The sequence below is a fragment of the Streptomyces sp. NPDC003393 genome (genome assembly GCF_053589015.1).
Genome location: NZ_JBSFRB010000005.1, coordinates 171622 through 283046, shown reverse-complemented (window position 1 = coordinate 283046; position 111425 = coordinate 171622). Strand labels below are relative to the sequence as shown.

The 111425-nt window shown below is 71.6% G+C and carries 104 protein-coding genes, 1 tRNA gene, 1 other RNA gene, 3 pseudogenes and 1 riboswitch (1 of these 110 running past the window's edge); of the genes and pseudogenes, 67 read left to right on the top strand and 42 right to left on the bottom strand.

All coding sequences use genetic code 11. The features are described from left to right. The 4 genes from ACWDUZ_RS08010 to ACWDUZ_RS07995 all read left to right on the top strand — a co-directional run. Positions 1-311: the final stretch of an endonuclease/exonuclease/phosphatase family protein gene (locus ACWDUZ_RS08010; protein ID WP_451630935.1), read on the top strand. Its footprint begins 748 nt before the window's first position; only the last 311 of its 1059 coding nucleotides appear in the window; its start codon lies off the left edge, out of view; its stop codon occupies positions 309-311. Positions 312-401: 90 nt separating this feature from the next. After that, positions 402-1631, top strand: a complete 1230-nt coding sequence (locus tag ACWDUZ_RS08005) for an MFS transporter (RefSeq protein WP_451630934.1) — start codon at positions 402-404, stop codon at positions 1629-1631. A 397-nt stretch (positions 1632-2028) separates the two neighbouring features. Then, positions 2029-3054: an ATP-binding cassette domain-containing protein gene (locus ACWDUZ_RS08000; RefSeq protein ID WP_451630933.1), complete on the top strand. Its 1026-nt coding sequence runs from the start codon at positions 2029-2031 to the stop codon at positions 3052-3054. Next, a complete protein-coding gene (locus ACWDUZ_RS07995; RefSeq protein WP_451630932.1) occupies positions 3051-3878 on the top strand; it encodes an ABC transporter permease in 828 nt (275 codons plus the stop codon). Before ACWDUZ_RS08000 ends, ACWDUZ_RS07995 begins: the two co-directional genes overlap by 4 nt. A gap of 45 nt (positions 3879-3923) precedes the next feature. On the opposite strand, the gene ACWDUZ_RS07990 is transcribed toward ACWDUZ_RS07995, so the two are convergent. Further along, the gene (locus ACWDUZ_RS07990) at positions 3924-7499 is read right to left on the bottom strand and encodes an AfsR/SARP family transcriptional regulator (RefSeq protein WP_451630931.1); all 3576 of its coding nucleotides are present in this window, start codon (positions 7497-7499) and stop codon (positions 3924-3926) included. Between the two features lie 251 nt (positions 7500-7750). Between ACWDUZ_RS07990 and ACWDUZ_RS07985 the strand changes: the two genes are divergently transcribed. Further along, entirely contained in the window at positions 7751-8551 is an 801-nt protein-coding gene (locus tag ACWDUZ_RS07985) for a site-2 protease family protein (protein WP_451630930.1), read from the top strand. Here the strand turns inward: ACWDUZ_RS07985 and ACWDUZ_RS07980 are convergent. Continuing rightward, entirely contained in the window at positions 8541-8726 is a 186-nt protein-coding gene (locus ACWDUZ_RS07980; RefSeq protein ID WP_451630929.1) for a hypothetical protein, read from the bottom strand. The two genes, ACWDUZ_RS07985 and ACWDUZ_RS07980, sit on opposite strands and share 11 nt — an antisense overlap. An 87-nt stretch (positions 8727-8813) precedes the next feature. Next, complete coding sequence (npdG, locus tag ACWDUZ_RS07975) at positions 8814-9518, bottom strand: NADPH-dependent F420 reductase (RefSeq protein ID WP_451630928.1); 705 nt, start codon at positions 9516-9518, stop codon at positions 8814-8816. Between the two features lie 151 nt (positions 9519-9669). Here npdG and ACWDUZ_RS07970 point away from each other — a divergent pair, with 151 nt between their 5' ends. Both ACWDUZ_RS07970 and ACWDUZ_RS07965 read left to right on the top strand, forming a co-directional pair. Next, positions 9670-10275: a hypothetical protein gene (locus tag ACWDUZ_RS07970; protein WP_451630927.1), complete on the top strand. Its 606-nt coding sequence runs from the start codon at positions 9670-9672 to the stop codon at positions 10273-10275. A 202-nt stretch (positions 10276-10477) separates the two neighbouring features. Then, positions 10478-11752 (top strand): MFS transporter, encoded by a 1275-nt coding sequence (locus tag ACWDUZ_RS07965; RefSeq protein WP_451630960.1) that lies wholly within the window; start codon positions 10478-10480, stop codon positions 11750-11752. A 13-nt stretch (positions 11753-11765) separates the two neighbouring features. Here the strand turns inward: ACWDUZ_RS07965 and ACWDUZ_RS07960 are convergent, their stop codons facing one another. Further along, positions 11766-11996 carry a hypothetical protein gene (locus ACWDUZ_RS07960; RefSeq protein ID WP_451630926.1) on the bottom strand — a complete coding sequence of 77 codons (231 nt, stop codon included), beginning with the start codon at positions 11994-11996 and terminating at the stop codon, positions 11766-11768. A 58-nt stretch (positions 11997-12054) separates the two neighbouring features. Here ACWDUZ_RS07960 and map point away from each other — a divergent pair, with 58 nt between their 5' ends. Further along, positions 12055-12912, top strand: a complete 858-nt coding sequence (map, locus tag ACWDUZ_RS07955; RefSeq protein ID WP_451630925.1) for a type I methionyl aminopeptidase — start codon at positions 12055-12057, stop codon at positions 12910-12912. A 158-nt stretch (positions 12913-13070) separates the two neighbouring features. On the opposite strand, the gene ACWDUZ_RS07950 is transcribed toward map, so the two are convergent. Next, the gene (locus ACWDUZ_RS07950) at positions 13071-13724 is read right to left on the bottom strand and encodes a PhzF family phenazine biosynthesis protein (RefSeq protein WP_451630924.1); all 654 of its coding nucleotides are present in this window, start codon (positions 13722-13724) and stop codon (positions 13071-13073) included. A 155-nt stretch (positions 13725-13879) separates the two neighbouring features. Here ACWDUZ_RS07950 and efeO point away from each other — a divergent pair, with 155 nt between their 5' ends. From efeO to ACWDUZ_RS07930, 4 genes are read left to right on the top strand one after another with little or no spacing between them, the layout of a single operon-like run. Next, complete coding sequence (gene efeO / locus ACWDUZ_RS07945) at positions 13880-15019, top strand: iron uptake system protein EfeO (RefSeq protein WP_451630923.1); 1140 nt, start codon at positions 13880-13882, stop codon at positions 15017-15019. A 20-nt stretch (positions 15020-15039) separates the two neighbouring features. After that, the gene (gene efeB, locus ACWDUZ_RS07940) at positions 15040-16332 is read left to right on the top strand and encodes an iron uptake transporter deferrochelatase/peroxidase subunit (RefSeq protein WP_451630922.1); all 1293 of its coding nucleotides are present in this window, start codon (positions 15040-15042) and stop codon (positions 16330-16332) included. 5 nt (positions 16333-16337) lie between these two features. Then, positions 16338-17210: an iron uptake transporter permease EfeU gene (efeU, locus tag ACWDUZ_RS07935; RefSeq protein ID WP_451630959.1), complete on the top strand. Its 873-nt coding sequence runs from the start codon at positions 16338-16340 to the stop codon at positions 17208-17210. Continuing rightward, entirely contained in the window at positions 17170-18231 is a 1062-nt protein-coding gene (locus tag ACWDUZ_RS07930) for a hypothetical protein (RefSeq protein WP_451630921.1), read from the top strand. The genes efeU and ACWDUZ_RS07930 overlap by 41 nt, the downstream gene beginning before the upstream one ends. Positions 18232-18309: 78 nt before the next feature. Here the strand turns inward: ACWDUZ_RS07930 and ACWDUZ_RS07925 are convergent, their stop codons facing one another. Next, positions 18310-19047, bottom strand: coding sequence for a bifunctional DNA primase/polymerase (locus ACWDUZ_RS07925; RefSeq protein ID WP_451630920.1), 738 nt, complete (start codon positions 19045-19047; stop codon positions 18310-18312). A gap of 113 nt (positions 19048-19160) precedes the next feature. After that, positions 19161-19540 (bottom strand): annotated as a pseudogene (locus ACWDUZ_RS07920) (TetR-like C-terminal domain-containing protein); the annotation flags it as partial. 184 nt (positions 19541-19724) lie between these two features. Here ACWDUZ_RS07920 and ddaH point away from each other — a divergent pair. Continuing rightward, on the top strand, positions 19725-20546 hold the full coding sequence (gene ddaH, locus ACWDUZ_RS07915) for a dimethylargininase (RefSeq protein WP_451630919.1): 822 nt from the start codon (positions 19725-19727) through the stop codon (positions 20544-20546). 440 nt (positions 20547-20986) lie between these two features. Here ddaH and ACWDUZ_RS07910 read toward each other — a convergent pair whose 3' ends face one another. From ACWDUZ_RS07910 to ACWDUZ_RS07900, 3 genes are all read right to left on the bottom strand, one after another. Continuing rightward, on the bottom strand, positions 20987-21973 hold the full coding sequence (locus ACWDUZ_RS07910) for a small ribosomal subunit Rsm22 family protein (RefSeq protein ID WP_451630958.1): 987 nt from the start codon (positions 21971-21973) through the stop codon (positions 20987-20989). 184 nt (positions 21974-22157) lie between these two features. Beyond that, positions 22158-23243: a serine hydrolase domain-containing protein gene (locus ACWDUZ_RS07905; RefSeq protein ID WP_451630957.1), complete on the bottom strand. Its 1086-nt coding sequence runs from the start codon at positions 23241-23243 to the stop codon at positions 22158-22160. Between the two features lie 41 nt (positions 23244-23284). Then, on the bottom strand, positions 23285-24817 hold the full coding sequence (locus ACWDUZ_RS07900; protein ID WP_451630918.1) for a Bcr/CflA family efflux MFS transporter: 1533 nt from the start codon (positions 24815-24817) through the stop codon (positions 23285-23287). 88 nt (positions 24818-24905) lie between these two features. On the opposite strand from ACWDUZ_RS07900, the gene ACWDUZ_RS07895 reads away from it, so the two are divergent. Both ACWDUZ_RS07895 and ACWDUZ_RS07890 read left to right on the top strand, forming a co-directional pair. Further along, positions 24906-25949 (top strand): Gfo/Idh/MocA family protein, encoded by a 1044-nt coding sequence (locus tag ACWDUZ_RS07895; protein ID WP_451630917.1) that lies wholly within the window; start codon positions 24906-24908, stop codon positions 25947-25949. Between the two features lie 60 nt (positions 25950-26009). Beyond that, positions 26010-26768: an SDR family oxidoreductase gene (locus ACWDUZ_RS07890; protein ID WP_451630916.1), complete on the top strand. Its 759-nt coding sequence runs from the start codon at positions 26010-26012 to the stop codon at positions 26766-26768. A gap of 303 nt (positions 26769-27071) precedes the next feature. Here the strand turns inward: ACWDUZ_RS07890 and ACWDUZ_RS07885 are convergent, their stop codons facing one another. Continuing rightward, complete coding sequence (locus ACWDUZ_RS07885; RefSeq protein WP_451630956.1) at positions 27072-28307, bottom strand: D-alanyl-D-alanine carboxypeptidase family protein; 1236 nt, start codon at positions 28305-28307, stop codon at positions 27072-27074. A gap of 254 nt (positions 28308-28561) precedes the next feature. Next, positions 28562-28888, bottom strand: a complete 327-nt coding sequence (locus ACWDUZ_RS07880; RefSeq protein WP_451630915.1) for a nuclear transport factor 2 family protein — start codon at positions 28886-28888, stop codon at positions 28562-28564. Between the two features lie 136 nt (positions 28889-29024). Here ACWDUZ_RS07880 and ACWDUZ_RS07875 point away from each other — a divergent pair, with 136 nt between their 5' ends. Further along, positions 29025-29570 (top strand): DoxX family membrane protein, encoded by a 546-nt coding sequence (locus ACWDUZ_RS07875; protein WP_451630914.1) that lies wholly within the window; start codon positions 29025-29027, stop codon positions 29568-29570. Positions 29571-29632: 62 nt separating this feature from the next. Beyond that, positions 29633-30013: a MazG-like family protein gene (locus ACWDUZ_RS07870; protein WP_451630913.1), complete on the top strand. Its 381-nt coding sequence runs from the start codon at positions 29633-29635 to the stop codon at positions 30011-30013. Positions 30014-30183: 170 nt separating this feature from the next. Here the strand turns inward: ACWDUZ_RS07870 and ACWDUZ_RS07865 are convergent, their stop codons facing one another. Then, positions 30184-30660: a redoxin domain-containing protein gene (locus ACWDUZ_RS07865; protein WP_451630912.1), complete on the bottom strand. Its 477-nt coding sequence runs from the start codon at positions 30658-30660 to the stop codon at positions 30184-30186. 272 nt (positions 30661-30932) lie between these two features. Here ACWDUZ_RS07865 and ACWDUZ_RS07860 point away from each other — a divergent pair, with 272 nt between their 5' ends. From ACWDUZ_RS07860 to ACWDUZ_RS07835, 6 genes are all read left to right on the top strand, one after another. Beyond that, positions 30933-32534: an ATP-binding protein gene (locus ACWDUZ_RS07860; RefSeq protein ID WP_451630911.1), complete on the top strand. Its 1602-nt coding sequence runs from the start codon at positions 30933-30935 to the stop codon at positions 32532-32534. Beyond that, positions 32531-32956, top strand: coding sequence for a roadblock/LC7 domain-containing protein (locus ACWDUZ_RS07855; protein WP_451630910.1), 426 nt, complete (start codon positions 32531-32533; stop codon positions 32954-32956). Before ACWDUZ_RS07860 ends, ACWDUZ_RS07855 begins: the two co-directional genes overlap by 4 nt. Next, positions 32953-33309: a DUF742 domain-containing protein gene (locus ACWDUZ_RS07850; RefSeq protein WP_451630909.1), complete on the top strand. Its 357-nt coding sequence runs from the start codon at positions 32953-32955 to the stop codon at positions 33307-33309. Before ACWDUZ_RS07855 ends, ACWDUZ_RS07850 begins: the two co-directional genes overlap by 4 nt. Beyond that, positions 33290-33898 (top strand): GTP-binding protein, encoded by a 609-nt coding sequence (locus tag ACWDUZ_RS07845; RefSeq protein ID WP_451630908.1) that lies wholly within the window; start codon positions 33290-33292, stop codon positions 33896-33898. Before ACWDUZ_RS07850 ends, ACWDUZ_RS07845 begins: the two co-directional genes overlap by 20 nt. Positions 33899-34032: 134 nt before the next feature. Next, on the top strand, positions 34033-35247 hold the full coding sequence (locus ACWDUZ_RS07840) for a cytochrome P450 (protein WP_451630955.1): 1215 nt from the start codon (positions 34033-34035) through the stop codon (positions 35245-35247). Continuing rightward, positions 35244-36521 (top strand): cytochrome P450 family protein, encoded by a 1278-nt coding sequence (locus tag ACWDUZ_RS07835; protein ID WP_451630907.1) that lies wholly within the window; start codon positions 35244-35246, stop codon positions 36519-36521. Before ACWDUZ_RS07840 ends, ACWDUZ_RS07835 begins: the two co-directional genes overlap by 4 nt. Before the next feature lie 115 nt (positions 36522-36636). Here ACWDUZ_RS07835 and ACWDUZ_RS07830 read toward each other — a convergent pair whose 3' ends face one another. The 4 genes from ACWDUZ_RS07830 to ACWDUZ_RS07815 all read right to left on the bottom strand — a co-directional run bounded on the left by ACWDUZ_RS07830 (position 36637) and on the right by ACWDUZ_RS07815 (position 39538). Continuing rightward, positions 36637-37434: a class I SAM-dependent methyltransferase gene (locus ACWDUZ_RS07830; RefSeq protein WP_451630906.1), complete on the bottom strand. Its 798-nt coding sequence runs from the start codon at positions 37432-37434 to the stop codon at positions 36637-36639. A 200-nt stretch (positions 37435-37634) separates the two neighbouring features. Continuing rightward, positions 37635-38309 (bottom strand): uracil-DNA glycosylase, encoded by a 675-nt coding sequence (locus tag ACWDUZ_RS07825; protein WP_451630905.1) that lies wholly within the window; start codon positions 38307-38309, stop codon positions 37635-37637. Between the two features lie 191 nt (positions 38310-38500). Continuing rightward, an RNA gene (gene rnpB, locus ACWDUZ_RS07820) (RNase P RNA component class A) lies at positions 38501-38904 on the bottom strand. Positions 38905-38959: 55 nt separating this feature from the next. Continuing rightward, on the bottom strand, positions 38960-39538 hold the full coding sequence (locus ACWDUZ_RS07815; RefSeq protein WP_451630904.1) for a Uma2 family endonuclease: 579 nt from the start codon (positions 39536-39538) through the stop codon (positions 38960-38962). Between the two features lie 162 nt (positions 39539-39700). On the opposite strand from ACWDUZ_RS07815, the gene ACWDUZ_RS07810 reads away from it, so the two are divergent. The 3 genes from ACWDUZ_RS07810 to eda all read left to right on the top strand — a co-directional run bounded on the left by ACWDUZ_RS07810 (position 39701) and on the right by eda (position 41801). Next, a complete protein-coding gene (locus ACWDUZ_RS07810; RefSeq protein ID WP_451630903.1) occupies positions 39701-40234 on the top strand; it encodes a hypothetical protein in 534 nt (177 codons plus the stop codon). Positions 40235-40246: 12 nt separating this feature from the next. Further along, positions 40247-41056, top strand: a complete 810-nt coding sequence (yaaA, locus tag ACWDUZ_RS07805) for a peroxide stress protein YaaA (protein WP_451630902.1) — start codon at positions 40247-40249, stop codon at positions 41054-41056. A gap of 85 nt (positions 41057-41141) precedes the next feature. After that, positions 41142-41801, top strand: a complete 660-nt coding sequence (eda, locus tag ACWDUZ_RS07800; RefSeq protein ID WP_451630901.1) for a bifunctional 4-hydroxy-2-oxoglutarate aldolase/2-dehydro-3-deoxy-phosphogluconate aldolase — start codon at positions 41142-41144, stop codon at positions 41799-41801. Here the strand turns inward: eda and ACWDUZ_RS07795 are convergent. Genes ACWDUZ_RS07795 through ACWDUZ_RS07785 form a run of 3 tightly spaced genes read right to left on the bottom strand, consistent with a single transcriptional unit; the run spans position 41776 to position 44783 of the window. After that, the gene (locus tag ACWDUZ_RS07795; protein WP_451630954.1) at positions 41776-43143 is read right to left on the bottom strand and encodes a bifunctional RNase H/acid phosphatase; all 1368 of its coding nucleotides are present in this window, start codon (positions 43141-43143) and stop codon (positions 41776-41778) included. The genes eda and ACWDUZ_RS07795 overlap by 26 nt on opposite strands. Before the next feature lie 27 nt (positions 43144-43170). Continuing rightward, the gene (locus tag ACWDUZ_RS07790) at positions 43171-43914 is read right to left on the bottom strand and encodes a zinc ribbon domain-containing protein (RefSeq protein ID WP_451630953.1); all 744 of its coding nucleotides are present in this window, start codon (positions 43912-43914) and stop codon (positions 43171-43173) included. Next, positions 43911-44783, bottom strand: coding sequence for a Nif3-like dinuclear metal center hexameric protein (locus ACWDUZ_RS07785; protein WP_451630900.1), 873 nt, complete (start codon positions 44781-44783; stop codon positions 43911-43913). Before ACWDUZ_RS07785 ends, ACWDUZ_RS07790 begins: the two co-directional genes overlap by 4 nt. Positions 44784-44981: 198 nt before the next feature. Here ACWDUZ_RS07785 and ACWDUZ_RS07780 point away from each other — a divergent pair, with 198 nt between their 5' ends. Together ACWDUZ_RS07780 and ACWDUZ_RS07775 are read left to right on the top strand one after the other, a co-directional pair. After that, the gene (locus ACWDUZ_RS07780; protein WP_451630899.1) at positions 44982-46688 is read left to right on the top strand and encodes a hypothetical protein; all 1707 of its coding nucleotides are present in this window, start codon (positions 44982-44984) and stop codon (positions 46686-46688) included. A gap of 150 nt (positions 46689-46838) precedes the next feature. After that, a complete protein-coding gene (locus ACWDUZ_RS07775) occupies positions 46839-46997 on the top strand; it encodes a hypothetical protein (protein ID WP_451630898.1) in 159 nt (52 codons plus the stop codon). A gap of 121 nt (positions 46998-47118) precedes the next feature. On the opposite strand, the gene ACWDUZ_RS07770 is transcribed toward ACWDUZ_RS07775, so the two are convergent. Further along, positions 47119-48042 (bottom strand): MaoC/PaaZ C-terminal domain-containing protein, encoded by a 924-nt coding sequence (locus ACWDUZ_RS07770; RefSeq protein WP_451630897.1) that lies wholly within the window; start codon positions 48040-48042, stop codon positions 47119-47121. 196 nt (positions 48043-48238) lie between these two features. Here ACWDUZ_RS07770 and ACWDUZ_RS07765 point away from each other — a divergent pair, with 196 nt between their 5' ends. Next, entirely contained in the window at positions 48239-49648 is a 1410-nt protein-coding gene (locus tag ACWDUZ_RS07765) for a sensor histidine kinase (protein ID WP_451630896.1), read from the top strand. Positions 49649-49653: 5 nt separating this feature from the next. Beyond that, complete coding sequence (locus tag ACWDUZ_RS07760) at positions 49654-50286, top strand: response regulator (protein ID WP_451630952.1); 633 nt, start codon at positions 49654-49656, stop codon at positions 50284-50286. Positions 50287-50324: 38 nt separating this feature from the next. Here the strand turns inward: ACWDUZ_RS07760 and ACWDUZ_RS07755 are convergent, their stop codons facing one another. Next, positions 50325-51779 (bottom strand): DHA2 family efflux MFS transporter permease subunit, encoded by a 1455-nt coding sequence (locus ACWDUZ_RS07755; protein WP_451630895.1) that lies wholly within the window; start codon positions 51777-51779, stop codon positions 50325-50327. Between the two features lie 328 nt (positions 51780-52107). On the opposite strand from ACWDUZ_RS07755, the gene ACWDUZ_RS07750 reads away from it, so the two are divergent. The 4 genes from ACWDUZ_RS07750 (at position 52108) to ACWDUZ_RS07735 (ending at position 56654) form a co-directional block, all read left to right on the top strand. Beyond that, complete coding sequence (locus tag ACWDUZ_RS07750) at positions 52108-53847, top strand: MFS transporter (RefSeq protein ID WP_451630894.1); 1740 nt, start codon at positions 52108-52110, stop codon at positions 53845-53847. Positions 53848-54027: 180 nt separating this feature from the next. Beyond that, a complete protein-coding gene (locus ACWDUZ_RS07745; protein WP_451630893.1) occupies positions 54028-54693 on the top strand; it encodes a class I SAM-dependent methyltransferase in 666 nt (221 codons plus the stop codon). Between the two features lie 10 nt (positions 54694-54703). Then, on the top strand, positions 54704-55708 hold the full coding sequence (locus tag ACWDUZ_RS07740; protein ID WP_451630892.1) for an N-acetylmuramoyl-L-alanine amidase: 1005 nt from the start codon (positions 54704-54706) through the stop codon (positions 55706-55708). Positions 55709-55868: 160 nt separating this feature from the next. Beyond that, positions 55869-56654 carry a hypothetical protein gene (locus ACWDUZ_RS07735; RefSeq protein ID WP_451630891.1) on the top strand — a complete coding sequence of 262 codons (786 nt, stop codon included), beginning with the start codon at positions 55869-55871 and terminating at the stop codon, positions 56652-56654. A gap of 90 nt (positions 56655-56744) precedes the next feature. Here the strand turns inward: ACWDUZ_RS07735 and ACWDUZ_RS07730 are convergent, their stop codons facing one another. Continuing rightward, complete coding sequence (locus ACWDUZ_RS07730) at positions 56745-57311, bottom strand: hypothetical protein (RefSeq protein WP_451630890.1); 567 nt, start codon at positions 57309-57311, stop codon at positions 56745-56747. A 177-nt stretch (positions 57312-57488) separates the two neighbouring features. On the opposite strand from ACWDUZ_RS07730, the gene ACWDUZ_RS07725 reads away from it, so the two are divergent. Further along, positions 57489-57782, top strand: a complete 294-nt coding sequence (locus tag ACWDUZ_RS07725; protein WP_451630889.1) for a hypothetical protein — start codon at positions 57489-57491, stop codon at positions 57780-57782. Between the two features lie 84 nt (positions 57783-57866). Here ACWDUZ_RS07725 and ACWDUZ_RS07720 read toward each other — a convergent pair whose 3' ends face one another. From ACWDUZ_RS07720 to ACWDUZ_RS07710, 3 genes are read right to left on the bottom strand one after another with little or no spacing between them, the layout of a single operon-like run. Beyond that, on the bottom strand, positions 57867-58937 hold the full coding sequence (locus tag ACWDUZ_RS07720) for a prenyltransferase/squalene oxidase repeat-containing protein (protein WP_451630888.1): 1071 nt from the start codon (positions 58935-58937) through the stop codon (positions 57867-57869). Next, positions 58934-59668, bottom strand: coding sequence for a class I SAM-dependent methyltransferase (locus ACWDUZ_RS07715; protein ID WP_451630887.1), 735 nt, complete (start codon positions 59666-59668; stop codon positions 58934-58936). The genes ACWDUZ_RS07720 and ACWDUZ_RS07715 overlap by 4 nt, the downstream gene beginning before the upstream one ends. Next, positions 59662-61401, bottom strand: coding sequence for a glycosyltransferase (locus tag ACWDUZ_RS07710; protein WP_451630886.1), 1740 nt, complete (start codon positions 61399-61401; stop codon positions 59662-59664). The genes ACWDUZ_RS07715 and ACWDUZ_RS07710 overlap by 7 nt, the downstream gene beginning before the upstream one ends. A gap of 217 nt (positions 61402-61618) precedes the next feature. Here ACWDUZ_RS07710 and ACWDUZ_RS07705 point away from each other — a divergent pair, with 217 nt between their 5' ends. From ACWDUZ_RS07705 to ACWDUZ_RS07670, 8 genes are all read left to right on the top strand, one after another. Further along, entirely contained in the window at positions 61619-62308 is a 690-nt protein-coding gene (locus tag ACWDUZ_RS07705) for a TetR family transcriptional regulator (RefSeq protein ID WP_451630885.1), read from the top strand. A gap of 468 nt (positions 62309-62776) precedes the next feature. Beyond that, a riboswitch (cobalamin riboswitch) is annotated at positions 62777-62850 on the top strand. A gap of 132 nt (positions 62851-62982) precedes the next feature. Further along, complete coding sequence (locus tag ACWDUZ_RS07700) at positions 62983-64227, top strand: prenyltransferase/squalene oxidase repeat-containing protein (RefSeq protein WP_451630884.1); 1245 nt, start codon at positions 62983-62985, stop codon at positions 64225-64227. After that, positions 64224-64895 (top strand): SCO2322 family protein, encoded by a 672-nt coding sequence (locus ACWDUZ_RS07695; RefSeq protein WP_451630883.1) that lies wholly within the window; start codon positions 64224-64226, stop codon positions 64893-64895. The genes ACWDUZ_RS07700 and ACWDUZ_RS07695 overlap by 4 nt, the downstream gene beginning before the upstream one ends. 250 nt (positions 64896-65145) lie before the next feature. Beyond that, entirely contained in the window at positions 65146-66213 is a 1068-nt protein-coding gene (locus ACWDUZ_RS07690; protein WP_451630951.1) for a CbiQ family ECF transporter T component, read from the top strand. Next, positions 66210-67910, top strand: coding sequence for an ABC transporter ATP-binding protein (locus ACWDUZ_RS07685; RefSeq protein ID WP_451630882.1), 1701 nt, complete (start codon positions 66210-66212; stop codon positions 67908-67910). The genes ACWDUZ_RS07690 and ACWDUZ_RS07685 overlap by 4 nt, the downstream gene beginning before the upstream one ends. Next, complete coding sequence (locus ACWDUZ_RS07680; RefSeq protein ID WP_451630881.1) at positions 67907-68746, top strand: ECF transporter S component; 840 nt, start codon at positions 67907-67909, stop codon at positions 68744-68746. Before ACWDUZ_RS07685 ends, ACWDUZ_RS07680 begins: the two co-directional genes overlap by 4 nt. 370 nt (positions 68747-69116) lie before the next feature. Then, positions 69117-69533, top strand: coding sequence for an aggregation-promoting factor C-terminal-like domain-containing protein (locus ACWDUZ_RS07675; protein ID WP_451630880.1), 417 nt, complete (start codon positions 69117-69119; stop codon positions 69531-69533). 125 nt (positions 69534-69658) lie between these two features. After that, a complete protein-coding gene (locus tag ACWDUZ_RS07670; protein ID WP_451630879.1) occupies positions 69659-70354 on the top strand; it encodes a YoaK family protein in 696 nt (231 codons plus the stop codon). 2 nt (positions 70355-70356) lie between these two features. Here the strand turns inward: ACWDUZ_RS07670 and ACWDUZ_RS07665 are convergent, their stop codons facing one another. From ACWDUZ_RS07665 to ACWDUZ_RS07655, 3 genes are all read right to left on the bottom strand, one after another. Beyond that, the gene (locus tag ACWDUZ_RS07665) at positions 70357-70914 is read right to left on the bottom strand and encodes an isochorismatase family protein (RefSeq protein WP_451630878.1); all 558 of its coding nucleotides are present in this window, start codon (positions 70912-70914) and stop codon (positions 70357-70359) included. Between the two features lie 64 nt (positions 70915-70978). Beyond that, complete coding sequence (locus ACWDUZ_RS07660) at positions 70979-71161, bottom strand: DUF397 domain-containing protein (protein WP_451630877.1); 183 nt, start codon at positions 71159-71161, stop codon at positions 70979-70981. After that, the gene (locus ACWDUZ_RS07655) at positions 71142-71969 is read right to left on the bottom strand and encodes a helix-turn-helix domain-containing protein (protein WP_451630876.1); all 828 of its coding nucleotides are present in this window, start codon (positions 71967-71969) and stop codon (positions 71142-71144) included. The genes ACWDUZ_RS07660 and ACWDUZ_RS07655 overlap by 20 nt, the downstream gene beginning before the upstream one ends. Before the next feature lie 91 nt (positions 71970-72060). Between ACWDUZ_RS07655 and ACWDUZ_RS07650 the strand changes: the two genes are divergently transcribed. The 3 genes from ACWDUZ_RS07650 (at position 72061) to ACWDUZ_RS07640 (ending at position 76158) form a co-directional block, all read left to right on the top strand. After that, positions 72061-72477 carry an ATP-binding protein gene (locus tag ACWDUZ_RS07650; protein WP_451630875.1) on the top strand — a complete coding sequence of 139 codons (417 nt, stop codon included), beginning with the start codon at positions 72061-72063 and terminating at the stop codon, positions 72475-72477. 422 nt (positions 72478-72899) lie between these two features. Beyond that, positions 72900-73517, top strand: a complete 618-nt coding sequence (locus ACWDUZ_RS07645) for a hypothetical protein (RefSeq protein WP_451630874.1) — start codon at positions 72900-72902, stop codon at positions 73515-73517. Between the two features lie 211 nt (positions 73518-73728). Beyond that, on the top strand, positions 73729-76158 hold the full coding sequence (locus ACWDUZ_RS07640) for a SpoIIE family protein phosphatase (protein WP_451630873.1): 2430 nt from the start codon (positions 73729-73731) through the stop codon (positions 76156-76158). Between the two features lie 155 nt (positions 76159-76313). On the opposite strand, the gene ACWDUZ_RS07635 is transcribed toward ACWDUZ_RS07640, so the two are convergent. Next, the gene (locus tag ACWDUZ_RS07635; protein ID WP_451630872.1) at positions 76314-78362 is read right to left on the bottom strand and encodes a bifunctional glycosyltransferase 87/phosphatase PAP2 family protein; all 2049 of its coding nucleotides are present in this window, start codon (positions 78360-78362) and stop codon (positions 76314-76316) included. A 414-nt stretch (positions 78363-78776) separates the two neighbouring features. On the opposite strand from ACWDUZ_RS07635, the gene proP reads away from it, so the two are divergent. After that, complete coding sequence (gene proP, locus ACWDUZ_RS07630; protein WP_451630871.1) at positions 78777-80153, top strand: glycine betaine/L-proline transporter ProP; 1377 nt, start codon at positions 78777-78779, stop codon at positions 80151-80153. A gap of 177 nt (positions 80154-80330) precedes the next feature. Continuing rightward, on the top strand, positions 80331-81002 hold the full coding sequence (locus ACWDUZ_RS07625; protein WP_451630870.1) for an O-methyltransferase: 672 nt from the start codon (positions 80331-80333) through the stop codon (positions 81000-81002). A gap of 43 nt (positions 81003-81045) precedes the next feature. Here the strand turns inward: ACWDUZ_RS07625 and ACWDUZ_RS07620 are convergent, their stop codons facing one another. Continuing rightward, the gene (locus tag ACWDUZ_RS07620; protein ID WP_451630869.1) at positions 81046-81438 is read right to left on the bottom strand and encodes a hypothetical protein; all 393 of its coding nucleotides are present in this window, start codon (positions 81436-81438) and stop codon (positions 81046-81048) included. Between the two features lie 162 nt (positions 81439-81600). Here ACWDUZ_RS07620 and ACWDUZ_RS07615 point away from each other — a divergent pair, with 162 nt between their 5' ends. Together ACWDUZ_RS07615 and ACWDUZ_RS07610 are read left to right on the top strand one after the other, a co-directional pair. After that, on the top strand, positions 81601-82020 hold the full coding sequence (locus ACWDUZ_RS07615; protein ID WP_451630868.1) for a DnaJ family domain-containing protein: 420 nt from the start codon (positions 81601-81603) through the stop codon (positions 82018-82020). 112 nt (positions 82021-82132) lie between these two features. Then, on the top strand, positions 82133-82633 hold the full coding sequence (locus tag ACWDUZ_RS07610) for a GNAT family N-acetyltransferase (protein ID WP_451630867.1): 501 nt from the start codon (positions 82133-82135) through the stop codon (positions 82631-82633). Positions 82634-82662: 29 nt separating this feature from the next. Here the strand turns inward: ACWDUZ_RS07610 and ACWDUZ_RS07605 are convergent, their stop codons facing one another. Continuing rightward, the gene (locus ACWDUZ_RS07605; RefSeq protein WP_451630866.1) at positions 82663-84777 is read right to left on the bottom strand and encodes a DHA2 family efflux MFS transporter permease subunit; all 2115 of its coding nucleotides are present in this window, start codon (positions 84775-84777) and stop codon (positions 82663-82665) included. Between the two features lie 161 nt (positions 84778-84938). Here ACWDUZ_RS07605 and ACWDUZ_RS07600 point away from each other — a divergent pair, with 161 nt between their 5' ends. Next, positions 84939-86276, top strand: coding sequence for a peptidoglycan-binding domain-containing protein (locus ACWDUZ_RS07600; protein ID WP_451630865.1), 1338 nt, complete (start codon positions 84939-84941; stop codon positions 86274-86276). A gap of 129 nt (positions 86277-86405) precedes the next feature. On the opposite strand, the gene ACWDUZ_RS07595 is transcribed toward ACWDUZ_RS07600, so the two are convergent. Both ACWDUZ_RS07595 and ACWDUZ_RS07590 read right to left on the bottom strand, forming a co-directional pair. Beyond that, on the bottom strand, positions 86406-87065 hold the full coding sequence (locus ACWDUZ_RS07595) for an HAD-IA family hydrolase (protein ID WP_451630864.1): 660 nt from the start codon (positions 87063-87065) through the stop codon (positions 86406-86408). A 217-nt stretch (positions 87066-87282) separates the two neighbouring features. Beyond that, positions 87283-87861 (bottom strand): TMEM165/GDT1 family protein, encoded by a 579-nt coding sequence (locus ACWDUZ_RS07590; protein ID WP_451630863.1) that lies wholly within the window; start codon positions 87859-87861, stop codon positions 87283-87285. Between the two features lie 386 nt (positions 87862-88247). Between ACWDUZ_RS07590 and ACWDUZ_RS07585 the strand changes: the two are divergent. Then, positions 88248-88637 (top strand): annotated as a pseudogene (locus tag ACWDUZ_RS07585) (hypothetical protein); the annotation flags it as partial. Positions 88638-88990: 353 nt separating this feature from the next. Continuing rightward, positions 88991-89764 (top strand): class I SAM-dependent methyltransferase, encoded by a 774-nt coding sequence (locus ACWDUZ_RS07580; RefSeq protein WP_193783248.1) that lies wholly within the window; start codon positions 88991-88993, stop codon positions 89762-89764. 236 nt (positions 89765-90000) lie between these two features. On the opposite strand, the gene ACWDUZ_RS07575 is transcribed toward ACWDUZ_RS07580, so the two are convergent. From ACWDUZ_RS07575 to ACWDUZ_RS07565, 3 genes are read right to left on the bottom strand one after another with little or no spacing between them, the layout of a single operon-like run. After that, positions 90001-90408 carry a DUF6262 family protein gene (locus tag ACWDUZ_RS07575; RefSeq protein ID WP_451630862.1) on the bottom strand — a complete coding sequence of 136 codons (408 nt, stop codon included), beginning with the start codon at positions 90406-90408 and terminating at the stop codon, positions 90001-90003. Continuing rightward, entirely contained in the window at positions 90405-92657 is a 2253-nt protein-coding gene (locus ACWDUZ_RS07570) for a tyrosine-type recombinase/integrase (protein ID WP_451630861.1), read from the bottom strand. The genes ACWDUZ_RS07575 and ACWDUZ_RS07570 overlap by 4 nt, the downstream gene beginning before the upstream one ends. Beyond that, a complete protein-coding gene (locus ACWDUZ_RS07565; RefSeq protein WP_451630860.1) occupies positions 92647-93798 on the bottom strand; it encodes a tyrosine-type recombinase/integrase in 1152 nt (383 codons plus the stop codon). Before ACWDUZ_RS07565 ends, ACWDUZ_RS07570 begins: the two co-directional genes overlap by 11 nt. 155 nt (positions 93799-93953) lie before the next feature. Here ACWDUZ_RS07565 and ACWDUZ_RS07560 point away from each other — a divergent pair. The 3 genes and pseudogenes from ACWDUZ_RS07560 to ACWDUZ_RS07550 all read left to right on the top strand — a co-directional run. Continuing rightward, positions 93954-94235 (top strand): annotated as a pseudogene (locus ACWDUZ_RS07560) (HNH endonuclease family protein); the annotation flags it as partial. Between the two features lie 178 nt (positions 94236-94413). Next, positions 94414-96057, top strand: a complete 1644-nt coding sequence (locus ACWDUZ_RS07555) for an alkaline phosphatase D family protein (RefSeq protein WP_451630859.1) — start codon at positions 94414-94416, stop codon at positions 96055-96057. Positions 96058-96679: 622 nt separating this feature from the next. Next, on the top strand, positions 96680-97318 hold the full coding sequence (locus ACWDUZ_RS07550) for a DedA family protein (RefSeq protein ID WP_451630858.1): 639 nt from the start codon (positions 96680-96682) through the stop codon (positions 97316-97318). Positions 97319-97548: 230 nt separating this feature from the next. Here ACWDUZ_RS07550 and ACWDUZ_RS07545 read toward each other — a convergent pair whose 3' ends face one another. Next, positions 97549-97782, bottom strand: coding sequence for a DUF2277 domain-containing protein (locus ACWDUZ_RS07545; protein ID WP_362042181.1), 234 nt, complete (start codon positions 97780-97782; stop codon positions 97549-97551). Positions 97783-97936: 154 nt separating this feature from the next. Between ACWDUZ_RS07545 and ACWDUZ_RS07540 the strand changes: the two genes are divergently transcribed. Continuing rightward, entirely contained in the window at positions 97937-98725 is a 789-nt protein-coding gene (locus ACWDUZ_RS07540) for an MBL fold metallo-hydrolase (protein WP_451630857.1), read from the top strand. Between the two features lie 49 nt (positions 98726-98774). Here the strand turns inward: ACWDUZ_RS07540 and ACWDUZ_RS07535 are convergent, their stop codons facing one another. After that, positions 98775-99146: a hypothetical protein gene (locus ACWDUZ_RS07535; protein ID WP_451630856.1), complete on the bottom strand. Its 372-nt coding sequence runs from the start codon at positions 99144-99146 to the stop codon at positions 98775-98777. A gap of 193 nt (positions 99147-99339) precedes the next feature. Here ACWDUZ_RS07535 and ACWDUZ_RS07530 point away from each other — a divergent pair, with 193 nt between their 5' ends. From ACWDUZ_RS07530 to ACWDUZ_RS07495, 8 genes are all read left to right on the top strand, one after another. Continuing rightward, positions 99340-99690, top strand: coding sequence for a hypothetical protein (locus ACWDUZ_RS07530; protein WP_451630855.1), 351 nt, complete (start codon positions 99340-99342; stop codon positions 99688-99690). Between the two features lie 92 nt (positions 99691-99782). Beyond that, positions 99783-99857, top strand: a tRNA-Val gene (locus ACWDUZ_RS07525). A gap of 131 nt (positions 99858-99988) precedes the next feature. Then, a complete protein-coding gene (locus tag ACWDUZ_RS07520) occupies positions 99989-100933 on the top strand; it encodes a tyrosine-type recombinase/integrase (RefSeq protein ID WP_451630854.1) in 945 nt (314 codons plus the stop codon). Positions 100934-101033: 100 nt separating this feature from the next. After that, positions 101034-101357, top strand: a complete 324-nt coding sequence (locus tag ACWDUZ_RS07515; protein WP_451630853.1) for a hypothetical protein — start codon at positions 101034-101036, stop codon at positions 101355-101357. Positions 101358-101503: 146 nt separating this feature from the next. Then, the gene (locus ACWDUZ_RS07510; protein ID WP_451630852.1) at positions 101504-101941 is read left to right on the top strand and encodes a hypothetical protein; all 438 of its coding nucleotides are present in this window, start codon (positions 101504-101506) and stop codon (positions 101939-101941) included. 1025 nt (positions 101942-102966) lie between these two features. Further along, complete coding sequence (locus ACWDUZ_RS07505; RefSeq protein WP_451630851.1) at positions 102967-103224, top strand: helix-turn-helix domain-containing protein; 258 nt, start codon at positions 102967-102969, stop codon at positions 103222-103224. Between the two features lie 706 nt (positions 103225-103930). Next, complete coding sequence (locus ACWDUZ_RS07500) at positions 103931-104125, top strand: hypothetical protein (protein ID WP_451630850.1); 195 nt, start codon at positions 103931-103933, stop codon at positions 104123-104125. 78 nt (positions 104126-104203) lie between these two features. After that, a complete protein-coding gene (locus tag ACWDUZ_RS07495) occupies positions 104204-105004 on the top strand; it encodes a hypothetical protein (RefSeq protein ID WP_451630849.1) in 801 nt (266 codons plus the stop codon). Positions 105005-105362: 358 nt separating this feature from the next. On the opposite strand, the gene ACWDUZ_RS07490 is transcribed toward ACWDUZ_RS07495, so the two are convergent. Continuing rightward, positions 105363-105578 carry a winged helix-turn-helix domain-containing protein gene (locus ACWDUZ_RS07490; protein WP_451630848.1) on the bottom strand — a complete coding sequence of 72 codons (216 nt, stop codon included), beginning with the start codon at positions 105576-105578 and terminating at the stop codon, positions 105363-105365. Between the two features lie 959 nt (positions 105579-106537). Between ACWDUZ_RS07490 and ACWDUZ_RS07485 the strand changes: the two genes are divergently transcribed. Together ACWDUZ_RS07485 and ACWDUZ_RS07480 are read left to right on the top strand one after the other, a co-directional pair. Further along, positions 106538-107308 (top strand): DUF4097 family beta strand repeat-containing protein, encoded by a 771-nt coding sequence (locus ACWDUZ_RS07485; RefSeq protein WP_451630847.1) that lies wholly within the window; start codon positions 106538-106540, stop codon positions 107306-107308. Positions 107309-107382: 74 nt separating this feature from the next. Then, positions 107383-108732, top strand: a complete 1350-nt coding sequence (locus tag ACWDUZ_RS07480) for a hypothetical protein (protein ID WP_451630846.1) — start codon at positions 107383-107385, stop codon at positions 108730-108732. Positions 108733-108798: 66 nt separating this feature from the next. On the opposite strand, the gene ACWDUZ_RS07475 is transcribed toward ACWDUZ_RS07480, so the two are convergent. Then, on the bottom strand, positions 108799-109926 hold the full coding sequence (locus ACWDUZ_RS07475) for an amidase domain-containing protein (RefSeq protein ID WP_451630950.1): 1128 nt from the start codon (positions 109924-109926) through the stop codon (positions 108799-108801). A 185-nt stretch (positions 109927-110111) separates the two neighbouring features. Next, complete coding sequence (locus ACWDUZ_RS07470) at positions 110112-111398, bottom strand: hypothetical protein (RefSeq protein ID WP_451630845.1); 1287 nt, start codon at positions 111396-111398, stop codon at positions 110112-110114. Positions 111399-111425: the final 27 nt, after the last annotated feature.

Sequence of the window (111425 nt, the reverse complement as noted above, 5' to 3'; positions counted from 1 at the left end):
AGAGCGCGGACGCGCTCGGCGAGGCGATCGCCGACGAGCGGCAGCCGAAGGTGATCCTGCTCGGCGACCTCAACGGCACCATGAACGACCGCTCGCTCAACGCCGTCACCTCCCAGATGCGCTCCACCCAGGGCGCGGTGGGCGACGGCTTCGGCTTCAGCTGGCCGGCGTCGTTCCCGATGGCGCGGATCGACCAGATCATGGTCAAGGGCGTGGAGCCGGTGAGCTCCTGGTCCCTCCCCCGCACGGACAGTGACCACCTCCCGATCGCGGCCAGTGTGAAGGTCACCACATCGGCATCCGACTCCTGACCTGCCGGAATACCGGGCGCGAGGGCTTTGTTCCGTAGCTGAACATAATAGGACCGACGCTGCGCGGAACCCACCCTCGAAAGGCCCTTCATGCCCCTGGCACTGCTCGCCCTGGCCATCGGCGCGTTCGGAGTCGGCACGACCGAGTTCGTCATGATGGGCCTGCTGCCCGACGTGGCGGACGACCTGCGCGTCTCGATCCCCTCCGCCGGGCACCTGGTGTCGGCGTACGCGCTCGGCGTCGTCATCGGCGCCCCGCTGCTGGCCGCGCTCACCGCGCGGCTGTCCCGCCGGACCGTCCTGATCGGTCTGATGGTCCTGTTCGTCGCCGGCAACGCGCTGTCCGCGTTCGCCCCCGGCTACGACTCCCTGCTCGCCGCCCGCTTCCTGAGCGGCCTGCCACACGGCGCCTTCTTCGGCGTCGGCGCGGTGGTCGCGACGGACCTGGTGCCGCCGGAGCGCAAGGCACGCTCGGTGTCCCTGATGTTCCTCGGCCTGACCGTCGCCAACGTCGTCGGCGTCCCGGTCGCCACGCTCATGGGCCAGCACCTGGGATGGCGGGCGACCTTCCTGGCGGTGAGCGCCATCGGCCTCGCGGCCATCGCCTCGCTGGCCCTGCTCCTCCCCCGCCATCACACCCCCTCGGCCGGCCGCGCCCCGGCCATGGGCCTGCGCGGCGAACTGGCCGCGCTGCGCTCGTTCCCGGTCTGGCTGGCCCTGCTGACGACGGTCGCGGGCTTCGGCGCCCTCTTCGCCGCGTACAGCTACGTCACCCCGATGCTCACGGACTCCGCCGGGTACGCCGAGTCCAGCGTGACCCTCCTCCTGGCCCTGTTCGGCGTGGGCGCCACGGCCGGCAACCTGCTCGGCGGCCGGCTGGCCGACCACTCGCTGCGCCGCACCCTGTTCGGCGGCCTGTCCTCACTGGCGGCGGTGCTCGTCCTCTTCCCGCTGCTGATGCGGGCCCAGTGGAGCGCGGCCCTGGCGGTGACCCTCCTGGGCACGGCCGCCTTCGTCACCGGCTCCCCCCTTCAGCTGATGGTCATGGAGAAGGCGTCGACGGCCCCGTCCCTGGCCTCCTCCGCCAATCAGGCGGCCTTCAACCTGGCCAACGCGGGCGGCGCGTGGATCGGCGGTCTGTCCCTGGCCGCGGGCTTCGGAACGACGTCACCGGCACTGGCCGGCGCCGCGCTGGCCGTGCTCGGCCTGGGCGTGGCGGCGGTCGCGTACGCGGTGGACCACCGTCGGCCGCCCGCCACCCACCCGGCCCGCGTGATCGCGAGCCACGTACCCGAGCCGGCCGAGACCCTCCCACGCTGAGCGAGCGGGGGTCGCCGTAGGAGAACCGCGCACCGCACGTACGGGCGCCTCCCCGGAGAAAACCCCGGCGCCCACCCGTGCCACGCCCCGAACGCACCCGCAGCCGCCGGACGACGGGAGCGGGGCGTGGGGGTGGGGCACGGCCCGCCGCGTACTGCGGTCCCTCCTCCGCCCACCATGCTCCTCCGGGCCGTATGTCCGTGTGCGGCGGGCCGGCCCCGGCCCCACACCCCCGACCCACCCACACCCCGTAGGCGCCGGCGGTGCCGCCGGGCACTGTCACGGCCGGCGCGGTCGGCCCTGCCAGCGGGATGTCGGCATGCCTGTCGGCGGCATGTCGGCAGCCTGTCGGCGGGATGTCGGTGCTTTGTCGGTGGGGGCTGGGACAGTCGTCGCCATGACGCGAATCGACAACAAGCCCAGCGGCGCGGGCAACGCCGTGACCGTGCGGGGGCTGGTCAAGCACTACGGCGAGACCAAGGCGCTGGACGGCGTCGACCTGGACGTGCGCGAGGGCACCGTGATGGGCGTGCTCGGCCCGAACGGCGCCGGCAAGACCACCCTCGTACGCATCCTGTCCACGCTGCTGACCCCCGACGCCGGCCAGGCGACCGTCGCCGGCTACGACGTCCTCCGCCAGCCCCGCCACCTGCGCCGGGTGATCGGGCTCACCGGCCAGTACGCCTCCGTGGACGAGAAGCTCCCGGGCTGGGAGAACCTCTACATGATCGGCCGGCTCTTGGACCTGTCCCGCAAGGACGCCCGCGCCCGCGCCGACGAACTGCTGGAGCGCTTCTCCCTCACCGAGGCCGCCCGCCGCCCGGCGAGCACGTACTCCGGCGGCATGCGCCGCCGCCTGGACCTGGCCGCCTCGATGATCGGCCGGCCCACCGTCCTCTTCCTCGACGAGCCGACCACCGGCCTCGACCCCCGCACCCGCAACGAGGTCTGGGACGAGGTCAAGGCGATGGTCGGCGACGGTGTCACCGTCCTGCTCACCACCCAGTACATGGAGGAGGCCGAGCAGCTCGCCTCCGAGCTGACCGTCGTCGACCGGGGCAAGGTCATCGCGGGCGGCGGCATCGAGGAGCTCAAGGCGAGGGTCGGCGGCCGCACCCTGCGCGTACGTCCGGCCGACCCGCTGGAGCTGCGCCCGCTCGCCGCGATGCTCGACGAGCTGGGTATCACCGGCCTGGCCTCGACGACCGTCGACGCCGAGACCGGTTCCCTGCTGGTGCCGATCCTGAGCGACGAGCAGCTGACCGCCGTGGTCGGCGCGGTCACCGCACGCGGCATCACCATCGCTTCCATCACCACCGAACTGCCCAGCCTGGACGAGGTCTTCCTGTCCCTCACCGGCCACCGCGCCAGTGCCCCGCAGGACGCCCGGCCCGCCGACGCCCGCGAGGAGATCACCGTATGAGCGCGACCACCGCAACCGCCGCCGTCGGCGCCACCGCCGCCGACGTCCGGATCCCGCTGCGCGGGCATCTGCGCCACACCGGCGCCCTCATCCGCCGCAACCTGCTGTGGATCAAGCAGGACCCGGAGTCGATGTTCGACGCCCTGCTGATGCCGGTCGTCTTCACCCTGCTGTTCGTGTACGTCTTCGGCGGCTCGATCGGTCAGGCCCTGGGCGGCGGGCAGGACGGGTACGTGCAGTACGTCATCCCCGGCATGATCGCGATGATGAGCATGACGCTGTCCCAGGGCGTCGGCACCGGCTTCAGCCAGGACTTCAACTCCGGTGTCATGGACCGCTTCCGGTCGCTGCCGATCGGCCGCGGCTCGGTGCTGTTCGCCAAGATCACGGTGGAGCTGGCCCGGATGCTGTTCGCGACGGCCGTGCTGATGATCGTCGCCGTACTCGTCGGGTTCGACATCGGCCGCTGGGGCGGCCTGTTCGCCGCCGTCGGCCTGTCCGCGGTGTTCGCCTCGTCGATCATGTGGGTGTTCCTCACCCTGGGCGTGGTGCTGAAGAACGCGCAGTCCGTGCAGGCGATGGGCTTCCTGGTGCTGTTCCCGCTCCAGTTCGGCTCGTCGATCTTCGCGCCGACGAAGTCGATGCCGGGCTGGCTGCAGGCCTTCACCGACTACAACCCGCTGTCCACGCTCGCCGACGCCTCGCGCGGGCTGATGATCGGCGGCCCTGTGGCGCACGACCTGTGGGTGACGCTGGGCTGGTCGGTGGCGATCACCGCGGTGATGGCCCCGGTGGCGATCCACAAGTTCCGCACCAAGACCTGACGGCGCGTCCGGTGCCCGGGGCGTACGGCTCCCGGCGGGTGCATGTCAGAGCAGGGCGGCGGCCTCCTCCGGGGAGAGACCGCCGCCCTCGGCGTACGCGGACTCGTACTCCTCCTCGCCGAGGACGGCCCGGATCCGCGTCACCACCAGGTCCCGGCAGTGGCGCTCCAGGGCCGAGGGGATGTGCTGCGGCGGCAGCAGCCCGTCGGCGACGGCCAGGCAGCGGGCGGCGTCGCGGGCGCGGCTGCCGCCGTCGGCGTCGGCGAGGACCAGGGCGCCGACGGTCAGGGAGGTCGCGCGCATCTGCGGCGCGATCGTCAGGGACAGCGGCTCCTGTGCCTGCCGGAACGCCCGGCGGGTGTTGTCCACGGCGTCCTGGTGACGGCCGTCGAGCGCGTCCAGCCAGGCCTCCATGCCCAGGATGAACCCGTCGAAGACGGCGAAATGAGAGAGAGTGAACTCCGTGCGCAGCAGCCGCAGGTGTTCTCGTGCCTCGGGAACGCGGCCGCGGGTGCTGAGCCAGCCGGCCAGGAAGAGCCGGGCGAAGGGCGCCGCCTCGTTGGCGGCGGTGCCGTCCTGCTGCTCGACGATCTCGCGCAGCAGCCGTTCGCCGCGTTCTCCCTGACCCGCCTCCAGGAGGGCGCTGCCGAGCCGGGCGCCGAGCATCGTGACCTGGGAGTGCGCGCCGAGGTGCTCGGCGTGCTCCATCGCCGTCTCGAAGTCGGCGGCCGCCCGGAGGTACTGGCCCTGGCGTTCGTAGGCCTCACCGCGCGCGGAGAGGGACTCGGTCAGCCCCCAGGAGTCCCCGAGGCGGCGATGGATCTCCAGCGCCTCCTCGGCGTCGCGCAGCGCGTCGCCGGCCATGTCGGAGCGGTTGGCCAGCAGGTTCGCGCGCATCTGCAACGCGTTGGCGAGCTCCCATTCGAAGCCTGGGGTGCTGCGGCAGGTGCGTACGGCGGCGTCGGAGATGACGCGCATCCGGTCCGTGTTGCCCGTCATGATCACGGCGAAGAACCACAGCATGCCGGGTGCGCGGCAGGTCTGCGGCATGCCGGGCTCGTAGACCTCGGAGATGATCTCGAGCTTGCGTTTGGCCGCCGGGCTCTCCCACGCCTCGAGTTCGGTGTCCATGCAGGCCAGATGGGCCAGGTGAACGCCGCGCCGGGCCTCGGCGAGCACCTCGCCGGTCATCGGCGGCGGAGTTTCCGTGCAGGGCCGCCACACCGGGGCGGCGTGACGCACCGGGTCGGTGAACGGGTCGGGGCCGAGTGCCATCACCTCGGCACACCAGTTGCGGGCCTCGATGCGCACGTCCCTCATGTGCCAGTAGCCGAAGAGCGAGAGGATCAGACACAGGGCCTCCTGCTCGTCGCGTTCGGCGATGGCGTGCCGCAGGGCGGTGCGCAGGTTCTCGTACTCCAGCTCGAACCGGGCTATGGCCTGGCGCTGGTCGGGGCCGCGCAGCAACGGGTCGGTGGTGCGGGCCAGTTCGCGGTAGTACGTCAGGTGGGCGCGCTCGGCGTCGGCGCGGCCGGACCGCTGGTCGAGCCGTTCGCCCGCGTACTCGGCGACGGTCTCCAGCAGTCGGTAGCGCATCTCGCCGTCGGGGCCGGGGGCGGCGACCACGAGGGACTTGTCGACGAGGGAGCCGAGGGCGGTGAACGCGGCGGGCCCGCACACGGCCTCCGCGGCGGCCAGGTCGCAGCCGCCGGCGAAGACGGAGAGCCGGCCGAGCACGTCCCGCTCGTCCTCGTCGAGCAGGTCCCAGGACCAGTCGACGACGGCCCGCAGGGTCTGCTGGCGGGGCAGCACGGTGCGGCTGCCGGAGGTGAGCAGGCGGAAGCGGTCGTCGAGCCGGTCGGCGATCTGGCGCGGGGTCAGCATGCGCAGCCGGGCCGCGGCGAGTTCGATGCCGAGGGGCAGGCCGTCCAGGCGCCGGCAGATCTCGGCGCACGCCGCGGCCGTCTCCTCGTCCGCGTCGACCCGGAAACCGGGCCGTACGGCCGCTCCCCGCTCGGCCAGCAGCCGTAGCGCGACCGGCTCGGGCAGCGGCTCCACCGGGCGCAGCACCTCGCCGGGCACGCCGAGGGGTTCGCGGCTGGTGGCGAGGACGGTGAGGTGCGGGCAGCGGGCCAGCAGTTCCTCGACGAGGCGCGCGGCGGCGTCGACGACGTGCTCGCAGTTGTCCAGGAGGAGCAGCATGCGGCGCCGGGCGCAGTGCTCGACGAGCCGCTCCACGGGGCCGTCGTGCCGGTCGGCGACGGCGACGCGCATCTCCTCCGCGCCGGCGCCGTAGAGCACGGTCTCCCGGGCTCCGACGGCCGTGAGCACGGCCTCCGGCACGGCGTCCGGGTCGTCGACCGGGGCCAGCTCGGCCAGCCACACCCCGTCGCGCAGCGCCGACCGCACCGTCTCGGCGGCCTCCTGCGACAGCCGGGTCTTCCCGGCCCCGCCGGGCCCGAGCAGCGTGACCAGCCGGGCACCCCCGAGGTCCGCACGGATCGCCTCGATGTCCCCTTCCCGCCCCACGAAGGAGGTGAGCCGGGCCCGCAGGTTGCCGGGCGGCTGCGCGACCGGGGTCGTGCGGGTACGCACGCCGGCGGAGGTCTCCGAGGGGGCGGCGGGTGCGGCAGCTCCGCCGGTACCGGAGCTGCCGCCGTGCCCGGCAGGGCCGTCGGAAGGGGACGCGGCGGGTCCGGCCGGCCCGCCGGGCCGCTCACCGGACCCTGCACCCGTCCGCTCGGCGACCGGCACCCGGTGCCGCCGGCCACCCCGCCCGTCGTGCCACTCCTGCCACTTCGGCCCCTCATGCCCCGCATGCCACTCGCCAGGCTGCCCGTCGCGCCGCTCGCCCGACATGGCCACGCCCGGGGCAGCGGCTCCGCGCGCGCGTTCGGGATCCAGCAGTTCCTGATGCAGCGCGCGCAGTTCCGGTCCGGGGTCGGAGCCGAGGCGCTCGGCCAGCAGGTGCCGTACGTCCTCGTAGGCGGCCAGGGCCTCGGCCGAACGGCCCGCCTCGCGCAGGGCGCGCAGCCGCAGGGCCTGGAGGGGTTCGTCCAGCGGATGCGTGTCGCACAGGGCGGTCAGCTCGGGCAGGACCTGTTCGGCCTGGCCGAGGGCGAGCCCCGCGGTCAGCCGGGCGCGGCGCGCGTCCAGGTGGCGGGCCTCCCAGCGGGCCGCCTCGGCGGTGCCGTCGGGCAGATCGGCGAGGGCGGGGCCGCGCCACAGGGCGAGGGCGTCGTCGAGGACACCGGCCGCCTTCGCGCGGTCGCCGTCGCCCAGCGCACGCAGCCCCTCGCCCACCAGCCGCTCGAAACGGTGCAGGTCGACGTCGTCGGCCGTGGCGGTGAGCCGGTAGCCGCCCTCGGCGGAGGCGACGGCGTCCCCGCCGAGCGCCCGGCGCAGCCGCCCGACCAGCGCCTGGAGCGCACCCGTGGCGTCGGCGGGCGGATCACCTCCCCACACCTCGTCGACCAGGACGCGCACCGGGACCGTACGGCCGGGTCGCAGGGCGAGCACGGTCAGCAAGGCGCGCAGCCGTGCCCCGCCGACCGGGACGGCCGTGCCGTCCGGGCGGAGTGCCTGCGTGGTGCCGAGGATGCGATAGCGCACGGGGTCCATTGTCTCCAGGGACGTCGGTGCCGGTCACGGGGGTTGCGCGGCGCGGCGCCCGGTGGCGCCGGCAATCGGTGTCCCGGAACTCGCGCCGCGTGCCCGCCCCCACACGCCCCCGCCCACTGGCCCGCCCACCGCGCATCCCTGCGAAAGGGACCCGGCGCAGGAACCCGGCACCCGCCATGAGACGTTCCTCCCTTGCGCCCGGTACGGTCGGGCTCGCCCGGACGCACCAGGACCACCACAGGAGTTTCTCGATGACCACCGTCACCACCCGCCACAGCGATCGGCGGATGAGTCCCGTGTTCGTCGGGATCCTCGCCGTGACCGCCGTCACGGGCTGGGCCGCCTGGACCGGGTTCGCCGAGCAGCCGGGCGTCGCGGTCTTCCTGTTCGTGACGGCGGCCTGGATCGTCTCCCTGTGCCTGCACGAGTACGCGCACGCACGCACCGCGCTGCACAGCGGGGACATCACGGTCGGCGCGAAGGGCTACCTCACGCTGAACCCGCTGAAGTACACACACGCCCTGCTGAGCATCGTGCTCCCGGTGATCTTCGTGATCATGGGCGGGATCGGCCTGCCGGGCGGCGCGGTGTTCATCGAGCGCTCCCGGATCCGGGGCCGCTGGCGGCACAGCCTGATCTCGGCGGCGGGCCCGCTGACGAACGTGCTGTTCGCGGCGGTGTGCACGGCCCCGTTCTGGCTGCACGCGCTGGACGGCGTGCCCCGCGACTTCCGCTTCGCCCTGGCGTTCCTCGCGCTGCTCCAGGTCACGGCCGCGATCCTGAACTTCCTGCCGGTCCCGGGCCTGGACGGCTACGGCGTGCTCGAGCCGTGGCTGTCGTACAACGTCAAGCGCCAGGTGGAGCCCTTCGCCCCGTTCGGCCTGCTGTTCGTGTTCGCGCTGCTGTGGGTCCCGTCGATCAACAACGTCTTCTTCGACGTGATCGACACGATCCTGCGGAGCCTGGGGATCAGCGACTTGGACGGCTACTGCGGTCAGGAGATGTACCGCTTCTGGCAGGGGACCAACGACTTCTGCACGCTCAGCCCGTGACGGACCCGTCCCGGGCGGCCCGGTCCCGGCGCACGTAGTACCAGGTCATGTTGGACGACAGCCCCGCCAGCAGGATCCACACGATCCCCAGCCAGCTGCCCTGGACGAACGAGACGACCGCCGCGGCCACGGAGAGGACGCAGACGATCAGGGCGTAGAGGGCGAGGCGAGGCATGTCGGTCGGCTCCTGTCGGGGGACACTGCCGGGTCGTGCCGGGTGTCGTGCTGGGTACTTCTTCGGCCCCCAGTGTCCCCCATGAGGTCATACGTCGGTGACGCGGAGCCCGGCGTGCGCCTTGTACCGGCGGTTCACCGAGATCAGGTTCGCCACCAGGGACTCGACCTGGTGGGCGTTGCGCAGCCGGCCGGCGAAGATGCCGCGCATGCCGGGGATGCGGCCGGCCAGCGCCTGCACAATCTCCACGTCGGCGCGCTCCTCGCCGAGCACCATCACATCGGTGTCGATCTGTTCGATCCCCGGGTCCAGCAGCAGGACCGCCGACAGGTGGTGGAAGGCCGCCGTCACCCGTGAGTCCGGGAGCAGGGCGGCGGCCTGCTCGGCGGCGCTGCCCTCCTCGGGCTTGAGGGCGTAGGCCCCCTTCTTGTCGAAGCCGAGCGGGTTGACGCAGTCCACGACGAGCTTGCCGGCCAGCTCCTGGCGCAGCGCCTCGAGGGTCTTGCCGTGACCCTCCCAGGGCACGGCGACGATCACCACGTCGCTGCGGCGGGCGGCCTCGGCGTTCTCGGCGCCCTCGACGCCGTGGCCGATCTCCTCCGCCGCGGCGCGTGCGCGGTCGGCGGCCCGGGAGCCGATGATCACCTTCTGGCCGGACCGGGCGAGGCGGTAGGCGAGGCCCTTGCCCTGCGGACCGGTCCCGCCGAGCACGCCGACGACCAGCCCGGAGACGTCGGGCAGGTCCCAGGGGTCCTTGGCGGGGGCCTTCTGTGCACTGTCGCTAGAGGTCATGCGCCGACTCTACGTCCGCGGCCCGCCGCACCCGGTCAGGTGCGCTGTGTCCCGGGCCGGCACCGGCGGCCCGGCGCCGCCGTCCCCGAGGCGGGCGAATTCCGACCGAACTCCCCCTCGTACCGGGCGGTTTGAGGCAGGATGCGCGTGTATGGATGCCGTAAGGGTCGCATGGCTGCGTGAAGTGCTCGCCGGAACCGAGTGGTTGGGTGCCACACGGCGGTTCGCGGGCGTGCTGCGGGGGTCCGTCGTGTCGCACGGGGGCGGGCTGCTGCTCGTGGGCACGCCGGAGTACGAGCCGTGGCACCTGGCCGCGCATCTGGTGGACGAGGCCGCCTGGTCGGGCACCCCGGAGCTGGCGCCGACCCTGGTACGGCACGACGCGCGCCCCTCGGATCCGGCGCATCTGTCGGTCGGGCTCGGCCGGCTGGAGGCGGCCCGGCGCGGGGAGACGCTGCTCGTCGTGGCCCCCGAGGAGACCGGACCGGCCCCGCTGCTGGGGCGGGTGCACGAGGCGCGGCGGGCCGGGGCGACGGTGCTGGCCCTGGGGCCGGACCGGGGCGAGCTGGCGGCGATGGCGCACGAGACGCTGGCGGTGCCGGACGGCGCCGAGCTGGACCTGGACACCGTGCAGCACCTGGTCAGCGCGGCGGCCGGGGAGAACGCGCTGCCGTCCGGACGGGGCCGCGGACGGTTCCGCGACCGTCTGTCGAGACTGACGGAACTGCTGACGGCTCCGCCGCCGACGCGCTGGTGACAACGGGTTCGCCCCGGTTGACACCGGGTTCGCCCCGGGCGCCTTCGCACCCGGCAGCGCGCGGAAAACCAGTTGCCGGCGCCGGTCGCCGGCCTGAGCATGGCGCCACGTGACCGACACCGCCCTACCCACCGAATCCGCGGAGCCCGCGAAGCCCCCGGAACCCGCGAAGGCCCCTGCCGCCGCCGCCCGGCCCTCCGGCCTGCGGGCCCTGCTCCCCGACCTCGCCCCCTGGCGGGCGTCCCGGGACTTCCGCCGGCTGTGGGCGTCGGGCCTGATCTCCAACTTCGGCAGCTTCCTCACCTTCGTCGCACTGCCGGTGCAGATGAAGGAGCTGACCGGTTCGGCCGCGGCGGTGGGTGCGATCGGTGCCGTGGAGCTGGTGCCGTTGATCGTGTTCGGGCTGTACGGCGGGGCGCTGGCGGACGCGCTGGACAAGCGGCGGCTGATCGTGTGGAGCGAGGCCGGTCAGGGTCTGCTGAGCGCCGCGCTCCTGGTGAACGCGCTGCTGCCGCACCCGACGGTGTGGCCGTTGTACGTGGTGGCCGCCCTGTCCTCCGCGCTGGGCGCCGTGCAGCGCCCGGCGCTGGACTCCCTGTGGCCGAGGATCGTGGCGCACGAGCACCTGCCGGCGGCCACGGCGCTGAACTCGCTGCGCTGGACGGCCGGGGGTGTGGCGGGCCCGGCCGTGGCGGGCGTGATCGTGGCGTACGCGGGGCTGTCCCCTGCCTACGCGGCGGACTCGGCGACCTTCGTGGTCTCCGTCGCGCTCGTGGTCCGCATCGCCGCCCAGCCCGCCTCCCGCGAGGCCGCGAAGCCGTCCCTGCGGGCGATCGCGGAGGGCGCCCGGTACGCCTGGGGCCGCAAGGAGCTGCTCGGGACGTACGTCGTCGACCTGGCGGCGATGTTCCTGGCGATGCCGCTGGCCGTGCTGCCGTTCCTCGCCGACGAGCTGGACGCCCGTTGGGCGCTGGGCCTGATGTACGCGACGGTGCCGCTGGGCTCGCTGCTGGTGAGCATGACCAGCGGCTGGACGTCCCGGGTGCACCGGCACGGGCGGATGGTGGTGCTGGCGGCGCTGCTGTGGGGCCTGGCGGTGGCGACCGCGGGTGTCGTGGGCGATGTGTGGCTGGTGCTGCTGTTCCTGACTGTGGCCGGGGGCTGCGACATGGTCAGCGGGATCTTCCGCGGGGCCATGTGGAGCCAGACCATCCCGGACGCGCTGCGCGGCCGGCTCGCCGGGATCGAGCTGCTCTCCTACTCGGCGGGCCCGCAGCTGGGCCAGGTCCGCTCGGGCGGCGTGGCCGCGTGGTGGGGCGTACGGGCGTCGGTGTGGTCGGGCGGGCTGCTGTGCGCGGGGGCGGTTGCGCTGCTGGCCGTGTGCCTGCCGGGGCTGATGAGGTACGACGTCCGGACGAACGAGCACGCGGTGCGGCTGCGCGAGGAACGCGCAGCCGCGGTCCGGGCGCCCGCGTGATCGGCCCGGCCGATCAGCCCTCTTCGCTCTCGCCGGCGGCCGTGTCGTGCCACCGGGGGTCGTTCTCCCACTGGAGGTTGCGCTCGCGGGCGGTCTCCATCGCGTGCTGGGCCTCCTGCCGGGAGGCGTACGGCCCGAACCGGTCCTTGGCGGGGCACTCGGGCCCCTCCTCGACCTTCTGGTGCTGCAGGCAGTAGAACCACTCGCCCGGCTTTCCGACGGTGCGCTTCTTGAACAGGGGCATGACCAGCTCCTCTCGCCACGGACATGTTCCCCCATCCCCGCTGGATAGACTCGCTGTCATGTCTGGCCAGTCGCTGCTCGTCCCCGGGGAACTCTCCCCCACCCGTTCCGTTCCCGGAAACATCCGCCGCCCCGAGTACGTCGGCAAGCCCGCGCCGAAGCCGTACACCGGGCCGGAGGTGCAGACGCCGGAGACCGTCGAGGCGATGCGCGTCGCCGGGCGGATCGCCGCGCAGGCGATGGAGGAGGCGGCCAAGCACATCGCGCCGGGCGTGACCACGGACGAGCTGGACCGGGTCGCGCACGAGTACATGTGCGACCACGGCGCCTACCCCTCGACGCTCGGCTACCGAGGCTTCCCCAAGTCGTTGTGCACCTCGATCAACGAGGTGATCTGCCACGGCATCCCGGACTCGACGGTGCTGCGGGACGGCGACATCGTCAACCTGGACGTGACGGCCTACATCGGCGGGGTGCACGGCGACAACAACGCGACGTACCTGGTCGGAGACGTCGACGAGGAGAGCCGCCTGCTCGTGGAACGCACCCGCGAGTCCCTGCACCGCGCGATCAAAGCGGTCAAGCCGGGCCGCCAGATCAACGTCATCGGCCGGGTCATCGAGTCCTACGCCAGGCGCTTCGGCTACGGCGTGGTCCGCGACTTCACCGGCCACGGCATCAACTCGTCCTTCCACTCGGGCCTGATCATCCCCCATTACGACAGCCCGCACGCCACGACGATCATGCGCCCCGGCATGACCTTCACCATCGAACCGATGCTGACGCTGGGCACCCACGAGTACGACGTCTGGGACGACGGCTGGACGGTCGTCACCAAGGACCGCAAGCGCACCGCCCAGTTCGAGCACACCCTGGTGGTCACGGAAACGGGCGCGGAGATTCTGACCCTGCCGTGACCCCGCGCATGCGGCGATCCGCCCGGGAGAGTACGTGGCCGGTACGGCCCTCACCTTCACGGCCGCAGCCTTCGTCCCCTTCGTCCACTTGGTGAAGGAGACCCCCCAGCCGCCTCCTCCCGGCCACACCGATCTCGTCCCGGCGGAACTCTCGCCCCTCAGCGTTCCTGGCCTTCGAGGACCACCCGGCCGCCCACCTCCACCCACCCTCCCGGCTGGGGTGCCGTCAGGATCTGGGAGCCGCTGCCCTGGGTGATGTTGAGGGCTCGGCCCAACTCGGCGGCGAGCAGGAGGGCCGCCGCTCCTGTCGCCTCGTCCTCGTCGATCCCGTCGTCGCGGCCGGGGAAGGCGCGGGCGCGGATGCGGCCGGCGGGTTCGTCCTCCCAGGCCCAGGCGTAGATCCACTCGCCCGGCGGGGGGATCTCCAGGTCGTCGACCTCCGAGGGAGTGGGGTACTGGCGCAGGGTGCGCGGCGGGGCCCACTCGGGGCGCGCCTCGATCCAGGTGAACTCGCCGTCCAGGCGGGTGCCGACGGGGCCGGCGGGGGTGACCAGTTCGGGGACGTCCAGGAGCCAGGCCGTGCCGACGCAGGGGTGGCCGGCGAAGGGCAGACGCAGGGTGGGCGTGTAGATGTCGATGACACCGCGCTCCGGGTCGTCGACGAACACCGTCTCGCTGAAGCCCAGTTTCGCCGCGAGCGCCTGGCGGTCTTCCCGGTCGGGGAGCAGGGAGCCGTCGCGGACCACGCCCAGTTCGTTGCCGTAGCCGCCGCGGGGTCCGCAGAAGACACGCAGCACGTCGTAGTCAGTCACCCGGGCATTGAAGCATCGCGCGGGCGGCGTGGGAGTCGCTGCGCGGCAGCAGAAACGATCAGGTGAGAGCTGAATCACTGACCCCGGTGGTGTGGCAAAGGTAAGCCTGCGCTAAGTTAGGTGAGCCTCACCAATTGTTCCCGTCTGGAGCCTGTATGCGAGCCGTCCGACTCCCCGTCGTCACCGCCGCCGTCACCGCGGCCGCTCTGACCGCCCTGACGGCCTGTACCGCGAAGAGCGACGCCGACGACGGCGACGCGATCCAGGTGACCGCCGCCGACTCCACCTGCGAGACCTCGGCCAAGAGCGTGCCGGCCGGTCAGGTCACGCTGAAGATAGAGAACAAGGGGTCCAAGGCGACCGAGGTGGAGATCCTTTTCCCGGACGACCGGATCGTCTCGGAGAAGGAGAACATCGGCCCCGGCACCAAGTACACGCTGACCGCCGAGGTGAAGGCGGGCTCGTACGAGATCGCCTGCCGGCCGGGGATGAAGGGGCACGGCGTACGGCAGAAGCTCACCGTCACCGGCTCGGGCACGACCGCGAAGCGGGACCCGCAGTTGGACAAGGCCGTCGCCGCCTACCGCCAGTACGCCCAGGAACAGGCCGACGAGACCCTGCCCCGGGTCGAGACGTTCGTGAAGGCGGTCAAGGACGGGGACGTCGCCGCCGCCAAGAAGGCCTACGCCCCCTCCCGGCTCGGCTGGGAGCGCACCGAGCCGGTCGCCGAGTCCTTCGGTGACATCGACCCCAAGGTCGATGTCCGCGAGGACGGCCTGGAGCAGGGCCAGAAGTGGACCGGCTGGCACCGGCTGGAGATGGCCCTGTGGAAGAACGGGAAGATCGGCGCCGAGGAGAAGACCCTCGCCGACCAGCTGGTCACCGATCTGAAGGACTGGCAGAAGCGGGTCGGCACCGCCGAGATCACCCCGACCTCCATGGCCAACGGCGCCAAGGAACTCCTCGACGAGGTCGCCACCGGCAAGGTCACCGGTGAGGAGGAGCGCTACTCCCACACCGACCTGGTGGACTTCAAGGCCAACGTCGAGGGCGCGCAGAAGGCCTACGGTCTGCTGAAGCCGGTCGCCGCGAAGAACGACCCGGCCCTGACCAAGGAGCTGGACAAGCAGTTCACCGCGCTCGACGCGCTGCTCGACACGTACCGCACGGACTCGTCGTCGTACGACTTCACCTCCTACGACAAGGTCGGCAAGGAGCAGCGCAAGGAGCTCTCGGACGCGGTGAACGCGCTCGCCGAGCCGCTGTCCAAGCTCGCCGCCGCCGTCGTCAAGTAGGGAGCAGGAGGGCGAGAGCGATGACCGAGACCCAGAGCCAGAGCCAGGGCGAGAGCCCTTCCGAGCAGGGGCGCAGGCCCTCCCGCCGGGCCCTGATCGGCTGGGGCGGGGCCGGGCTGGCGTTCGGCGCCGTCGCCGCCGGCGGCGCCGTGGCGGTGGCGACGAGCGGGGACGGCGCGGAGGGCTCGGACGCGGACGCCGGTGGCGCGGTGGCGTTCCACGGCGCCCACCAGGCGGGCATCGCCACGCCCGTGCAGGACCGGCTGCACTTCGCCGCGTTCGACGTGAAGACCGACGACCGCGCCGAGTTCGTGCAGATGCTGAAGGACTGGACGGCCGCCGCGCGCCGGATGACCGCCGGGAGGACGATCGGCGACGGCGCGTACGGCGGGCTCGCGGAGGCGCCGCCGGACGACACCGGCGAGGCCCTCGGCCTCAAGCCCTCCCGGCTGACCCTCACCATCGGCTTCGGCCCGTCGCTGTTCGACAGGTTCGGGCTGGCGGACAAGCGGCCCGCCGCCCTGGTCGATCTGCCCAAGTTCCCCGGCGACAACCTCGACCGCACCCGCACCGGCGGCGACCTGTGCATCCAGGCCTGCGCGGACGACCCCCAGGTCGCCGTGCACGCGATCCGCAACCTGGCCCGCATCGGCTTCGGCAAGGTCGCCGTCCGCTGGTCCCAGCTCGGCTTCGGCAAGACCTCCTCGACGACGCCCGGCTCCCAGACCCCGCGCAACCTCTTCGGGTTCAAGGACGGCACCAGGAACATCGCGGGCACCGAGACCGATCGGCTGAAGAAGTTCGTATGGGTCGGCGACGGGGACACCGGTGCGAAGGACGCCTGGATGAGCGGGGGTTCGTACCTGGTCGCCCGGCGCATCCGGATGAACGTCGAGACCTGGGACCGCACCTCGCTCCAGGAGCAGGAGGACGTGTTCGGCCGGGACAAGGGCGAGGGCGCACCGGTCGGCAAGGCGAAGGAACACGACGAGCCGTTCCTGAAGGCCATGAAGCCCGACGCGCACGTACGGCTCGCGCACCCCGACTCCAACGGCGGGATCACCATCCTGCGCCGGGGCTACTCCTTCACCGACGGCACGGACGGCCTGGGCCGGCTGGACGCGGGCCTGTTCTTCCTCGCCTACCAGCGTGACGTGCGCAAGGGCTTCATCCCGCTGCAGCGCAAGCTGTCGGCGCACGACGCGCTCAACGAGTACATCCAGCACGTGGGTTCGGCGGTCTTCGCGATTCCGCCGGGCGTTCGCGACGCGAACGACTGGTGGGGGCGCACCCTGCTGTCCGAGGAGGCGTGAGGCCAGTGTTCTCCAACTACCTGATCGGTCTGCGCGAGGGGCTGGAGGCCAGCCTCGTCGTGTGCATCCTGATCGCCTACCTGGTCAAGACCGGCCGCAGGGACGCCCTGAGGCCGATCTGGACCGGGATCGGCATCGCCGTCGCCATCGCCCTGGCCTTCGGCAGCGTCCTGGAGTTCGGCTCGCAGGAGCTGACGTTCCAGGCGCAGGAGGCTCTCGGCGGCTCGCTGTCCGTCCTCGCGGTGGGCCTGGTGACGTGGATGGTCTTCTGGATGCGGCGCACCGCCCGGCATCTGAAGGCCGAGCTGCACGGCAAGCTGGACCAGGCGCTGGCGATGGGCACGGGCGCGCTGGTGGTCACCGCGTTCCTGGCCGTGGGCCGGGAGGGCCTGGAGACGGCGCTGTTCGTGTGGGCGTCCGTGCACGCCGCCTCCGACGGCACCCCGCGCCCGCTGGTCGGCGTGGCCCTGGGCCTGGCGACGGCGGTGCTGCTCGGCTGGCTGTTCTACCGGGGCGCGCTGAAGATCAACCTCGCCAAGTTCTTCACCTGGACCGGCGCCATGCTGGTCGTGGTCGCGGCGGGCGTGCTGGCGTACGGCTTCCACGACCTGCAGGAGGCCGACTGGCTGCCGGGCCTGACCCATCTGGCCTTCGACATCAGCGGCGCCATCCCGCCGGACAGCTGGTACGGCACGCTGCTGAAGGGCGTGTTGAACTTCCAGCCCGACCCGACGGTCCTTCAGGTCACGGTGTGGCTGCTGTACCTGGTCCCCACGCTCACGCTCTTCTTCGCCCCGGTAGGGTTCCCCTCCGGGAAGGGGAAGGTGACGGTAGCTGATGAGCAGGGTTCACGGCCCTCGCAGGCGTCGCAGGCTTAGCCGGGTCGAGCTGCGCAAGCTTCAGCGCAAGGTTCTCGTCGCGGCCTCGGTGACCGCGCTGTCGTGGACGGCGAGCGGGTGCGTGGTGGTGCACGGGGAGCGCGAGGTGCTCCCGGCCACCACGCGTGCGGAGGCCGCCAAGGCGCTGACGCGGTTCACGGACGCGTACAACAAGGCCGACAAGGCCTACGACAGTTCCCTGGACGCCCGTCATGTCACGGGCGCGTTCGGCGCCATCGACGCGGCACGACTGAAGGCCGGTCACATCAACAGCCCGGCCGGGAACGCCCGGCACACGCCGCTGACGTTCACCGACGCCAGGTTCACGATCCCGAAGAAGGCCGGCTGGCCGCGCTGGTTCCTCGCCGACGCCAAGGGCAACAAGGGCGGCAGCGCGCGCTGGCTGCTGGTGTTCGTGCGCGACGACCTGAACGAGACCTGGAAGGTGGCCTACCTGACGCTGGTGGCCCCGGCGAACGTGCCGAAGTTCAAGCAGGACGCGGAGGGCTGGGCCGAGGCCGTGCCCTCCGACGCCCCCGGGCTGGCGGCCCGTCCGGGCGACCTGAGCCGGGCCTACGCCACCTACCTGAAGGACGGCGGCGACACCTTCGCCCCGGGGCAGCACACCACCACCTGGCGCACGCAGCGCGCCCGGAACGCCGTCAAGCCGGGTCTGGCCACGCAGTACATCGACGAGCCGCTGACCGAGGGCGCCTACGCCCCGCTGGCGCTGCGCACCGCGGACGGCGGCGCGCTGGTGTTCTGCACCACGCACCACTACATGAAGCAGACGGCCGCCTCGGGCGCGACCGTGCCCCGCCCGAACAAGGCCGTGCAGGCGCTGACCAAGGGCGAGATCAAGCAGTCGCTGACGATGGAGTTCGTCTCCAACGAGGCCGTGCTGGACCCGGCGGCGGGCTCGGTGGGTTCGGCCGGCTCCGGCGATGACGGGGCGAAGGGCCAGGGGAAGCTCACGGTCGTGGGGCGCGTGCAGGGGATGACGACGGCACAGGGCGGGTGACGCGGGGCGCCGTGGGGGCTGCTCGGGGCACCGTGCCGGGTTGCTCGGAAGGCCTTGCGAGGGCTCGCGGCGGCGGTTTCAGTGGCCCAGGGGCCAGGCCGCGCCGATGTGGCCGGGTTCCTGGCCGGCGTGGCGGGCGCAGGCGTCGGTGAGGGCCTCGAGGAGGCTGAGCGGGTCGGGCAGCGGATGCTCGGGGCCGCGTACCCAGCGCACCGACCGGTCGCCGTCGCCGGGCAGCCGGGCCGGCGGTACGAGGACGTAGGAGCCCCGGCAGTGCCAGCGCAGCCCGGGATGCTCGTCCATGGTCTCCGGATGGCAGTCCAGCTCGCAGGGCCACCACTCGTCCTCGTCCTCGGGCGTGCCGCGGGTGAGGGTGAAGAACAGCATGCGGCCGTCGTCGCTCTCGGCGACCGGTCCCGTCTCGACGCTGGCGGCGAACAGCCGCTCCAGGGCCTCCCGTCCGGCCTCCACCGGCACGTCCAGCACGTCGTGCACCATGCCGGTCGCGGTGATGAAGTTGGCCTGCGGCTGGTGTCGGGCCCACCGCTCGACCTGCGCGCGGTCGGTCGTGGACTGCGTCTGCCAGGCGAAGGACACCGGGTGCCGGGCGGGCGTGGGACAGCCGACCCGGTCGCAGGAACAGCCGTAGCCGGAGCCCGGGTGCGCGGCGGGCGCCAGCGGCAGTCCCGCACCGACGGCGGCGAGCAGCAGAGTCTCACGTCCGCCGTCCCCGGCGGCCTCCTTGGGGCGGCGTCCGCGCAGCCACTGGGAGAGTTTGCCCTGCCGGCCGGTTGGGCCGCCGAACTCCGCGCTCATCTATCCCCTCGCCTCGCTGGTGGGTACAGCTACGTCTGGACAGCTTCGTCCATGGTCCCACCATCCCGCGGCCGCGTTGACCGCGGCCCCGTGTCCGGGTCCGGCGTCGCCGCTCAGCGTGGTGCCGGCCCGTACAGTGCGTAGCCGACGAGAGCGTCGGTGTAGGCCTGCGTGATGGGGGCCGTGCGCTGCGGCCGGCGCCGGGCGAGCGGGAAGAGGAAGAGTTCCAGGGCGACAGGGGGTCCACGTCGGGGCGTACAGTCCCGGTGGCCCGGGCGGCGCGCAGCCGGTGCACGTACAGCCGGCGCCGCGGTTCCAGCAGCTTGGCCACGAACTCCCGGCCGAGCTGCTCGCTCACCAGGCCCTCGGCGGCCGGCGCCCGCGTCGGCGCCTCGAACCGCGGGTCGAGCAGTTCGTCGACGCCGGCCCGCAGCACCGCCTTGAGGTCGGCGGCGAGGTCGCCGGTGTCGGTTATCCCGTACGGCACCTGCCCGGGCCGGCTGCTCGCCGAGGTCGAGGTTCGTGGTGTGTTCCTCACGGGCGTCGCCTCAGGGGCACGCAGGTCAGGGGGCGCGTACCACTCGGGTGGGCGAAGGCCGGTGCCCGGCCCGCGCGCCACGGCCGTACCGGGCGCACCATGGGCTCGAAGCAGCCCCGCGGTACCCGAGGAGGCCGCCTTGGTCCGTTCCCGCAGCGCCACACCCCGGCGTTACCTCATGTGCCCACCCGCACACTTCGACCTCGCGTACGCCACCGAGCCGTGGACGGATCCGGCCAAGCCGGTCGACGTCGCGCTGGCCCAGGCCCAGTGGGAACGGCTGCGTGACGTGTACCGGTCTCTCGGCCACACCGTCGAGGAACTGGGGCCGCAGCCGACGCTGCCGGACATGGTGTTCACGGCGAACGGCTCCACGGTGGTCGACGGGCGGGTGTTCGGGGCCCGGTTCGCCCACCCACGGCGGGAGCCGGAGGCCGAGGCGCATCTGGAGTGGTTCGCGGCGAACGGGTTCGCGCATCTGCATGTGCCCGTCCACATCAACGAGGGTGAGGGCGATGTCGCCGTCACCGCCTCCTTTCTGCTGGCCGGGCACGGCTTCAGGACGAACCCGCTGGCGCACGGCGAGGCACAGGAGTTCTTCGGGCGGCCGGTGATCGGTCTGGAACTGGTCGATCCCCGTTTCCATCACCTCGGGCTGGCGCTGGCCGTGCTCGACGACGCGGCGGGCGAGGTGGCGTACTACCCGCCGGCCTTCTCCCCCGGCAGCCGGGAGGTGCTGCGGGGGTTGTTCCCGGACGCGCTGATCGCGGCGGAGGAGGACGCGGTGGCGCTCGGGCTGAACGCGGTGTCCGACGGGCTGCACGTGGTGCTGCCACAGACGGCGACGGGGCTGTGCGGTGCGCTGCGCGAGCGGGGGTTCGAGCCGGTCGGGGTGGAGATGGGCGAGCTGCACAAGGGGGGTGGGGGTGTGAAGTGCTGCTCGCTGGAGTTGCGGGGGTGAGACCGGGCGGTGCGGGTGGGGACGGGCGGCAGGGCCGGTGCGGTGGGGCGGCGTGGGCCGGTGCGGTGGGTGCGGGCGCGTACGGGTGAGTGCGGTGCCCGTCGCGCGTCGGGTACGTGGTGGGTCGGGGCCGCGGGGGTGCGTCCAGCCCCGCCGCCCACGGACGTACGGCCCGGAGGAGTCGGGTCGGCCGGAGCAGGGACCGCGGTACGCGGCGGGCTGTGACGCACCCCCACGACCCGCTCCCGCCGCCGGGCGGCCGCAGGTTGCACCCAGGTGCCGGTCGGCCCGGGGTCGGGGACCGCCCCGACACGGCGGGGCTGGGACGCACCCCCACGACCCGCTCCCGCCGCCGGGCGGCCGCAGGTTGTACCTGGGCGCGGGTCGGCCCGGAGTCCGGGTTCGCCCCCGGCCCGCGGTCGCGCGCCGGGCCCGGGTTGCTACTCGGGCCGGGGCCAGGGGTCGCCCCAGTCCGCGTCGCGGGCTGCCCTGTAGAGGTCGCCGTGGCGTTTGGTGATCGTGCGGCGGCGGAGTTGTTCGTCGGGCTCGCACAGGTCCAGGAGGACCTGGCCCTTGCGGATCTGGGGGCGCCGGACGACACGGGCGGGGGCGGGGGTGACCGGGAGGCGGGTCGCGGCCACGTAGCTGAACTTCTCGTCCTCGTAGGCGAGGGAGCCGCCCTTGACCTGGCGGTGCAGGGAGGACCGGCTGACCCGGGCCGAGAAGTGGCACCAGTCCGTGCCCGGCACGATGGGGCAGGCGGCGCTGTGCGGGCAGGGCGCGGCGATGTGGAATCCGGCCGCGACGAGCCGGTCGCGGGCCTCGATGACGCGGGCGTAGCCGGCGGGGGTGCCCGCTTCCACGACCACGACGGCCTGGGCGGCGTCCACGGCGGCGTCCACGACCGAGGTTCGGTCGGCCTCGGTGAGTTCGTTGAGGACGTAGGAGACGGTGACCAGGTCGGTGGGGTCGAGGGTGAGGGCCGCACCGATGCGGGCGCGCTGCCAGCGGACGTCGCGCAGGGCGGGGTGGCCGGTGGCGAGTTCCCGGCCGAGGGCGAGCGCGGGCTCGGCCCAGTCGAGCACGGTGACCGGCCGGGCCCCCGGCCAGGTGGCGGCGACGGCCCAGGTCGCGGCGCCCGTCCCGCCGCCGACGTCCACATGCCCGGCGGGCGCCCACCCGGGCACGGCGGCCGCGAACGCCTCCAGCGCGGCAGACACCGCCTCGAAGGTGGCGGGCATCCGGTAGGCGGCGTAGGCGGCCACGTCCGCGCGGTCGCGCAGGATCGGCGCGTCGGTCGGGGTGCTCCCCCGGTAGTTGGCGATCAGCCGCTCCACGGCCCCTGCCGCCTGCCGCGGCGGCAGCCCGTCCAGCAGCCCGGCGAGAGCGGCACGGAGCAGCTCCGCCGACGAGACGTCGGGGACCACTGGGGCGGCGGGTGCGTCGGGGGCCACGGGAGCAACGGGGTCGTTCACCCTTCGATTCTCGCAGGCCCACGGGAGGAGGGGCGGGCCCCGACCCGCCGCGGGGGGCGTGGCCCGAACGCGGGTTCGGGGGCGGGGCCCCGGGGGGTGGAACGGTGGGGGCGGCTGGGCGGAGCAGAACCGCCGCTCACGCGCCCCGCACGGCGCGGGCCAAACGGCTCGCCGCTGCCGCGCGCGGGCCGTTGTCCGGTGGGCGGCGGCGCGGGTGGACCGTGTTGGCCAGCAGCACGAGGAACGTGTCCGTGACCGGGTCCAGAACGAGCGACGTCCCGGTGAACCCCGTGTGACCGGCCGCTCCCCCGCCCGCCAGCTCCCCCATGAACCACGGCTGGTCGACCGCGAAGCCCAGACCCGGCGGGGCCAGCAGCAGCTCGACGAAGTCGGGGCCGAGGATCCGGGCGGGCCCGTACGCCCCGCCCGCCAGCAGGGTCCGGCAGAAGACGGCCAGGTCCCCGGCCGTGGAGAACAGTCCCGCGTGCCCGGCGACGCCCCCCAGCGCCCACGCGTTCTCGTCGTGGACCTCACCGCGCAGCATCCCCCGGTCCACCTTGGCCCAGGGCCGCCGCTGGTCCTCGGTGGCCGCCGCGCCGGGGCACGGACCGAAGCGTGTGGACGTCATGCCCAGCGGGCGGGTGATCCCGTCGTGGATCAGCGTGTCCAGGGGGCGGCCGGTGACGCGCTCCAGGACGTGCTGGAGCAGGAGCGGGTTCAGGTCCGAGTACACGTGGGCGCCGGGCGCCGTCACCGGTTGCTCGGCCCTCAGCATCGCCAGCCGGGCCGCCCGGTCCGGGCAGTCGTACAGCGGCAGTTCGGGGCGCAGCCCGGAGGTGTGGGTGAGCAACTGCCGTACGGTGATGCCGCTCGCGGCGGCGGCGCGGAACTCCGGCAGATACGACCCCACCCGCGCGTCGATCCCGAGCGTGCCCCGCTCGATCTGCTGCACGGCGGCCACCGCCGTGCACAGTTTGGTGAGGGAGGCCAGGTCGAAGGGGGTGTCGAGGGTCATTGGCACCCATGCCTCGGGCGGCAGTTCGACGCCACGGTCGGTGACGGGGTCGTAGGAGCCGTACCGTACGGCCCAGCCCGCGGCCTCCGCCACGGCGATCACGGGGCCGCGCCCGGCGACGACGACGGCGCCCGCCGTCCAGGGGCGCTCGCCCGTGGTGAGGGCGCGGACCTCGGAGACGAGGTGGTTCAGTTCGGCGGGGTCCAGTCCGGCCTTCCCCGGTGTGTCCCTGCGCAGTCTCGGCGCGCTCAGCTCTCCTCACCCGCATTCACGGTCTCCGCGCTCACGGTCCCCCCGCTCGTGGTCTCCGTGCTCGTGACGTCCTTCCCGGGTCGGCACATTCCCACGAAGCAGGCCAGCGCCACCAGGGCGGCCGCCAGTTGGACGACCGCCATGGGCACGGCGGTGTGCTCGCCGGCGATCCCGACGAGCGGGGAGGCGACCGCGCCGATGAGGAAGGAGGACGTGCCGAGCAGCGCGGACGCGGAACCGGCGTTGTGCCGGGTGCGCATCAGGGCGAGGGCCTGGGTGTTGGGCAGGGTGACGCCCATCGCGGACATCAGCACGAACAGCGCGGCCGCCACGGGCGTCAGGCCGACCTCGCCGAGCGCGCCCGTCGCCATCAGCAGCAGGGCGCCGGCCGCCAGGATGACGACGGTGAGGCCGGCGGCCAGCACCCGGTCCAGCCGGACCCGGCCGACGAGCACCTTGCCGTTGATCTGGCCGACGGCGACCAGCCCGACCGAGTTGAGCCCGAACAGCAGGCTGAACGTCTGCGGGGAGGCGCCGTAGATCTCCTGGATCACGAAGGGGGACGCGCTGATGTAGGCGAAGAGCGCGGCGAAGGCGAAGCCGCCCGCGATCATGTACCCGGTGAAGGCGCGGTCGGCGAGCAGTCCGCGCATCGCGCGCAGCGCCTCCCCGACGCCGCCCTCATGGCGTTCGGCGGGCGGCAGGGTCTCCGGCAGCCTGGTCCACACGACCGCGCCCAGCAGCACTCCGAGCACCGTGAGGACCACGAACACGCCCCGCCAGTCCGTCACCCGCAGGATCTGACCGCCGATCAGCGGCGCCACGATGGGGGCGACCCCGGAGACCAGCATCAGCGTGGAGAAGAACCGCGCCATGGCCACGCCGTCGTACAGGTCGCGGACCGTCGCGCGGGCGATGACGATGCCGGCCGCGCCCGCCAGGCCCTGCGCCAGCCGGAAGGCGACCAGTACCTCGACGTTCGGCGCGAGCGCGCACAGGGCGGTGGCCAGGACGTAGACGGCCAGACCGGCAAGCAGCGGGCGCCTGCGGCCCCAGCGGTCGCTCATCGGGCCGACGACCAGCTGTCCGAGCGCCATGCCGGCCAGGCAGGCGGTGAGGGTGAGCTGGACGGTGGCGGCCGGGGCGTGCAGGGAGCGGGTCACCTCCGGGAGCGAGGGGAGGTACATGTCCATCGCGAGCGGGGGTGTGGCGGTCAGGCCGCCGAGGATCAGGGTCACCAGGAGGCCGGTGCGGCGGGCTCCGGCGCGGAGGTCCGGGCCGGCCGGCCCGGTGTGCCGTCCGGGCCGCGGTGCGGCCGTCGGCGCCGGCTCCCGTACGGCGGCCCCCGGCTGCTCCCGTAGGGCGGCCCCCGACTGCTCCCGTACGGCGGCCCCCGACTGCTCCCGTACGGCGGCCCCCGACTGCTCCCGTAGGGCGGCCCGCGCCTGCTCGGGCACGGTCGGTGCGGCCGGTGCGATCGGTATCGGCTCCTCCGGCGCGCGCGGCGCCGACGCCCCTCCTTCGGACATGCGTCCCTCCCTCTCCGGCCGATCCGCCCTCTATGCTCTCAGCTCGTACGCCGTATCGAGGAACACAAGATCGAGGGTGGGGTCCGGTATGTCCGGGATATCCGATACAAGCCAGAAGAAGGTGCGCTGGGGGATTCTGGCGACCGGTGGAATCGCCGCGGCGTTCACCGCGGATCTGGTGGACCTGCCCGAAGCCGAGGTCGTGGCGGTGGCCTCGCGCCGTACGGAGTCGGCGAAGGCGTTCGCCGAACGGTTCGGGATTCCTCGGGCGTACGGCTCCTGGGAGGAACTCGCTCAGGACGGTGACATCGATGTCGTCTACGTCGCCACCCCGCACTCGGCCCATCGCGCCGCCGCCGGCCTCTGCCTGGAGGCCGGGCGTCACGTGCTGTGCGAGAAGCCGTTCACGCTGAACCTGCGGGAGGCCGAGGAACTGGTCGCCCTGGCCAGGCGGCACGACCGCTTCCTCATGGAGGCCATGTGGATGTACTGCAACCCGCTGGTACGGCGGCTGAAGACGCTGGTCGACGACGGGGCGATCGGTGACGTGCGCACCGTGCAGGCCGACTTCGGGCTCGCCGGGCCGTTCCCGCCCTCGCACCGGCTGCGGGACCCCCGGCTGGGCGGCGGGGCGCTGCTCGACCTCGGCGTCTACCCGGTGTCGTTCGCGCATCTGCTGCTCGGCGAGCCGTCGGGCATGACGGCCCGGGCGGTGCTCTCGCCCGAGGGCGTCGACCTCCAGACGGGCGCCGTACTCTCCTGGGACGGCGGGGCGCTGGCCCAGGTGCACTGCTCCATCACCGGGGGTACGGCGAACGGCGCCTCGGTCACCGGCTCGAAGGGCCGTATCGACATCCCGTCGGGCTTCTTCCACCCGGAGCGTTTCGTGCTGCACCGCGACGGCCGCGACCCGGAGGAGTTCACCGCCGACCCGGCGGACGGTCCGCGCACCACCATGCGGCACGAGGCGCTGGAGGTGATGCGCGCGCTGCGCGCCGGCGAGACCGAGTCGCCGGTCGTACCTCTGGACGGCACGCTGGCGGTGATGCGGACGCTGGACGCGATCCGGGAGCGGATCGGGGTGCGCTATCCGGGGGAGGCCACCGAGTCCGCGGAGCCCGCGCTCGTCTGACCCTCCGCATGACGGACGGGGGATTCCGCATGACGGATGGTCCTCGTACGCTCCGGTGCCATGACCGACACCTCATCGAAGATCGCCGTGGTGACCGGGGCCGGATCGGGCATCGGGCGGGCCGTGGCCGTGGAACTTCTGCGCACGGGCTGGTCCGTGGCGCTCGCGGGCCGGCGGCCGGAGACGCTCGCGGAGACGGCGGCACTCGTGCCCGAGGCCGCGTGGCTGGCCGTACGCACCGATGTGGCCCGACCCGACGACGTGGCCGCGCTGTTCGCCGCCACCGTCGCACGCTTCGGGCGGGTCGACCTGCTGTTCAACAACGCGGGGACGACCGGACCGGGCGGTGTGCCGGTGGAGGACCTGCCGTACGAGGCGTGGCAGCACGTGGTCGGCACCAACCTCAACGGGGCGTTCCTGTGCGCCCAGGCGGCGTACCGCCAGATGAAGGCGCAGGACCCGCAGGGCGGCCGGATCATCAACAACGGCTCGATCTCGGCGCACACGCCCCGGCCGCACTCGGCGCCCTACACCGCCACCAAGCACGCGCTGACCGGCCTGACCAAGTCGCTGTCGCTGGACGGGCGCCCGTACCGGATCGCGGTGGGCCAGATCGACATCGGCAACGCGGCCACGGACATGACGGCCCGGATGCAGACGGGCGCGCTCCAGGCCGACGGCCGGACGGTCCCGGAACCGTTGATGGACGTGGCCGATGTGGCGCGCACGGTACGGCACATGGCCGAACTGCCGCTGGAGGCGAACGTGCAGTTCGCGACGGTGCTGGCGACGACGATGCCGTACGTGGGACGCGGCTGAGCGCACCGGGGCCCCGAATGCGGCAGCCGCTCCACGTACCGGTGCGCACCCCGCGGTCCCACGCGGGGTCCCCCCTACCGGTGCCATGGAGCGGCTGCCGCCCCCTCCCCTGGATGTGGCTGTGCGCGCGACCTGCGGACGTCCGCTGAACGCGGTTCGGCTCGGCGAAGGCCCCGCCGGACCGGAACCCCGCCGACGGAAGCCCTCCACCCAACTGTGAAGCTTTGGTGAAGGAGGCGTCGAGCATAAGCCGGTGACCGAGCGGTTCGGCGCGGATTGTTGAATTCCGGATGTGCAGATCGCTCAACGGCGGTGACGGCCCGCCGAGTCGGCCCGCGCCGCCTGCGCCGCCGCCCGACGCCGGCGCAGGGCCCACGCCCCGCCCGCGAGGAGTACGGCCGTACCGCCCGCACCCTCCATCAGCCGCCAGGCCGACGGCCCGTGGCGCGCCGTGGCACCGGACGCCCCCACGCCGGCCGGGTCGGCCTTCCGTCCGGACGGGCCGGCCGCCGCCGTCGTCGTCCCGCCCTCGCTCAACGGCTCGACCAGCCTGCCCACGGCCCGTGCCGAACGACCGTGTGCGAAGCCCCAGTCGAACAGCGCGGCGGTCTCCTCGTAGACGGCGTTGGCGCCGGCCGCGGGGTGCATCACCGTGACCAGCAGGGTGCGGCCACCGCGGACGGCGGCACCGGTGAAGGTGTTGCCGGCGTGGCTGGTGTAGCCGTTCTTCACACCGATGATGCCGTCGTACCTCCTCAGACCCCAGCTCCCGGTCAGCAGACGGTCGGTGTTCTGGATCTGGAAGGTCTTCTTCCCACCGGCCGGGAAGTCGGCGGTGCGGGTGCCGCAGTAGCCGCGGAAGTCGGCGTTCCGCAGCCCGTGCCGGGCGAACAGGGTCAGGTCGTACGCCGAGGACAGCTGGCCCGGGTGGTCGAAGCCGTCCGGGCTGACCACGTGCGTGTCCAGGGCCTGGAGGTCCTGCGCCCTGGCCTGCATCTCGGCGACCGTCTTCGCCACGCCGCCGTTCATGTGGGCGAGCACGTGCACGGCGTCGTTGCCCGAACGCAGGAAAACGCCCTGCCACAACTGCTCGACGCTGTAGGTGGTTCCGGGCTGGATGCCGACGAGGCTCGAACCGGCTGGGATGTCGGCCAGGTCGGCAGCGGTGACCTTGTACCGCCGGGAGCGGGGGAACTTCTTCAGCACGGTGTCCGCGAACAGCATCTTCAGGGTGGACGCGGGCGCCAGGCGCTGGTGCGCGCGGTATGCGGCGAGCACCTCCCCGCTCTCCCCGTCGGCGACCAGCCAGGCGCGGGCGGTCAGCTTCCCCGGCAGGCCGGTGGTGCTCTGCGCCTGCACCCCGCTCCGGGCCAGCCGCGCACCGCCGATCACGCCCGGACCGGCGGCCGAGGCCGGGACAGCGCCGGACAGGACGGCCGACGGACCGGCCGCGGCCAGCGCCAGCAGGGAGCGCCGGGAGACCGGGGCGGACCGCGGCGACGGCGTGGACGGGGCGGATGGGGCGGAGGGCGGAGTCAGGTCGGGCACGTCGGGCGGGTCGGGCGGGTCGGGCGGGTCGGGCGGGTCGGGCAGGGGGAACCGGGGGGACGAAGAGGAATCACGCACCCCGGGACCGTACAAAGCCACGTCGGGCCTGTGCACGACGCTCCTTCAAAGGTGGATCAAAAGATCACCAAAGGAAGGACGCCAGGTCGGTCATCTCACTCATCCGGCGCAAGTCGCCCGGCTCGTCCGGCACGCGCCGCCGCCCTGGGCCCCCGTGACGCCCGGGGTCACGCCTGCTCGGTCTCGAACCGGGCGATCCGCCCGTCGTCGGCGACGGTGAACGTCCACCGGGTGCGCATCTCGCCCCAGGTGTCGTTGCTGTAGCGGGCGAGGAGAGCGCGGCCGCCCCGGGACTCGTTGTCGACCTGCATGTGCCCGTGCGTGGAAAAGATCTCCTGCTCGATCCACTCGGCGAGGTCGCGGTCGGAGCCGTCGTCCGCCATGGTCGCGCCGGGCGCGAGGATCTGCATGAACCCCTCGCGGTCATGGGCGTTGACGGCGGTGACGAAGGCGCGGACGGCCGGGTCGCTGAGTCTGGCGGTCTGAATCGTCATGTCGGCAGAGTCACACCGGCCCCGGCTCCTCGCCACCCGAACAGCGCCGTGGGCGGGCCGAGCGGGTGTTCCCGGTGCGAGGGTGGGAACCCCGAGGGAATCCCGAGTCCTGCCCCTGGAGCCGTCTGGAGTCACCGTGACCTGTTACGACCGACGTGATGTGGGCCTGCTGCTGCTCCGGCTGGGAACGGGAGGCGTGCTGGCCGCGCACGGCGCGCAGAAGCTGCTCGGCTGGTTCGGCGGGGCCGGCCTGGAAGGGACCGGGCAGTTCATGGAGTCCGTCGGCTACCGACCGGGGAAGGCGAGCGCGACGGCGGCGGGACTGGCGGAGTCGGGCGGCGGTCTGCTGCTGGCCCTGGGCCTGGCGACCCCGGCGGCGGGCTCCGCCGCGGCCGGAGCGATGGCGGGGGCGGCGGCGGTGCACGCGCCGAACGGCTTCTTCGCCCAGGGCGGCGGCTACGAGTACGCGGCCTCGCTGGGCCTGACGGCCGCCGGCCTCGCGATCAGCGGCCCCGGCCGCCTCTCCGTGGACCACGCTCTCGGCCACGCCGTCAACCGCGGCTGGATGGTCCCGGTGTCGTTCGCGGTGACGGCCGCGGCCACCTCTCTGGTCATCGGGGCCCGCCTCAGGCATCTGCGCCGCCAGAAGGAAGGGCAACAGGAGGCGCTGTTCGAGGAGTGACCGACCCGTCTGCCGCGAGGGCGGGTTCAGAGAGCGACGCGGCCGTGGCAGGCTGCGTGTCCATGAGCGATCAGCACCCGACGGCTACCCCCGCGGACCTCTGGACCTCCGTCGACGCCCTGTGGACCTGGCTCGACACACACGGACCGTACGGCGGCCGGGAAGGCCTGCTGCTGAGGATGCTCAAGCTGTCCGAGGAGGTAGGCGAGGCCGCCCAGGCAGTGATCGGCGTGATGGGCCAGAACCCGCGCAAGGGCACCACCCACACCTGGGAGGACGTCCAGTACGAGCTGTGCGACGTGATCGTCACGGCGCTGGTGGCCCTGCGCACCCTGACCCCCGACGCACGGGAGGTCTTCGACCGCCACCTGGTTCGGGTGAGGGAGCGTTCACTCGGAGCGGCCGGGGCTTCCGGGGCGCAGGCCGAACCCACCTCCGACTGAACCGCCGAGCGCGCTCGCCGCAGGCGTCCACTCCCAGCGTGTCCATCCGGCCCGCCTCTTTCGCACCGGTCGGGCCGCCGCGGCCGAAGGAAGCGGCGGTCGGCCGCCGAAGAGACGTGCGCGGTCACGCGGGTGGCGGTGACCGCGAGCCCGGGCACTGTGGCGCTCCGTCAGTTCGTGGGCGTGCCACCCGGATCCGCGAGAAGGGCCAACTGCTCCAGCACCAGCTCGGCGTGCCGCTCCGGCTCCGGCACCGGGTGGATCAGGGACCGCACCCGGCCCGTGCGGTCCAGGACGACGGCGGCACGCGCGAACAAGGTCCGGCCCTCGGCCCGCACCTCGGGGACGCCCAACGCGCGGCCCAGGGACAGGTCCTCGTCACCGACGAGCGGATAGCCGAGGGAGCGGTCCTCGGCGAACTCGGCCAGACGGCCGGGGGCGTGGGCGCTGACGCCGAGCACCCGGGCGTCGGCGCGGGCGAACACCGCCGCCGCGTCGCGCGCCGAACACAGTCCCGTGGTGCAGCCGCCGAGTTCGGGCAGTCGCTCGCCGATGCCGGGCTCGGTGATGAAGAACAGGACGGTCCACCGATGGTCGGGAGAGGGCACGGGAAGGGGACCGGCGGTCGTCGGGACGGTGCGCTGCATGGTGTTCCTCCGTGGCGCGGCAGGGTGCGGCTCTGACGATGGATGATCACACGGATTCCGCGCGCGCTTCCGGGTCCGTGCCCCGCCCCGGAACGACAGAAGCCGGTCACCACAACGATCATTTTCGGTCACACAGTGACGCAAGCGTCTCAGGCTGCACTCCCGAGTCATCGTCAACTCCTCATATGATGAGCACGAATTGTCGAGAACACGACCTCAACTGTGTCGTTCATCGACCGACCGGCAACCGACACGCCCCGAGGACCCAGTCGATGAGAGTGCACACAGACGCGGCCGGCCCCCGCGCGGGGCGTCCCTCGCCGCGCACCACCCTGCGAGCGCTGCTCGCCACCGCGGTCGTGGCCGCGGCCGTCGTGGTGTGGGCGGTGGCCTCCGCCCCCGCGTCGTTCCGCACTCCCCTGGCGATCGGAGCGGGTGCCGCCGCGGTGGCGCTCTGCGCCGCCGTGGCCACCGCGGTCCACCAGCGCGAGCTGGCCGGCCGTGCGTGGCGGCGGGCCGAGGCCACGTCCACCGAGGCGGGTGCCTCGGCACGGGCGTTCGCCGACGACACCGTGCCGGCGCTGCTGGAGCGGTTGCGCGGCGGCTCCGCGTGGGAGACGGCACTCGCCGCCGTTCCCCAGCCGGCCGACCCGGCCCACCAACGGGCGCTGCGCCGGCTGGCGGAGGAGTTCGGCCGCAGCGAGAACCGCCGGGCCGCGGCCCTCGCGGCCTGCGCCAACGTCGCCGGACGGATGCAGGCGCTGGCCACCGGCATGCTGGCGGACCTACGGGAGATGGAGCACCGGCACATCGACCCCGACGTCCTGGGCGACCTGCTGCACCTGGACCACCGCACCGCCCAGGCCGGCCGGCTGGCCGACAGCATCGCGGTGCTCACCGGCGCCCGCTCCGGACGCCGCTGGGCCAAGCCCATCGTCATGGAGTCGGTGCTGCGCGGCGCCATGGGCCGGATCGCCGGCTACCAGCGGGTGCGGCTGCACTCGAACACCGATGTCGCGGTCGCCGGCTACGCCGCCGAGGGCGTCATGCACGCGCTGGCCGAGATCCTGGACAACGCCTGCAACTTCTCGCCGCCCACCACCGAGGTGCACGTCTACGTCTCGGAGGTGCCCGCCGGCGTGGTGATCACCGTGGAGGACAGCGGGCTGGTGATGAGCGACGTCGCACTTCGCCGGGCCGAACACGCCGTCGCCGGGGCCTCGCAGGAACTGGCCGAACTGTCCGGCACCCGCCTCGGGCTCGCCGTGGTGGGGCGCCTCGCCCGCAAGCACGGCCTGACGGTCTCCTTCCGGCCCTCGGCGAGCGGCGGTACCGGAGTCGTCGTCCTGCTGCCGCAGGAACTGGTCACCCGACCCCAGCCCGACCCGGCACCGGAACCCGAGGCCGCCCCGGTCCCGTCCCTGCCGGCGCCGAAGACCTCCGCACCGCCGGTGGCGCTCCCGTCCACCACGGGCACCGCCCCGGAGCACACCACGGCCACGGTTCCCGGGGGCGCGACCCCGACCGCGGCCGACCGTACGGCCGCGGACCCCACAGCCGTAGACCCCACCGGCGTGGAGCCCGCTGCCGCGGACCTCACGGGCGCCACGCCCCACGGCGCCGGCGCCCTGCCGAAGCGGCGCCGCGGCCGCACCCTCGCCGCCGCCCACCCGGAAGGGGTCCCCGGAGCGGAACAGCGGCCCGCCGGAGGCGTCACGACGCGCCCGGCGCCGGCCGCCTCCGCCGACCGCCTCGGCGCGTTCCGCCGAGCCGTCACCGGTCAGGGTCCCGCGGTGGACACCGCCTCGCGGGGCCCGGCCGACGGCGATCCCTCTTCCACTGCTACCGCTTCCCACTCGGAGGACGACCGATGACCGCACCCGCCGCAGCGGTGACCGAACTCACCTGGCTGATGGAGGGCCTGTTGGAGCGCACGCCGGGAACCAGGCACGCCCTGGTGCTGTCCCGGGACGGGCTGAAGCTCTGTCACACCCGCGAACTCTCCGAGGACCGGGCCGACCAACTCGCGGCGATCTCCGCCGGCATCCAGAGCCTCTCGCACGGCGCCTCCGTGGAGTTCGGGGACGGGACCGGCGGGGTGCGCCAGTCCATGACCGAGTTCTACGGCGGCATCCTGTTCATCGTGGAGGCCGGCGAAGGCGCCCATGTGGCGGTCGTCGCGGACGAGGACGCCGAGCCCGGTCTGATCGGCCACAACATGCACGAACTGGTCGAGCAGCTCGGGGAGTACCTCAGCGCTCCGCCGCGGGATCCCGCCGGGGACGGCACGGCATGAGCCGGCCGGGCCGGGACGACGACCCCGACCGGCTGTACACCCTGACCGGAGGCCGCAGCCGAGCGGACGGGCACGAGTTCGACCTGGTGACCCTGGTGGTCAGCGAGTCCGAGCCGCGCCCGGGCATGCAGTCGGAGCACGCCGCGATCCTGCGCATGTGCCGTCTGCCCACCGCGGTCGTCGAGATCGCGGCCGACCTGCGGCTGCCCGTCAGCATCGTGCGGATCCTCCTGGCCGACCTGCTGGACATGGGTGTGATCACCGCCCGGCATCCGCGTACCGCCCCCGCCCGGGCGCAACTACTCGACCCGATCATCCTGGAGCAGGTGCTCGTTGGACTACGCAATCTCTGACCCGGTGGCCCGCGCCCCGCTGAGCCGCACCGCCGACAACGGACTGAAGATCGTCGTCGTGGGCGGTTTCGGCGTCGGAAAGACCACCCTGGTGCGTTCGGTCAGCGACATCCGACCGCTGAGCACCGAGGAGACGATGACCCAGGCCGGCCGGGGAGTCGACGACCTCGGCGGCGTGGCGGGCAAGACCGCGACGACCGTCGCCTTCGACTTCGGGCGCATCTCCCTCGACCGGCGGACCGTGCTCTACCTGTTCGGCGCCCCCGGGCAGGAGCGCTTCTGGTTCCTGTGGGACCGGCTGTTCACCGGCACCCTCGGCGCGGTGGTCCTGGTCGACGCCCGGCGGCTGGCCGACTCCTGGTACGCCATCGACCGGCTGGAGCACCACGGGACGCCGTTCATCGTGGCCCACAACGACTTCGGCGGCCCGCGGCACTCCCCGGAGGCGCTCCGTGACGCCCTCGACCTGGACCCGCGGGTGCCCCTGGTCGACTGCGACGCCCGCTCCCGCGCATCCAGCAAGAACGTGCTGATCACGCTCGTGGAGCACCTTCAGGCCCTCGCCTCCGCCCGGGAGACCGCATCGTGACGACCTCGCCCTCCCCCGACGCGCCCTCCCCCGACGCTCCGTCCACCGACGTCCCGTCCGCCGACGCGTCGTCCGCCGGACGGCCGCACCCCGCGCCCCCCGTCGGCTGCCCGGCCCACACAGGCACCGACGCCGTGCCGCTCAGCGGACCCCGCTTCCACACCGACCCGCTGGGGCTCTACCGGGAGATCCGCCGCGAGCACGGCCCGGTCGTCCCCGTGGAGCTCGGCGGGTTCCCCGCCTGGCTGGTCATCGGCTACCGCGAACTCCACCAGGTGACCAGCGACCCCGTGCTCTTCCCCCGGGACGTGGGCCTGTGGAACCAGTGGGAGAACATCCCCGCGGACTGGCCGCTGCTGCCGATGGTCGGCCGGCGCCAGCCGTCCATCTACTACACCGTCGGCGCGGAGCACCGCCGCCACTGCGAGATGGCAGTTCCCGCCCTGGAGGGCGTCGACCTCTTCGAACTGCGCGGCGTCACCGAGCGGTTGGCCGACGAGCTGATCGACGGCTTCTGCGGCCGGGGCTCGGCCGAGCTGGTCTCCGAGTACGCCGTGCAGCTGCCGGTGCTGGCGCTCGCCCGGATCGTTGGATTCCCCTTCGAGGACGGCCCGGAGATGGCCCGGGTGCTCAACTCGCTGGCCGACGGCGGCGCGAACGCGCAGCAGGCCTACACACGGTTCGGGGAGCTGATACAGCGGCTGGTGGAGACCAAGCGGGCGCAGCCGGGCGCCGACGTGACCTCCCGGATGCTCGCCCATTCGGAGCCCTTCACCGATCAGGAGTACGTGCTCGACCTGATGGCCATCACGGCCGCCGGACACCTTCCCACCGCCGACTGGCTCGGCAACTCGATACGGCTCATGCTCACCGACGACCGGTTCGCCGCCTCCCTCGGCGGCGGCCGCCACAGCGTGGCGCAGGCCATGAACGAGGTCCTGTGGGAGGACACCCCCACCCAGATCCTCTCCGGACGCTGGGCGGCCCGCGACACCCAGCTGGGCGGCCGTGCCATCCGCACCGGGGACATGCTGTTGCTGGGCCTCGCCGGCGCCAATGCCGACCCTGCGGTCCGGCAGCACGGGCCGCGGGCGACCGACGGTCCGCATACGGGCAACAGCGCGCACTTCGCGTTCAGCTACGGCGAGTACCGCTGCCCCTTCCCCGCCCAGGAGATCGCCGAGGTCATCGCCCGTACCGGGATCGAGGTGCTGCTGGACCGGCTGCCCGACCTGGACCTGTCGGTACCCGCGCAGACCCTGGCCCGCCGGCCCTCCGCCTTCCTGCGCGGGATGTCGGCACTGCCCGTACGGTTCACCCCCGTGCCCACGACTGGAGGCCACCGTTGAACAGCCCGCACACCGCCGCCGAGCACACCGAGGACCCGGCGGCCGGCAGATGCCCCTTCGCCGGGGACACACTCGTGATCGACCCGCTGGTGCGGGACCTGGCGGGCGAGACCCGGCAACTGCGTGACGCCGGGCCCCTCACCCGCATCGACCTGCTCGGCGCCCAGGCCTGGACCGTCACCCGCCACGCCGAGGCCCGGCAGCTGCTCACCGACTCCCGCCTCGTCAAGGACATCAACGCCTGGCGGCTGTGGCAGACCGGCGAGGTCACCCGGGAGTGGCCGCTCATCGGGATGATCGACACGGGCCGTTCCATGTTCACCGTGGACGGCGCCGAGCACCGGCGGCTGCGGGCCAAGACCGCGCAGGCGGTCACCCCCCGCCGGGTCGCCGAACTCCAGCCGCTCATCGAGGAGATCACCGGTCGGCTCCTGGACGACGTGGCCGAAGCGGGCGCCGACGGGCCGGTGGACCTGAAGACCCGGTTCGCCCTGCCGCTGCCGCTGAGCGTGGTGAGCGTGCTGATGGGTGTCGACCCGGCCGAGCACCCGAAGCTGCACCGCATATACAAGGCGTTCTTCTCCATGCTGACCCCGCAGGAGGAGAGGCTGGCGGTGATCGAGGAGATGGACGTCCTCTTCCGGGCCATGGTGCGGGAGAAGACCGCCCGGCCCACCGACGACCTCACCAGCGCGCTCATCCTGGCCGACGAGGGCGGGGAGCCGCTCACCGAGGACGAGGTGGTGGGCAACCTCAAGGCCATGGTGGCGGCCGGCCACGAGACCACCATCGGACTCATCCTCAACGCGGTACGCGCCCTGCTCACCCACCCCGACCAGCTGCGCAAGGTCCTCGACGGGGAGATCCCGTGGGAGACGGTGATCGAGGAGACCCTGCGCTGGGACACCCCGACCACGCACCTGCTGATGCGGTTCGCCACCGAGGACATCGAGATCGGCGGCACGCTGATCGCCAAGGGCGACGGGGTGGTCATCTCCTACCGTGCGGTCGGGTGGGACACCGAGCAGCACGGCCCGGACGCCGACCTCTTCGACATCACCCGGCCGGAACCTATCCGGCACATGAGCTTCGGGCACGGCCCGCACATCTGCCCGGGCGCGGCGCTCGCCCGTCTGGAGGCCCGTATCGCCCTCCCCGCCCTGTTCGACCGTTTCCCCGGCCTGGCCCTGGCCGTCCCCGTCGAGGAGATCCGCAACCTCCCCGTCCTCACCCAGAACGACCTGGAGTCCTTCCCCGTCCTCCTCAACAGCTGACCGGCGACATCGGGGGTGCCCCTCGTGCCACGGGGTGGCATCTCTGTCGCTACGAGGCGGCCCCCGCGGCGGTACGAGAGAGCACTCCCGGCCTCACGAAACGGCGCTCCCGGCGCTACAAGGCGGCCCTCTTGCGCCCCACGAGGTGGAAGACGCGGCTGAGCCGGCGGTAGGGGTCGCGTCGACCGGCCTCGAGTTCGACCGCGGCCATCGCCGCCAGCTGCTTCGTGTCGGCGGGGTCCAGCTCGGCCCCGCCGAACTCCAGCCAGTCGGCGAACAGCCACACCCCGTACCAGCGCACCGGCTCCACGCCGCGACCACGCAGCAGCTCACCGAGTTCCTCGACCCTGTCGGCCCGGGCTTCCACGCCCAGCACCCCGACACCGGTCCGGGTGTCGAACGCCGCCAGCGCGTCGTCCCAACGCCGTTCCAGGGCCGGGCGCACCGCCGTCGTCTCGGCGTTGCCCGTCATGATCGAGACGAGGCCGCCGGGCGCGGCGCACCGGCACAGCTGCTCGATCAGCGGCTCCGGCTCCGCCACGTACCCGAGCACGCCGTGGCACAGCACGGCGTCGAAGCGCCGGCCGTTCACGACCTGGTCGGCGTGCTCACCGTCGCCCTCCACGAGCGTCACGCGTCGCCGCGCCTCGTCGGGCAGCTGCTGGAGCCGCGCCCGCGCCTTGTCCAGCATCGCCGGCGACGGATCGAGCAGCGTCACGTCGTAACCCGCCTCGGCCAGCGGGAACGACTGATGCCCCGCACCACCGCCGACATCGAGCACGGACGCCGGGGGCGGCGGCAACTGCTCCAGCAACTGCTGGTGCATCACGTACGTCCGCACATATCCCTTGACCGAGCCGTACGCATCGGCAAAACGGTCGGCCAGTCCGGCGGCCCAGGTGTCATCGCCCATCGGGCCACGATACGAAACCCGCGCTGCGGCTTCGAAGCCCGAGGGGGCGGCCGACGAGTCGGACTGTGCGGCGGGTTCTGTTCCGCCCTTGGAGACGGTCATGCTCTGGACGGCATGTTCGCCAACGGCGTCATGTCGCCCTGTGGCCACCGATCACCGCAGTTCAAGCACGAGCGACCAGCGACATCACGCTTGGAGTCTCAGCGGACGGCGCCCAGCAGCTTCGCCGCTCGCCGCAGCGTGGCCAGTATGTCCTCACGAGCAGTTGGGCGGGAGGCGAAGACACGGGGACTGGGATGCCAGGTGGGCAGTGTGTGAACCTTCGGCGCGTACTGCTCCTGGTAGGCCGTCCAGCCGGCCTGCGCCTTGCGGCCCATCGGAACGACGACCTCCAGGGCGGGAAGCATTGACACCACCTCGTGCAGGAACGGCACCGCACGCTGTATCTCCGTGCGCCCCGGGGCGGCGATACGGTCCGCGGTGCCCAGGTACCACGGCACGACGTTCCAGTGCACGGACAAGTCGTAGGGAAGTCCGGCCTCGTGCCGCAGCGTCCAGCAGTTCTGCGCGGTCGGGTCGTCGTTGTCGATGGAGATGATGCCGCTGCCGGTGCGGCGCAGTCGAACTTCCGCTCCCATGGACTTCTGACCAGGTGCCTCCAACAGGAACAGACTGCGTGCCTCGACGCCGCCGGACGCGGGGTCGAACCACGGTACGGACTCGCCCTCGCCGAGGCGCACTCGCAGTTTCTCCACCCAGTCGTTCAGAGGACGCACGACGGGCTCGGTCCGTACCGCCTCCAGCCGGGAGCGCAGAGCTTCCGGATCGCGCAGGGAACGAGGGGCCGCGGAACGAAGGTGATCGCGTGAAGTCATGAGCCGCAGTGTGTCAGTGCCCTCTGACACCGATGGCGGTCAGCGCACGGGGACGTCACGAAAGGCTCGCACTTGACGCATGGAGGCCCGTCTGGATGTCTCGCCACCTGCCTCGGCAAGCCCACGAAAGACCGGAAAGGGCCTCCGACACAGATCAGAGGCCCTTTCACAGGCAAAGCCGCAGGTAGCGGCAGACGAGTCGGGCTGTACGCCGGGTTCTGTTCCGGAGGGTCCTCGCGGGCCCTCCGGCGACGGCCATCCATCTAGGACCGGCGTTGCCGCCGGCCTCGTGCGGTCTACCCGCGGACTCGGGCGGGCAGCCCTCGAACGTCCGCGCAGGAACCCCAAGGGGTTCCCTCTTGACCTTGCTCCGGGTGGGGTTTACCTAGCTGCCCAGGTCACCCTGGGCACTGGTGGTCTCTTACACCACCGTTTCACCCTTACCCGGCGCCGAAGCGCCGGGCGGTCTGTTTTCTGTGGCACTGTCCCGCGGGTCACCCCGGGTGGCCGTTAGCCACCACCCTGCCCTGTGGAGCCCGGACGTTCCTCGGGAAGCCCCCTCGCGGGAACTCCACGCGGCCGTCCGCCCGGCTCGTCTGCCGTGTCGACCATGGTACCGGGCGCGGCCGGCACGTCGCTCCCGGCACGGGTCAGAGGAAGTCGGTCGTCTCCAGGTCGAAGGCGAACGGCTCGGGGAGGGGCAAAGCCTTGCCGAAGGGGAGGGTGCACACCCCGCGGTAGTCCTCGTTCTCCGGCTGGCTGAACAGGGTGACCGAGGAGGCCTCCCGGTCGACGAGCAGGTACAGCGGGATGCCGCCGCGGGCGTAGCAGCGGCGTTTGGTCTCGCGGTCGGCCCTGGGCTTGGCGGAGGTCACCTCCAGGACCATGGCGACGCCGTCGCAGGGCATCCAGGAGTCGGCACCACGGTAGAGGCGCAGGGCCGCGGGGGCGAAGGTGCCGTCCGGGATCACGTGGTCCTTCGGGCAGTCACCGCCGCTCTTCAGCTTCAGGCCCTTGTTCCCGGAGAAGTCCATGTCGGTCCGGGACCGCCTGATCACCTGCTTCACGATCTGGCTGATGCAGTCCTCGTGGTCCCCGTCCGGCGGCGGCGTCACGACGATCTCCCCCTCGATCAGTTCGGCCCGGAAGCCCTCCGGGGTGTCGAGGGACAGGAAGATGTCCAGCAGTCCCTCGGCCGGCGTGATGGGCTCATGCGCTACGGCACTCATGTCGCGCCCCTCCTTCGGTCGCTCGCCAGACTCGGACATCCCAAGATCACCTGTCCATGAGATCGGGAACCGTTCCTTCGATCGTGGCACAGCGGCACCGCGCCCGTCAGTGGCGAAGCGCCGCCTTGACCCTCCCGCTGCGTCAACGTCTGTACTGCTCGCATGGGGATCACGGAACGCGCCGTCGTCGGCCGCGGGCGGGCACAGGCCTTCGGGTACGCGCGTGCGCGAGGGCCGGTCACGGCGGGGCTGGCGTTGGTGTGCGGGATCGAGACGGTGACGATGTCCGTACTGCTGCGGAACTCGCCGGCCGCGCACGCGGTGGTGCCGTTCCTCGGCGTGGGCACGGTCGTCCTGATCGTCGGTCTGCACGCGGCGTGCGTGCTCCGGCCGCACCTGCTGACCGCGGACACCCTGCTCCTACGGTCGGCCGCCCACGTGGATCTGCTCGTTCCGCTGGATGCGATCGTGTCCGTGCGTCGCGAGGGGCGGATCACGCGCCGGCCCACCGGCGGCGAACTGGATCTCCCCGTCGGCTCCCGGACCTCGCTCACCCTCGAACTCTCCGCCCCGGTCACCCATGTCCCCCTTCTCGGCAGGCGCCGGGCCGTGCGGGTGATCCGCTTCCACGCGGAGGAGGCCGAACGGCTGGTGCGCACCCTCAGTACGCTGGCGCGGAGCGCTGTGAACAGCTGAAGGAGAGACCGCGTGCTTGTGCTGCTGCCCCCGTCCGAAGGCAAGGCCTCCGCCGGACGCGGCGCCCCACTGAAGACGGAGTCGCTGTCGCTGCCGGGGCTGAGCGCCGCCCGGGAGGCCGTCCTGGACGAACTCGTCGAGCTCTGCTCCGGGGATCCCGACCAGAATCTCAAGGCGCGCGAGGTGCTCGGGCTGAGCGAGGGACTGCGCGGCGAGATCGCCAAGAACGCCGTGCTGCGTACGGCGGGCACCCGGCCGGCCGGGGAGATCTACACCGGGGTGCTGTACGACGCCCTGGGGCTGGCCTCCCTCGACACCGCCGCCAAGCGGCGCGCCGCGCGCTCCCTGCTGGTGTTCTCCGGGTTGTGGGGCGCGGTGCGGGTGACCGACCGGATCCCTCCCTACCGGTGTTCGATGGGCGTGAAGCTGCCGGGGCTCGGTGCGCTGGGCGCGTACTGGCGCACGCCGATGGCCTCGGTGCTGCCGGAGGCCGCCGGGGACGGGCTCGTCCTGGATCTGCGGTCCGCCGCCTACGCCGCCGCCTGGAAGCCGAAGGGCGAGGTCGCCACGCGGACGGCGAGCGTGCGCGTGCTGCACTCCCAGGTCGTGGACGGCGTCGAGAAGCGGTCCGTGGTCAGCCACTTCAACAAGGCGACCAAGGGACGGATCGTCCGCCGCCTGCTGGCCGAGGGGGCCGCGCCGAAGGACCCCGCCGAGCTGGTGGAGGCGCTGCGTGACCTCGGGTTCGTGGTGGAGGCGGAGCCGCCCGCGAAGGCGGGGAAGGCCTGGGCGCTGGATGTGATCGTCACCGAGGTGCACTGACGGGGCCGCAGCGGCACAGTTCCGCACGTTGCAGCATGTGCAATGAGCTTTGCGCGTACTGCATCGCATCGGCAGGATGAGGGGCATGCCCTCCGCTTCCTCCGCCGCTCTGCCCGCCTCCGTGCTGGATCTCGCCCCCATCGTGCCCGTCGTCGTCCTTCACGACGCCTCCGACGCCGTACCGCTCGCGCGGGCACTGGTGGCCGGCGGGCTGCCCGCGATCGAGGTGACGCTGCGGACGCCGGCCGCGCGGGCGGCGATCCGGGCGATCGCCGGGGAGGTGCCGGGCGCGATCGTCGGCGCCGGCACCGTGATCACGCCGGGGCAGGTGGCGGAGTGCGTGGCCGACGGGGCGCGGTTCCTGGTCAGCCCGGGGTGGACGGAGGCGCTGCTGGAGGCGATGGCGGGTTCCGGGGTGCCGTACCTGCCGGGGGTGTCGACCGTCTCGGAGGTCGTGGCGCTGCTGGAGCGCGGGGTGCGGGAGATGAAGTTCTTCCCGGCGCAGGCGGCCGGCGGCCCGGGGTATCTGAAGTCGCTGGCCGGGCCGCTTCCGCAGGCCCGGTTCTGCCCGACGGGCGGGATCGACCCGGACACCGCGCCCGACTATCTGGCGCTGCCCAACGTGGGGTGTGTCGGCGGCAGTTGGATGGTTCCGGCGGACGCGGTGGCCGCCCGGGACTGGGCCCGCATCGAGGGCCTGGCGCGGGCGGCCGCCGCGCTCAGCGCAGGTGGGACGTGTCGTTGAGGAGCCGCACGCTGGCGTTGCCGTCCGCGTAGTACGCCACCGCCGACAGCGAGGCCGCCGACAGCTCCATGCGGAACAGGGACTGAGGTGGGGCGCCGAGTGCCAGGCGGACGAAGGTCTTGATCGGCGTGACGTGCGTGACGAGCAGGACGGTGCGGCCGGCGTGGGCCGCGACCAGCTTGTCGCGGGTGGCGGCGATCCTGGTGGCGGTCGCCGCGAAGCTCTCGCCGCCGCCGGTGGGTGCGGCGTCCGCGGAGGCCAGCCAGGCGTCGAGGTCGTCCGGGTGGCGTTCGCGCACCTCGGCGAAGGTGAGCCCTTCCCAGGCGCCGAAGTCGGTCTCGCGCAGGCCGTCGTCGACCGTCACGTCCAGACCGAGGCCGGCGGCCACGACGGCGGCGGTCTCGCGGGCCCGGGCCAGCGGGGAGGAGACGACGGCCTGGATCGTGCCGCGCCGGGCGAGCGCCACGGCGGCCTTCTCGGCCTGCTCCCGGCCGACGGCGGAGAGCGAGGGGTCGGTGCCGCCGCTGCCGGAGAACCGCTTCTGCGGGGTCAGCGGCGTCTCGCCGTGGCGCAGCAGGACGAGGGTGGCGGGTGCGCCGAGGTCGGCGGGCGCCCAGCCGGGGGTGGCGACGTTGCGCGCGGCCCGTACGTCGGCCGCGGCGCGCGCGGCCCGAGTGCGGGCCGCCGGGCGCGCGACCCGAGTGTCGGCATCCTTGCGAGCGGCCCCGGTGTCGGCGTCGTCGCGGGCGGCGGCTCCGGTGTCGGCGTCCTTTCGGGCGGCGGCTCCGGTGTCGGCGTCCTCTCGGGCGGCGGCCGGGGTGTCGGGGCCGGCCGTGGAGCCGGCGGCGGGGCCCTCCCGGTCCTCCCCGTCGATGGAGCCGGCGGCAGGCGCCTCCAGCTCCGCCGTGGACGCCGACGCCGACCACTGCTCGCCTCGCGCACCCGCGTCCATCGCCTCGTTGGCGAGCCGGTCGGCGTGCTTGTTCCGCTCGCGCGGGATCCACTCGTACGTCACCCGCTCGGGCGGGAAGACGCGGGCGGCCTCGGCGGCCAGCGGCTTCAGGTCCGGGTGCTTGATCTTCCAGCGGCCCGTCATCTGCTCGACGACGAGCTTGGAGTCCATGCGGACGTGCACGGTCGCCGCCGGGTCCAGCGCCCGCGCGGCGCGCAGACCGGCGAGCAGGCCCCGGTACTCGGCCACGTTGTTGGTGACGACACCGAGGTACTCGGCGACCTCCGACAGGGCCTGGCCGGTCGCCGCGTCCCGCACGACCGCCCCGTAGCCCGCGGGCCCCGGGTTGCCCCGCGACCCGCCGTCGGCCTCGACGACGAACTCCCGCACACCGGACTCCCGCACCGCGACCGCCCCTTACAGACCGGACTCGGTGGTGCGCACCAGGATGCGGCGGCAGTTCTCGCACCGTACGACCGTGTCGGGGGCGGCGGCGCGGATCTCGTTCAGCTCGGTGATGGCGAGCTCCTGGCGGCAGCCCTGGCAGGTGCGCTGGTACAGCTTGGCCGCGCCGATGCCGCCCTGCTGCTCGCGCAGCTTGTCGTACAGCTTGAGCAGGTCGGCGGGGACGGAGCCGGCGACGACCTCGCGTTCCTTGGTGACGGAGGCCGCCTCGCCGTCGAGCTCCTCGTAGGCCGCGTCCCGGCGGGCGGTGGCGTCGTCGGCCTTCGCCTGGACGGAGGCGACCCGCTCGGTCAGTTCGGCGACCCGCTCCTGCGCGGACTCGCGGCGCTCCATGACCTCCAGGACGACGTCCTCCAGGTCGCCCTGGCGCTTGGCGAGCGAGGCGATCTCGTGCTGGAGGTTGGACAGGTCCTTGGGCGAGGTGACGGCACCGGAGTCCAGGCGCTGCTGGTCGCGGGCGGCGCGGGTGCGCACCTGGTCCACGTCCTGTTCGGCCTTGGTCTGCTCGCGGGCGCAGTCGCTCTCCTCGGTCTGCGCGGCCACCAGCAGGTCGCGCAGCTGTGTGAGGTCCTTCGTCAGCGACTCGATCTCGGCGTGCTCGGGCAGGGACTTCCGCTTGTGCGCGAGCTGCTGGAGGCGGACGTCGAGGGCCTGGACGTCGAGGAGTCGGATCTGGTCGGCGGGCGCGGCGTTCAGTTGGGGGCTCCCAGGGGTTCGTCGGTGGTGGCGGTGGACGCCGCGTGGGCGGTCCAGGGGTCGGTGACCGTCTTGGAGACGTGGACGCGCAGGTCCCATCCGTGCCGGTCGGAGATCTCGTCGAGCTGGGCCGCGGCCAGCTCGCACCAGGGCCACTCGGTGGCCCAGTGCGCCGCGTCGAGCAGGGCGACGGGGCTGTGCGCGACGCGGTCCGCGACGAACTCGGAGGCCGGGTGGTGGCGCAGGTCCGCGGTGAGGAACGCGTCGACGCCCGCGGCCCGTACGGCGTCGAAGAGGCTGTCGCCGGAGCCGCCGCTGACGGCGACCGTGCGGACGACGGCCTCGGGGTCGCCGGCCACCCGGATGCCCTGCGCGGTGCCGGGCAGGCACCGGGCGGCGAGCGCGGCGAGCTCGCGGACGGTCAGCGGGTGGTCCAGTTCGCAGATCCGGCCCAGGCCCCGGCGGCCCTCCGGGTCGGTGGTGTCCGGCACGAGCGGCCGTACGACCCTGAGGTCCAGCGCTCCGGCCAGCGCGTCGCTCACGCCCGGGTCGGCGGTGTCGGCGTTGGTGTGGGCCACGTGCAGGGCGATGTCGTTGCGGATCAGCGTGTGCACCACGCGGCCCTTGAAGGTGGAGGCCGCCACGGTCGTCGTACCGCGCAGATAGAGCGGGTGGTGGGTGACGAGCAGGTCGGCGCCCAGCTTCACCGCCTCGTCGACGATCTCCTGGACCGGGTCGACGGCGAACAGGACCCGGCCGACCTCCCGGCCGGGGTCGCCCACGACGGTGCCGACCGCGTCCCAGGACTCGGCCCGCTCGGCGGGCCACAGGCTCTCCAGCGCGGCGATGACTTCAGACAGACGGGGCACGAGTGCAAGGCTACCTGGGTGTTCGCCGCGGCCGAACCGATGTCGCCGCACCGGCCAGGGGTCGCACAGGCCCAGCACAAACGTTCCGCTTTTCTCAGGCGAATCGTTCCTGGGCCACCCGTCCGGGTGAAGCCCCCGCTCGCCGGTCCCCCGTCTGTGCGTACGAAAACTAGCGTCCTCACAGGAGGTGACCGAAGGATGACAGTCTGTACCTCTCCGGGGTTTTCGGCGGCACACGAACAGGAGGGCCCCCCACCGCCGCCGGCGGCCGACGAGGACGGCGGTGCGGCGCGAGCGGGCTGCGCCATCACGGTGGACGGCGCCTACGCCGCCCGGCTCACCCGCAGCGGGGACTCCTGGTACCCGGAGCGCTGGACCCTGGACGGGCCCGAGCCGTACGCGGTGCCGCTGCCCGGCAACCAGCCCGAGGAGCCCGGCACGGAAGTGCAGCCCATGAGCGACGGCCGGGTCCTCATCCGGCGGCTGGTGGACGGCCGGCACACCTTCTCACTGCTCTACCCGACCGGCCCGGGCACGGGTGAACTGCTGCTGGGCGCGGTCGAGTCCCCGGAGGGCACCGAACTGCGGCTGCTGCCCCCGGCGCCGGGCGGCGAACGGGCGTACGCGCTCGCCGCGGGATCGCGGTCCTCGGCGGTGTGGCTGGTGGCGGGCGGCGCCTTCGGGCCCGAGTTGCTGGCCGAGGTACCGGGCCACTGCTCGGGCGGTGTGTGGCTGGACCGCACGGGACGGATGCTGGCGCTGGACCGGCGGACCGGCGGCCGCACCAAGACGGTCGTGGTGGATCTGGGCGACGGCGGCACGGTGTCGCCACTGCTCCAGATCACTCCCGGCAGCGACGACCGGCTGCTGCTCGCCGACCCCGACAGCGGACTGCTGCTGATCGGCTCGGACGCGCCCTCGCCCGGGCGGCAACGACTCGGCTGGGGGGTGCTCGGCAGCACCCTGCCGGTGCGGTTCCCGGAGTGCCTGCTGCTGTCGCCGGACTGCGCGATGACGCCGTTCGCGATCCAGCCGGGGCAGGTGCTGACACCGGAGCACTGCGCGGTGGCGCTGCACTGTCAGGGTCCGTTCGGCAACTGGATCGGAGTGTGGCGGCCCACCGAGCGCACGGTACGTCACCTGCCCGCGCCCGACGGGTGGTTGGCGGGCGCCGGGCTGTGGACGGAGGACGCCGTGCTGCGGCTTCCGTACGCGACGGCGGCGGTGCCGTGCGGAGTGGCGCGGTGGACGGCCCCGGCGGCGGCAAGCGGGCAGGCGGCGCCGCAGGAGGAGCCGACGGCGACGCAGGAGGAGCCGACGGCGACGCAGGAGGAGCCGACGGCGACGCAGGAGCCGGAGGCGGCAGGCGGGCGGACGGCGGCTCAGGAACCAGCAGCGGCACGCGCGCAGACGGCAGTGCAAGAGCCGACGGCGGCCGAGGACCCGGCGGTGGTCCGGGAGCCGGCCGCGGCTCGGGAGCCGGCGGCACCCGCGGCGGTCCGTTTGCCCGGGCCCCGGGTCGCCGGTCCGGCGTCCCCCGAGGGGGCGGCACCACAGCCTGCGCCGAGTCCGCAGGACGCCCGCACACCGCACAACATCCCGCCCACCCCGCACAACACCCTGCCCACCCCGCACAACACCCTGCCCACCCCGCACAACACCCTGCCCACCCCGCACGACACCCCGCGCACACCGCACAACACCCCGCCCACACCGCACGACACCCCGCCCGCGGCTCCTCCGAGGGTCCCGCTCCCCTTCTCGCTCCCCCTGCCCTCCTCGGCGGACGAGGTGTCGCGAACGCCCCACGTCCAGGAGCCGGAAGCGGAACCTCCGGCGTCCGCGGCGGCCCGCCCCGTGCCGCTGCAACAGGCCGCGCTCACCGGCCGGATGGCCGCTGGCTGACAGGCCGTACGGTCGGCGAGCGACAGGCCGTACGGCGGCCAGGTAACGAAGTCGTGCCGGTTGGCGTGGCCGCCTGGATTTCGCCCGAGGTGTGCCGGTTAGACTCGCCCGGCTGTACGAAAGATGATGTTGACGGGGTGAATTGTTCCGATGAGTGACGCCAGCAGCACCCAGCCGCCCTCCGTGGAGGCTCCCCGGTCCGAGGGACACGGGAAGCACCGCGGTCAGGTCTCCTCCCACGACGGCGAGACGGCCCCCAGCGGCCGGCACCGCAAGCCGGCGCAGGAGCAGACCGAAGCGGCGGCCTGACGGCACACACGGCGCACGAGGCGCGCAACGCGCGGAGTGCGACGAGCGGCCCCGCCCCTCCCGCGGACCTCCGCGAAGGGCGGGGCCGCTCCGCGTCCGCGTCCGCTCGCGAGTCGCCCGTTCAGGAGCGCGCCGTATCGGTTCGGGAAAGCTCGACGACCGTGTCGGCCAGCACCGGCGGCCCGCCCCGCTCGACGGCGGTCACCGCCACCCCGATCCTGCCGCTCGCCTGCCGCCGCATGCGGATGCGCAGGGTCTCCCCCGGGTACACCACCCCGGCGAAACGCGTGGCGTAGGAGCGTACGCGGGTGACGTCGCCGTCGAGCAGGGTGTCGACGACCGCCTTGAGCGTCATGCCGTAGGTGCACAGTCCGTGCAGGACGGGCCGGTCGAACCCGGCCGCCCGGGCGAACGCGGGGTCGGCGTGCAGCGGGTTGTCGTCGCCGCTGAGCCGGTAGAGCAGAGCCTGGTCCGCACGGGTCCGCCGTTCGACGGTGAGGTCGGGCTCGACGGTGCGGTCGGGCTGGAGGGTACCGTCCGGCTCACCGGTGGGCGTTTGGCCCCGGTCCCGGGCGGAGGGCCCGCGGTCGCCGCCCCAGCCGCCCTCTCCCCGTACGAAGATCCGGGCCTCGTCCGTCCACAGTGGGCCCTCGGCGTCGGCGGCCTCGGTGCGCAGGACGAGGAGGGCGGCCGTGCCCTTGTCGTACACCGCGGTGATGCGGGCGGTGGCGGTCGCGGTGCCCTGCGCGGGGACCGGCCGGTGGAGCACGAGGCTCTGGCCGCCGTGCAGGACGCGGGCGAGGTCGACGTCGACCCCGGGCACGGACAGCGCGCGGATCACGCCGGGCAGGCCCGCGCCGGCGACGGTGGCGAAGCTCGGCAGGACGCGCAGCCGGGACTCCAGGACGTAGCGCAGCTCGCCGGGGTCGGTGGCGGGGACGCCCGCGCCGATGCCGAGGTGGTAGAGCTGGACGTCCTTGGCGGTCCAGGAGATCTCGTCGGTCCGGGGGGCGGCGGAGAGCACCTTGGCGGCGTCGATGGGCATGAGTCTCCTGGCGGGGCGTCGGGGCGGTCGGTGGTGTTCCGCCCGCGGTGGTCGGCCGTGACATTTGTCCTACCCGAGTCCGTACAACCGCATCTGCCCGGGGCGCCCTCGGCACCGTAGCGTCGTGGGCGAGGAATCTCCGGGGCGGTCCGGAGGAGGACCGAGGCGAGCCGGAGAAGGATCGGGGGAACGGGACATGAGATGGTCGCGCAGGGTGTCCTGCCACATCGCGTCGGTGCGGGACGATGTCCGCGAGGTGCGGCGGGCGCGGCGGCACTGGCGGGAGAACAAGGAGCGGTTCAAGGCGGACTGGAGGGCCCGGCAGCGGGCCGGGGAGGCGGAGGACATTCCCGGTCCGCCGCCCACCGGCTTCGCGCTGCTGCCCTGGCTGCTGATGGGGCTGGGCTCACTGTCGAACGTCCTCCAGGGCGAGACCCCGAATCCGTGGATCGGCGGGATCGGTCTCCTCACTTTCAACTCCCTGTACATCTACATCGTCTTCCGCGCCTTCGACAGAGAGCGGCGCGAGGCGGTCTCCACGCGGGTCGCGCTGCTGCTGATGGGTCTGGTGACCACCGGGCTCGCCCTCGGCTACGGCGGCAACTGGCTGCTGTTCTTCCCGCTGCTCGGCCTGGCCACGGGCGCGATCCTGCGCGGCGCCGGCCGCTCGCTGGGGAGGACGGGTCTGCTGCTGTCGGCGTTCGCCGGGGCGGTCGCGGCCGTGCACGACGGCTGGGACGGGATCAACATCGCCTACGCCACGTTCCTGTCCACCATGGTGACGGCGGCGATCCTCGGTCTGAGCGAGGCCGTGCGGGAGCTGCGCGCGGCGCGTGAGGAGCTGGCCCGGCGGGCGGTGGAGGAGGAGCGGCTGCGCTTCTCGCGCGACCTGCACGACCTGCTCGGCCACACCCTGTCGGTGATCGTGGTGAAGTCGGAGGCGGCCCGCCGTCTGGCGTCCCGCGACATGGACGCGGCACTGACGCAGATCACCGACATCGAGTCCGTGGGCCGTCAGGCGCTGACCGAGATCCGCGAGGCGGTCACCGGCTACCGCGAGGGCAGCCTCAGCACGGAGCTGGACCGGGCCCGCTCGGCGCTGACGGCGGCCGGCATCGAGCCCCTCGTACGCCGCTCGGGTCCGCCGCTGACCCCGCAGACGGAGGCGCTGCTGGGCTGGGTGGTGCGGGAGGCGGTCACCAACGCCGTACGGCACAGTGGCGCGAGCCGCTGCGAGATCACCGTCGCGGGCACGGACGAGCGTGTCGTGCTCACGGTGGCCGACAACGGCGCCGGCACGTCCGCCCAGCCGGCCGTGGAGGGCGTCGGCGGCACCGGTCTGAAGGGGCTGACCGAGCGTCTGGCGGCGGCGGGCGGCTCCTTGTGGGCGGGCCCGTCGGCGCGCGGCTTCACGGTCACCGCCGAGCTCCCGAGGGATGCGGAGGAACTCCCGGCGGCGGCCCTGTCGCTCGTCAAGGCGCCCGCGGACTCGTCGCCCACGAAGGCACCCTCGGACTCGTCGCCCACGAACGCACCCTCGGACGGACTCGGCCACTGCGGTGGCACCGCGGGCGGAGTGGCCGTCCTCCCTACTCTTGAGCCGTGAACGAGATGCCCCGGGGCCACCGGCCCGCCAAGTCCGTCCGCGTGCTGCTCGCCGAGGACCAGGGAATGATGCGGGGCGCGCTCGCCCTGCTGCTCGGCATGGAGGAGGACATGGAGGTCGTCGCCCAGGTCTCGGCGGGCGACGCGATCGTGGACGCGGCCCTGACCCACCGGCCCGACGTGGCTCTGCTGGACATCGAACTGCCCGGCATGAGCGGCCTGGACGCCGCCGCGGAGCTGCGCGAGCAGGCGCCGGACTGCCGGGTGCTCATCCTGACGACCTTCGGCCGGCCCGGCTATCTGCGCCGGGCCATGGAGGCGGGCGCCGCCGGCTTCCTGGTCAAGGACGGGCCGGTGGAGGAACTGGCCGCCGCGATCCGCCGTGTGCTCACCGGCGAGACGGTGGTCGACCCGGCCCTCGCGGCGGCCGCCCTGAGCGCCGGCCCGAATCCGCTCACCGCCCGGGAGTGCGACGTCCTCAAGGCGTCCGCGGACGGGGCGACGGTCGCCGACGTCGCGGGCAGACTCCACCTGTCGGAGTCCACCGTCCGCAACTACCTCTCCTCCGCGATCGGCAAGACCGGCACCCGCAACCGCACGGAGGCCGTGCGCGAGGCCCGCCGGCAGGGCTGGCTGTAGCGCGGCCGGCCGCCACCTGAGCCTCGGCCCTCCCGCCGCTACCCCGTTGTGCGAGGCCCGTCCGCTCGCCGGGCCGGCCGTGGCAGCCACGCCAGCATCAGCAGCGCCGCCACGAGCAGCACCGCCGTCGCCGTGCGGAAGACCAGGGCGTAGCCCTCCGTGAGGGCCGCCGGGGTGGTGCGGTCGCCCGTGCGGGCGGCCGCGAGGGTGGACATGACCGCGAGGCCCAGCGAACCGCCCATCGTGCGGGAGGTGTTGATCAGCCCGGACACCACGCCGGCGTCCCCGGGGGCCGCACCGGAGGTGGCCAGGGCGGCGAGCGGGGTCCCCGCCAGACCCGCGCCCAGCATCATCAGCACGCCCGGGACCATGATCGACGTCAGGTACGCCCCGTCGGCCCGCATCGTCGACTGCCAGGCGAACCCCGCCGCCGCGACCAGCGTCCCCAGCACGGCGACGTTGCGCGGGCCCGCACTCCGCATCAGGCGCGGCGCCAGCTTGGAGCCGAGCACGACGGCCAGCGAGCTGGGGACGAGGGCGAGTCCGGCGTCCAGCGGCGAGTAGCCGAGCACGTTCTGCGCGTACAGCGTCATGAAGAACCACATGCAGAACATCGCGGACCCGGAGACCAGCATCGCCGCGTTCGCCGACGCCACCGAGCGCAGCCGCAGCAGCCCCAGCGGCATCAGCGGGGCGGCCGTGCGGGCCTCGACCGCGAGGAACAGCGCGACGAGCACCAGCCCGGCCGACAGCGGCACCAGCGTGGCCGCAGCCGTCCAGCCCTCGGCCTCGGTCTGCGAGATGCCGTACGCCAGCGTCGCCAGCCCCGCCGTCACCAGCAGCGCGCCCGGCAGGTCGAGCCGCCGCCCTCCCCCGGCCCTGCTCTCCACCAGCCAGCGCGCGGACGCGGCCAGCACCACCGCGCCGACCGGCACGTTGATCAGCAGCACCCACCGCCACGACAGCCCCTGGACCAGGACCCCGCCGACCAGGCCGCCCGCCGCTCCGCCGCCGGCGCCGACCGCGGTCCACGTGGCTATGGCCCGCGCCCGTGCCGCCCCCTCGGGCACCGCCGACGTCAGCAGCGTCAGTGTGGACGGCGCCAGCACGGCGGCGCCCAGGCCCTGAACGGCCCGCGCGAGCAGCAGCAGCCGGCCCTCCCCGGCCAGCCCGCCGCCCAGCGAGGCCAGCGTGAACAGGCCGAGCCCGACCAGGAACATGCTCTTGCGCCCGTACAGGTCGCCGGCCCGGCCGCCCAGCAGCATGAACCCGGCGAAGGCGATGGCGTAGGCGTTCACCACCCACTGCAACCCGGCCTCGCTCAGTCCGAGGTCGGTCCGCATGGAGGGCAGTGCGACGTTCACGACGGACACGTCCAGCACGACCAGGAACTGCCCGGCGCAGGCGAGGGCCACCACCAGCCAGGTGGGCGGGGACGCCGTGCGCGGGCGGGTGGTCGGGGTGAGGTCGGGGGCTTCGAGCATGGGTGTCATGGTCTCAAGCCGTCCGCGCCCCTTGCATCGGGATTTCGCACCGCCCCGCTTGGTCCGGAAGTCCTAGTCCCGTCCGGAGCCCGCCCTCTGGCGTCCGGGTCTCCCTCCGGAGCCCGACCGCAGTCCTCTCCTCCGTCTTCTCCGCCGTCGTTACGGGCCTCACACACCCCCCATTTCCTGAAATCCAGTCAGATTCTTACGGAACGGTCAAGGATTCGTTAGTACGCCAAAGCATCGGAATAGTTGCCTCGGCCTACGGGGTTAACCCGGCACTTGATCCGCACGGACGACCACTCACTGGAACTTCACGGCCCGGAGGCCTGCCACGATGACGCTCACGACGACCAGTCGGCCAACCCGGAGCGCGAGCGGGGCCGTCGTCCCCGTGCTCGCCTTCGCGGGCATCGTTGTGGCGGTGATGCAGACCCTGCTCGTCCCGGTCATCAAGGACCTGCCGCAGCTGCTGAACACCTCGCCCAGCAACGCCACCTGGGTCCTGACCTCCACCCTCCTCTCGGGCGCCGTGGCCACACCGATCATGGGCCGCCTCGGCGACCTGTACGGCAAGCGCCGGATGCTGATCACCAGCCTCGCCGTGATGGTCGTCGGCGCGCTGGTCAGCGCGTTCACGAGTGCGCTGCTCCCGATGATCGTGGGCCGCACCCTCCAGGGCTTCGCCATGGGCGCGATCCCCCTCGGCATCGGGGTGATGCGCGACATGCTGCCGCGCGAGAAGCTCGGCTCGGCCATGGCCCTGATGAGCTCCTCGATCGGCGTCGGCGGCGGACTGGCGCTGCCCGCCGCCGCCCTGGTCGCCCAGCACACGAACTGGCACGCCCTCTTCTACGGCGCCGCCGGCCTCGGCGTCCTCTCGATCGTCCTCACCCTTCTCACCGTCCCCGAGTCCCCGATGCGCGCCGAGGGCTCCTTCGACCTGCTGGGCGCGCTCGGTCTGTCCGCGGGCCTGGTGCTGTTCCTGCTCCCCATCACCAAGGGCAGCGACTGGGGCTGGTCGTCGGCCACCACGCTCGGCCTGTTCGCCGCGGCCGTCGTCGTGCTGCTGCTGTGGGGCGTGCTGGAGCTGCGCCTCGCGGCCCCGCTGGTCGACCTGCGCACCACCGCCCGGCGCGAGGTGCTGCTCACCAACCTCGCCTCGATCATGGTCGGCGTCGCCTTCTACGTCGTCTCCCTCGTCCTGCCGCAGCTGCTCCAGCTGCCCACGTCCACCGGCTACGGCCTCGGCCAGTCCATGGTGGTCGCGGGTCTGTGCGTGGCCCCCCTGGGCCTGACGATGATGTTCACCGCGCCGGTCTACGCCCGTCTGTCCGCCCGCTACGGCCCGAAGGCCACCCTGATCCTCGGCCTGCTGATCATCGCGATCGGCTACGGCGGCGGCATCGGCCTGATGAGCGCGGCCTGGCAGACCGTCATCACCTCCGTCATGCTGGGCGCCGGCATCGGCCTGGCCTACTCCTCGCTGCCGGCGCTGATCGTCGGCGCGGTCCCGGCCTCCGAGACGGGCGCGGCCAACGGCCTCAACACGCTGATGCGGTCCATCGGCACCTCGGTGTCCAGCGCCGTGGTCGGCATGGTGCTGGCGAACACCGCCGACCACGTGGGCGGCGTCGTCGTCCCGACCATGCACGGCTTCCGCGTCTCCTTCCTGATCGCCACCGCCGCCGTCGCCGTCGGTCTGCTGCTGGCCCTGTGCCTGCCCCGGCCCGGCCGCCGGACCACCTCGCAGCTGCGCGCCAGCAGCGAGGAGGAGGCCAACCTGGCCCGCGCGGAGGAGGTGCTGCGGGGCTTCCGCGGCCGGGTCCTGGACGCCGACGGCGCCCCGGTCGCCCGCGCCAAGGTCACCCTGATCGACCGCCGCGGCCGTCAGGCGGGCGCCACCCTGTCCGCCGAGGACGGCAGCTACGCGCTCGCGGTCCCCGCCGAGGGCCCGTACGTCCTGGCCGCCCGCGCCGCCGGCCACGGTCCGCACGCCTCGGCGGCCACCCACGCGGGCGACGACCGCCCGGTCGACCTGGACCTGTCCCTGCCGGACGAGGCGCTCACCGCGTGACCCGGGATTCCGCGTGACCGCGACCCCGTGATCCGGAGTCGCGCGTGAGCCGGGACGCCCGCCGCTGAGACGCACGCCACAGCGAGACAAAGCCCACCGCACCCCCGGTCGAACCGCCGACCGGGGGTGCGGCACGATGGGCGCCCTGAGCGGACGGTCGACCGGAAGGACCCCACCCCCATGCCCGCGGCAGCGCCGAAGCCCGACATCCTGGCCGCGTTCGAGGCCGCGAAGGGCTTCATGCCCACCGGCGAGGGGCTGGCGCTGTACGCGGCCGCGGTGGAGGCCGGACGGCTCGGGCTGCCGCTGCTGGAGGTCGGCACGTACTGCGGGCGGTCCACGATCCTGCTCGCCGACGCGGCCCGGCAGGCCGGGGTGACCGCGCTCACCGTGGACCACCACCGCGGCAGCGAGGAGCAGCAGCCCGGCTGGGAGTACCACGACCCGGAGACGGTCGATCCGGAGCTCGGCCTGATGGACACGCTGCCCACCTTCCGGCGCACGCTGCACCGGGCGGGCCTGGAGGAGCACGTGGTGGCGCTCGTGGGCCGCTCACCCCAGGTCGCCGCCCTGTGGAACACCCCCCTCGGGCTGGTCTTCGTCGACGGCGGCCACACCGACGAGCACGCCGGCGCGGACTACGAGGGCTGGGCGCCGCACGTGGCCGTGGGCGGGCTGCTGGTCATCCACGACGTGTTCCCGGACCCGGTGGACGAGTTCACCGGGCAGGCCCCGTACCGCGTGTACCTGAGAGCCCTGGAGTCGGGCGAGTTCACCGAGGTCTCGGTGACCGGCTCGCTGCGCGTCCTGCGGCGAACCGAAGCGGCCGCCCCCGCCCGCGGTTAGAGTCGCTGTCGTGTCGTACGTAGGTCCCGAGTTCGATCCCCCGCAACCCGAGCGCCGTCAGGGCCCCGGCCGCTTCCGCCGTGGGCCCGTGGTGGCCCTGGCCGCGCTGGTGTCCGGCGCGTTGCTGGGGTGGTTGGCGTACGAGGCGGTGGGGTCCTCCGGCGGTCCGGGCACGGGCGGTTCGGCGGGCGGTCCGGGGCCGGGCACGGCGGCCGAGCGGCCGGCGACGAGCGGCACCTCCTCGACGGCCTCCTCCTCGTCCCCCTCCGGGGAGTCGCCCTCCCCGTCCTCGTCGGCGGGCGACGACGGCACGGGGCCGGACACACCCGCCGCCTCCGGCCCCCTCAAGGGCAAGGTGATCGTCATCGACCCGGGCCACAACCCGGGCAACTTCCGGCACGCGTCCGAGATCAACCGCAAGGTGAACATCGGCACCAACTGGAAGGAGTGCGACACCACCGGCACAGCCACCAACGGCGGTTACGCGGAGGCCGGGTTCACGCTGGACGTGGCCCACCGGCTGCGCACGCTGCTGCAACAGCAGGGCGCCACGGTGAAACTGACGCACGACGACGGCTCACCGGCCTGGGGTCCCTGCGTCGACGAGCGCGCCCGGATCGGCAACACGGCACACGCGGACGCGGCGATCTCCATCCACGCCGACGGCTCGGCGCCGGGCAACCGCGGTTTCCACGTCATCCTCCCGGCCGCCGTCCACTCCGGCGCCGCCGACACCCGGGCGATCGCCGCCGCCTCCCACGACCTCGGCGCGAGCATCGCGGGCAACTTCGTGCGCGTGACGGGTGAGGCGCCCTCCAACTACATCGGTGACGGTACCGGTCTCGTCACGCGTAAGGACCTGGGCGGTCTCAATCTGTCAACGGTTCCCAAGGTGTTCATCGAGTGCGGCAACATGCGCGATAGCAAGGACGCGGCGCTGCTGACCAGCGGAGCCTGGCGGCAGAAGGCGGCGGAAGGGATGTCCGAAGGAATCGTGAGTTTCCTGCGCGGGTAGTGACCGGCGCGACGGTCACGGCGGACAGCCCGGTCGGACGGGCGGTAGTGTCACCCTACGATGAGGGGCCACCCCCGCGCTTCACACCAGGGCCATGCGGCGACATGGTGACAGCGACGCCTCTACCGATGACGAGACGACGACCTACGAAGGACCTGAAGTGAATATCCGCTCCCTCACTCGAGGCGACGGCGTGGTGATCGGAGCAGCGGTGTTGCTGTTCATCGCGTCGTTCCTCAAGCTCTACTCCGTCTCCGGTTTCAACCTGGACACCAACGCGTGGGACAACCTCGGCAACGGCCTCGGCCTGTACATGGGCGGAGTCATCGGAGCCGCCCTGATCGTCGTCAACCGCTGCCTGCCGCAGCCGCGCAAGGTCGTCGGCCTGGACCTCGGGACGGTCGGCGCGGCGTTCACGGTGCTCGTCGCGTGGAGCCTGTTCTGGTCGCTGGTGGACGTCCCTGAGGGGGCCAGCGCCTCCTCCGGCCTGATCCTCGGCTTCATCGCCGCCCTGGTGCTGGCCGGCGCCGCCGTCGCCACGCCGCTGGTGCCCGCCCTCCAGGCCGCCCTCGTACCGGCGCCGAGGCCGGTCGCTCCGCAGCCCTACGGCGCGCAGCCGCCGAGTGGTTACGGCTACCCGGGCGCCCAGCAGCAGCCCTACGGCGCGCAGCCGCAGCAGGGTCAGTCGTTGGGTGGCCAGCCGCAGCAGGGCCAGCAGGCACCGGCACCGGCCGCCACGGCGGGAGCGGCCTTCTCGCCGTTCTGGTTCGCGGTGCCCGCGCCGCGTCCGCTGTTCGCGGAGGACGGTTCCCCCTCGCCGATCGCCGAACTCGCGCCGGGCGTGTGGTACCTGGCCGTCGAGCAGCGCGGCCAGGGCTTCCTGACGGAGATGCAGGACGGCCGCCGCGGTGTCCTCCAGGACGCCTCGAACATCCAGCGCGGCTGAGCACGTCGCCAACGGCCGCACGGCCCCTCGCTCTTCGGAGCGGGGGCCGTTGCCGTCGGCGTTCCTGGCGCCGGACCGTCGGGCCGGCCGTCAGGAGCCGCTCCTGAGCTGCGAGGCGGACGGCACCTTGTCCTTGACCGGGGCGCCGGCGCTCTTGGCCGCGTCCTTCACCTTGTCGATGGTGTCGTCGAAGCTCTTCGCCGCCGAACCGTCGCCCTTGCGGAGCTTGTTGGGCAGGTCCTTCAGGTCGGTGATGGCCTTGTTCAGCGGGTCGAGCGCCTTGGACAGCGTGGGGTCGCCCTCGGCGTTGTGCACCGCCGCCTTCAGCCGGTTGTACGTGAACGCGCCGGCGAGCGCGGCCTTCAGAAGGGTCGACCTGCGGTGCTTGGCGCCCTTCTTGAACTTGCCCTCCTTGTACGGTTTCCAGATCCACCGGTAGGTGGCGCCGGCCGCGAGCGCCGCGTTCGCCACGAAGCGGGTCTTGGCGAACTTCTGCCTCTCCGCCGACGTGGTCGGGCTGGGCGTGGGGTCGGCGACCGCGACGGCCGGGGTGGTGTGCTGCCCGACGCTCTGGGGCGCGGCCCAGGCGGTGGAGCCGGCGAGCAGGGCGCAGCAGACGGTGAGCGCCACAGCCAGGCGCCGTATCGGTACGGGCACGGTGTCCTCCGAAATGGGATTGCTGCAGGTGCCCGAGGGTCTTGAGGTACTTCAGGCACTCCAGAGGTCCGTGTGATCCAGGCGCCTCACCCGAAACAACGCACCTGACGTACTGTCGGCGTCACTCCCCGTGCGCATTACAGGTTTCAAGCAGCTTTCCGCGGCCAGACGGAAGGTATGTCCCCTCGATATCGCACGGCTTCCAACTCCGCCGGTACCGTCATCGCGGTCGTCGCGGACATCGTGGCCGGCATTCTCGGCCTGTGGATCCTGATGTACCTGCTGGAGGCGAACCGGGCCAATGATCTGGTGCAGTTCGTCCACGACGCGGCCAACTGGCTCGCGAGCTGGTCGCGGGACCTGTTCACCTTCGACGAGGCGTGGGCCAGGGTCGTGGCCGGGTACGGACTGGCCGCCGTCGTCTATCTCTTCGTCGGCCACGCCCTCGCCCACCGCATGCACCGGCACTGACCGCGTACGGCCCGTGCGCCGCCGGCGCGCGGGCCGGTCGCGCGTGCCCGCGACAGCGACCGGTCCCCCGCTCGGTCCCAGCGGTCAGTCGCAGCAGTCCGGGTCCAGGCCCTTGGGCAGGCGGTCGGGCGAGAACACCGTGCAGGTGGCTTCGTGGCCGCCGAGCGCGGCGACGGCGAGGAGCAGGGACCCCGCGGTCCACGTGGTGAGTTCGCGGGGCCATATGGCGTCGTCCTCGAAGACGTAGCCCGTCCAGTACAGGCCCGTCCCGCCGTCGCGCAGGTGCTGGATCGACTGGAGCACGTCGAGGGCGCGGTCCGACTCGCCCACCGACCACAGGGTCAGGGCCAGTTCGGCCGACTCCCCGCCCGTCACCCACGGGTTGGGGACGACGCAGCGCACGCCGAGTCCGGGCACGACGAAGCGGTCCCACCCGGCCTCGACGCGTTCCTTGGCCTCCACGCCGGTCAGCGCGCCGCCCAGCACCGGGTAGTACCAGTCCATCGAGTAGCGGTCCTTGTCCAGGAACCGCTCCGGGTGCCCGCGGATCGCATGCCGGAGCGCGCCGACCGCCAACTCCCAGTCCGGCTGGGGTTCTTCGCGCTGTTCGGCGATCGCCAGGGCGCAACACAGCGCGTGGTGGATGGAGGAGGAGCCGGTCAGCAGCGCGTCCGCCGTCGCGGTCCCGTCGTCCTCCCGCTTCCAGCCGATCTGTCCGCCGGGCTGCTGCATGCGCAGCACGAACTCGATCGCCGCGTACACCACCGGCCACATGCGGTCCAGGAACGTGTCGTCGCCGGTGGAGAGGTAGTGGTGCCAGACCCCTACGGCCGGGTAGGCGACGAAGTTGGTCTCCCGGCCCCGGTCGGTGACGTCGTCGTGGGCGCCGTCGGCGTAGGCCGCGTACCAGGAGCCGTCCGGCAGTTGGTGCCGGGCCAGCCACAGGTACGCCCGCTCGGCGGCCTCGTGCTCGCCCGCCGCGTCCAGCGCCATCGCGGCCTCGACGTGGTCCCACGGGTCGAGGTGGTGTCCGCGGAACCACGGGATGGCCCCGTCCTCACGCTGCACGGCGAGGATGCCCTGTACGGTCGCGGCGGCCTGCCCGGCGGTGAGGACCCCGGGCAGGACGAGGTGTTCTGTCCGGGGAGTGGTCACGCGGCGGCCACCCGCGGCAGGTGCGGCTTGGTCGCGTAGGCCACGAAGCTCTTGCCGATCAGCGGGTTCAGGGCCTGCTCGGCCACCCGCGTGGCCAGCGGCTTCTTCATGATGTCCCAGACCAGCAGCTTGTGGTACGCCCGCACCGGCAGCGCCTTGTCGTTGTCGACGCCGAAGGCGCACTTCAGCCACCAGTACGGCGAGTGCAGCGCGTGCGCGTGGTGGGTGCCGTAGGGCCTGAGGCCGGCTTCGCGGATCTTGGTGATCAGCTCGTCGGCCTTGTAGATGCGGATGTGACCGCCCTCGACCTCGTGGTAGGCGTCGGACAGGGTCCAGCAGACCTTCTCGGGGCCGTAGCGCGGCACGGTGATCGCGATACGGCCGCCCGGCCTGAGCACCCGGACCATCTCGGCGAGCACGCCCTTGTCGTCGGGGATGTGCTCCATCACCTCGGAGATGATCACGACGTCGAAGGACTCGTCGGGGAACGGCAGCGAGAGGGCGTCGCCCTCCATGGCGGTGGCGGTGGCCCCGGCCGGTGCCTCCCCGGCCTCCTTCATCGCCGCGAACCACTTGGCGACCTCGCGGATCTCCTCGCCGTTGCGGTCCAGCGCCACGACGTGCGCGCCGCGCCGGTAGCACTCGAACGCGTGCCGTCCGGCGCCGCAGCCGAGGTCCAGGACGCGGTCGCCGGGGGCGAGCGGGAACCGGGAGAAGTCGACGGTCAGCACGTGGCCCTGCTTTCGGAGTAGACAACCTCTGAGGCCGCGGAGCGGCCGGCATCGTGGACCGCGGGGCGGCGGCCGTCCGGGGCCGGGGAACGATCGGCACCGGGAGTCGGGGTGCGGTCGGGCACCGGTATCGCAGAGCGTTCGGCGCCCGAGGTCGCGGAGGCGTCGGAGACCGGGCGGACGGAGCGGCCGGTGCCCGACGTCGCGGAGCGGTCGGGCACCGGTATCGCAGAGCGTTCGGCGCCCGAGGTCGCGGAGGCGTCGGAGACCGGGCGGACGGAGCGGTCGGCGCCCGACGTCGCGGAGCGGTCGGGCACCGGTATCGCAGAGCGTTCGGCGCCCGAGGTCGCGGAGGCGTCGGAGACCGGGCGGACGGAGCGGCCGGTGCCCGGCGGCGTGGGGCGGCGCCGGGGCGGGGTGGCGGAGGCGGCGATGGCCTCGCGGTAGTGGGCCACGGTGCCCTCTGCCGCGCGTGCCCAGGTGAAGTGGCGCAGGACGCGGTCCCGGCCGGCCGCGCCCAGGCGGCTGCGCAGGTCCGCATCGCCCAGCAGCCGGCAGAGCGCGGTGGCCAGGGCGCCCGCGTCGCCCGGCGGTACGGCGAGACAGGTCTCCCCGTCGGGGCCGGCGACCTCGGGGATCGCGCCGCCGGTCGTGGCGACCAGCGGCGTACCCGTGGCCATGGCCTCGGCCGCCGGGAGGGAGAAGCCCTCGTACAGCGAGGGCACGCACGCGACCTCGGCCGAGCGCACCAGGTCGACGAGTTCGGCGTCGGAGATGCCCTTGACGAACTCGACGGCGCCCTCGAGTCCGTAGCGTTCGATGGCCTGGGCGACCGGGCCGTCCTCGGCCCGCTTGCCGACCACCACGAGGTGCGCCTCGGGCTGTTCCGCGCGGACCTTCGCCAGCGCCTCGACGAGGAAGACCAGGCCCTTGAGCGGCACGTCCGCGCTGGAGGTGGTCACGATCCGGCCCGGCACCCGCCGGACCGAGGGATCGGGCGAGAACAGGTCGGTGTCGGCGCCGATGTGCACGACGTGGACGCGGCCGGGCCGTACACCCAGGTGGTCGACGATCTCCTGCCGGGAGCTGCCGGAGACGGTGAGCACCGACGGCAGCCTGCGCGCGACCCGCTTCTGCATGCGGGTGAAGGCGTACCAGCGCTTCACGGACCACCGCCGCTGCCAGGTGCCGGCGGCGTCCAGCTCCAACTGCCGGTCCACGGTGATGGGGTGGTGGACGGTGGTCACCAGCGGCGCGCCGACGTCGCCCAGCAGTCCGTACCCCAGCGTCTGGTTGTCGTGCACGACGTCGAACTCACCGCGCCGGGCCCGCAGATGGCGGCGGGCGCGCAGGGAGAACGTCAGCGGCTCGGGGAAGCCGCCCGTCCACATGGTGGCGACCTCCAGCGCGTCGACCCAGTCGCGGTACTCGTCGCGGCCCGGGGTGCGGAACGGGTCCGGCTGGCGGTAGAGGTCGAGGCTGGGCAGCTCGGTCAGACGGACCCGGCCCGGACAGCCGTCCTCCAGGTCGTCGAGGACCGGGTACGGCTGGGCTCCGATCACCTCGACCCGGTGGCCGAGGCGGGCCAGCTCGCGGGAGAGATGGCGGACGTAGACGCCCTGGCCGCCGCAGAACGGGTTTCCCTTGTAGGTGAGGAGCGCGATGTCGAGCGGTCGCTCGCCGTCCGCGGCGAGGTCCGTGGGGGACCCCGCCTGACTGGCCTCAGCGGTCACTCTGGGCCCCCTTCTGACGCACTGTCCCGCGAGATTACGTCGGGACGCTAATCTAGAACAAGTTTCAGACTTGATCGTCCAGGAGGCTCTGAATCTACCGGCAGGTAGCCTCGCTGTGAGCAGTGGATCAGGTGATTCACGCCACGGCTCACGCGGTGCAGCGCCCTGCCACGCTGTCCGATCGCACGCACTCACCGACTGTGACGGAGCGGTACCCATGCCTGCGCAAGCCAAGGGGGAAGCCGGCGCCGCCCGGCCGTCCGCGAGGCCCGCGCCCCCCGCGCGCGAGCACGGGCCGGCCGTGTCCCCGCCCCTGACCGAGCGGCAGGAGGCACGCCGCCGCCGCATCCTGCACGCGACCGCGCAGCTCGCCGGGCGGGGCGGCTTCGACGCGGTGCAGATGCGGGAGGTCGCCGAGTCCTCGCAGGTGGCCCTCGGCACCCTCTACCGGTACTTCCCGTCCAAGGTGCACCTGCTGGTGGCCACCATGCAGGACCAGCTGGAGCGCATGCACGGCACGCTGCGCAAGAAGCCGCCGGCCGGCGAGGGCCCGGCCGAGCGGGTGGCGGAGACCCTGATGCGCGCCTTCCGTGGCCTCCAGCGCGAGCCGCACCTGGCCGACGCCATGGTCCGCGCCCTGACCTCCGCGGACCGCAGCGTGAGCCCCGAGGTCGACCAGGTCTCCCGCCAGACCACGGCGATCATCCTGGACGCGATGGGCGAGGACGACCCGACCGCGGCGCAGTTGTCCGCGGTCCGCGTGATCGAGCACACCTGGCACTCGGCGCTGATCACCTGGCTCTCGGGCCGGGCCTCCATCGCCCAGGTGAGGACGGACATAGAGACGGTGTGCAGGCTGATCGACCTGACGGCCCGGGACGGGAACCGAAGCGCCCCCGAGCGCTGAACCGCTCAGCGCACGGGCACGAAAAAACCCGGGCGCACGGCCCGGGCACGCGGCGCGATCCACGTCGCACACGAGAAACCTACGAGACGGGTTCCCTTCGCCGGTATTGCCCGGATCAGGTTCAAGGGGTCGCCTTCCGGTCTTACGACTTTCCGGCCTCTCAGCCCGACCGTCGACGTCGGCCTCTGCGGATGCCTTTCGGCCTCTCGCCCAAGTCGGCTACTCCGGTCGAACTCCCTCACTCGTCCCGTAGGCACTTACCAGCATAGAACGCCCGATCTCAGACACAACACCCGAAACGGGAGATTTTTTTCCGGAACCCTCCGACACCGTCCGGCCCCCGGCTCCCGGCCTCCCGGGCGCCGCACCTTCCCGGACGCCGCGCCTGCCCTCGGCGGCCCGGCACCCGTGACCCTCGGGCAGGAAACCGGCCGGTAGAGTGAGCCGGTCGTCTTCACGCCCGTCCGGGGGGAAGCCGGTGCGAATCCGGCGCTGACCCGCAACCGTGAGCCGCCCCTCGTGGGCGGCGAGCCGGAATGCCCTGGGCGGGAGCGTGAGCGGCTCACGTGCGTCGGCGGCCCGCCGCCGCACGGCACCGTCGAGGTATACGGAGCCGAGCCGCCGGGGTGATCCCGTGCTGCCCGGCTCCCTTCAGGGAGAGGCATCCGCCGATCATGAACATCCGTCGCAGCGCCGCGGCCCTGGCCGCCGTCGCACTGATCGGCATATCGGCGCCCGCCGTCGCCGCCGACTCGTCCCCCTCTCCCTCCGGGTCCCCCGCGCTGCCCTCCGGGCTCTACGGCAGCACCGACCCCAAGTACGACGGCGTCTGGCGGCAGTCCCTCGCCCTGCTCGCGCAGCACACGGCCGGTGTGCGGCCCGCCGCGAAGGCCGTGGACTGGCTGGCCGGGCAGCAGTGCGCGAACGGCGCCTTCGCCCCCTTCCGCGCCGACCCGTCCGGCGCCTGCGACGCCAAGGTCGTGGTCGACACCAACAGCACGGCCGCCGCCGTGCAGGCCCTCGCCGCGCTCGGCGGCCACGACGCGGTCACCGGCAAGGCGGTGTCCTGGCTGAAGTCCGTGCAGAACACCGACGGCGGCTGGGGCTACACGCCCGGCGGGCCCAGCGACACCAACTCCACCTCGGTCGTCATCGGGGCGCTCACCGCCGTGGGCGACAAGCCCGAGGCCGTGCGCAAGAGCGGGAAGTCCCCCTACGACGCCCTGCTGAAGTTCGCCCTGCCGTGCTCCGGTGACGCCGCGGGCGCCGGGGCGTTCGCCTACCAGCCCGACAAGAAGGGCAAGCTCGCCGCCAACGCGGACGCGACCGCCGCGGGTGTGGTCGCCGCCCTCGGGCAGGGCCTGGCCGCCGAGGCCGCGAGCGGCGCCGGGAAGAGCGGCACCCGCTGCTCGGACTCCGGCGAGGCCGGCCCCGCCCGGGCCGCCGCCAACGGCGCCGCGTATCTGGCGCGTGCCGTCGGCAAGGACGGCCACCTCACCTCCGTGCTCCCCGGCGCCACCGACCAGCCCGACTACGGCAACACCGCCGACGCGGTCGTCGCGCTCGCCGCGCAGGGCGGGGCCGCCACGGCTCGCAAGCCCCTCCAGTGGCTGGAGAAGCACTCCGCGGCGTGGGCGAAGCAGAGCGGTCCCGCCGCGTACGCCCAGCTCGTCCTCGCCGCCCACGCGGCCGGCGCCGACCCGCGGGACTTCGGCGGCGTCGACCTGGTCGAGCGGCTCAACGCCACCGGCCCGGCGCCCCAGGCGGCCGTGGCCAAGGACAAGCCCCGCGCCACGGGCGCCGCGAAGGACGACTCCGGCCACGTCGTCTGGTGGGCCGCCGGGATCCTGCTGGTCGTCGTCATCGCCGTCGGCTTCATGCTGAGCCGCGGCAAGAGCGACAAGGTCCGGCAGCCGTGACGCGCCGCTTGCGCGCACTGTCCGCCGTGCTGCTGGCCGCCGTGTGCCTGCTGTCGGCGGGCGTGGGCCGGGCGCAGGCGGTCGGTTACCGCTACTGGTCCTTCTGGGACCGCGACGGCGCTCACTGGACGTACGCCACCGAGGGACCGTCCACCGCCCGCCCCGCCGACGGCGCCGTGCAGGGTTTCCGCTTCGCGGTGAGCCAGGACTCCCAGGACGCCACCCGGCCCCGCGGGGGCGCCGACTTCACCGCCGTGTGCGCCAAGACAACCGCCCAGCAGGGCCGGAAGCGGATCGCGCTGGTCCTCGACTTCGGCACGAAGGCCGACGCGCCCACCGGCGAGACCCCGCCCGCGCCGCGCACGGCCTGCGCCCGCGTTCCCGCCGACGCCACGACGGCCGAGGCCCTGGCGGCGGTCGCCGGGCCCCTGCGCTACGACGCCAACGCCCTGCTCTGCGCCATCGCCGGGTATCCGCGCAAGGGGTGCGGCGAGCAGGTCGCGTCGGGTGGCAGCACCGCGCAGAAGAGCGGCGGCAAGGCGGACGCGGCGCACCCGACGGACGAGGGCGGCGGTCCCTCGGTCGGTCTCGTCGCGGGCGGTGCCGTCGTGGCCGTACTGGCCGGAGCGGCCGTGTGGCAGGCCCGGCGGCGGCGCACAGATGCGTAAGACGGCCGTCGACACCGGCGCACCCACGGCCTCCGCGGGCGCCGGGCCGAGCCGGCCGGCGGGCGGTCCGGGCCCACGCGAGGAGGCCGCCGGCGCAGGCACCGGTCCGGCACCGGACGCCGCCCGCGCCGTGCCGCGCGGCACGACCGGCGGCACACGGACGGGCGAGCACGGGACGTCCGGCCGCACACGGACGGGCGTGCCCGGAGTGTCCGGCGGGGTCCGTGCGGGAGCCCGCGGCGCGGCCGGCGTGCACGCGGGGGCCTGGTGGTTGTGGGCCCTGGCGCTCGGCACCGCCGCCACGCGCACCACCAACCCGCTCCTGCTCGCCCTGCTGCTCACGGTCTCCGGCTACGTCGTGGTGACCTGCCGCCCCGACACCCCCTCCGCCCGGTCGTACACCGCGTTCGTCCGGCTCGCCCTCGCCGTGCTGCTCGTCCGTCTGGTCTTCGCCGTCGCCCTCGGCTCCCCCATCCCCGGCACGCACGTGCTCCTCACCCTGCCCGAAGTGCCGCTGCCGCACTGGGCGCAGGGCATCCGCCTGGGCGGCCGGGTCACGGCCGAGGCGCTGGTCTTCGCCCTCTACGACGGCCTGAAGCTGGCCACCCTGCTCGTCTGCGTGGGCGCCGCCAACGCCCTCGCCGCGCCCGCCCGGCTGCTGAAGTCCCTTCCGGGCGCCCTGTACGAGATGGGCGTCGCCGTCGTCGTCGCCCTCACCTTCGCCCCGCACCTGGTCGCCGACGGCCGCCGGCTGCGCGCCGCCCGCCGCCTGCGCGGGCGGCCCGACCGGGGTGTCCGCAGCCTGCTGCACGTGGGGCTGCCGGTCCTCCAGGGCGCGCTGGAGCGGTCCGTCGCCCTCGCCGCCGCGATGGACGCCCGCGGCTACGGCCGTACGGCCGAGGTCCCGCCCGCCGTGCGCCGTACCACCGGCGCCCTGACCCTCGGGGGCCTGCTGGGCGTCTGCGCCGGAACGTACGGGCTGCTCACCGCCGAGGGCGGCACCTACGGCCTGCCGGTTCTGCTCGCCGGGGCCGCCGCCGCCCTCGCCGGGCTGCGGCTGGGCGGCCGGCGCTCCCCGCGCACCCGCTACCGGCCCGACACCTGGAACCTCCGCTCCTGTCTGGTCGCCGGAGCGGGAGCGGCCGTCGCGGCGCTGCTCACGCTCGCCGCCGCCCGCGACCCCGAGGCCCTGCACCCCGGTGTCGTGCCCCTCACCGCCCCCACTCTTCCCCTGTGGCCCGCCGCGGCCGTACTCATAGGCCTGCTGCCCGCCTTCGTCGCCGCGCCCGCCCGCACGTGTCCCGAGGAGCCGTCGTGATCCGCTTCGAGGATGTCTCCGTGACGTACGACGGGGCGGCCGAACCCACCGTCCGCGCAGTGGACTTCGAGGTGCCCGAGGGCGAACTCGTGCTGCTCGTCGGCCCGTCCGGGGTCGGCAAGTCGACGGTCCTCGGCGCGGTGAGCGGGCTCGTGCCGCACTTCACCGGCGGCACCCTGCGCGGCCGGGTCACCGTGGCCGGCCGCGACACCCGCACCCACGAGCCGCGCGAGCTCGCCGACGTCGTCGGCACGGTCGGACAGGACCCTCTCTCCCACTTCGTCACCGACACCGTCGAGGACGAACTCGCCTACGGCATGGAGTCTTTGGGCCTCGCCCCGGACGTCATGCGGCGCCGGGTCGAGGAGACCCTGGACCTGCTGGGCCTGGCCGATCTGCGGGACCGCCCCATCGCCACGCTCTCCGGCGGCCAGCAGCAGCGGGTCGCGATCGGCTCCGTCCTCACCCCGCACCCGAAGGTCCTCGTCCTCGACGAGCCCACCTCCGCGCTGGACCCGGCCGCCGCCGAGGAGGTCCTCGCCGTCCTCCAGCGGCTCGTGCACGACCTCGGTACGACGGTGCTCATGGCCGAGCACCGCCTGGAGCGCGTCGTCCAGTACGCCGACCAGGTCGTCCTGCTGCCTGCCCCGGGCGCCGCCCCGCGGATCGGCGCCCCGGCCGACGTCATGGCCGTCTCGCCGGTGTTCCCGCCGGTGGTGGACCTGGGCCGCCTGGCGGGCTGGTCCCCGCTGCCGCTGACGGTCCGCGACGCCCGCCGCCGGGCGGCGGGCCTGCGCGAGCGCCTGGCGGGCCGCGAGCCCGCACCGGCGCCCGGCCCCCCGACCGGGACGGCGGCGGCGCCCGCGCGCCCGGCCGCCCCGCGCGCTCCCCTTCCCTTCCTGCGCAGGCGCGCGCCCCGCGCCACCGGTCCCACGGACACGCCACCGGTCGTCGCCGAAGCCCGCGCGCTGGCCGTCCGGCGCGGCCGCGTCCAGGCGCTGCGCCACGTGGACCTGACCGTCGTCCCCGGCGAGACCATCGCCCTCATGGGCCGCAACGGCGCCGGGAAGTCCACCCTCCTGGGCTCCCTGGTCGGACTGGTGGAACCCGCCGCCGGGCAGGTCCGCGTGGGCGGCGCGGTTCCCCACCGCACTCCGCCCCGCGACCTGGTGCGCCGCGTCGGGCTGGTCCCGCAGGAGCCGCGCGACCTGTTGTACGCCGACACGGTCGCCGCCGAGTGCGCGGCGGCCGACCGGGACGCGCAGGCCGCGCCCGGCACCTGCCGGGCCCTGGTCTCTCAGCTGCTGCCCGGCGTCACCGACGACATCCACCCCCGCGACCTGTCCGAGGGGCAGCGGCTGGCGCTCGCGCTCGCCGTGGTGCTGGCCGCCCGGCCGCCGCTGCTGCTGCTCGACGAGCCGACCCGCGGCCTGGACTACGGCGCGAAGGCCCGCCTGGTCGCCGTGTTGCGGGAGCTCGCCGCCGCCGGCCACGCCATCGTGCTGGCCACGCACGACGTGGAGCTGGCCGCGGAGCTCGCCCACCGGGTGGTGCTGCTCGCCGAGGGCGAGGTGATCGCGGACGGGCCCACCGCCGAGGTGGTCGTCTCCTCCCCTTCCTACGCCCCCCAGGTCACCAAGGTCCTGGCCCCGCACAGGTGGCTCACCGTCGCCCAGGTCCGGGAGGCGCTGGCATGACCGGCGCCCGCGACTCGTTCCACGGCTCGGTGCGGGCCGTCCGCTTCGGCCCCCGCTCCGTGATCGCCCTCGCCCTGGTCAGCGCCGTCGGCGTGATGGCCTTCACCTGGCCCTTCCTGGCCCCGCCGACCTCGCGGCTCGGGGCGCACGCACAGGACGCGCCCTGGCTCTTCGCGGGCCTGCTCGTCCTGCTGGTCGCCGTCCTCGCCGCGACGATCTCCGAGTCCGGTCTGGGCCCGAAGGCCGTCGCCATGCTCGGCGTACTGGCGGCGACCGGGGCCGCGCTGCGCCCGATCGGCGCCGGAACCGCGGGTATCGAGCCCATGTTCTTCCTGATGGTGCTGAGCGGACGCGTCCTGGGTCCGGGCTTCGGCTTCGTGCTGGGCTCGACGACCATGTTCGCCTCCGCGCTGCTCACGGGCGGGGTGGGGCCCTGGATGCCGTTCCAGATGCTGGCCATGGGGTGGTTCACCATGGGCGCGGGCCTGCTGCCGGGCCCGGACCGCCTGCGCGGCCGTACGGAACTGCTGATGCTGGCCGGCTACGGCTTCCTCGCCGCCTTCGCCTACGGCACGGTCATGAACCTCGCGGGCTGGCCCTTCATGGGCACCCTCGCCTCCTCCATCGCCTTCGACCCGCACGCCGCGGTCCCCGTCAACCTGGCGCGCTTCGTCGCGTACTGCCTGGCCACGTCGCTCGGCTGGGACCTGGGCCGGGCCGCCGTCACCCTCGTCCTGACGCTGGCCGTCGGCCCGGCGGTGCTGCGGGCGCTGCGCCGCGCCACCCGGCGGGCCGCCTTCGAGGCGCCGGTCACATTCGACCCGCCCGGACCGTGAACCGACCGTCACCATGCACTCCCGAGCGGTGACCGCGCCGGTGAACCGGCCCACATGACGTAGGTCACCTACGGCCCTGGGTCGTAGCCGCACAGGCCCTGGCATGCGCACCCGTTCACCCGCGCCGACCTGCGCATTGAGAGCCCGCTCACACCAGCCCACCTAGCCGCGGATGCGACGACAACTAGTAAAAGGGGTGTTTGCGGGCAGATCCGCCGCCTGCTTATCTGGACGACGTCGTCAGGCGCCGACGGTCCCCGGACCCGGACATCCGGGACTCCGGGGCCCCGGCGCCGGGGCAGCTTCTCCTCCCGCTCCCGCGGGCTCCGGCTGCTCGCGACACCCCCGTCCCCGACGCAAGAGGTTCTCCGTGCCCGTCTCCTTCATCCGCCGCATCGCCACCCCGAAGAAGGCCCTCACCACCGCCGCCCTGGCCGCCGCCACCGCCGGCATCGCCCTGACTTCGGTTCCCGCCCAGGCAGCCACCCCCGCCGCGGGCGCGGACGCGAAGGCGATCGCGCACCAGATGATCCCGGACGCCGCGCAGTTCAATGCCTTCAGCCGCATCGTCGAGCACGAGAGCGGCTGGAACCCGCACGCCACCAACGCCTCCTCCGGCGCCTACGGCCTGGTCCAGGCGCTGCCCGCCTCGAAGATGTCCTCGGCGGGCACCGACTGGAAGACCAACCCCAAGACCCAGATCAAGTGGGGTCTGGACTACATGAACTCCCGCTACGGCAGCCCGGCCAAGGCCTGGAACTTCTGGCAGGCTCACGGCTGGTACTGAGCCGGCCCACGCCCGGCCTCCGAGCCGGTCATCGACGCGAGGGCGGCGGTCCCCCGATCCCCGGGACCGCCGCCCTCGCCGTGTCCGGACACGGTACGGCCCCGCACGTCTGCTTTCCTGGTGCCATGGCAGCAGACCCGCCGCCGGACGCCCGCCCGGACGCCCCCGACCCCCGTGGCCTGCGGCTGGTGCCGGTGCTGCTGGGGCTGACGGTGGTCAGCGGCATCATCGACGCGGTCAGCTACCTCGGGCTCAGGCACGTCTTCACCGCGAACATGACCGGCAACGTGGTGGTCCTCGGTTTCGCCGCCGCCGGAGCGCCCGGCTTCTCCGTGCCGCACACGGCCACCTCCCTGATCTGCTTCCAGCTGGGCGCGCTGGCCGGCGGCCGGGTCGCGGAGCGCTACAACGGCCGCTCGCGGCGCAACTGGACCCGGGCGACGCTGGCGGTGGAAGCGGCTCTCGTGGGCGCGTCGTCGGCGCTGGCCTTCGCCGCCGCCGGCGCCACCGGCACGACGTACGGCGTCATCGCCCTGACCGCCCTCGCGATGGGCCTGCGCAACGCCACGGTCGTCAAACTGGACGTGCCCGACCTGACGACCACCGTCCTGACCAGGACCCTGACCAAACTCGCCGCCGACTCCCGGGCCGCCGGCGGCACCGGCCGCCGCTTCGCACGGCGTGCCGCATCAGTGATCGCCATGCTCGCCGGCGCCGCTCTCGGCGCCTGGCTGGTGGTCCACATCGACCTGGGCACCCCGCTGCTGCTCGCGGCGGTGGCAACGGGGGTGCTGGCCGTGGTGACATCGGGCCGCGAGTGACGTCATCTGCCGCCGAAGTCGACGTCCTTCGTCTCGACGGTCCCGGCGGTACGCCCCGGCGCCTTCTGGTCACCCCAGTACAGGTTGGTGTGGGCGATGACCTGCTCCGGCGGCGGGGCGCCCCAGGCCGACGTGTCCTCCGTGGTGTGGGCGTCGCCGACCAGGATCGTGTCGTATCCGCGCACCAGCGCGCCGTGCAGCGTCGAGCGGACGCACGCGTCGGTCGACGCCCCGGTCACGAACAGCCGGCCCACCCCGAGCCCCGACAGCACGGTCTCGAGCGTGGTGTCCTCGAACGAGTCGCCGTAGTTCTTGTGCACGAGCGGCTCGCCCTCACCCGGCGTCAGTTCGGGCACGATCCGCCAGCCGTCGCTGCCCCTCGCCATCGCCTCGTCCGCGTGCTGCACCCACACGACGGGGACCTCCTGCCGCCGGGCACGCTCGACCAGGGCGGAGATGTTCGCCACGACCGCATCTCGCGCGTGCGCCTTCTGCACGACGTCGTTCTGCACATCCACGACGAGAAGCGCGGCATTGGGCCGGTCCTGGAGAGTGGTCATCGTTCCCCCTTGCGTCTACCGTTGCCATCCGCGACCACCGTAGACCGTGCCACTGACAATCGGGTCAGTCCACGACGGACGTCCAGGTCACGAAGCTGCTGAAGGCCTTCGGCCGGAAGGTGAGCACCGGGCCGGTGGGGGTTTTGGAGTCGCGGACGGCTACGGCGGTGTCCGGAAGTTCGGCGATCTCGACGCAGTTCCCGCCCTGGTCGCTGCTGTAGCTGGACTTACGCCACTCGGTCTCCATAGCGGTCCTCCATCACGCGCCGGATCAGCTCCGCCGAGTCCTTGAGGGAGAGCGCGGCGGCTTGCAGATGATCGTAACGGCGTGAGCAGTCTTTGACGGTCTGCGGGTTGGCAGTTGGGTGCGCACTGCCGTAGCCCTCCGTGTAGACGATGGTTGGGTCACTCGCGAAGCGGTAGACGTCGAACGAGCCTGTCATTCCGGCATGTGCACCAGCCTTGAACGGCAGCACCTGAACATGGACCAACGGATCGCGTTCAAAAGACAACAGGTGAGCCAGTTGCTCGCGCATCGTTCCAGGACCGTCAATCTCCAGGTACAAAGCCGCCTCGAAAAGGACCACCCAGTAGAGCGGCGGCTCTCCCTTGTCCAAGATGCGTTGACGGTCCAGCCGCACGGCGGTTCGGTCGTCGAGATCGCTGTCGTCCAAAGCACCCAGCACGGCACTCGCGTATCCCCTGGTCTGAAGCAGGCCAGGCACCATGCCCATCTCGAAGGAGTAGATTTCGGTGGCCCTCGCCTGGAGTTCCGCCACCTGCTGGAACCAAGCCGGCAACTGACTGCGCATCACCAGCACGACGAGCCGTGAGAGCAACCCGTCCGCACCCAACGCCGCGTCCACCCGCTCACTGAACTCCGGCGTCGGCAGCTTCCGTGCCGTCTCGATCTGCCCCACCAGCGACCCGGTGTAGTTGACGATCTCCCCCAGTTGCCGCTGCGTCAGGCCGGCGGCCTCCCGCAGTCGCCGTAGCTCGAAGCCGTAGTAGTCGAGCGGTGAGGCCCCCGGGTCGAGGACGTTGATGTTGGTCACGCACGGTCCCCTCTGCGCACGCCGGTCCACGGCCAGACCGGTTGTGTTCACGTGGTAGCCCAGCGTAGTGACGGCACGTCAGCCTCGTGTCGTGAACGACTACTTTCCCTCGATCCTGGCGGGCCCCCGCCCCGCCCAGTACCGGATGACGCTCACGGCCGGTGAGCACTCCGCCCGTCACATCCGCCGGATCATCCGCTCCCTCCTGACCGAGTGGGACCTGACCGACCCGGCGGACGCCCTGGAGCTGGCCGTGACCGAGTTGATCTCCAACGTCGTACGCCATGTCCCGGACCGCCGCTGCACGCTGCTGGTCCTGCGGCAGACGGCGGGTGTCCGGGTGGAGGTGAGCGACGGTTCACCCCGACTTCCGGCCGGCTCTTCGGACCTCTCCCCGGAAGCCGAGTGCGGGCGCGGCCTGCTGCTGCTCGACGCCGTCGTCGACACGTGGGGCGTGGAGCCGCACGGGACGGGCGGGAAGACCGTGTGGTTCGAATGCGACTCCTGAAGCATGAACGGAACAAGGCCCTGCGCCTTCCATGCCGTGCCCTTGCCCGGGTTCCCTGCCGCCAGACCAACACAGTCGGTGGGGCCGACCGCACACGCCACCCAGGCCCTCCGCCCTCAGCCCTCCTTGCCGCTTCCGGTCGGCCGGCCACAGTGCGATGAGCCGGACGAGGCCGTCGTAGGCGTAGTCGCCGGCCGGACGGTGCCGACACCCGACCGGGATGAGGGCCGCACCCTCGCACAGCCGACCGCCGCCCGCCTTCGCGACCAGGATCCGCGCTACTCTTTACCTTATTATCGATATATTTTGTGATTCTCTTGACATAAAGGAGAGCGCTCGTCTCACCGCCGCTCCGGCGCTGTCGGCCGCAGCGACTCGAACACGGTGGCCCCCCACGGCACGGCACTGGGAGTCCCACACACATGGCAATCAAGGAAGCCGCCCGTCGCGGCCAACGCCGCATACGCGTGGGGTGCACATACTCGTGGCTGGCTCTGGCAGCCTTGTGGCTGGTCTACGCGATGAACGCGAACATGCGGAACTTCGACTTCGTGGTCCATCCGCCGATCGTCAAGGAGTTCGAGGTCACGCCCGCGCACCTCGGGTTGTTCGCGGGCTTCCTCACCTTCGCGCAAGCGGTCCTGGTCCTGCCGCTGTCGCTCTGGTCCGACCGGGGCGGCCACGGCTGGGCCAGGAAGTTCCGGGAACTGCCTGTGGCCTGCGAGATACCTCGTCTGTACGCGCTGTCGTCCGACTCCAGCGAGAAGGGCGCGATCGCCATCGGCAACGGTCTGCAAATGGTCGGCCAGGGCATCGGCGGGCTGTCCCCCATCCTGCTCGGCTGGCTGATCGAACGCTTCGGCGGCTTCTCCAGCGCCCAGGGCTTCCACCACGGCCTGTATTTCCTGGCGGCTCTGCAACTGATCGCCGCGATCGTCATGACGTTCTTCACCCGCGAGACCATCGGCGTCTTCAAGGACCGGGACCGGGCGCTGGTGTCCCGGAAGGCCTGCAATCTGGAGGCGCCCACTGCTGCCTGACGCCCCCGGCCCCGGCGGCCGGCCGCCGGGCAACCGTACGAAGAAGTGCCCCTACGCGTGAACGGATCCGCCCCGTGCCCGAACCTCGTCCCGTCCGTCCGAATGCCGCACACTGCGCCTCCACCTGCACCGTCGTGCCGTGGCTGTGCCGTGGTCAGAGGCGCACACTGGTCTCACGGAGGCGCGTGCTCCACCGGAGTGGAGTGGTGACATGAGCCGCTACGGCATTCGGCATCCGGCGAAACAGCCTCAGGGAACCCTGCTCGCGATCGATGGACACGGGCACATCAGCGCATGGACGCCGGAAGCGGAGTCCATGCTCGGATACGCTGCCCCTCAGATCCTCGGACAGCACCTGGACCACATTCTCACCGCGCCGTACGCACCTCTCCAGCGATCCGCAGAGATGTCCGGCGAATGGACAGGAATCCTCAGGTTCAAAGCGAAAAGTGGAGAATTCTTGTCGCTTTGGGTGAGCATGCAGCAGGTCGCCATGGTCGCCGGTGAACCGCCCTGGTCGCTTCTCTTCTTCAGGCTCCCGGCGGACGTGGAGAACGAGGAGATCGATCAGGCTGTTCTGCGCTGGCTCTACGAGAGTTCGCCTATGGCACTCACCGTGTACGGAACAGATCTCCGCTGCCTGCGCAAAAATGCTGCCATGGCACTTCTGACCGGGACGCCGGGGTGCGAACGTATCGATGAAAGCACACATCAGGCCCTTACGAAGGATGACGGAGTCGAGTGGGAAGCGGCATTGCGCCGTGCCATCTCCGAAGGTTCTGCAATATCCACTCAGGAAATCCGAGTCGGCGTCCCGGGCTCTGCGGACGGCGAGCGCGTATTCGTCGCCGCAGCCGGCCCGATGTTCGACACCTCCGGCCGTGCCATCGGCCTCTGTTCTACGCTGTCGGACGTGACGGAGCAGCGTCGCGCCAGGCAGCGGCTCATGCTCTTGAGTGAGGCGAGTGAGCGCATCGGTACGACACTCGACGTGTCGGTCACGGCCCGTGAACTCGTCGATCTGCTGTGCCCTCGACTGGTCGACTGGTGTCATCTGGATCTGCTGGACAGCATGCTTCGCGGTGAAGAACCCGGCCCGTTCAGCGATAAAGTGGCCCTCCGGCGCGTGGCACACGCCTCAGTACGCCCCGGTGCCCCGGAAACGACGAGCAATATCGGTGAGGTCGCCTTCTACCCCGCCCATTCGCCCCCTGTCCGAAGTATGATACTGAACCGAACCCTTGTCCTGGCATCGGGCGACCCGGACATGGCGGCCTGGCTCGCCGAGGACTCGAGACGCGCCAAAAGGTTCGGGAAATATGGCTGGCGCTCGGTGATGGTCACCCCGGTGGGAGCACGAGGGGCAATTCTCGGAGTTGTTGTGCTGTTCCGGAACAATCAGGACGCATTCACCGATGACGACCGGCTCCTCATCGAGGAACTCGTCTCAAGGGCAGCGGTGTGCCTGGACAACGCGCGGCGCTACACACGAGAGCGGACCACAGCCCTCGCCCTGCAGCAGAGCCTGCTGCCGCACACCCAGACAGATCAGACCGCGGTGCAGACCGCGAGCCGGTACCGTCCCGCCGATTCTCATCTCGGAGTCGGCGGCGACTGGTTCGACGTGATCCCCCTGTCGGGCAAGCGGGTGGCGTTGGTGGTGGGTGGTGTCGTCGGGCGCGGCATCAACGCCGCGGCGACGATGGGCAGACTGCGTACCGCGGTACGCACTCTCGCCGATGTGGACCTTCCCCCCGATGAACTTCTGACACACCTCGACGACGTACTGACCCGGCTGCGCACGGAGAACCGGCATCCCGAGGCGAGCGGCGACGTGGGTGCGACCTGCGCCTATGCCGTGTACGACCCCATATCCCGGACGTGCTCCTTCGCCTCCGCAGGGCACCCACCTCCCGCCGTTGTCTCTCCGACCGGCGCGACCACGTTCTTGGACGCACCCTGCGGACCGCCCCTCGGAGTCGGAGGACTGCCCTTCGAATGCACAGACCTGGCTCTTCCCGAGGGCACTCTGCTCGCGCTGTATTCCGGCGGGGTGCTCAATGCCCATCATCATGACGTCGACCTCGCGCTCAGCAAGTTCGAGCAGGCACTGCGGACCCCTGGACTCTCCCTCGACGAACTCTGCGAGGAGACGCTGCGGCAACTTCTGCCGTCCCGGCCGCCGGACGACGCGGCGCTCCTCCTGGCACGCACCCGTGCGCTCAGTGCCGAGCAGGTCGCCATACTCGATGTCCCGCCTCGCGACTCGTTCGTCGCCGAAGCCCGTTCCTGGACCGCTCAGCGTCTCGATCACTGGAGGCTCGTCGAATCCGGGTACATCACCGAACTGCTCGTGAGTGAACTCGTCACCAATGCCATCCGCTACGGCCGACCGCCGATCCAGCTGCGTCTGATCCGTGACCAGACCCTCGTCTGCGAGGTGTTCGACGGCAGCAGCACTGCGCCGCACATGCGCCGGGCTCGCCTCTCCGACGAAGGAGGACGAGGGTTGCTGCTGGTCGCACAGCTCACCCAGAGGTGGGGCACACGTCACTCACGACAGGGAAAGACGATTTGGTGCGAGCAGCGGCTCGATCCTCCGCAGGACACCGACCTGTTCGACGCCCTGCCGATCACGTGATGGGCCGGCTGTGCGGCCGGCCGCTCGACCGAGTTGCCCGCGAGCGTCGGCGATCGTCGTCGGTCAGGACGTGACCGGCCCCGCCGAGTACGCGCAAAGCACAACCGACGGCCGGCCGGACCCTGCACAGCCCGCGTCGCCGGGCGTGCACGGGGTCATCTCGGCGTCCGCTCCTTCGGGACGGCCGCCTCGCTGCTGCGTTCGGCGGCGGCCGGGACCGTCCGGCCGCGCGGACCCTGGAGCAGATACGTCAGCCCGAAGCCCGTGCCGACGACGGCCGCGCCGCCCACCGCGTCCAGGACCCAGTGGTTGCCGGTGGCGACGATCGCGGAGACCGTGAAGAGGGGGTGGAGCAGGCCGAGGGCCTTCAGCCACCACTTCGGGGCCACGACCGCGATCACCAGGCCGCACCACAGGGCCCATCCGAAGTGCAGGGACGGCATCGCCGCGTACTGGTTGGTGAGGGCCGTGAGGGTGCCGTAGTCCGGTCGGGAGAAGTCCTGGGTGCCGTGGACGGTGTCGATGATGCCGAGGGCGGGCATCAGGCGCGGCGGTGCCAGCGGGAAGGCCCAGAAGCCGACCAGGGCCAGGAGCGTGGCGAAGCCGAGGGCCGAGCGGGCCCAGCGGTAGTCGACCGGGCGGCGCCAGTACAGGACGCCGAGGACGGTCAGCGGGACCACGAAGTGGAAGGATTCGTAATAGAAGTCGAAGAAGTGCCGCAGCCAGCCGGCCCTGACGACGGCGTGGTTGACCGCGTGCTCGATGTCGATGTGCAGGAACCGCTCCACGGCGAGGATCTCGTGGCCGTGGTGCTCGGCACGGGCCCGCCCGCCGGAGATGGTGCCGCCGGTCGCCGCGAGACGCACCTGCTGGTAGGCGGCGTAGGTCACGCGGATCAGGAGGAGTTCCAGCAGCAGGTTGGGGCGGATGAGGACCCTGCGCAGGAACGGGAGCAGCGGGACGCGTCGCCGGCGGGCCGCTACGGGAGCGGCGTACCGGGCCGGGACGGGTGTCCGGTAGTGCTCCGCGGTGCGGGAGAGGAAGGGGACGGCCGTCGCCGCGGCCAGCGCGGCCAGCAGGACCGTGTTGTCCCGCAGCGGGTACATGACCGGGACGTTCGGCAGCAGCATCTTCGCCGGGAGGGTCGTCACCAGGGCCACGGCGACCGGCCAGACGTAGCGGTCGGAGACGCGACGGCCGACCCGGCCGACGACCGCGAGCAGCATCCACAGCAGCTGGTGCTGCCAGGTGGTGGGTGACACGGCGATCGCGGCGCAGCCGGTGAGGGCGACCGCGAGGAGCAGCTGCCCGTCGCGGGCGTAGCGCACGGCCCGGCGGACGCCGAGGACGGCGACCACCGTGCCCAGCGCGAGGAAGAGACCGATCTCCAGGGGGCCGGTCAGGCCGAGGCGCAGCAGGGCGCCGTGCAGGGACTGGTTGGCGAGGGCGTCGGCGCGCCCGCCGAGGCCGGCGCCCGCCATGTGGTGGACCCAGTAGGTGTACGAGTCCTGCGGCATCACCGCCCAGGCGAGCGCGGTGCAGGCGGCGAACACGGCGCCCGTGGAGGCGGCGGCCTTCCTGCGGTCGGTGCACCACAGCAGGGGCGCGAACAGCAGCATCGTGGGCTGGAGCGCGGCGGCGACGCCGATCAGGGTGCCCGTGGTCCGCTGCCCGCGCACGACGAAGCAGCCGAGCAGCACGAGCAGGACCGGAATGATGCTGGTCTGGCCGAGCCAGAGCGCGTTGCGCACCGGCAGCGACACCATGAGCAGGCTGATCGCGACGGGCGCGGCCAGCAGGGAGGTGCGGCGGCCGACCGGCTGGGGCAGGGCGCGGGCGGCGATCAGGCCGATCGCGACCACCAGCAGCAGGGTGCCGAAGATCCAGCCCCAGCCGAGGGCGTCCTCGGCGGCCTTGGTCAGCGGTTTGAGGACGAGGCCGCTGAACGGCGTCCCGGTGAACCGCGTCGAGTCGTACAGCGATCCCTCGACGTGCAGGACCCCCTCCGGCCCCACCCAGGTCTCCAGGTCGGTGAGTCTCTGCCCGGGCGGAGTGGTCAGGACGGCGGCCACCTGCCGTATCGCGAGGACCCCGGCGATCAGCCACAGGCCCAGGCGGGCCGCGTGCAGGCGCGCTCCGGTCGGGTCACCTGCCGTCGCTCGGAGTGTTCCGGATCCTGTCCCGCTGCGCTCCGCGTCCGCCACGCCTCGTCGGCCTCCCGCCCCTTCGTCCCGGTACGCACCACGAACCCTGGGGGCGCGCGGCCCCGGAGAGGCTCGCGGCTCCCCCTGTGGGAAGACGCGGGCGGCCCCGGGTTCACCTGTCGTCCGCCCGCCTTTTGTCCGGATGACGATAGTCCGCCCCGGATGTGGTCGTGCTCGCCGGGCGCGACAAGGATCACAGTGCGGGCCCGTGCGGGTCGCCCGGCGCAGGGCAGACGTCCCTGCGTATCACGCATTTACGTGCAGTGTGCATCGACTCGCGTACGCCACGTGAGGGGAGCAAGCGGTCGTATGGTCGATTTTCGGCCTGGTTCGTCCCGGCCGGTTCGGTCCCCTCGCCGCAGACGTCGCGTGGGCCGCGTCCTTGTCCCCGACGAGAGGTAGGCGAGCGAAGTCTTGTCGGCTGCCACAGTCACCGCTCCCCGTTCCGTGTCCCTCAGCAAGTCCCCCACCGCCGCCGCATCCCCCACGGTGACCGACCCGGCGCTCGTGAAACGCGCCGTGAAGGCCGCCGCGCTGGGCAACGCGATGGAGTGGTTCGACTTCGGTGTCTACAGCTACATCGCGGTGACCCTGGGCAAGGTCTTCTTCCCCTCCGGCAACCCGACCGCACAGCTGCTCTCCACCTTCGGCGCCTTCGCCGCGGCCTTCCTGGTCCGTCCGCTCGGCGGCATGGTCTTCGGGCCGCTCGGCGACCGCGTCGGCCGCCAGAAGGTGCTGGCCGTCACCATGATCATGATGGCGGCGGGCACCTTCGCGATCGGCCTGATCCCCTCGTACTCGGTGATCGGCGTGGGCGCCCCGCTGCTCCTGCTGGCGGCCCGCCTGGTGCAGGGCTTCTCCACCGGCGGCGAGTACGCCGGCGCGTCGACCTTCATCGCCGAGTACGCCCCCGACAAGCGGCGCGGCTTCCTCGGCAGCTGGCTGGAGTTCGGCACGCTGGTCGGCTACATCGGCGGCGCGGGCCTGGTGACCCTGATGACGGCGCTGCTGTCCTCGGACGAGCTGGTCTCCTGGGGCTGGCGGATCCCGTTCCTGATCGCGGGCCCGATGGGCATCATCGGCCTGTATCTGCGGATGCGGCTGGAGGAGACCCCGGCGTTCGTGGCGGAGGTCGAGAGGGCCGAGGCGGACCGCCCGAAGGTGCCGCTGCGCGAGATGGTCGCGGGCCAGTGGAAGGCGCTGCTGCTGTGCATGGGCCTGGTCCTGGTCTTCAACGTCACCGACTACATGCTGCTGTCGTACATGCCGAGCTATCTGACCAGTGAGCTCCACTACGACGAGACGCACGGCCTGCTCGTGGTGCTGGGCGTGATGGCCCTGATGATGATCGTCCAGCCGTTCGCCGGCGCGCTGACCGACCGGGTCGGCCGCCGCCCGGTGATCGCGGCCGGCTGCGCGGGCTTCCTGTTCCTGTCGATCCCGGCGCTGCTGCTGATCCGGCAGGGCAGCCTGGCGGCGGTGGGCCTGGGCATGGGCGCGCTGGGCCTGCTCCTCGTCTGCTTCACGGCCGCGATGCCGTCCGCCCTGCCGGCCCTGTTCCCGACCCGCTGCCGCTACGGCTCTCTGTCGATCGGCTTCAACGTCTCCGTGTCCCTCTTCGGCGGCACCACCCCGCTGGTGGTCACGGCGCTGATCGGCGCGACCGGCAACATGATGATGCCCGCCTACTACATGATGGCGGCGGCCGTGATCGGCGGCTTCGCGGTCTGGCGCATGGCGGAGTCGGCGGGCCGGCCGCTGCCGGGCTCGGCGCCGTCGCTGGAGTCCTGAGGACGGACGCGGCCGCCGGCGGTCGCACAAAGGCATGGGCAGTCGCGCGGAGGCGCGACTGCCCATGGCCATCTCCACCGCTAGGCTGAAATCTCCGGAGAATCCCCCCAGTCCCCGGCTATATTCGTGAGTGCAGCCAGTTAGGCAATCTAACTAGGTAAACGAAAGGTTTGATGCATGAGCGACCCGCAGCTCTGGGACGAGGTCGACAGCTACTTCTCCACGCTGCTCTCCCCGGAGGACGAAGCCCTCCAGGCCACCCAGCGCGACAGCGACTCGGAGGGCCTCCCGCACATCAACGTCACGCCGAACCAGGGCAAGCTGCTCCAGCTCCTGGCCCGGCTCCAGGGCGCCCGCACGGTCCTGGAGATCGGCACCCTCGGCGGCTACAGCACCATCTGGCTGGCCCGCGCCCTCCCCGAGGACGGCCTGCTGATCACCCTGGAGTACGACGCGCACCACGCCGACGTGGCCCGCCGCAACATCGCGTACGCCGGCCTCGACCGGATCGCGGAGGTGCGGGTCGGCCCGGCTCTGGAGTCGCTGCCCAAGCTCGCCGACGAGAACCCGCCGCCCTTCGACCTGGTCTTCATCGACGCCGACAAGGTCAACAATCCGCATTACGTCGAGTGGGCCCTCCGGCTGACCCGCGCGGGCAGCCTGATCGTCCTGGACAACGTGGTGCGCGGCGGCGAGGTGACCGACCCGTCCAGCACCGACCCGGGCGTGCGCGGCACCCGGGCCGCCCTGGAGCTCATCGCCGGGCATCCGAGGCTGGAGGGCACGGCCATCCAGACGGTCGGCAGCAAGGGCTACGACGGCTTCGCCCTGGCCCGGGTCCTGGCCTGACCGGCGCCCGCGCGCATCTCCGCGCCTCCACGCCCCCGTCGCTCTACACCTCGTGGTAGAAGCCCACGTTGACGCTGCGCGGGCTCGTGCGGTCCTGGACGACGATCTCGCCGGAGCCGCCCCGGGGCAGCCGGACCGTGCCGCCGTAGGCGAGGGCCTGGGTGTGCTCGCCGGACGTCAGCCGGACCTCGGAGGACGGATCCGGATGCGAGCCGCGCAGCCAGGTCAGCTGCCAGACACCGTCGGCCCCGCACAGGAACTCCAGGTGGACCCGGGAGACGAACAGCCAGTCCTCGGGCGTCACCAGGCGGCACACGGACCCGTCCCGGCCCATCCGCAGCACGGCGCCCGGGTCGCTGGGCGCGTCGGCCATCAGCATGCCGGCCGTGGCGCCCGCGTCCGTCCCGGAGACGGAGGCCATGGTGAGTTCGAGCACGTGCGCTCCTCGTGTTCGGGCGCCGGGCCGCTGCCCGCACAGCTGCCTCTGCCTCTGCGCGTGCCCGGCCGCGGGCGCCAATGCCGGTGGCGGAGCGCCTGATTGACGCACCGCGCGGCATGATAAATCGACCGGCCATGGCACGTCCGGCACAATGGGCTCATGACCGAGCGAAAGCCACCGGGTGTTCCGTTCGAGTCCTGGGTCGAGAAGGAGATCCGTGACGCCCAGGGGCGGGGCGACTTCGACCGGTTGCCGGGCGCGGGCAAGCCGCTGCCGGACGACACGACGTACGACGAACTGTGGTGGATCAAGCGGAAGATGGCCCGCGAGGGCCTGTCCGTCCTGCCGCCGACACTGGCCCTGCGCAAGGAGGCCGAGGACGCCCTGGCAGCGGCCTACGCGGCACCCTCGGAACGGATCGTGCGCAAGATCACCGCCGAGATCAACACCAAGATCCTCGACATGATGCTCAAGCCCCCGCCCGGCCCTCCGCTGGGCCTGAAGCGGTACGACGTCGAGGAAGTCGTCCAGGAGTGGCGGCGACGACGCGTGTCCCGGGCAGCGGCCGGGCACGAGTAGCGGACCGCTCACGCGCAGGCGACCGGGTACCAGCAGGCGACCGGACACCAGCAGGCGACCGCGGGGCGGTCACGGATATCCGGTTGCGCGGCCGGTGGACCCGCTCGCGACAATGTCCGGCATGACCTGGACCGTCACCCCGGAGCCGTACGACTCCCCCGCCGCCGTCGCGCTGTGGCGGGCGTACTACACCGAGGTCAGCGACCGCTGGTACCTGCACCACGAGGGACACCGCACCGACCCCGACGAGCTGGAGCGGGAGGTCGCCGCCCGTACCGGCGCCGAACTCGCGCCGCCCACGGGGAGGTTGCTGCTCGCGCGGTACGACGGCCGGCCGGTCGGCACCGCGGGCGTGCGGCTGCTGGACACGACGACCGCCGAGCTCACCCGGGTCTTCCTGCACCAGGAGCTGCGCGGCAGGGGCGGCGCGGCGCTCCTGGTCGGCGCGGCCGAGGACGCGGCCCGCGCGCTCGGCGCCCGGCGCATGGTCCTCGACACCCGCAGCGACCTGGTGGAGGCCCGCACGCTGTACGCGCGCCTGGGCTACGAGGAGACCGCCCCGCACAACGACGCCCTGTACGCCGAGCACTGGTTCGCCAAGCCCCTGGCCTGACCCCGGCGGCCGCCGCCCGGTCCCCGCGCTCACGCCACGCGGGGCACCGGCCGCTCCCCCGGTTCCGCCTGCGGGCGTTCGGCGTCGGAGCCGCACAGCTCCTGGGTCAGTCCCTTCACCAACTGCACCAGATCGGTCTGCCGCTCGGGCCCCCACCAGTCACCGAGCAGTTCGGCGAGCGACTCCTCACGGGCGCGCGCCAGCCGCTCGGCGGCCTCGTGCCCCTGTGCGGTCAGAACGAGGTCAAGGCCCTTGCGTTCGGCCAGGCGCCGCTCCTCGACCTGGCGGGCGGCCTCGATGATGACGTTCAGCGGGACGGGGCTGCGCTCGGCCAGTACGGCGGGCTCCACCCAGCCGTACTTCTTGATCCGCAGCACCAGCCAGCTCGCCGCGGGTTTCAGGTCGTAGCCGGCCCGCTCGGTGATCCTCCGGTAGACCTCCCGCCGCCCCTCTCTGGTGCCCAGCACGGACAGCGCGCGGCACACCTCGTCGTAGGAGGACCGCTCGACGGGGTTCGTGGCATAGGTCTCCGTGCCGTCGGGGGCCGTGACCGAGCCGCGCAGCCTGTCCTCCTTCAGGAACCAGGCCAGGACGAAGCCGAGCAGGGCGACCGGGGCGGCGTAGAGGAAGACGTCGGTGATGGCGGAGGCGTAGGCGTGCAGGGCGGCCGGGCGCAACCCGGCCGGCAGGGCGGCGATGCCGCGCGGGTCGGACTTCAGAGAGTCCACCGAGACCCCCGGGGGCAGTGCGGTGCCCCGGAAGGCGTCGGCGAGCTTGTCGCCGAGGCGGCCGGCGAAGACCGTGCCGAAGATGGCCACGCCGAAGGAGGCACCGATGGAGCGGAAGAAGGTGGCACCGGAGGTCGCCACACCCAGGTCCTCGTAGCCGACGGCGTTCTGCACGATCAGCACCAGCACCTGCATCACCAGGCCGAGACCGAGCCCGAAGACGAAGAAGTAGCCGCTCGTCTCGGCGGTGCCGCTGTGCTCGTCGAGCCGGTGCAGCAGGAGCAGTCCGAGGGTGGTGACGGCGGTGCCCAGGACCGGGAACACCTTCCAGCGGCCGGTGCGGCTGACGATCTGCCCGGAACCGGTGGAGGCCAGCAGCATGCCGAGCACCATCGGCAGCATGTGCACACCCGACAGGGTCGGGGAGATGCCCTGCACGACCTGGAGGAACGTCGGCAGGTAGGTCAGCGCGCCGAACATGGCGAAGCCGACGATGAAGCTGATGACGGCGGACAGGGTGAAGGTGCGGACGCGGAAGAGCTTGAGCGGCAGGACCGGTTCCGCAGCCCGGCGCTCCACGGCCACGAACACCGTCGCGAGGACGACGCCCAGCACGGCCAGCCCGATGACCTGCGGCGAACCCCAGCTCCAGGTGGTGCCGCCGAGCGAGGCCACCAGGACCAGGCAGGTGGCGACCGAGGCGATGAGCACGGTGCCCGGGTAGTCGATCTCATGCTGCTGCGACTTGCGCGGGATGCGCAGGGCCGCGGCGATCACGGCCAGGGCGACGATGCCGACGGGCAGGTTCACGTAGAAGACCCAGCGCCAGCTCAGATGCTGGGTGAACAGTCCGCCGAGCAGCGGCCCGAGCACGCTGGTCGCGCCGAAGACGGCACCGAACAGACCCTGGTAGCGACCGCGGTCGCGGGGTGGGACGACATCGCCGACGATCGCCATGGACAGCACGATGAGGCCGCCGCCGCCCAGGCCCTGGAGCGCCCGGAACGCGATCAGTTCGGGCATGTTCCGCGCCATCCCGCACAGCGCCGAGCCGATCAGGAAGATCACGATCGCGGTCTGGAAGAGCCTCTTGCGGCCGTACTGGTCGCCGAGCTTGCCCCACAGCGGAGTCGCGGCGGTCGAGGCCAGCAGATAGGCGGTGACCACCCAGGACAGGTGCTCCAGGCCGCCGAGGTCGCTGACGATGGTGGGCAGCGCGGTCGACACGATCGTCTGGTCCAGCGCGGCCAGCAGCAGGCCGAGGAGCAGCGCGCCGATCGAGACCAGGACGTTCCCGGGGACGTGCTCGTCCGGCCGGAGCGGGGCACCGGCGTGCGCGGACCGGGCGCCGTCACCGTCCGGCACGTCGCCCGTGGTGCCCGTTGCCCCCGTCCTGCCGTGCCCGTCCCCGCCCATGGAGACCTCCCGACGCTCGCGTGCCTTGTTCCATCCTCATCGGTGTGTCCCGCTATGGCCTGTCGAGTCCTGTGCGGAGGCCGCCATTCCGGGGGCTTCGGGGAGACGGTGTGGAGAGAATCTGCATAATCCTTGGAGTTCTCAAGGGGAGGGGCCGACGCGTGGAACAGCCGAACGGGCACGTCTGCCCGGAGTGCGGAGCACCCCGGGCCACGGACAAGTCCCCGTCGTGCGCCTGCGGCCGACGGGCGGCCGACGCCCTGCGCGACAACCGCACGGCCGAGGCGGCCGCGGCGGAGGACTTCGACCCGCTGCGCATACGGCCATACGTGGACGTGGACAGGACGCCGGGGGCGACGGGGACCGCGGACACCGTGGACGCTGCGGACACCGTGGCGGCTACGGGCGCCACGGGGGTCACGGGCGCCGTCGGAGCAGGGTCCACCGCGGACGGCACGGACCCCGGCACCGGTGAGGGCGGTACCGTCCGCGTCGCCTCCGGCGAGGGCGAGGGCGAGGGCGAGGGCGAGACCATGCGTATCCCACGCGTGGACGCCGGCACGTGGGGAGCCGGCGCGGACGGCACCCCACGCGTCTTTGATGCCTCCGGCGCCTCCGCCGAGGACGGCGCCGTGCCCACTCCCGGCAGTTCGCACGTCACCGGACCCGCCGAGGCGGAGACACGGGCCGTGCCCGCCGTCGAGGCGACGATGCGGCTGCGGCCGGCCGCGCTGCCCACTCCGCTGGCGCCGCGGGCGGGCCGGCCGAGCGCCTCGGACCTCAGCCTGTTCGACTCCGGCGGTGACGGTCCGGCGGGCACGCCGGGTCGAGCGGGCGCGGGCGCGGACGGTGCGCGGGGGCGGGCCGCGCGCGGCCGGCGCCGGCCCGGCGCCCTGCTCGCGGTGTCCGGAGCCGTGGTCGCGGTCGTGGCGGCGGCCGGATACGCGAGCGGGCTGTTCTCGTACGAGTCCCCGGCTCGGGACGGGGCCGCTGCCCAGGATGTACGGGAGAGCATCCCGGACGGCCCGACGCACACGGCCCGGCCGTCCTCGCCGCCGGCCACCGCTTCATCGTCCTTGCCGCCGGAGTCCGCGGCGGCCGGCGCGTCGCCGTCCCGCAGCGCGAGTCCGTCGCCGTCCCCCTCGCCCTCGGTGACGGGCGCCTCGCCGACGGCGTCCCCAACGGATTCCGGGTCCGGTACCGGGCCGGGCTCGGAGCCGCCCGCGCCGACACAGACCGCGGCGACCGTCCAGGCCACGGCGACCCCGCAGCCCGCCGCCGTCCTGCGCCGGGGCGACCAGGGCCCCGAGGTGGCCGAACTCCAGCAGCGACTGGCCCGGATACACCTGTACACCGGCCGGATCGACGGCGTCTTCGGCCAACGACTGGAGAAGTCCGTACGCACCTATCAGTGGGCCCGCGGCATCACCTCGGACGGCCTCGGGGTCTACGGCCCGGCGACACGGGCCCGCCTGGAGTCGGAGCCGTCGTTCTCCTGACGTCGACCGATGTGCGGGCGAGAGATCAGCCGGGGCCGTCGGCCCGGGGCGTCAGCCCAAGGCGCCCGGCAGAGACTCCGGGCCAAGACGTCAGCCCGCGCCGTCAACCAGAGCGATCAGCCTCAGACGTCAGCCGATGTGCAGACGGACGGCGCCGGACTCCGCCGGCTCGACGCGGACCTGGGTGAGGTCCGCGACCACCGCGTCCGGGCCGTGGAGGGCCGCGCGGGGGCCGACGCCGACCACGCGCATCCCGGCGGCGCGCCCGGCCGCGATGCCCGCCCCGGAGTCCTCGAAGGCGACGCAGTCGGCGGGGGCGACGCCCAGTTCGGCGGCGCCCTTCAGGAACCCCTCGGGGTCGGGCTTGCTCGCGCCGACGGACTCGGCGGTGACGCGCACGTCGGGCAGCGCGAGGCCGGCGGCGGCCATCCGGGCGGTGGACAGGGCCACGTCGGCGGAGGTCACGAGCGCGTGCGGCACCCCGCGCAGGGCGGCGAGGAACTCCGGCGCGCCGGGCACCGGGACCACGCCGTCCATGTCCGCGGTCTCCTCGGCGAGCATGCGGGCGTTGTCGGCGAGGTTCTGCTCCAGGGACCGGTGCGGCAGCAGCACCGCCATCGAGGCGTGGCCCTGACGGCCGTGGACGACCTTCAGCACCTCGTCACCGTCCAGTCCGTGCCGGCCGGCCCAGCGCCGCCAGATCCGTTCCACGACGGCGTCGGAATTGACCAGGGTGCCGTCCATGTCCAGCAGAAGCGCGTGGGCGGTGAGCACGGCGGTGGCCGTCATCGGCAACTCCAAGGCAGGCGAAGAGGGCGTACGGAGGGGGCGCACGGACGGGCCGGGGGTGACCCCCGGAGATCCCGTGGGGACAAGGCGGCCCCGCCCGCCGGTCAGGGGAAACGGGCGGGAACCACTTTGTTTCTCTACGGTACAAAATCGAACCGCTTCCCGCCACCGCCCCCCACCGGCCGCACGCCCCGAGGGCGGCTCCGGCGCCTCCCGCTCAGGCCACCGCCTCCCACAGGCTCCACACGCCGAGCGCCGCCATCAGCATGGCCGCGATCTTGGTGATGAGGGCCAGCGGGACCCGCTTCATCAGCGCCTTCCCGCCCACGATGCCCAGGCCCGCCACCGCCCACAGGGCCAGTACCGCGCCCACGCCGACGGAGACCGAGTCGTCGTAGCGGGCCGCGAGGTTCGCCGTCATGATCTGGGTGAGGTCACCGAACTCGGCGACGAGAATGAGCATGAAGCCGGTCCCGGCGACCTTCCAGAAGGACTGGTCCTCGGGACGGCGGATCTCCTCCTCGCCGTCGTCCTTCTTCAGCAGCAGCATCGCCGCGCCGCCGAGGAAGAGCACGCCGGTGAGCGCGTGCACGATCCGCTGCGGCAGCAGGGTCAGCGCGCTGCCCGCCGCCACGGCGAGGGCCACGTGGAGCAGGAACGCGGCGGCGACGCCGGCGAAGACGTACGAGGCGCGGTAGCGGGTGCCGAGGACGAGTCCCGCCAGGGCCGTCTTGTCCGGCAGTTCGGCGAGGAAGACGACGCCGAAGACGAGCGCCAGGACGCTGAGACTGATCATTCCTTCTCAATCGGTCGGGCCACCCGGCCGAGAGTGTGACGTTCGCGATCAGACGCCTCGGCAGGGCAGCACATGGATCCACCCGTGGCGACGCACGGGCGTGCACTGCTTGCCGAGGGTCTCGCCGGCCGACCCGACCACACCTGCGGTGCGAGGTCCGCCTCCGGGCGCCGGCTCAGGCGGGCTGAGCAGTATGTCGACGGTCCGGCGAAGGGCTACTCCCCCTCTGCGCCGTCCATGGTACGGGATCCGAAAAGTTCAGCCGCGAACCTTGTCGTGTCATGAACGCGTCACTAGCTTCTTCCCGGACACACACCTCCCCGCAAGGCGGCGCCGCGAGCATCCCCTCGCCCGCCCCGACACCCCACCCCCAAAAGGGAGTTCACGTGACTCGTTCCGCCAAGGTCTACGCGCGTCGACGGCTGAGCATACTCGCGGCCCTCACCGGACTCATAGCCTCCGTCGCCCTCTTCAACTCCCCGGCCGCCTCCGCCGCCCTCCCCACGCCGGTCAGCGCCTCGACCGCCCGCAGCTACCTCTCCAGCCTCACCGTGGCCGCCGAGAACCGCACCGGCTACGACCGCGACCTGTTCCCGACCTGGATCACCATCTCCGGCACCTGCAACACCCGCGAGTGGATCCTCAAGCGGGACGGCACCAACGTCGTCACCAACTCCTCCTGCACCGCCACCAGCGGCAGCTGGTACTCCCCCTACGACGGCGCGACCTGGAGCGCCGCCTCCGACGTGGACATCGACCACCTCGTATCCGTAGCCGCGACGATCTGAATCGGTAGCTTTGCAGTTCAGAACGTCAGCGCCATACTGCTGACAAGTGGCGGCTGCGAGATGATCAGCGCATGAGTTTCCGCGTGTAGGTCAGGCACGTTCGTGACCGTGATCTCCTGTGAACGCGCCCTTGCCGGCCGCGGTCCCCGTCGTGGCTGTGGGACGCCGGTGGAGTGGGGACCTGTGTCGGTGCGGCTGTCGCGGTTTCCTATGAAATCAGGTGGAGTCTCAGCGGCCGGAAGTGGTTGGGTCCTGCTCAAGGCTTCGCTGACACGGCCCGGCACAGTGCGAGACGCAAGGTCCGAATCGCACGCGCGGTCCAGCCGGCGTGTCGTCGAGTAATGGAGGTTATCGCGGTGGCTGGTTATGGGGCGCTTTCCGACGTGTACGAGTGGCTTATCGGGGACGACAGGTTGACCCCCGCCAAGGCAGCCGCGGTTTACTGCAGCGATGTCGTGGGCTCTCTGCCGCCCAACGCACGCGTCCTCGACTGCGCGTGTGGAACCGGCCAGCTCGCCGTCGGTCTCGCGAGTCTTGGCCTTGACGTGGTCGCCGCAGACGCCAGTGATGGGATGGTTCGCCGGACCAAGAACGCCGCCGACGAGCAGAATGTCTCGCTTCGAGCCCTCCACGCGAGCTGGGACGAGTTGCCCGACCACCTGGAAGACTCCACGTTCGATCTGGTGTTCTGCGTCGGCAACTCACTCGGGCACGCCGAGGGCGCAGCCGGGCGCCTGACCGCACTGGAAGCGATGTCGCGGCTACTGAATCCGGGCGGACGCCTCGTGCTCACGTCACGCAACTGGGAGCTCGTGCGCTCCGCCGGTTCACGGGTAGACGTCCGTGATCGACTCATCCGCCGCAACGACCGCGATGCGGTCGTCAGCTACTACTGGCAGATCGAGCAGCGCTGGGAGCAGGAACACTTCCTCGAGATCGTGGTCGCCCAGATCGAGCCGGATGGGGCAGTGCGAGCCTGCTCGGAGCGGTTGTCCATCTGGCCCTACCGATACGAGGACCTCGTGGGGCAGTTGCGAAGCGTTGGGCTCACGGTGCAGTCCACCACCTTCGCCCCCGAGAGCGATGGCTACGTGGTGGTCGCCAGCCGGGACTAGGCGCGAGGCACGTCTGAGCCGCTACGCTGATCCGCTTTGCGTCGTTGTCGTTGCACCGATCTCCTCGCCAAGCTCAACATCCCGACCCGAAGCAGATCGTCACACTCGAGCCCACACCCCGCTGACCAGCACGACACCAGCGCCTGGAGAACCGCCTCTCAGGCGCCCTCGCTCATACCCACGCAGGTCAGACCCTAGATTCGTGACTCCAGGCCGCTGAATTGAGCGGACGCAGGTCAGTCGGCCTCGTAGCGGGCCAGGCGCCTGCGCAGGTCGAGGTTCTCACCTTGCGCGATCTCGAGCGCCTGGCGGAGTCTCGTCACCTCCTCTCGGTGAGTCTCCTGCTGCCGCGTGAGGCGGGCGCTCAGTGCCCTCACCGCGGCGGAGGTCGAGGGGTCGCCCGGTGGATCTGCAGGCGCTGCCGGAACGGGCCCGCTCTTGGCGCGGTGGCGTTCGATCCGGGTACGCAGTTCCGGGCTCCGGTAGAGGAAGTCGGTGCTCACCCCGGCCTGGCGGGCCACTGCGGTGAAGCTGATGGGCTTTCCCGCCTTGGCCAGCCCGGCAAGCGCGGCGCGGGCCCGCTTCTCGGCTTCCTCGGTGCGGGCGCGGGTGGCCTGGCGGAGATGCTCCGGCATGGGCGTCATGCGGTCGGCTCCTGTCGTTGGACGGTGGACTGTGATTCGGGGCGGTCGGTCGCGCCTGCCCCGCGCACCGCCCTCAGTTGTCCGTCCTCACGGACACTGACCTCGTCCAAGGCGACGAGCACCTTGTTCAGAGCGCGGGTCTCGGCGAGGCGGCCGGCGAGCCAGATGTTGTCCTCGCCCATCGGCTCACCGTGACGGGCGGTGAACTGCGCCTGGCGGCGTGCGATCAGTGCTTCGGTCTGGCCGAGTTGGTGCTGTAGTTCGTCGCGGTGGCTGGCATCGGTGACGAACTTGTCGCAGGTGAGGCAGGCGTTGCCCTTGGAGCAGACCTGTCTGGGCGGGAGCATGCACCAGCCGTTGGGCAGTACGCGGTCGGCGCGTTGGTCCAGGTGAAGGAGGTCATAGAGGTCGCTCGGGTTCACCTCGGCGGTCCGGCCGTCGGCCGTCACCTTCTTGTAGCGGAGGAACTCGCGCTCGGCCGTCACGGCCAGGGTCTTGGCGTAGTGCATGGTCATGGCCGGGGTGACGTGTCCCAGGTAGCGCATGACGACGTGGATCGGGACCCCGGCATTGATCAGGTCGGTTGCTCGCGTGTGCCGAAAGGTGTGGGTCTTGGAGACCTTGACCGAGCGGCCGACGCTGTCAGTGATCGCGAGTTTCTCCGTCAGTGAGCCGAGTCGGCTGTGGAAGGTCGCCGAGGCATAGGGCCTTCTGCCGAGCGGGTTGTTCCTGGTCTGCAGGAAGAGGTATCGCGGGTCCATTCCCTCTGAGGCGCCCTGGGCTGCGATGAACTCGCGGGCCCACTCCTGCTGAAGGCGGATGATGTCGACGATCTCCTGGTCGACCGGGATCGTCGGCGGATCGCCACCGGCGATCTTCGTCTGCTGGTAGGCGAGCCGGGCAACGAAGCCGTCCGGCTCGTTGTCCTGCTGCTTGCTTGTCGTCAGCAGTGGCAGTAGCGGTTCGAAATCCATCATCAGGACCTCGTTCATACGTCGACCCGTCCGGATCAACAGCATGAGCGCGTGGAATGCCTGCCGGTCGTCGAGCCCGCCCTCGGACTTGGGAGCCGCAAGCACTCCCGAGCCTGCGGCGATCTTGCTGATGACCTCGTCCTCCAGTGCCATGTCGTCCGGAGGTCGGTTGGTGAGCCGCGGCTTGTCCTCCAGCCGGAACAGCACGGAGTGATGCGCGCCCAGCGCACCCCAGCGTCGGTCCCCGAGCACCCTGACGGCCTCGGCGCGGTTGTCGTACATCCAGCGATAGAACGCCTCGACGGTCACCAGCGTGCTGCGGCGGCTGTTCTTGGAGAGCCGGCCGCCCTTATTCGGGCCGGTCATCGTGATGTGGCTGTTGAGGGACTCCACGAATCCGCGCAACCAGGTCCGGAGCTGATCGGGGGATCCGACGAGCTGAGGGCCTGAGCAGCCGACCTGGTCGATGTACCACTGGAACCACTTCAGGTGGTCGAGACGGCTCTTCACCGACGACCACACGTACCGCTCCGTCGACAGCTGCACCGACAGCCACCACTTCGCGGCCTCCCGGAACCAGTCCGTCGTAAGCTGGCTGAAGTTGGCCACGGACCGACCCCAGGGCTCGTGCTCGCGCTGCGGGATGCGCCGATCCAGACTGGGGTTCCACACGTCCAGTCGCCACCATTCTCCGTCGTGGTAGGCGTGGGCCAAGCGGTCCTGGAGATGCTTGACGCTGTTCAGCACGTGCGTGACGAGCCTCGCGTTCCGCGACGCGTCAGTTCGCATGACCGCACGCTGCACTTCGCGCGCCCATTCCTCGTGGGAGAGCGCCGTCAGCGACCTCGCGGAACGTGCCTGCGGTCCGCCGTGCTCGATCGCGAGGACCAAGCCCCGCCTGAGTTCCTGGAACCGCACTGTGGTGATGGCGTATCCCTCGGCGACTTGCTGATGGACGCACCAGGCCAGTTCCCAGATCATGGGCTCGGGCAGACCCCGGAAGCTGATCGCCTGGGAATACCAGCCCTTCTCCCGGTCAATGGTCTGCTTGGTGAAAGCCCTGCCGTAGTCCTCCGGCATGTTGGCCGAGTCGAAATGGTCCTGCCGGTGCTCCTCCGGCAGACTGTCCCACAGTCGCCGCGCCTTCTCCTCGCTGAAGAACCGGGCCACGGACAGGCGCGGGTCTCGCTTGTCCTGCCGCTTGCGCTCCGGAGTACGCGGCGAGGGAACGGCCGCCGTCTCTGCTTGCGGGTGGACGATCGGCTCAGTTTTCATGACGGCGTCCCCAGGCTTGTGTCATCTCCTGCCAGTCCGCACACGCGCGCAGCTCGGCGTCCTCGGTCACATGGGCGTACGTGTTGATCGTGGTCTGGATGTCGGCGTGGCCGAGCCTCCGGCTGACCACGTGCATGGGCACGCCCGACAGCAGCAGGGCTGTGGCATGGGTGTGCCGGTACCAGTGCGGTGTCATATCCGGCGGTAGACCAGGGACGTGCTGTTTCCTCGTGGCCAGGTGCTTGTAGACGCTCTCCGCCCTGAGCGGAGCGAACCGGCGTCCACGGTGCAGGTTGCAGAAGATGTACGCGTCGTCCCAGTCGTCCAGCTCGACATCGGCGCCGGCCTCGCACAGGGCCCAGACCCAGTCGCCGTACAGGCGGTCCAGGGCGGAGCCGATGAAGACGCGGCGGTGGCCGCTCTTGGCCCGCAGGCCGTGCGGGTGGTCCTCGCGATGGACGACCTCGACCTGCGCGGTCGTACCCGTGCCGGTCTTCCAGTCGCGGTGCCGCAGGCCGAGCGCCTCGCCGAGCCTCAGCCCGGTCTCCTCCAGCAGGGTCCACAGCAGGCGGTATCGAAGTTCGCCCGACCAGACCGCGCCCGCCGAGTTCCAGGTCGCCTCCACCTCGCGGAGCGCTGACATCTGGTCGGGCAGCAGCACTGGCACCGGTTTCGCACGTACACGGATCTTGACCACGCTCGAACGCCGTCCGGTTCTGCGCGCCACGTGCTCCAGGAACGGCAGGTAGCTTCCCGGCCGGGCCTTCACCGTCTCGTACAGCCGTCCCGCGACCTCGACCCCGCGAGCCGCGTGATAGCGGTAGAAGCCCATGACCGCGCGAGCCCGGCTCGCCACGGTCGCGTCTGCCGCCTTCGTGCCCTCATGGAGCGGCACCACGTCCCCAGACACGCTCCCGCGACGCAACTGTCCGACGAAGGTACCGAGTTCAGTAACCCCGATCGCGTCCCACGCCTGCGCCCGCCGCTCCAGAAACGTCCACCACAGGGCGAGGCCTCGCGCGTAGCTCTTGAGGGTGTTGGGTGAGCAGTCCCTCGATCTCAGGTACTCCAGGTACTGCTCGACCGGCTCCGCGACACGGTAGTCCTCGCCGATGACCGTCCACGTCACGCCTTCACTCATGAGCACCCGTTGCGTACTCGCCACCGCACCCCCTCCGTTACCGCTGTCAACGGCATCACACCGCTGTACCGGATAACGCACCGCTCACAAGAAGGACACGGCTCACCCACGCCATGTCGCAGACGTCAGCGGCGTCACAATCAGGGTGCGGATAACACCTCGTGCCGCTGGCCGAGGCCTGGGACTCCGGCGCGAGCAAGTGGACCACCTCGCAGCGCCAGGCCTTCGCCAACGACGTCACCCGGCCCCAGCTCCTCGCCGTCACCGACAACGTCAACCAGTCCAAGGGCGACCAGGACCCGGCGACCTGGATGCCGTCCCGGACCGCGTACCGCTGCACCTACGTCCGCGCATGGGTGCAGGTGAAGCACTACTACCACCTCTCGGTCGACTCGGCGGAGAAGAGCGCCCTCCAGAACTACCTCGCCGGCTGCTGATCGCACGGGTCTGTCCGCCCTGCGCCGTCGTTCAATACCGTACGGATCGACGAGCAGGGCGAGCCGGTGCCGGGGGTCGGCGATCGCGCGGGGGCCCGGAGGGCCGAGCAGCGTCGCCGCCCCCGGCACCGGCCGAGTCGCCCCGGGAGGCGACCGTGGAAGGGGGCGGGCGAGCGCCGTGGCCGGACTGCGCCTGGGACCACTGCTGAGGTACGTCGACGACTCGTCCGCGACCGTGTGGGTCGAGGCGAGCCGCCCGTGCACCGCCGAGGTCCGCTGCCCGGGCGGTGCGGGCGGCACCGCCCGCACCTTCCAGATCGAGGGGCATCACTACGCCGTCGTCCCGGTGACCGGTCTCACACCCGGCACGTCGGTGCCGTACGAGGTACTGCTCGACGGCGCCCGAGTGTGGCCGCTGCCGGGCTCGCCCTTCCCGCCCTCCGTCATCCGCGTGCCCGGCCCGGGCGACGGCCTCCGCGTCGCCTTCGGGTCGTGCCGCTGGGCGGCGCCCCCGGAGGACGGCAGGGACCCGGCCGGGCCGGACGCGCTGGACGCCCTGGCGGCGCGGATCGCCGCCGACCCCGAGGGCGAGCGCCCCGACGTGCTGCTGCTCCTGGGCGACCAGGTCTACGCGGACGAGACCTCGGAGGCGACCCGGCGCCGGCTCGCCGCCCGCCGCGACCCCGCCGACCCTCCGGGCAGCGAGGTGGCGGACTACGAGGAGTACACCGGGCTCTACCACGAGTCCTGGCGCGACCCGGAGGTGCGCTGGCTGCTGTCCACCGTGCCGAGCTGCATGATCTTCGACGATCACGATGTCGTGGACGACTGGAACACCTCCGCCGCCTGGCTCGCCGACATGCGCGCCACCCCCTGGTGGCGGGAACGGTTGCTGAGCGGCCTGATGTCGTACTGGGTGCACCAGCATCTGGGCAACCTCTCCCCCGCCGAGCTGGCCGCCGACCCGATCTACGCCGTCGTACGGGCGACCCCCGACGGCACCGACGCGCTGCGGACCTTCACCGCCCGTGCGGACGCCGACCCGGCCTCGGTGCGCTGGAGCTACCGCCGGGACTTCGGCCGGGTCCGGGTGCTGATGGTGGACACCCGGGCGGCCCGGATCCTGGACGAGGACGGCCGGGCGATGCTCGACGCCGGGGAGACGCGGTGGCTGCGGGAGCAGGCGCTCGCGGAACCCGGCTCCTGCGACCACCTCCTGATCGGCACCTCTCTGCCCTGGCTGCTGCCCCACCTCGTGCATGAGGCAGAGGCGTGGGACGCGGCGCTGTGCCGGGGCGGGCGGGGTCCGCGCTGGGCGCGGTTCGGTGAGTGGCTGCGGCGGCGCGCGGACCTGGAGCACTGGGCGGCGTTCCCGGCGTCCTTCGAGGCGCTGGCCGACCTGCTCGCCGAGGCGGGGTCGGCCCCCGGGGCGCCCGCGACGGTCTGCGTGCTCTCCGGTGACGTCCATCACGCCTACGTCGCCGAGCCCGCGTGGCGCTCGCGGCCGGTGGGCTCCCGGGTGGTGCAGCTCACCTGTTCGCCGGTGCACAACTCCGTGCCGCTGTCGATGCGGCTGGGCTTCCGTTTCGGCTGGAGCGCGCCGGCGCGGGCCCTGGGCCGGCTCCTGGCCCGGCACGGGGACCGTGTCGAGCGATCCGTGACCTGGCGGCGCACGGGTGGCCCCTGGTTCGGCAACCAGCTGATGACCCTCATACTGCACGGTCGTTCGGCGCGGCTGCGACTGGAGCGGGCACGGGCGCAGGCCGCGGCGGGTGGGCGGGCCCGGCTCGAGACGACGGCCGAGCGCGAACTCGCACGGTAGGGCACGGGTGCGCCGCTCGGCGGCACGTTCCGCTGTCCCGCATTGTCCGCGGCACCACCCGCTCGGGCACTCCCCGCCATTCCGCGCCGTACCACCGCAGACGAAGCGGCCGACGGCAGCTTCGGCACGGCCCGGATGGGCTGGACACGCTGCTCGCCCGGCGCTGGGCGCAGCAGCGGCCCACGGCCGAGCGGACGCCGGTCGCGGCCTGACGTCGAGGCCCGGCGACCGGCCGCAGCCACCGACCGGTCGCCGGGCCTCGCCATCACCGTCCGGCGGGCCAAGGGGCCCAGTGGCCCGAGGACCCGGCGGCCCGAGCCCTGTCGTTCCGCCACCCGGACGGGCGTCGGCCGGCAGGGCTCGGGCGGCCGTCTCGTCACTCTTCGGCGCTGTTCCCGGAGGCGTCTTCGGCGCCGGCGTCGGAGACTGCTCGGGAGGCGGCTTCGAAGGCGTTCCACCGTCGCTCCGCCCCCTTTTCGGGGCAACAGCGAACACATTTGCCCCCGAGGCACCACCTGTCACATCCGCGGCGTACGCTGTATGGCTGTTCACAGGCCGCCCCTGCCGCTCCCCCGCGACGTCGCGGCACGGTCCGGTCCACGGGGGAGTTCAGGAGTCGTCGTTGCTGGAGAGTCTGGCGAGGGTCGGGTCGCTCACCGGCGCACCATGGATCTACGTCGTGGTCGCGCTGTCGGTGCTGCTCGACGTCTTCCTGCCCGTACTGCCCAGCGGGGTGCTGGTCGTCACCGCGGCCACCGCGGCCGCCGCCGGTTCGGGTGCCGCGACGGGGCAGGTCCCGGGGAACGTGCCCGACATCATGGCGCTGATCCTGTGCGCGGCGACGGCGTCGGTGCTGGGCGATCTCGTCGCCTACCGGCTGGCCTGGAGCGGCGGCGCACGGCTGGACCGTGCGATCGCGCGTTCCCGCAGGCTCAGCTCGGCGCAGGAACGACTCGGCGTGGCCCTGTCCCGGGGCGGCGGCGCGCTGGTGGTGATCGCCCGCTTCGCCCCGGCCGGCCGCTCGGTCGTCTCCTTCAGCGCCGGCGCGATGCATCGCCGCGTCCGGGAGTTCCTCCCCTGGTCCGCCCTCGCCGGTCTGTCCTGGGCCGGCTACAGCGTCGCCCTCGGCTACTTCGGCACACGGTGGCTGGGCGCCGCCTGGCTGGCGACGGTCGTGTCGGTGGCGGCCCTGTTCGCGGCGGGCGCGGCGGCGGCGTATCTGATGCGCAGGGCCCCGGTGGCCTCCGAGGCGTCGCCCTGAGGGCTGTCCCGTGATCCGCGGTGGATCAGCGCGCGGCGTCGGATGCCGGGGGCACCTCCCACGCCGTTCAGGCAGTGGGAGAGCATCACACGGCGGAGGGATGTCCGTCTACTGGGCGTATGCGGACGTTCCGACAACGCGGCGAGGTGCCGTAGCCGACGTCCCGCGCCCGCCGGGGATGGCGGGACAGCCCTCAGGGGTCCAGGAAGTCTGTCCGCGTCGCGGCCGTGTCAGCCGGCCTTGCGCGCCGCCGCCTGCCCCCGGACCTCCAGGCCCGCCAGCAGTTCCTCCGTCGCCGCAGCGATCGCCTCGACCGCGTGGTCGAAGACCTCCCGGTTGTGCGCGGCGGGGGCCCGGAAGCCCGAGACCTTCCGCACGAACTGGAGCGCGGCGGCCCGGATCTCCTCCTGGGTCGCCTCCTCGGGCAACGCGGGCGGACGCAGTGTCTTGATACTCCGGCACATGGGTCCAGTCTCCCCCGTCCGCCGTTCGGTGTCCGGCATTCGGAGTCGGCTGTTCCGTCCGCCGCTGCGCGCTCCGCGCCGTACGTCCTGCGCCGCAAGGCTTGCCCCGCCCGGCGGAAGGAATACCTCCGGTCCGCCTCCGATTGCACCGGACATGACGACCGTGGAGATCACCTACATCGGCGGCCCGACCGCCGTCATCGAACTCGCCGGCCTGCGCCTGCTCACCGACCCCACCTTCGACGCCCCCGGCGCCCATCCGATCGGCTCACGTGAGCTGACCAAGACGACCGGCCCGGCCCGCAGGCCCGACGACATCGGCACGATCGACGCGGTGCTGCTCTCCCACGACCAGCACCCGGACAACCTCGACACCTCAGGCCGCGCGCACCTCACGGCCGCTCCGCTGGCCCTGTCCACACCGTCGGCCGAGTCCCGCCTGGGCGCGCCCGTGCGGGCGCTCGCCCCCTGGGAGCGCGTCGAACTGCCGCTGCCCGGCGACGGGGCCCTCCACGTCACCGCCGTCCCCGCCCTGCACGGCCCCGTGGGCGCCGAAGCCCTCGTCGGCGAGGTGACCGGCTTCGTCCTCTCCGGCGACGACCTGCCCAAGGTCTACGTCAGCGGCGACAACGCCTCCCTGGACCTGGTCCGCGAGATCGCCCGCCGCGAGGGCCCCTTCGACATCGCCGTGCTCTTCGCGGGCGCCGCGCGGACCCCCCTCGTCCCGGACGCCCCACTGACCCTGACCAGCGCGCAGGCGGCCGAGGCCGCCCGGATCCTCGGTGCCCGTCATGTCGTGCCGCTGCACTTCGAGCACTGGGCGCACTTCACCGAGGACGGCCCCACTCTGACGAAGGCCTTCGCCGAGGCGGGACTCACCGAGCGGCTGCACCTGCTCGCCCCCGGCGCCTCCGTCCGGATGTCCGTGGTGGACGCGCTCTGACGTGGGAGCCGGTGCCGCGGGGCATCGCGCGCGGGCGGTGATCCGCCGCTCAGGCGGTGACCCGGCCCAGGGCGAGGATCGCGCGGAACAGCACTCCGAGGAGCCCCAGCCCGATCCCGCCGGCCCGGGCGCCCCAGCGCGGGTGGAACACACCGGCGAGGGTCCCCAGGGTGACCAGCGGTACGCCGAACCGCGCCAGGGCGGTCAGCGCACCCCCGAAGCGCAGGGGGCCGCGAACCCCGTCCTGGCAGGTGGCGCAGGCGATCCCGAGCAGCGGCCCGACCACCCCCACGACGGCGTCGGCGAGCAGCACGAACAGCGCGAGGACGACGAGCCCGAACCACTCGACGGCGGTGCGGGACGCGGTTGCCTGGGAGTTGCGGGACGGCGTTCCCGGGGCGTTGTGCGCGGTGTTCTCCATGGCCCGGACGCTACGGATCACGACGGCGGGCCGGCATCCGTGCCGCTACTCAGAGCGGCCGCGACGATACTCAGCCGGGGACGGGGCCAGGGCGTGGGTCCGACGACGGATCGTCCACGCCGGGGGCGCATCGAACACACGAGCCCATCGAAGCGAGTCGCGACGCGAAATCGAACAGGCGTAGCATTGCGCCGTGGCTACGCCCTATGACTTCCCGAGTGACCTCCTGGCCGGCCAGGAGGAACTGCATCAGGTCCGGGCCGAGCTCGCGGCCCTGCTCAAACGACTGCCCTGGTCGGTGGAACCGCTGGACGGTTTCAGCGACGCGGGCGGCTGGCGCAAGGTGGAGCGCCCGGCCTCCCCCGGCTGGACCGCCGACGAGCAGGCCGAGGTCGAGAAGCTCCGCCGCCGGGAGCACGAGCTCGCCGTGTTCGTCACCACCCACCGGTACTGGTCCGAGTTCACCGGCCCCGACCGTGTCGACGCCCGCAGCCGGCTCAAGCACGCCCACGAGAACCCGGAGGACGAGGAGGCGAGCGCGTGAGGCGGCCGCGCCCCACCGCTCCCCCTGCCCGAGCCGCACACAACCGGTTTGCGAGACGGTCCCCCTGGCAGGGTAGGCTGACCACTCGTCCCGGGTGCGTAGCTCAGGGGTAGAGCGCCTGCCTTACAAGCAGGATGTCGGCGGTTCGAAACCGTCCGCGCCCACCAAAACGTGTCCTGACCAGGGAAGACAGACCAGGACATGACCAGAAGGCAGTAGGTCACACCAACCAGAGACGGTTAGGTGAGGTGACTGCCTGACAACACCTTGCCTAGCCGATGACAGGCTAGGAGACCTGGTGTCCACCGTGACAGCACTGCCGACACTGGCAGATGAGTACGTCATCCACCTGAGGGCAACCAACAACAAGCACGGCCGGCCCTACCAAGAGAAGACAGTACGGACGTACGCCGAGGCAGTGCGCACCCTCGGTCAGTGGATGAGCCGGCAGAGGCTCGAAGACTTCCGGCTCGACACAGACACCCTGAACACGTTCTTCCGGGACTACTACGCCACGCATGACCGTGGCGGAACCAACTCCGTACAGAGGAACCTCAGGACGTTCTTCCTCTTCCTCGAAGACGAGTACGACCACCCGAACCCCTACCGGGACAGGAAGCTTCAGCGCTACTCCGCTCCTACCGGAGCACGTCCCAAGACACTGGCACCTGAGTTTGTCCGGGACCTTCTCAAGGCCACTGGCAACGGACACCCGCGGGTGAGGGAGTTCGAGAAGGTCAGGGATCACGCCATGATCCGGGTCCTGACCGAGGGACTGAGGGCAGAGGAATTGCTGTCCCTCAGAGTCTCGGATCTCCACCTGTCCCAGGGCCTTCTACAGGTTGTCCCGCTCAAGGATGCCAGGGCAGCAGGAGAGGGCAGGATCATCCCCTTGCAGCCCAGGACAGTCATTGCCCTGACCCGGTACCTCAGGGCCAGGGAAGGACACAAGCTGTCTGACAGTGACTGGCTATGGCTTGGCACGAGGAACCGAGGCCACATGAAATATTCAGGTCTCTACCGCATGGTGAACCGTAGGGCCAAGGAAGCCGGACATGCCTCGGTCAGTCCACATCAGTTCCGCCACACGTTCGCCCATGACCTTCTGTCGGCAGGAGTGGCAGAGGGAGACGTAATGACCGTGGCCGGCTGGAAGTCCCGGAGCATGGTGGACAGGTACGCCGCGGACATGGCCACTTCTCGGGCAGTCAAGGCGGTCAAGCGTATGGGTGACCGGTACTAGCGGAGCGACAGCGGCGCAGCAGTGGCACACACCAGACCAAACGAACCGTCAGGGAATAACCGAGGCACGCCCGTTGTTGGGCGTGTTGGGAGGGGAAACCATGCTGGAGATCACGCAGAGCGAGGCGGACCGCAGCAAGGCACTTGAGCTGATCTACGGAGCAGAGATCAGCACCACCCGTACGTGGGTGGAGACGGACTCACTTCTCGTAACGGAGGTGCTGGGGGGACCGTTCGGCAAGTACTACGCGGTGGTCATCACCAATCATGCCGGGGAAGGCGAGACCGAGGAACTGACCCGACTTGAGGGGGAGCTTGGGAAGCCCCTCGGAGAATGCATCATCGAGAAGGAACACCACGCCAAGGAGCACCCTTGGTTCCCCGGAAGCAAGAGCTTTGACCTTCTGACGCTGTACGCCGGATAGCCGTACCGGTGACAACTGAATAAGTAACACCCCCGACAGGGCCCATGGCAACCGTCATGGGCCTTTGTCGTTCCAATTAAATACGAGACATCAGCAAGGCCCCGGTAATCCTGCCGGGGCCTTTTCTTTTGCCCAGGGGAGATAGCATGAGCTTTCTTGAAGAGTACGTTTACGAGATTGATACCCACATACTGAAGCTGCGGAAGAGACGCTATGCCTTGGCCGCGGAAACCGTACCTCCGACAGGACAGGCCGGCATGTGGTACTCAGACGTAATCCAGTGCGTACCAAGGAGTGGTCAAGCCGTGGCGAGACAGATAGCCCGACTCTGCGGCGACGACTCCCAGGTAACCATTCCGTGGCGCTCCCTGGCAGATGCAGTTGGCGTCAGGGACTCCGCGGGTCGACACATGGCCTACACGCAACGCGGCGTAGAGGCTCTGACCAAGGCCGGATGGCTGGAAGTCGAGACTACCGGGGCCAAGAGGGGAGCCAAGACAACGTTTCGACTGTTGGTCGGTGATCCTGGTGTTGAGTGGCTCGGTTGGATGGATGATGAGGATTGGTACGAGGAAGTAGCCTGACCTGTAACGGAACTTATGTACAGAGTAAGAGCTTGCCGGGGTGAGGCAAGCGACAACCTAGTAAGAGGTCACGGAATCAAAGGGAGTGACCTCGTTACAGTACTGAGTAAGATCACTAGGCCAGGGCTCCTAAGGCCCTGGCTCTCAGAAGGTTTACATGTTAGGTGCCCTGGTTTAGAGCCAGGGCACTACTGGTGTCGCCGTGGTCTCAACCCGACCATGGCTCTTACTAAGGCCATAAGTCTGTCTTCGATCTTTAGGGATCACAGACAGCCCAGGAAGAGGGAGGAACGGAGAGACGACCGACAGTCGAATTAGCCAGGGCTTCAAGGCCCTGGCAGTGAGACGGGAGAAGTTACTTCGACCTAGGAGAGTTACTCGACTAGAGATTGTCCCGCCCCGCCCAAGCCTCTGTACGGCTCTGTACGGGCCTCTGGGAGTCTTCCTGGTGCATTGCCAGAAAGCCTCCCCCAGAGGCTCCTAGGCCCCTTAGAAGGCTTTCTAGGGCTATGTGTGCTCCTGCTCCCTGGTTCAAGTTGTTCTGGCCGGCCAGAGGCAATACCCCACGAGGGGGGTATTCAGGCTGAGCCAGCCAAGGGTACTCACTGAACGAGTGCCCCTAACCAGGACACTAATCCTGACTCTCAGTTTACTGTCGCGGATCGCGACACTTACCCGGACCTAGCTGTAACTAATCTTTACACCTATCTGACCTGGGGTTTTGTAGACGTTATCAATCTGTGACCCCACTTCCTGTCACAGACCCCCCTTGAGTGACACCTACGTCATAGGTAGAAGAAGAAAACAGAGCCGGATCATCTGTCTCTGGTCATCTTCCTAGGCTGCTCTCCTAGTGCTCTCCTAGCCGACACCAACGGTGTTGGTGCCTCTCTCCGGGTCTGGCCCTGGGTTACCCGGTATGGCCTCGGTTCTCACGTCCTGCTGCGTGGCGTGAGAGCCGGGGCCTTTTTCTTTGCCCAGCAAACCCACAACTCCTCCCACGCAGCTTTAAGGACGTGATCTCAATGAGCGAGGTAAGCATCTGGGACAGGCGCACATGGCGTGTCACCAGAGAGGCCAAGGGCGTGACGTACGGACAACTGGCCGAGGCGTGCCAGGTGTACCACGCAACCCCTGAGAAATGGTTCCGAGGCGAGAGGGAGCCACGGCTCAGCCACCAAATCAAGATGGCCAAGGCTCTTGGCCTTCCTCTGGACTCCATTCTCTCTCAAATCAATGATCCTGCGGTCCGGGATGCTATCCGGGACGCCTACAACAACTAGCGATTGGAACACGCAGCATATGAACACGACACCTTTCTACGCCAGAGCCGCGGCCATTGTGGGCCGGCCTCTGGTCCTACTGGCTTCCCTGGTTATGTCTGCGCCGGCAGAGATTGAACTTGCTCGCTCTGCCGGCTTCCATTCTGGGTTTGAGTTCTTCTCACCCCTTGTGCTCTCCCTCTATGCATGCTGCGCCGCGGTGATCGCTGCTACTCGCCCCAAGGGAGTCCGTGGCCGAACCTCTGCCATTGTGGGTTCTGCCATGGCCCTGATCCTGGCCATGGCGAGTCAGGTTGTGGCTCATCTGATCTCCAGTGGATACGCCCACTCCGGCCCATTGCTTGTGGCTGCTGTCTCCTCTGTACCGGCTCTCTCCGCGGCTCATATGCTTCATTTGTGCGCTACGCCCAAGACAGACACAGTAGGTGTCATTTCCGAGGATCCGGGACAGGATGAGCCTGGAAAGCTTGTAAACGACTCTGAGAGCGTCTCTAAGGACACAGAGGCCCCTACTCCTGCTACGCCCCGTAAGAAGGCTCAGAAGGGGCGCACAAAGCCTTCTCTGGCCCTTATTCGGGATGCTGCCCTGAACCTTGATGCCACGGGACACAAGGTTACCGGTGCCACTCTGGCAGAGGCCATGGGCGTCAGTACCCGGACCGGTGCCCGGTACCTGAACCTTCTTACTGCCTGAGAGGAATCGACTATGGACAACAACCTTACTTCCGCGGATATCGCCAATCTCGTTGAAATCGAGGTGCAACGCCGTATGACAGAGGCCAAGGAACACAAGGCAAAGCAGCTTGGCCGAGAAGACTTGAACAACATGAGTTGGCAGGAAGTCAACAAGGCCCGAGCAGAGGGCCGTTTGGATAATGTTCTCTATGGCAAGGGAGAGTGACCATGACTGTCTTCTCTTTCGTTGCGAATATCTTCTACCTTCTCGCTGCTCTCTACTACTGTGTCAAGGAGTACCGTTATGTCTGATCGTATTGTTGCTGGTGTTCCCCTGAGTGGTGTGAAGCTGTCCTCTTCCCTGTCCAAGAAGGTCAAGGCTTATGAGGAAGCACACAAGAAGTACGTCACGTACACCAATGCCAATCGGGACTGTGCTACGCCCAAGGCTTATTCTCCGTTCCGCGGTGACCAGGCACCTAAGCCGGCTGCACTGGTGAAGGCAGAGGCTGAACTTAGGAAGCTTGATGAGGAAGCCCTGGCAAAGGGTGAGTCTCTTACTGACCGGGACTCCTTCCTCGCTCCCGTCCTTGCTCGTATTGACGAGTACAGGCGGACAGAGCCTCTGCTCAAGAAGGCCATGGAAGAGGCGGACAACGCCGCAAGGGCCGCTCTGGAGGCTGAACTTCCGTCCCTGGCACGACAGGCCATGGACCGGGCGACGGAAGCTAAGAAGGCGTATGAGGAGGCTCTGGAGAAGGTACAAGATGCCGAGGCTCAGTTCCTCGGCCAGATGAACCGCTTCATTCAGTACGCCACCGGTGGACAGGTTCAGAGGGGACGGTATCGCGGACTGTACGTCAACGAGGCAGACAAGTACCTGAATGCTTGGGACGTCTCCGAGAATGGCCGGCTGTCCTATGAAGGTGCTTGGTCCCTTGGTCTGGTCGGTGCGGGTGCATTCAATGTGGACACTGTAGACCTTACGGATTTCGTGAATCCCAAGGATGAAAGCGAGAAGACTCCCTGGGTTACCAAGCATGAGAATTCCACGCTGAATGGTAATTCAACCTCGGTTGTCTGGAATCCTGCTAACTATAACTGATCTTCCCAGGTAAGTTCTGGGATTAGCAGCGCTTAGCCGGCGCTGTGCCTCACAATGGATAGGACCCCTGGCGCTTTTACCGGCGTCAGGGGTTCTTTTTTGTGTTTTTGGCCTGAGATTGTGAAATTGTGAAACCCGTACATGGTCGAAGAACCCGAGTCATTACGGGGTGTCTGGCGATCAGGACAAGTTGGCAACCCGTACGTAAATCCGAGAAGGCGCTCCCGGCGGGTTCACAGACCTAAAACGCAGACATTACCCCCATATTACTCAGAGGCAAAGATTCTGGGAGCAGAGACCAAAGCCGGCATACCAAAAATGGATGGCATTGGAAACTAATTGAATAAGCCAGGGAGCCTCAGACGACGAACGTTCCCCAACCAGGGGAGGCAGTGACCAGCCCACGGCGCTTCAGGTCTGCAACGGCCTTGGCCACGGTCGAAGGTGCCACTCCGAACTCAGCACTGAGAGGCACGGTCCCTGGGAGGCGTGACCCTGGGGCGTAGGTGCCATCGGCTATCCGCTGCTCAAGCGCAGCAGCGACACGTCTCCATGGTGGCTGGGCTACGTCCATACGGATCATGCTCGGCTACTGCGTCTGCCACTGCATCCGCGCTATCCTCGGTATGCGCGAATAGCTTGCTACAAAGCAGTAGACAACAGGGGGCGAGACAGTGCAGCTCCACCGCATGCCGGCCACAGACGAGACAGGGCGTACCGCTTACTACCAACCAGGGGGACTCATGGAAGCTCTCGCAGTACAGGCGGAAGAGAACGTGCTCAAGGTGGCCAGAGACGACGTAGACCGGGCCCTGTCCCTGGCGGAGCAGGAGCAGGTGACCAAGGCAGAGCTGATCAGAGCCCTGTACTTCCTCGGGCAGAGCTGCAAGGCGGCTGTAGATGTTGCTCAGTGCCGAGGGGAGCGGCTGGACACTCCGGAGTGTGGGTCCGTGGCCGATGTTCCGGAGGATTCCTGGCGGTACGGCCCTTGCAACCTTCCGGCGGGTCACCGTGGGTCACACGTCAATGACTCCTGCCACTCCTGGGAGTCCGACTGACAGCCGACCCCACATCAGAGACTGACCCCCTGGCTCCGCCGATGGCCAGGGGGTCTACTCATGTCTTGATGTTGTTCAGGCATCTTCAGGTCTGGTTCCTGGACAAGTTGCCTTGGTTCCCTAACCAGCTTGTGATCTTGTGTCTTCCCTGGTTAGAGTCCTTCCTAAGCTTACTGCCTTACAAGCAGGATGTCGGCGGTTCGAAACCGTCCGCGCCCACCGTCGCAGGAACACGCAAGGCCCAGGTCCCTCGGGTGACACCCGTCGGCCTGGGCCTTCGTCGTGTCCGCGGGCGGTGCCTCCCCACCGACCCTGTCGGCGAGCCTCCCGCCCCGGGCTCTACGGGGGTTGTCCCCACCTCGAACCCGGCGGCTCTCCGGATTCTCCGGCCGGGCGGCGGTTCCTACGCTCGAAGCGATCGACCTGCTCGTCGTCCGCACCAGGACCCGTCGTCCGCACCACGGGGAGAACCGTCATGTCCCGCACCGTTTCCGTCCGTGCCGTCGCCGTCACCGGCGTCGTCGCCGCCCTTCTCACCACGGCCACGGCCTGCGGCGGTGACGCCTCGGACGACAAACATCCCGACCACCGCAGTTTCGCGCTGCACGGCCGCACCCTGACCGTCGACTCCGACGACTCGGCGCTGGAGATCGTCGCCGCCGACACGGCCGAGGCGGGGACCGTGGACGTGACGCGATGGTTCACGGGAAGGGTGTTCATCGGGAACGACCCCCACGCGACCTGGTCCATGAAGGACGACCGGCTCGTGCTGCGGATCAAGTGTGCCGGGATCGCCACCAACTGCGCCGCCAGGCACCGCATCGAGGTCCCGCGCGGGATCACCGTGAAGGTCGAGGACCACAACGGCAGCGTGCGGGCGCGTGGTTTCACCGACTCGCTGGAGGTGCGCAGCTCCAACGGGTCCGTGCAGGTCACCGACTCCACCGGGCCGTTGGCGCTGCACTCCCACAACGGCTCGGTGAGTGCGGAGGTCTCCTCGCGACGCGTGCGTGTGGACACGCACAACGGCAAGGTGAGCCTGCGGCTGGCCGCCGCCCCCGACCTGCTGGACGCCCGCTCCCACAACGGCTCGCTCACCCTGACGCTGCCTCGCGCCACGTACCGGGTGACGACCGCGTCCGGCAACGGCGGCGTCCATGTCTCGGTCCCCCGTGACGACTCCAGCCGCCACGCGGTCTCCGCACGGACGCACAACGGATCGATCACCGTGCGTACGGCGAACTGATCGGCCCGTGTGTTCGTCCTGTACAGGTGGGAGAATGAATCCACGCAGGGCGAACCACAACGCGGGAGAGGGATGTGACGGCCACACCGGCGCGCGGGGGGACATCGGCGGCGCGTGACGTCCTCGTCCTGCTCGGCCTGCCCCTGTTCGCCGCGCTCGCACTGCCCGGCGCCTTCGCCGGCGGCGGCACCAGGCGCTGGTTCGGCGGGCGTGCCGAGGGCCAGCGGGCCGAGGCGCAGGCGGCGAAGGACGCGGCGGCCGCCGCGTTCTACGAACTGGACACCGCCCAGCGCGACCTGCGGATCTCCATGGAGACGATCACTGCGGTCGACGACTCCCCCGCCGCCCGCCGGGCCGTCGCCGACTTCCAGGCGCTCGGCCGGCGGATCGACGAGGTCAGCCGGAACTACATCCAGGCCGTGGACGCACAGGATCTCGACCGGGACGACCTGGAGGCCTCCGCCGCCGCCCGGGCACGCGCCGGCCTGGTCGCCGCCAAGGACGAACTGCAGAACACCAAACGGGAGCTGGACCGTTTCGCCAGTGGTCTCGGGCCGCTGCTCGGCAAGGCCGAGACCCGGCTGGCCCGGCTGGCACCCGCCGTGGAGCGGGCCCGGCAGGCGCTGCGGGGCGCCGGCGACGCCCTGGACGCCGTGCGCGGCTCGGGCCTCCGGGCGGACGACCTGGCCGCCCGGCTCGCGGCGCTCGCCCCCGAGCTGACCAAGCTGAACCAGGGCGCGGGGCAGCACGGTGTGGAGCGGACACTGGAGCGTGCCGAGCGGGTGACGCGGGAGGCGGAGGCGATCCGGGCCGAGGCCGGCCGGCTGCCGGAGAAGGCCGCCGAGATCGACCACCGGCTGGTGTCGCTGCGTACCCGGGCCGAAGCGCTGACCACCCGGTCCGGGCAGGTGGAGCCGGTCCTGAGCGAGCTGCGGCGCCGGTTCACGGCGTCGTGCTGGCAGGACCTTCAGCACGTGCCGGAGCAGGCCGCCCACAATGTGCGGCAGGCCGAGCTGAAGCTGACGGAGGCGCGGGCCGCGCGGGACGCGCAGCGCTGGCCGGACGCGACCGCGCTGCTGTCGACGGTGCGGGCGCTGCTGAACACCACCGACGAGTCGATCTCGGCCGCCGGGGACCGGCTGGCCCGGCTGAACGAGGTGCAGAAGGACCCTCAGGCGGAGATCGAGCGGACCCGGTTCGCGGTCCGGGACGCGCAGCGGCTGGCCATGGCGGGCCGTACGACGCCGGATCCGCGGCACGCCGGTCCGCTGGACGAGGCCGTCGCCCGGCTGGAGCGGGCGGTGGCCGGCCTGGAGGGCCGCCATCCCGACTACTGGCACTTCCTCACGGAGACCGAGGCGGTCAGGGGGACGGCGGCCCAGGTGGTCGCGCGGATCCGCGAGGAACGGGGATCCGGCCACTGAGGCGGGGAGCCGGCCGCCGAGGCGAGGCCTCGCGACGGCCCGGCTCCCGCACCCGGGGGTTACCGCTCAGGTGCGGTAGGCGTAGTAGTACGCGTTCGGGTAGGACGCGATGAGGCTCGCCACCGACCGGTTGTAGGTGTTGGTGGAGTGGTACGACACGTACGGCACGCCCGAGACGCGCGACGTGACGATCATGGAGTGGTCCTTGGACCCGTCCCGGTTGAAGTCCATCTGCAGCACGTCACCGACGTCCATCTGGTAGACGTACGGCAGGCTGGTCACCCGCTTCGAGGACAGGGCGAACCACGAGAACTCGTTGACGCCGACGAACGAGTCGGACTGGATCTCGGAGTTGCCGAACCACTTGTGGAAGTCGTTCGTGTAGCCCGGAACGTGCTTCCAGCCACCGGCCTTGAGGGCCTGGCTGACGAAGTTGGTGCAGTCGCCGCCGGCGCCCTGCCCGTTGAAGTTCGGGTAGTCCGGGTTGTAGTTGCTCCAGTACTTCTTCGCGTACGCGGCCATCGCCTTGTAGTCGTACGTACCGGAGGTCAGGTTCTTCGTCTTGGCCGGCGCGCTCTTCGCGGTGGACGAGCGCGGCGCGTCCGGCGGGTTGTCGTCGTCGGCCGTGGCCGGCGCGGCGACCTCCGGGGTGGCCGGCTGGTTCACCGCGACACCGTCGTCGGTGTCCTTGATGCCCGTCAGCTGCCAGTGGCCGTGCTTGTCGGCCTGGAACGTCAGCTCGTGGTGGGCCTGGAAGCCGGTGGTCTTCGGCTCGTTGCCCCGCACCTTCTCGTACGTCAGGGTCGTGGTCTCGGTGACCGCGACCTTGGCGTGCCGGCCCTTCACCTGCGTGGCGTCCAGGGTGACGCTGGTGCTGGCAGCGCTGTACTTCTCGCCCAGCCGCGCCAGACGGTCCTTGCGGTCCTGCAACTGGGACAGCGCCGAGTCCTCGTGGCGGGACTGCGTGCCGGACACGCGGACCTTGCCGGAGAAGCGCGAGGACAGCCGGTCGTGCCGGTGCTTCTTCCCGTGCCCGCCGCTCTTGGCGTCGTCCACCAGGGCCTGGGTGCGGTCGGTGAAGACCGCGTCGGCCAGCTTCTGGAAGGTGGCCTTCGTGGCCGCGTCCACCGTCGGGTCGTCGGTGACCGCCGCTCCCGCGCTCCAGTTGGGCACCAGAGCCACGCCGGCGACCACCGCGGCGGCCGACGCCCCGACTATGGTGGCGCGGCGCCGCTTACGGCTCAGTTTTCTTGATTTCAATGATGTTCCCCTCTACGCCGGTACACCTACCGGGCGGTCGCATCTTCGCATGACGCGCGTGACGGGTGTGAAGAGGGTGTGCACAAGTGGAACCAAGGGGTTACAGGGACCACTTGACGTCACCGGACCACCTGTGACCAGTCGGGCGACTGCGCGGGGTCGAGGCCGCGCAGCCGTTGCAGCGTCGCCGGCTTCTGAACGTCGAGCCAGTCCGCCAGCTCCCTGAAGGACACGCACTTGACGTCCTTCTTGGTGCAGATGTTCTTGACGACCTGGTCGATGGACTTCATGTAGATGCCGCCGTTCCAGTCCTCGAAGTGGTTGCCGACGAACAGCGGGGCGCGGCTGCCGTAGTAGACGCGGTTGAAGCCGGCCATGTAGGAGTCGACGGTCTGCTGCTCCCACTGCGGGTACTTGGCCGGGTCGCCCTTGGTCTCGCCGTCGGACTGGTTGTAGAGGAAGTTGAAGTCCATGGACAGGCCCTGGTACTTGCCGTTCTCGTACGGCAGCATCTGCAGCGGGAAGTCCCAGATGCCGTCCTTCTTCGCCGGCCAGATCTGGAAGTCGCCGGGCGAGGAGGCGTCGTAGCGCCACCCGTAGTCCTTGATGGCCTTCAGCAGGTTGGGCTGTCCCTCCAGGCAGGGCGCGCGGCCGCCGGTGACCTCCTTGCGGAAGTCGAAGGGCAGCGGGTCGATGTCGGTGAAGCCGGTGTTGGTCTTCCACTTCTCCACGAAGGAGTAGAACTGGTCGATCTCGCTCTTCCACTCCTGCACGCTCCAGTCCCCGCCGCCCTTGGCGCCGCAGAAGTGGCCGTTGAAGTGGGTGCCGATCTCGTTGCCCTGGTCGTAGGCGAGGCGCAGCTGCTCCAGGGTCTCCCGTATGTGCTCGTCGGTGGCGTAGTCGATGGCGGCGTCGCCCTTGGAGTGCTGCGGGCCGTGGTAGAGGGCCTTCTTGCTCTTGGGCAGCAGGTAGATGCCCGTGAGGAAGAAGGTCATGTGGGCGTTGTACTCCTGGGCCAGCTCCCGGTAGTGCGAGAACAGGTGGTCGCTGCCCTCCAGGGCGCCGTCCCAGGAGAACACCACGAACTGCGGGGGCTTCTCACCCGGTTTGAGCGGTTCGGGCTTCCACTCGCCTTTCTGCGGGCCCGTGTACGAGGTGGAGCCGTCACCGAGCACATGGGTCCTGCCGTCCCACTTCGGTTCCTTGCTCGCCGTCGGGGAGGGGCTCTTGGCCCCGTCCTTGGAGCCGGCGGAGGCGGTCGGCGCGGTGGTGTCGGGGCGGGTCAGCGCCAGGAAGCCCGCCACCACGGAGGCGACGACCAGGAGGGCCGCCAGGGTGAGGAACTGCGGGTGGGTGGGGCGGCGGCGCGCGCGGGCCCTGCGGCGGCGGCCGGGTGTCGGCTTCATGGGCGGCTCGAATCTGCGGGAGGGTCT

Excerpts from the sequence above, each read along its gene's own strand:
- ACWDUZ_RS08005 (WP_451630934.1), top strand. The coding sequence starts at position 402 with ATGCCCCTGGCACTGCTCGCCCTGGCCATCGGCGCGTTCGGAGTCGGC.
- ACWDUZ_RS08000 (WP_451630933.1), top strand. The coding sequence starts at position 2,029 with ATGACGCGAATCGACAACAAGCCCAGCGGCGCGGGCAACGCCGTGACC.
- ACWDUZ_RS07995 (WP_451630932.1), top strand. The coding sequence starts at position 3,051 with ATGAGCGCGACCACCGCAACCGCCGCCGTCGGCGCCACCGCCGCCGAC.
- ACWDUZ_RS07990 (WP_451630931.1), bottom strand. The coding sequence starts at position 7,499 with ATGGACCCCGTGCGCTATCGCATCCTCGGCACCACGCAGGCACTCCGC.
- ACWDUZ_RS07985 (WP_451630930.1), top strand. The coding sequence starts at position 7,751 with ATGACCACCGTCACCACCCGCCACAGCGATCGGCGGATGAGTCCCGTG.
- ACWDUZ_RS07980 (WP_451630929.1), bottom strand. The coding sequence starts at position 8,726 with ATGCCTCGCCTCGCCCTCTACGCCCTGATCGTCTGCGTCCTCTCCGTG.
- npdG (WP_451630928.1), bottom strand. The coding sequence starts at position 9,518 with ATGACCTCTAGCGACAGTGCACAGAAGGCCCCCGCCAAGGACCCCTGG.
- ACWDUZ_RS07970 (WP_451630927.1), top strand. The coding sequence starts at position 9,670 with ATGGATGCCGTAAGGGTCGCATGGCTGCGTGAAGTGCTCGCCGGAACC.
- ACWDUZ_RS07960 (WP_451630926.1), bottom strand. The coding sequence starts at position 11,996 with ATGCCCCTGTTCAAGAAGCGCACCGTCGGAAAGCCGGGCGAGTGGTTC.
- map (WP_451630925.1), top strand. The coding sequence starts at position 12,055 with ATGTCTGGCCAGTCGCTGCTCGTCCCCGGGGAACTCTCCCCCACCCGT.
- efeO (WP_451630923.1), top strand. The coding sequence starts at position 13,880 with ATGCGAGCCGTCCGACTCCCCGTCGTCACCGCCGCCGTCACCGCGGCC.
- efeB (WP_451630922.1), top strand. The coding sequence starts at position 15,040 with ATGACCGAGACCCAGAGCCAGAGCCAGGGCGAGAGCCCTTCCGAGCAG.
- ACWDUZ_RS07930 (WP_451630921.1), top strand. The coding sequence starts at position 17,170 with ATGAGCAGGGTTCACGGCCCTCGCAGGCGTCGCAGGCTTAGCCGGGTC.
- ACWDUZ_RS07925 (WP_451630920.1), bottom strand. The coding sequence starts at position 19,047 with ATGAGCGCGGAGTTCGGCGGCCCAACCGGCCGGCAGGGCAAACTCTCC.
- ACWDUZ_RS07900 (WP_451630918.1), bottom strand. The coding sequence starts at position 24,817 with ATGTCCGAAGGAGGGGCGTCGGCGCCGCGCGCGCCGGAGGAGCCGATA.
- ACWDUZ_RS07895 (WP_451630917.1), top strand. The coding sequence starts at position 24,906 with ATGTCCGGGATATCCGATACAAGCCAGAAGAAGGTGCGCTGGGGGATT.
- ACWDUZ_RS07890 (WP_451630916.1), top strand. The coding sequence starts at position 26,010 with ATGACCGACACCTCATCGAAGATCGCCGTGGTGACCGGGGCCGGATCG.
- ACWDUZ_RS07880 (WP_451630915.1), bottom strand. The coding sequence starts at position 28,888 with ATGACGATTCAGACCGCCAGACTCAGCGACCCGGCCGTCCGCGCCTTC.
- ACWDUZ_RS07870 (WP_451630913.1), top strand. The coding sequence starts at position 29,633 with ATGAGCGATCAGCACCCGACGGCTACCCCCGCGGACCTCTGGACCTCC.
- ACWDUZ_RS07865 (WP_451630912.1), bottom strand. The coding sequence starts at position 30,660 with ATGCAGCGCACCGTCCCGACGACCGCCGGTCCCCTTCCCGTGCCCTCT.
- ACWDUZ_RS07860 (WP_451630911.1), top strand. The coding sequence starts at position 30,933 with ATGAGAGTGCACACAGACGCGGCCGGCCCCCGCGCGGGGCGTCCCTCG.
- ACWDUZ_RS07855 (WP_451630910.1), top strand. The coding sequence starts at position 32,531 with ATGACCGCACCCGCCGCAGCGGTGACCGAACTCACCTGGCTGATGGAG.
- ACWDUZ_RS07850 (WP_451630909.1), top strand. The coding sequence starts at position 32,953 with ATGAGCCGGCCGGGCCGGGACGACGACCCCGACCGGCTGTACACCCTG.
- ACWDUZ_RS07830 (WP_451630906.1), bottom strand. The coding sequence starts at position 37,434 with ATGGGCGATGACACCTGGGCCGCCGGACTGGCCGACCGTTTTGCCGAT.
- ACWDUZ_RS07825 (WP_451630905.1), bottom strand. The coding sequence starts at position 38,309 with ATGACTTCACGCGATCACCTTCGTTCCGCGGCCCCTCGTTCCCTGCGC.
- ACWDUZ_RS07815 (WP_451630904.1), bottom strand. The coding sequence starts at position 39,538 with ATGAGTGCCGTAGCGCATGAGCCCATCACGCCGGCCGAGGGACTGCTG.
- ACWDUZ_RS07810 (WP_451630903.1), top strand. The coding sequence starts at position 39,701 with ATGGGGATCACGGAACGCGCCGTCGTCGGCCGCGGGCGGGCACAGGCC.
- eda (WP_451630901.1), top strand. The coding sequence starts at position 41,142 with ATGCCCTCCGCTTCCTCCGCCGCTCTGCCCGCCTCCGTGCTGGATCTC.
- ACWDUZ_RS07780 (WP_451630899.1), top strand. The coding sequence starts at position 44,982 with ATGACAGTCTGTACCTCTCCGGGGTTTTCGGCGGCACACGAACAGGAG.
- ACWDUZ_RS07775 (WP_451630898.1), top strand. The coding sequence starts at position 46,839 with ATGAGTGACGCCAGCAGCACCCAGCCGCCCTCCGTGGAGGCTCCCCGG.
- ACWDUZ_RS07770 (WP_451630897.1), bottom strand. The coding sequence starts at position 48,042 with ATGCCCATCGACGCCGCCAAGGTGCTCTCCGCCGCCCCCCGGACCGAC.
- ACWDUZ_RS07765 (WP_451630896.1), top strand. The coding sequence starts at position 48,239 with ATGAGATGGTCGCGCAGGGTGTCCTGCCACATCGCGTCGGTGCGGGAC.
- ACWDUZ_RS07760 (WP_451630952.1), top strand. The coding sequence starts at position 49,654 with ATGCCCCGGGGCCACCGGCCCGCCAAGTCCGTCCGCGTGCTGCTCGCC.
- ACWDUZ_RS07755 (WP_451630895.1), bottom strand. The coding sequence starts at position 51,779 with ATGACACCCATGCTCGAAGCCCCCGACCTCACCCCGACCACCCGCCCG.
- ACWDUZ_RS07750 (WP_451630894.1), top strand. The coding sequence starts at position 52,108 with ATGACGCTCACGACGACCAGTCGGCCAACCCGGAGCGCGAGCGGGGCC.
- ACWDUZ_RS07745 (WP_451630893.1), top strand. The coding sequence starts at position 54,028 with ATGCCCGCGGCAGCGCCGAAGCCCGACATCCTGGCCGCGTTCGAGGCC.
- ACWDUZ_RS07725 (WP_451630889.1), top strand. The coding sequence starts at position 57,489 with ATGTCCCCTCGATATCGCACGGCTTCCAACTCCGCCGGTACCGTCATC.
- ACWDUZ_RS07705 (WP_451630885.1), top strand. The coding sequence starts at position 61,619 with ATGCCTGCGCAAGCCAAGGGGGAAGCCGGCGCCGCCCGGCCGTCCGCG.
- ACWDUZ_RS07700 (WP_451630884.1), top strand. The coding sequence starts at position 62,983 with ATGAACATCCGTCGCAGCGCCGCGGCCCTGGCCGCCGTCGCACTGATC.
- ACWDUZ_RS07680 (WP_451630881.1), top strand. The coding sequence starts at position 67,907 with ATGACCGGCGCCCGCGACTCGTTCCACGGCTCGGTGCGGGCCGTCCGC.
- ACWDUZ_RS07670 (WP_451630879.1), top strand. The coding sequence starts at position 69,659 with ATGGCAGCAGACCCGCCGCCGGACGCCCGCCCGGACGCCCCCGACCCC.
- ACWDUZ_RS07665 (WP_451630878.1), bottom strand. The coding sequence starts at position 70,914 with ATGACCACTCTCCAGGACCGGCCCAATGCCGCGCTTCTCGTCGTGGAT.
- ACWDUZ_RS07660 (WP_451630877.1), bottom strand. The coding sequence starts at position 71,161 with ATGGAGACCGAGTGGCGTAAGTCCAGCTACAGCAGCGACCAGGGCGGG.
- ACWDUZ_RS07645 (WP_451630874.1), top strand. The coding sequence starts at position 72,900 with ATGGCAATCAAGGAAGCCGCCCGTCGCGGCCAACGCCGCATACGCGTG.
- ACWDUZ_RS07640 (WP_451630873.1), top strand. The coding sequence starts at position 73,729 with ATGAGCCGCTACGGCATTCGGCATCCGGCGAAACAGCCTCAGGGAACC.
- ACWDUZ_RS07625 (WP_451630870.1), top strand. The coding sequence starts at position 80,331 with ATGAGCGACCCGCAGCTCTGGGACGAGGTCGACAGCTACTTCTCCACG.
- ACWDUZ_RS07615 (WP_451630868.1), top strand. The coding sequence starts at position 81,601 with ATGACCGAGCGAAAGCCACCGGGTGTTCCGTTCGAGTCCTGGGTCGAG.
- ACWDUZ_RS07610 (WP_451630867.1), top strand. The coding sequence starts at position 82,133 with ATGTCCGGCATGACCTGGACCGTCACCCCGGAGCCGTACGACTCCCCC.
- ACWDUZ_RS07605 (WP_451630866.1), bottom strand. The coding sequence starts at position 84,777 with ATGGGCGGGGACGGGCACGGCAGGACGGGGGCAACGGGCACCACGGGC.
- ACWDUZ_RS07595 (WP_451630864.1), bottom strand. The coding sequence starts at position 87,065 with ATGACGGCCACCGCCGTGCTCACCGCCCACGCGCTTCTGCTGGACATG.
- ACWDUZ_RS07590 (WP_451630863.1), bottom strand. The coding sequence starts at position 87,861 with ATGATCAGTCTCAGCGTCCTGGCGCTCGTCTTCGGCGTCGTCTTCCTC.
- ACWDUZ_RS07580 (WP_193783248.1), top strand. The coding sequence starts at position 88,991 with ATGGAGGTTATCGCGGTGGCTGGTTATGGGGCGCTTTCCGACGTGTAC.
- ACWDUZ_RS07575 (WP_451630862.1), bottom strand. The coding sequence starts at position 90,408 with ATGACGCCCATGCCGGAGCATCTCCGCCAGGCCACCCGCGCCCGCACC.
- ACWDUZ_RS07570 (WP_451630861.1), bottom strand. The coding sequence starts at position 92,657 with ATGAAAACTGAGCCGATCGTCCACCCGCAAGCAGAGACGGCGGCCGTT.
- ACWDUZ_RS07565 (WP_451630860.1), bottom strand. The coding sequence starts at position 93,798 with ATGAGTGAAGGCGTGACGTGGACGGTCATCGGCGAGGACTACCGTGTC.
- ACWDUZ_RS07545 (WP_362042181.1), bottom strand. The coding sequence starts at position 97,782 with ATGTGCCGGAGTATCAAGACACTGCGTCCGCCCGCGTTGCCCGAGGAG.
- ACWDUZ_RS07540 (WP_451630857.1), top strand. The coding sequence starts at position 97,937 with ATGACGACCGTGGAGATCACCTACATCGGCGGCCCGACCGCCGTCATC.
- ACWDUZ_RS07535 (WP_451630856.1), bottom strand. The coding sequence starts at position 99,146 with ATGGAGAACACCGCGCACAACGCCCCGGGAACGCCGTCCCGCAACTCC.
- ACWDUZ_RS07515 (WP_451630853.1), top strand. The coding sequence starts at position 101,034 with ATGCTGGAGATCACGCAGAGCGAGGCGGACCGCAGCAAGGCACTTGAG.
- ACWDUZ_RS07510 (WP_451630852.1), top strand. The coding sequence starts at position 101,504 with ATGAGCTTTCTTGAAGAGTACGTTTACGAGATTGATACCCACATACTG.
- ACWDUZ_RS07505 (WP_451630851.1), top strand. The coding sequence starts at position 102,967 with ATGAGCGAGGTAAGCATCTGGGACAGGCGCACATGGCGTGTCACCAGA.
- ACWDUZ_RS07500 (WP_451630850.1), top strand. The coding sequence starts at position 103,931 with ATGGACAACAACCTTACTTCCGCGGATATCGCCAATCTCGTTGAAATC.
- ACWDUZ_RS07495 (WP_451630849.1), top strand. The coding sequence starts at position 104,204 with ATGTCTGATCGTATTGTTGCTGGTGTTCCCCTGAGTGGTGTGAAGCTG.
- ACWDUZ_RS07490 (WP_451630848.1), bottom strand. The coding sequence starts at position 105,578 with ATGGACGTAGCCCAGCCACCATGGAGACGTGTCGCTGCTGCGCTTGAG.
- ACWDUZ_RS07485 (WP_451630847.1), top strand. The coding sequence starts at position 106,538 with ATGTCCCGCACCGTTTCCGTCCGTGCCGTCGCCGTCACCGGCGTCGTC.
- ACWDUZ_RS07470 (WP_451630845.1), bottom strand. The coding sequence starts at position 111,398 with ATGAAGCCGACACCCGGCCGCCGCCGCAGGGCCCGCGCGCGCCGCCGC.